The 115343-nt window shown below is 72.0% G+C and carries 89 protein-coding genes, 3 tRNA genes, 1 pseudogene and 2 riboswitches (2 of these 95 only partly in view); of the genes and pseudogenes, 53 read left to right on the top strand and 40 right to left on the bottom strand.

Annotated elements, in window-relative coordinates:
• Positions 1-1346 carry the 5' portion of a SulP family inorganic anion transporter gene (locus tag EDD30_RS28940; protein WP_071806364.1) on the bottom strand. 808 nt of this gene lie to the left of the window's left edge, so only the first 1346 of its 2154 coding nucleotides appear in the window; the start codon lies at positions 1344-1346; its stop codon lies off the left edge, out of view.
• A 278-nt stretch (positions 1347-1624) separates the two neighbouring features.
• Complete coding sequence (ppdK, locus tag EDD30_RS28935) at positions 1625-4300, bottom strand: pyruvate, phosphate dikinase (RefSeq protein ID WP_071806365.1); 2676 nt, start codon at positions 4298-4300, stop codon at positions 1625-1627.
• Positions 4301-4569: 269 nt separating this feature from the next.
• Here ppdK and EDD30_RS28930 point away from each other — a divergent pair, with 269 nt between their 5' ends.
• The 5 genes from EDD30_RS28930 to EDD30_RS28910 all read left to right on the top strand — a co-directional run bounded on the left by EDD30_RS28930 (position 4570) and on the right by EDD30_RS28910 (position 12955).
• Positions 4570-7152, top strand: coding sequence for a carboxylate--amine ligase/circularly permuted type 2 ATP-grasp protein (locus EDD30_RS28930; protein ID WP_071806366.1), 2583 nt, complete (start codon positions 4570-4572; stop codon positions 7150-7152).
• Between the two features lie 21 nt (positions 7153-7173).
• Positions 7174-8949 (top strand): N-acetylglutaminylglutamine amidotransferase, encoded by a 1776-nt coding sequence (locus EDD30_RS28925; RefSeq protein WP_071806367.1) that lies wholly within the window; start codon positions 7174-7176, stop codon positions 8947-8949.
• An 18-nt stretch (positions 8950-8967) separates the two neighbouring features.
• A complete protein-coding gene (locus EDD30_RS28920; protein ID WP_084556513.1) occupies positions 8968-10740 on the top strand; it encodes a S9 family peptidase in 1773 nt (590 codons plus the stop codon).
• 94 nt (positions 10741-10834) lie between these two features.
• Positions 10835-12157 carry an MFS transporter gene (locus EDD30_RS28915; protein WP_071806384.1) on the top strand — a complete coding sequence of 441 codons (1323 nt, stop codon included), beginning with the start codon at positions 10835-10837 and terminating at the stop codon, positions 12155-12157.
• A gap of 39 nt (positions 12158-12196) precedes the next feature.
• A complete protein-coding gene (locus EDD30_RS28910; RefSeq protein ID WP_071806368.1) occupies positions 12197-12955 on the top strand; it encodes a hypothetical protein in 759 nt (252 codons plus the stop codon).
• Between the two features lie 360 nt (positions 12956-13315).
• Here EDD30_RS28910 and EDD30_RS38470 read toward each other — a convergent pair whose 3' ends face one another.
• The 3 genes from EDD30_RS38470 to EDD30_RS28900 form a co-directional block, all read right to left on the bottom strand.
• Complete coding sequence (locus EDD30_RS38470) at positions 13316-13645, bottom strand: hypothetical protein (RefSeq protein ID WP_143162740.1); 330 nt, start codon at positions 13643-13645, stop codon at positions 13316-13318.
• Between the two features lie 27 nt (positions 13646-13672).
• Positions 13673-17557, bottom strand: a complete 3885-nt coding sequence (locus tag EDD30_RS39985) for a polymorphic toxin-type HINT domain-containing protein (protein ID WP_123678561.1) — start codon at positions 17555-17557, stop codon at positions 13673-13675.
• A 546-nt stretch (positions 17558-18103) separates the two neighbouring features.
• Positions 18104-18970 (bottom strand): NmrA family NAD(P)-binding protein, encoded by an 867-nt coding sequence (locus EDD30_RS28900; RefSeq protein WP_084556514.1) that lies wholly within the window; start codon positions 18968-18970, stop codon positions 18104-18106.
• Positions 18971-19057: 87 nt separating this feature from the next.
• Between EDD30_RS28900 and soxR the strand changes: the two genes are divergently transcribed.
• Complete coding sequence (soxR, locus tag EDD30_RS28895; protein ID WP_071806371.1) at positions 19058-19531, top strand: redox-sensitive transcriptional activator SoxR; 474 nt, start codon at positions 19058-19060, stop codon at positions 19529-19531.
• A 4-nt stretch (positions 19532-19535) separates the two neighbouring features.
• Here the strand turns inward: soxR and EDD30_RS42090 are convergent, their stop codons facing one another.
• Genes EDD30_RS42090 through EDD30_RS28875 form a run of 4 tightly spaced genes read right to left on the bottom strand, consistent with a single transcriptional unit; the run spans position 19536 to position 23551 of the window.
• On the bottom strand, positions 19536-19949 hold the full coding sequence (locus EDD30_RS42090; RefSeq protein ID WP_394328269.1) for a sensor histidine kinase: 414 nt from the start codon (positions 19947-19949) through the stop codon (positions 19536-19538).
• Complete coding sequence (locus EDD30_RS42085; protein ID WP_394328270.1) at positions 19949-22066, bottom strand: response regulator; 2118 nt, start codon at positions 22064-22066, stop codon at positions 19949-19951. The genes EDD30_RS42090 and EDD30_RS42085 overlap by 1 nt, the downstream gene beginning before the upstream one ends.
• Positions 22067-22091: 25 nt before the next feature.
• Positions 22092-22385 carry a UBP-type zinc finger domain-containing protein gene (locus EDD30_RS28880; RefSeq protein WP_071806372.1) on the bottom strand — a complete coding sequence of 98 codons (294 nt, stop codon included), beginning with the start codon at positions 22383-22385 and terminating at the stop codon, positions 22092-22094.
• Positions 22382-23551 (bottom strand): NAD(+)/NADH kinase, encoded by a 1170-nt coding sequence (locus EDD30_RS28875; protein ID WP_071806373.1) that lies wholly within the window; start codon positions 23549-23551, stop codon positions 22382-22384. Before EDD30_RS28875 ends, EDD30_RS28880 begins: the two co-directional genes overlap by 4 nt.
• Positions 23552-23743: 192 nt before the next feature.
• Between EDD30_RS28875 and EDD30_RS28870 the strand changes: the two genes are divergently transcribed.
• The gene (locus tag EDD30_RS28870; RefSeq protein WP_071806374.1) at positions 23744-25339 is read left to right on the top strand and encodes a ricin-type beta-trefoil lectin domain protein; all 1596 of its coding nucleotides are present in this window, start codon (positions 23744-23746) and stop codon (positions 25337-25339) included.
• Positions 25340-25432: 93 nt separating this feature from the next.
• Here the strand turns inward: EDD30_RS28870 and EDD30_RS28865 are convergent, their stop codons facing one another.
• Entirely contained in the window at positions 25433-26419 is a 987-nt protein-coding gene (locus EDD30_RS28865) for a hypothetical protein (RefSeq protein WP_148088160.1), read from the bottom strand.
• Between the two features lie 145 nt (positions 26420-26564).
• On the opposite strand from EDD30_RS28865, the pseudogene EDD30_RS28860 reads away from it, so the two are divergent.
• From EDD30_RS28860 to EDD30_RS28845, 4 genes and pseudogenes are all read left to right on the top strand, one after another.
• A pseudogene (locus EDD30_RS28860) lies at positions 26565-26969 on the top strand (TOBE domain-containing protein); the annotation flags it as partial.
• On the top strand, positions 26966-27763 hold the full coding sequence (modA, locus tag EDD30_RS28855) for a molybdate ABC transporter substrate-binding protein (RefSeq protein ID WP_071806832.1): 798 nt from the start codon (positions 26966-26968) through the stop codon (positions 27761-27763). The pseudogene EDD30_RS28860 and the gene modA, both read left to right, overlap by 4 nt.
• Positions 27760-28551 carry an ABC transporter permease gene (locus tag EDD30_RS28850; RefSeq protein WP_071806835.1) on the top strand — a complete coding sequence of 264 codons (792 nt, stop codon included), beginning with the start codon at positions 27760-27762 and terminating at the stop codon, positions 28549-28551. Before modA ends, EDD30_RS28850 begins: the two co-directional genes overlap by 4 nt.
• 96 nt (positions 28552-28647) lie before the next feature.
• Positions 28648-29700 carry an ABC transporter ATP-binding protein gene (locus tag EDD30_RS28845; RefSeq protein WP_071806833.1) on the top strand — a complete coding sequence of 351 codons (1053 nt, stop codon included), beginning with the start codon at positions 28648-28650 and terminating at the stop codon, positions 29698-29700.
• A 15-nt stretch (positions 29701-29715) separates the two neighbouring features.
• Here EDD30_RS28845 and EDD30_RS28840 read toward each other — a convergent pair whose 3' ends face one another.
• The gene (locus EDD30_RS28840) at positions 29716-33306 is read right to left on the bottom strand and encodes a family 78 glycoside hydrolase catalytic domain (RefSeq protein ID WP_071806834.1); all 3591 of its coding nucleotides are present in this window, start codon (positions 33304-33306) and stop codon (positions 29716-29718) included.
• A 252-nt stretch (positions 33307-33558) separates the two neighbouring features.
• Between EDD30_RS28840 and EDD30_RS28835 the strand changes: the two genes are divergently transcribed.
• The 6 genes from EDD30_RS28835 (at position 33559) to EDD30_RS40955 (ending at position 37597) form a co-directional block, all read left to right on the top strand.
• On the top strand, positions 33559-34689 hold the full coding sequence (locus tag EDD30_RS28835; RefSeq protein WP_123678559.1) for a sensor histidine kinase: 1131 nt from the start codon (positions 33559-33561) through the stop codon (positions 34687-34689).
• Entirely contained in the window at positions 34686-35345 is a 660-nt protein-coding gene (locus EDD30_RS28830; protein WP_071807887.1) for a response regulator, read from the top strand. Before EDD30_RS28835 ends, EDD30_RS28830 begins: the two co-directional genes overlap by 4 nt.
• A gap of 87 nt (positions 35346-35432) precedes the next feature.
• Complete coding sequence (locus EDD30_RS28825; RefSeq protein WP_071807888.1) at positions 35433-36116, top strand: DUF2306 domain-containing protein; 684 nt, start codon at positions 35433-35435, stop codon at positions 36114-36116.
• 28 nt (positions 36117-36144) lie between these two features.
• The gene (locus EDD30_RS28820) at positions 36145-36423 is read left to right on the top strand and encodes a YggT family protein (RefSeq protein WP_071807889.1); all 279 of its coding nucleotides are present in this window, start codon (positions 36145-36147) and stop codon (positions 36421-36423) included.
• 61 nt (positions 36424-36484) lie between these two features.
• A complete protein-coding gene (locus tag EDD30_RS28815; protein WP_071807890.1) occupies positions 36485-36940 on the top strand; it encodes a GNAT family N-acetyltransferase in 456 nt (151 codons plus the stop codon).
• Positions 36941-37012: 72 nt separating this feature from the next.
• Positions 37013-37597 (top strand): helix-turn-helix domain-containing protein, encoded by a 585-nt coding sequence (locus tag EDD30_RS40955; RefSeq protein ID WP_244945438.1) that lies wholly within the window; start codon positions 37013-37015, stop codon positions 37595-37597.
• Between the two features lie 465 nt (positions 37598-38062).
• Here EDD30_RS40955 and EDD30_RS28805 read toward each other — a convergent pair whose 3' ends face one another.
• Entirely contained in the window at positions 38063-38941 is an 879-nt protein-coding gene (locus tag EDD30_RS28805; RefSeq protein WP_071807891.1) for a diacylglycerol/lipid kinase family protein, read from the bottom strand.
• Positions 38938-40437 carry an FAD-binding oxidoreductase gene (locus tag EDD30_RS28800; protein ID WP_071807892.1) on the bottom strand — a complete coding sequence of 500 codons (1500 nt, stop codon included), beginning with the start codon at positions 40435-40437 and terminating at the stop codon, positions 38938-38940. Before EDD30_RS28800 ends, EDD30_RS28805 begins: the two co-directional genes overlap by 4 nt.
• 17 nt (positions 40438-40454) lie before the next feature.
• Between EDD30_RS28800 and EDD30_RS28795 the strand changes: the two genes are divergently transcribed.
• The 5 genes from EDD30_RS28795 to EDD30_RS28775 all read left to right on the top strand — a co-directional run bounded on the left by EDD30_RS28795 (position 40455) and on the right by EDD30_RS28775 (position 47056).
• A complete protein-coding gene (locus EDD30_RS28795; protein WP_071807893.1) occupies positions 40455-41069 on the top strand; it encodes a TetR/AcrR family transcriptional regulator in 615 nt (204 codons plus the stop codon).
• Positions 41066-42604 (top strand): glycerol-3-phosphate dehydrogenase/oxidase, encoded by a 1539-nt coding sequence (locus tag EDD30_RS28790; protein WP_123678558.1) that lies wholly within the window; start codon positions 41066-41068, stop codon positions 42602-42604. The genes EDD30_RS28795 and EDD30_RS28790 overlap by 4 nt, the downstream gene beginning before the upstream one ends.
• Before the next feature lie 42 nt (positions 42605-42646).
• A complete protein-coding gene (locus EDD30_RS28785) occupies positions 42647-43288 on the top strand; it encodes a TetR/AcrR family transcriptional regulator (protein ID WP_244945437.1) in 642 nt (213 codons plus the stop codon).
• On the top strand, positions 43282-45018 hold the full coding sequence (locus EDD30_RS28780) for an ABC transporter ATP-binding protein (RefSeq protein WP_071809442.1): 1737 nt from the start codon (positions 43282-43284) through the stop codon (positions 45016-45018). Before EDD30_RS28785 ends, EDD30_RS28780 begins: the two co-directional genes overlap by 7 nt.
• A 136-nt stretch (positions 45019-45154) precedes the next feature.
• A complete protein-coding gene (locus tag EDD30_RS28775) occupies positions 45155-47056 on the top strand; it encodes an ABC transporter ATP-binding protein (RefSeq protein ID WP_211278040.1) in 1902 nt (633 codons plus the stop codon).
• Between the two features lie 64 nt (positions 47057-47120).
• Here EDD30_RS28775 and EDD30_RS28770 read toward each other — a convergent pair whose 3' ends face one another.
• Complete coding sequence (locus tag EDD30_RS28770; protein ID WP_071809440.1) at positions 47121-49994, bottom strand: Calx-beta domain-containing protein; 2874 nt, start codon at positions 49992-49994, stop codon at positions 47121-47123.
• A gap of 14 nt (positions 49995-50008) precedes the next feature.
• Positions 50009-50088: riboswitch (cyclic di-GMP riboswitch) on the bottom strand.
• 282 nt (positions 50089-50370) lie between these two features.
• The gene (locus EDD30_RS28765; RefSeq protein ID WP_071809439.1) at positions 50371-51573 is read right to left on the bottom strand and encodes a hypothetical protein; all 1203 of its coding nucleotides are present in this window, start codon (positions 51571-51573) and stop codon (positions 50371-50373) included.
• A 258-nt stretch (positions 51574-51831) separates the two neighbouring features.
• On the opposite strand from EDD30_RS28765, the gene EDD30_RS28760 reads away from it, so the two are divergent.
• The 3 genes from EDD30_RS28760 to EDD30_RS28750 all read left to right on the top strand — a co-directional run bounded on the left by EDD30_RS28760 (position 51832) and on the right by EDD30_RS28750 (position 54998).
• Entirely contained in the window at positions 51832-53337 is a 1506-nt protein-coding gene (locus tag EDD30_RS28760) for a glycoside hydrolase family 16 protein (RefSeq protein WP_123678557.1), read from the top strand.
• A gap of 114 nt (positions 53338-53451) precedes the next feature.
• On the top strand, positions 53452-54690 hold the full coding sequence (locus EDD30_RS28755) for a hypothetical protein (protein ID WP_394328237.1): 1239 nt from the start codon (positions 53452-53454) through the stop codon (positions 54688-54690).
• Positions 54687-54998 carry a hypothetical protein gene (locus EDD30_RS28750; RefSeq protein ID WP_071804876.1) on the top strand — a complete coding sequence of 104 codons (312 nt, stop codon included), beginning with the start codon at positions 54687-54689 and terminating at the stop codon, positions 54996-54998. Before EDD30_RS28755 ends, EDD30_RS28750 begins: the two co-directional genes overlap by 4 nt.
• On the opposite strand, the gene EDD30_RS28745 is transcribed toward EDD30_RS28750, so the two are convergent.
• The 11 genes from EDD30_RS28745 to EDD30_RS28695 form a co-directional block, all read right to left on the bottom strand.
• A complete protein-coding gene (locus EDD30_RS28745; RefSeq protein WP_071804874.1) occupies positions 54938-55825 on the bottom strand; it encodes a sulfotransferase family protein in 888 nt (295 codons plus the stop codon). The two genes, EDD30_RS28750 and EDD30_RS28745, sit on opposite strands and share 61 nt — an antisense overlap.
• Complete coding sequence (locus EDD30_RS28740) at positions 55822-57390, bottom strand: lipopolysaccharide biosynthesis protein (RefSeq protein ID WP_071804873.1); 1569 nt, start codon at positions 57388-57390, stop codon at positions 55822-55824. Before EDD30_RS28740 ends, EDD30_RS28745 begins: the two co-directional genes overlap by 4 nt.
• The gene (locus EDD30_RS28735) at positions 57387-58751 is read right to left on the bottom strand and encodes an O-antigen ligase family protein (RefSeq protein WP_244945436.1); all 1365 of its coding nucleotides are present in this window, start codon (positions 58749-58751) and stop codon (positions 57387-57389) included. The genes EDD30_RS28740 and EDD30_RS28735 overlap by 4 nt, the downstream gene beginning before the upstream one ends.
• 3 nt (positions 58752-58754) lie before the next feature.
• Positions 58755-59669, bottom strand: coding sequence for a glycosyltransferase family 2 protein (locus EDD30_RS28730; RefSeq protein WP_071804871.1), 915 nt, complete (start codon positions 59667-59669; stop codon positions 58755-58757).
• Positions 59662-61350 (bottom strand): hypothetical protein, encoded by a 1689-nt coding sequence (locus EDD30_RS28725; protein ID WP_071804869.1) that lies wholly within the window; start codon positions 61348-61350, stop codon positions 59662-59664. The genes EDD30_RS28730 and EDD30_RS28725 overlap by 8 nt, the downstream gene beginning before the upstream one ends.
• A 98-nt stretch (positions 61351-61448) precedes the next feature.
• Positions 61449-63383 (bottom strand): NHL repeat-containing protein, encoded by a 1935-nt coding sequence (locus tag EDD30_RS28720; protein WP_211277754.1) that lies wholly within the window; start codon positions 63381-63383, stop codon positions 61449-61451.
• 178 nt (positions 63384-63561) lie between these two features.
• Complete coding sequence (locus EDD30_RS28715; protein ID WP_244945651.1) at positions 63562-64494, bottom strand: glycosyltransferase; 933 nt, start codon at positions 64492-64494, stop codon at positions 63562-63564.
• Between the two features lie 5 nt (positions 64495-64499).
• Positions 64500-65333 carry a phosphatase PAP2 family protein gene (locus EDD30_RS28710; protein ID WP_071804865.1) on the bottom strand — a complete coding sequence of 278 codons (834 nt, stop codon included), beginning with the start codon at positions 65331-65333 and terminating at the stop codon, positions 64500-64502.
• Positions 65334-65420: 87 nt separating this feature from the next.
• Positions 65421-66938: a sugar transferase gene (locus EDD30_RS28705; RefSeq protein ID WP_244945434.1), complete on the bottom strand. Its 1518-nt coding sequence runs from the start codon at positions 66936-66938 to the stop codon at positions 65421-65423.
• Between the two features lie 806 nt (positions 66939-67744).
• Positions 67745-68545 (bottom strand): ABC transporter permease, encoded by an 801-nt coding sequence (locus tag EDD30_RS28700; protein ID WP_071804894.1) that lies wholly within the window; start codon positions 68543-68545, stop codon positions 67745-67747.
• A gap of 20 nt (positions 68546-68565) precedes the next feature.
• Positions 68566-69480, bottom strand: coding sequence for an ABC transporter ATP-binding protein (locus tag EDD30_RS28695; protein ID WP_071804863.1), 915 nt, complete (start codon positions 69478-69480; stop codon positions 68566-68568).
• Positions 69481-69965: 485 nt separating this feature from the next.
• Between EDD30_RS28695 and rnhA the strand changes: the two genes are divergently transcribed.
• The gene (gene rnhA / locus EDD30_RS28690) at positions 69966-70427 is read left to right on the top strand and encodes a ribonuclease HI (protein ID WP_071804861.1); all 462 of its coding nucleotides are present in this window, start codon (positions 69966-69968) and stop codon (positions 70425-70427) included.
• Between the two features lie 153 nt (positions 70428-70580).
• Here rnhA and EDD30_RS28685 read toward each other — a convergent pair whose 3' ends face one another.
• Entirely contained in the window at positions 70581-71030 is a 450-nt protein-coding gene (locus EDD30_RS28685) for a hypothetical protein (protein WP_071804860.1), read from the bottom strand.
• Positions 71031-71397: 367 nt separating this feature from the next.
• On the opposite strand from EDD30_RS28685, the gene EDD30_RS28675 reads away from it, so the two are divergent.
• Entirely contained in the window at positions 71398-71979 is a 582-nt protein-coding gene (locus EDD30_RS28675) for a 3'-5' exonuclease family protein (protein WP_071804858.1), read from the top strand.
• A gap of 6 nt (positions 71980-71985) precedes the next feature.
• On the opposite strand, the gene ligD is transcribed toward EDD30_RS28675, so the two are convergent.
• The 3 genes from ligD to EDD30_RS28660 form a co-directional block, all read right to left on the bottom strand.
• Positions 71986-72945 (bottom strand): non-homologous end-joining DNA ligase, encoded by a 960-nt coding sequence (ligD, locus tag EDD30_RS28670; RefSeq protein WP_071804857.1) that lies wholly within the window; start codon positions 72943-72945, stop codon positions 71986-71988.
• A gap of 4 nt (positions 72946-72949) precedes the next feature.
• The gene (locus tag EDD30_RS28665) at positions 72950-73303 is read right to left on the bottom strand and encodes a hypothetical protein (protein WP_123678556.1); all 354 of its coding nucleotides are present in this window, start codon (positions 73301-73303) and stop codon (positions 72950-72952) included.
• A gap of 64 nt (positions 73304-73367) precedes the next feature.
• Positions 73368-74402 carry a LacI family DNA-binding transcriptional regulator gene (locus EDD30_RS28660; RefSeq protein ID WP_071804855.1) on the bottom strand — a complete coding sequence of 345 codons (1035 nt, stop codon included), beginning with the start codon at positions 74400-74402 and terminating at the stop codon, positions 73368-73370.
• A 132-nt stretch (positions 74403-74534) separates the two neighbouring features.
• On the opposite strand from EDD30_RS28660, the gene EDD30_RS28655 reads away from it, so the two are divergent.
• The 3 genes from EDD30_RS28655 (at position 74535) to EDD30_RS28645 (ending at position 80366) form a co-directional block, all read left to right on the top strand.
• Positions 74535-75392, top strand: coding sequence for an arginase family protein (locus EDD30_RS28655; protein ID WP_071804892.1), 858 nt, complete (start codon positions 74535-74537; stop codon positions 75390-75392).
• 147 nt (positions 75393-75539) lie between these two features.
• A complete protein-coding gene (locus EDD30_RS28650; protein ID WP_211277753.1) occupies positions 75540-79760 on the top strand; it encodes a GH92 family glycosyl hydrolase in 4221 nt (1406 codons plus the stop codon).
• Between the two features lie 180 nt (positions 79761-79940).
• Positions 79941-80366 (top strand): TIGR03618 family F420-dependent PPOX class oxidoreductase, encoded by a 426-nt coding sequence (locus EDD30_RS28645; RefSeq protein ID WP_071804853.1) that lies wholly within the window; start codon positions 79941-79943, stop codon positions 80364-80366.
• Here the strand turns inward: EDD30_RS28645 and EDD30_RS28640 are convergent.
• Complete coding sequence (locus EDD30_RS28640; RefSeq protein ID WP_071804852.1) at positions 80363-80725, bottom strand: winged helix-turn-helix transcriptional regulator; 363 nt, start codon at positions 80723-80725, stop codon at positions 80363-80365. The genes EDD30_RS28645 and EDD30_RS28640 overlap by 4 nt on opposite strands.
• A 96-nt stretch (positions 80726-80821) precedes the next feature.
• Here EDD30_RS28640 and EDD30_RS28635 point away from each other — a divergent pair, with 96 nt between their 5' ends.
• The 6 genes from EDD30_RS28635 to EDD30_RS28610 all read left to right on the top strand — a co-directional run bounded on the left by EDD30_RS28635 (position 80822) and on the right by EDD30_RS28610 (position 87818).
• A complete protein-coding gene (locus EDD30_RS28635; RefSeq protein WP_071804890.1) occupies positions 80822-81706 on the top strand; it encodes an NAD(P)-dependent oxidoreductase in 885 nt (294 codons plus the stop codon).
• Positions 81707-82336: 630 nt separating this feature from the next.
• Positions 82337-85114, top strand: coding sequence for a putative bifunctional diguanylate cyclase/phosphodiesterase (locus EDD30_RS28630; protein WP_244945433.1), 2778 nt, complete (start codon positions 82337-82339; stop codon positions 85112-85114).
• A gap of 30 nt (positions 85115-85144) precedes the next feature.
• Positions 85145-85882 carry a hypothetical protein gene (locus EDD30_RS28625; protein WP_071804851.1) on the top strand — a complete coding sequence of 246 codons (738 nt, stop codon included), beginning with the start codon at positions 85145-85147 and terminating at the stop codon, positions 85880-85882.
• 35 nt (positions 85883-85917) lie between these two features.
• Positions 85918-86631 carry a tetratricopeptide repeat protein gene (locus tag EDD30_RS28620; protein ID WP_071804850.1) on the top strand — a complete coding sequence of 238 codons (714 nt, stop codon included), beginning with the start codon at positions 85918-85920 and terminating at the stop codon, positions 86629-86631.
• A 48-nt stretch (positions 86632-86679) separates the two neighbouring features.
• Positions 86680-87060, top strand: coding sequence for a hypothetical protein (locus EDD30_RS28615; RefSeq protein WP_071804849.1), 381 nt, complete (start codon positions 86680-86682; stop codon positions 87058-87060).
• 83 nt (positions 87061-87143) lie between these two features.
• On the top strand, positions 87144-87818 hold the full coding sequence (locus EDD30_RS28610; protein ID WP_071804848.1) for a DUF6766 family protein: 675 nt from the start codon (positions 87144-87146) through the stop codon (positions 87816-87818).
• 10 nt (positions 87819-87828) lie between these two features.
• Here the strand turns inward: EDD30_RS28610 and EDD30_RS28605 are convergent, their stop codons facing one another.
• Complete coding sequence (locus EDD30_RS28605) at positions 87829-88728, bottom strand: hypothetical protein (protein WP_071804847.1); 900 nt, start codon at positions 88726-88728, stop codon at positions 87829-87831.
• A gap of 177 nt (positions 88729-88905) precedes the next feature.
• Between EDD30_RS28605 and EDD30_RS28600 the strand changes: the two genes are divergently transcribed.
• From EDD30_RS28600 to EDD30_RS28565, 8 genes are all read left to right on the top strand, one after another.
• The gene (locus EDD30_RS28600) at positions 88906-89565 is read left to right on the top strand and encodes a carbohydrate-binding protein (protein WP_071804886.1); all 660 of its coding nucleotides are present in this window, start codon (positions 88906-88908) and stop codon (positions 89563-89565) included.
• An 87-nt stretch (positions 89566-89652) separates the two neighbouring features.
• Positions 89653-90381 (top strand): ABC transporter ATP-binding protein, encoded by a 729-nt coding sequence (locus tag EDD30_RS28595; RefSeq protein ID WP_071804846.1) that lies wholly within the window; start codon positions 89653-89655, stop codon positions 90379-90381.
• The gene (locus EDD30_RS28590) at positions 90378-91238 is read left to right on the top strand and encodes an ABC transporter permease (RefSeq protein WP_084556305.1); all 861 of its coding nucleotides are present in this window, start codon (positions 90378-90380) and stop codon (positions 91236-91238) included. The genes EDD30_RS28595 and EDD30_RS28590 overlap by 4 nt, the downstream gene beginning before the upstream one ends.
• Positions 91239-91255: 17 nt before the next feature.
• Entirely contained in the window at positions 91256-92581 is a 1326-nt protein-coding gene (locus EDD30_RS28585; protein ID WP_071804845.1) for a sensor histidine kinase, read from the top strand.
• A 14-nt stretch (positions 92582-92595) separates the two neighbouring features.
• Positions 92596-93252, top strand: a complete 657-nt coding sequence (locus tag EDD30_RS28580; protein WP_071804882.1) for a response regulator transcription factor — start codon at positions 92596-92598, stop codon at positions 93250-93252.
• 10 nt (positions 93253-93262) lie between these two features.
• On the top strand, positions 93263-94453 hold the full coding sequence (gene dinB, locus EDD30_RS28575; protein WP_211277752.1) for a DNA polymerase IV: 1191 nt from the start codon (positions 93263-93265) through the stop codon (positions 94451-94453).
• Between the two features lie 75 nt (positions 94454-94528).
• Positions 94529-95284 carry a precorrin-6A synthase (deacetylating) gene (gene cobF, locus EDD30_RS28570; RefSeq protein ID WP_084556303.1) on the top strand — a complete coding sequence of 252 codons (756 nt, stop codon included), beginning with the start codon at positions 94529-94531 and terminating at the stop codon, positions 95282-95284.
• A gap of 62 nt (positions 95285-95346) precedes the next feature.
• The gene (locus EDD30_RS28565; protein WP_071804842.1) at positions 95347-95853 is read left to right on the top strand and encodes a methyl-accepting chemotaxis protein; all 507 of its coding nucleotides are present in this window, start codon (positions 95347-95349) and stop codon (positions 95851-95853) included.
• Positions 95854-95862: 9 nt separating this feature from the next.
• Here EDD30_RS28565 and cobN read toward each other — a convergent pair whose 3' ends face one another.
• The gene (gene cobN, locus EDD30_RS28560) at positions 95863-99405 is read right to left on the bottom strand and encodes a cobaltochelatase subunit CobN (RefSeq protein WP_071804841.1); all 3543 of its coding nucleotides are present in this window, start codon (positions 99403-99405) and stop codon (positions 95863-95865) included.
• A 51-nt stretch (positions 99406-99456) separates the two neighbouring features.
• Positions 99457-99527: riboswitch (cobalamin riboswitch) on the bottom strand.
• 158 nt (positions 99528-99685) lie between these two features.
• On the opposite strand from cobN, the gene EDD30_RS28555 reads away from it, so the two are divergent.
• The 3 genes from EDD30_RS28555 to EDD30_RS28545 are packed head-to-tail and all read left to right on the top strand — an operon-like array spanning position 99686 to position 103240.
• Positions 99686-100990 (top strand): nitrite/sulfite reductase, encoded by a 1305-nt coding sequence (locus EDD30_RS28555; RefSeq protein WP_244945432.1) that lies wholly within the window; start codon positions 99686-99688, stop codon positions 100988-100990.
• Position 100991: 1 nt separating this feature from the next.
• The gene (locus tag EDD30_RS28550) at positions 100992-101609 is read left to right on the top strand and encodes a precorrin-8X methylmutase (protein ID WP_071804840.1); all 618 of its coding nucleotides are present in this window, start codon (positions 100992-100994) and stop codon (positions 101607-101609) included.
• Positions 101610-101611: 2 nt separating this feature from the next.
• On the top strand, positions 101612-103240 hold the full coding sequence (locus EDD30_RS28545; protein WP_071804839.1) for a precorrin-2 C(20)-methyltransferase: 1629 nt from the start codon (positions 101612-101614) through the stop codon (positions 103238-103240).
• A gap of 15 nt (positions 103241-103255) precedes the next feature.
• Here EDD30_RS28545 and EDD30_RS28540 read toward each other — a convergent pair whose 3' ends face one another.
• Genes EDD30_RS28540 through cbiE form a run of 3 tightly spaced genes read right to left on the bottom strand, consistent with a single transcriptional unit; the run spans position 103256 to position 105929 of the window.
• Positions 103256-103993 (bottom strand): cobalt-precorrin-6A reductase, encoded by a 738-nt coding sequence (locus tag EDD30_RS28540; RefSeq protein WP_071804838.1) that lies wholly within the window; start codon positions 103991-103993, stop codon positions 103256-103258.
• On the bottom strand, positions 103981-104769 hold the full coding sequence (gene cobM / locus EDD30_RS28535) for a precorrin-4 C(11)-methyltransferase (RefSeq protein ID WP_244945431.1): 789 nt from the start codon (positions 104767-104769) through the stop codon (positions 103981-103983). The genes EDD30_RS28540 and cobM overlap by 13 nt, the downstream gene beginning before the upstream one ends.
• Complete coding sequence (gene cbiE, locus EDD30_RS28530) at positions 104721-105929, bottom strand: precorrin-6y C5,15-methyltransferase (decarboxylating) subunit CbiE (RefSeq protein WP_244945430.1); 1209 nt, start codon at positions 105927-105929, stop codon at positions 104721-104723. The genes cobM and cbiE overlap by 49 nt, the downstream gene beginning before the upstream one ends.
• Before the next feature lie 268 nt (positions 105930-106197).
• Here cbiE and EDD30_RS28525 point away from each other — a divergent pair, with 268 nt between their 5' ends.
• From EDD30_RS28525 to EDD30_RS28515, 3 genes are all read left to right on the top strand, one after another.
• Complete coding sequence (locus EDD30_RS28525) at positions 106198-107700, top strand: ferredoxin reductase family protein (RefSeq protein ID WP_084556776.1); 1503 nt, start codon at positions 106198-106200, stop codon at positions 107698-107700.
• A gap of 77 nt (positions 107701-107777) precedes the next feature.
• The gene (locus EDD30_RS28520; protein WP_071807523.1) at positions 107778-108296 is read left to right on the top strand and encodes an FMN-binding protein; all 519 of its coding nucleotides are present in this window, start codon (positions 107778-107780) and stop codon (positions 108294-108296) included.
• A gap of 167 nt (positions 108297-108463) precedes the next feature.
• Positions 108464-109192 (top strand): FAD:protein FMN transferase, encoded by a 729-nt coding sequence (locus EDD30_RS28515; RefSeq protein ID WP_071807524.1) that lies wholly within the window; start codon positions 108464-108466, stop codon positions 109190-109192.
• Between the two features lie 141 nt (positions 109193-109333).
• Here the strand turns inward: EDD30_RS28515 and EDD30_RS28510 are convergent, their stop codons facing one another.
• The gene (locus EDD30_RS28510; protein ID WP_071807525.1) at positions 109334-110521 is read right to left on the bottom strand and encodes a GNAT family N-acetyltransferase; all 1188 of its coding nucleotides are present in this window, start codon (positions 110519-110521) and stop codon (positions 109334-109336) included.
• A gap of 265 nt (positions 110522-110786) precedes the next feature.
• On the opposite strand from EDD30_RS28510, the gene EDD30_RS28505 reads away from it, so the two are divergent.
• The 3 genes from EDD30_RS28505 to EDD30_RS28495 all read left to right on the top strand — a co-directional run bounded on the left by EDD30_RS28505 (position 110787) and on the right by EDD30_RS28495 (position 111056).
• A tRNA-Gly gene (locus EDD30_RS28505) sits at positions 110787-110859 on the top strand.
• A gap of 37 nt (positions 110860-110896) precedes the next feature.
• Positions 110897-110967, top strand: a tRNA-Cys gene (locus EDD30_RS28500).
• A 14-nt stretch (positions 110968-110981) separates the two neighbouring features.
• Positions 110982-111056: transfer RNA gene (locus EDD30_RS28495), tRNA-Val, on the top strand.
• A 102-nt stretch (positions 111057-111158) separates the two neighbouring features.
• Here the strand turns inward: EDD30_RS28495 and EDD30_RS28490 are convergent.
• From EDD30_RS28490 to EDD30_RS38465, 3 genes are all read right to left on the bottom strand, one after another.
• Positions 111159-112673 (bottom strand): tyrosine-type recombinase/integrase, encoded by a 1515-nt coding sequence (locus EDD30_RS28490; protein ID WP_071807526.1) that lies wholly within the window; start codon positions 112671-112673, stop codon positions 111159-111161.
• A gap of 391 nt (positions 112674-113064) precedes the next feature.
• Positions 113065-114849, bottom strand: a complete 1785-nt coding sequence (locus EDD30_RS28480) for a replication initiator (RefSeq protein ID WP_071807528.1) — start codon at positions 114847-114849, stop codon at positions 113065-113067.
• On the bottom strand, positions 114846-115343 hold the final stretch of the coding sequence (locus EDD30_RS38465; RefSeq protein WP_071807529.1) for a hypothetical protein. It continues 510 nt past the right edge of the window; 498 of the gene's 1008 nt are visible here — the last part of the coding sequence; its start codon lies off the right edge, out of view; the stop codon is at positions 114846-114848. The genes EDD30_RS28480 and EDD30_RS38465 overlap by 4 nt, the downstream gene beginning before the upstream one ends.

Below are 115343 nucleotides of genomic sequence, written 5' to 3'. Positions count from 1 at the left end.
TCCACGGCCTCCCCCGGCGGCAGGGCGGACAGCTCGCGCGCGACCCGGCCGGCGCCCACGAAGGCGAGCGTGCCGGTGATGACCACCGTCCAGTGCCCCATGGCCGGCGAGGTACGGGTGATCTCGCACCGGGCCAGCCGCACCAGCATGACGAGCACGGCGGTGGCCATGCCCAGTGCGACGCCGGTGAGCAGGTCCGTGAAGATCACCCCGAAGCCGGTGACCAGGTACGTCGGCAGCTCCCGATGCCGGACGTACGTCTTGATCTGGGCGAGGCTGATCAGCCGCAGTCCCACCACGACGAGCACGGCGGCCAGTGCGGAGAGCGGGATCTGCTCGAGCAGCGCGCTGAAGAGCAGGACGAAGACGGCGATCCATACCCCGTGCAGCATGGCGGACGCCCGGGTCCGGGCCCCGGCGGCGACGTTGGTGGAGCTACGCACGATCACCCCGGTCACGGGCAGGCCGCCGAGCGCGCCGGACACGGTGTTGGCGGCGCCCTGGGCGATCAGCTCCCGGTTGAGGTCGGCGCGCTCGCCGTCGTGGAGCCGGTCCACGGCCACCGCCGACAGCAACGATTCGACGCTGGCCACCAGGGCGATGGTGACGACCGCGACGGCGATGTCCGGCAGGCCGCCGGCCGGCCAGCGCGGGAGAATCAGCCCACCGAGCGGGTCCGGGGGCAGGTCGACCCGCTGCACCGCGAGGCCGCCCAGGCCCGCGACGGCGGTCGCCACGGTCACCGCGACGAGCGCGCCGGGCAGCAGCGAGATCTTCACGAAGCGCGGCCAGAGCAGCAGGATCACGATGGTCAGCACGCCGATCAGCACGGCACCGCCGTGGTTGCCGGCGATCTGCCGGGGCAGCTCCCGCAGGTTGTCCCAGGCGGCGCTCTGCGGGTCACCGCCCAGCAGCACATGGACCTGGCTCAGCGCGATCACGACGCCGATGCCGGCGAGCATGCCGTGCACCACCGCCGGGGAGAGCGCGAGCGCGGCCCGGCCGAGCCGGGACACTCCCAGCACGATCTGCACGAGACCCGCCATGGCGACGATCGCGGCGGTCCCGGCCCAGCCGAATTCGGCCACCGTCCCGGCCACGATGACGGTCAGCCCGGCGGCGGGACCGCTGACCTGCAGGGGTGCCCCACTGAGCACACCCGCGACCAGCCCGCCGACGACCGCGGCGACGAGCCCGGCCAGCAGCGGCGCCCCGGAAGCCGCGGCGATGCCCAGCGACAGGGGTATGGCGATGAGGAACACGACGATCGACGCCGGCAGGTCGTGGCGCACCACGGTGCGCCAGCGGGAAGGTGCGTCGACGTCGGCAGCGTCCGGCGTGGGCATAGGGTCCCTTCCCGGCCGAGAACGGCCTCGCGAAAACCGCAAGTGGGATATTTAGGACAAGGTAACGACGCCGGGTGAACAGTCTGTTACGTAATGCGGTCCGGGAGACTACTCTCAGCACTTTCTCAGGCGGCGGCAGCCATGCAACCTCCGGCGGCAGGGGACGGTCATGAAGGGCGTGCGCCGCCGATCTCGGCCGCGGCGGCGAGCCCTGCGGCGCCGCCGCACCGTCCAGACCCGGACGGGCGGCGCCTGCGGACGCCGCCCGTGCTCAGCACTCAGCGGCTGTCGGAGTCTCCACCGGTGACGGCCGCGCGGCCCGCCTCCAGGCGGGCGACCGGGACTCGGAACGGGGAGCAGGACACGTAGTCGAGGCCCACCTCGTGGAAGAAGTGCACCGACTCCGGGTCGCCGCCGTGCTCGCCGCAGACGCCGAGCTTGAGGTCCGGGCGTACCGCGCGGCCCTCCTCGGCGGCGATGCGGATCAGGCGGCCCACGCCGTCGCGGTCGATGGACTCGAACGGGGAGATGCCGAAGATGCCCAGTTCGAGGTAGCGCCAGAAGAAGGCGCCCTCGACGTCGTCGCGGGAGAAGCCCCAGCCCATCTGGGTCAGGTCGTTGGTGCCGAAGGAGAAGAAGTCCGCGGCCTCGGCGATCTGGCCGGCGGTCAGCGCCGCGCGGGGTACCTCGATCATCGTGCCGATCAGTACCTCGACGCCGCTGCCGGCGACGACCTCGGCGACGATCTGCTCGCATTCCTGGCGGACCATCTCGAGCTCCTGCACAGCGCCGACCAGGGGGACCATGATCTCGGGGCGGGGGTGCAGGCCCTCGCCGGCGAGCTGGACGGCCGCCTCGGCGATCGCGCGTACCTGCATGGCGAACAGGCCCGGGATGACCAGGCCGAGGCGAACGCCGCGCAGGCCCAGCATCGGGTTCTGCTCGTGCATGCGGCGTACGGCGTCGAGGAGTTGCGCCTCCTCGGCGTTCTCCTCGCCCCGCTCGCGGGCGACGGCGACGTTGACCGCCAGCTCCTCGAGCGAGGGCAGGAACTCGTGCAGCGGCGGGTCGATCAGGCGCACGGTGACCGGAAGGCCGTCCATGGCGCGGAACAGGTCGACGAAGTCGGCGCGCTGCAGCGGCAGCAGGGCGGCGAGGGCGTCGTTGCGGGCGCTCTCGGTGGAGCTGAGGATCAGGCGCTCGACCAGTTCCTTGCGGTCGCCGAGGAACATGTGCTCGGTACGGCACAGCCCGATGCCCTCGGCGCCGAAGCGGCGGGCGCGGGCCGCGTCCTCGCCGGTGTCGGCGTTGGTCCGCACGGCCAGGCGCCGGGTCGCGTCGGCGTGCCGCATGATCGTGTCGACCGCCTCGACCAGAGTGGAGTCGACCTCGTCGCCCTCGAAGTACTGCACGACCTCGGAGGGCTGGACGGGCACGGCGCCGAGGTAGACCCGGCCGGTCGTGCCGTCGATGGAGAGGACGTCGCCCTCGGCAACCGTCTGGCCGTCCACGGTGAACCGGTCGCGGGCGATCTCCAGCTCGTCGGCGCCGCAGACGCAGGTGCGGCCCATGCCGCGGGCCACGACCGCCGCGTGGCTCGTCTTGCCGCCGCGCGCGGTGAGGATGCCACGGGCCGCGATCATGCCGGCGAGGTCCTCGGGGTTGGTCTCCCGGCGTACCAGGATGACGTCCTCGCCCTCGGCGGCCAGCTCGACCGCCCGTTGGGCGCTGAAGACGGCCTTGCCCGACGCGGCGCCCGGCGAGGCGCCGATGCCCTTGGTGAGGGCGGCCGGCTCGTCGGAGAGGTCGAAGCGGGGGAACATGAGCTGCGCGAGCTGGGCCCCGGAGACGCGGCGCAGGGCCTCGTCGAGGGTGATCACGCCCTCGTTCACGAGCTGGGCGGCGATCCGGAAGGCGGCCGCGGCGGTGCGCTTGCCGACCCGGGTCTGCAGCATCCACAGCTTGCCGCGCTCGATGGTGAACTCGATGTCGCACAGGTCGCGGTAGTGGCCCTCGAGCTTGGCCATGATCGCCAAGAGCTCCTCGTAGGACTTGGCGTCCAGGCGCTGGAGGTCCTCGAGCGGGACGGTGTTGCGGATGCCCGCGACCACGTCCTCGCCCTGGGCGTTCGACAGGTAGTCGCCGTAGATGCCCTGGGCGCCGGAGGCGGGGTCGCGGGTGAACGCCACGCCGGTGCCGGAGTCGGCGCCGAGGTTGCCGAAGACCATCGAGCACACGTTGACCGCGGTGCCCAGGTCGGCCGGAATGCGTTCCTGGCGGCGGTAGAGCACCGCTCGCTCGGCATTCCAGGAGCGGAAGACGGCCTCCATCGCCAGCCGCAACTGCTCGCGCGGATCCTGCGGGAAGTCGTATCCGGTGTGCTTGGCGAAAATGCGCTTGAACCGATCGACCAGGGCCCGCAGGTCGGCGGCGTCCAGGTGCAGATCGTCGGTCGTGCCCTTGGCTTTCTTCGCCTCTTCGAGGGCGTCGGAGAATTCCTCGCCGGGCACGTCGCAGACCGTTTTTCCGAACATCTGGATGAGCCGGCGGTAGGAGTCCCAGGCGAAGCGGTCGTTGCCGCCGGCCTGGGCGGCGAGCCCGGCGACGCTGGCGTCGGTCAGGCCGACGTTGAGCACGGTCTCCATCATGCCGGGCATGGAGAAGGCGGCACCGGAACGCACGGAGACCAGCAGCGGGTCCTCGGCGTCGCCGAGCCGGCGGCCCATCGTGCGCTCGAGCGCGGCGAGGTGCTCGTCGATCTCGGCGTCCAGGCCGTCCGGGTTCTGCCCGGTGGCCAGGTACGCCTGGCAGGCCCGCGTGGTGACGGTGAATCCGGCCGGCACGGGCAGCCCCAGGCGGGTCATCTCCGCGAGGTTCGCGCCTTTGCCGCCGAGAAGCTCCTTGAGGTCCTTGTGACCCTCGGAAAAATCGTAGACGTACTTCTCCCCGGCCATTGCCGCCTCCCATTGCCATCGGGCCGAACGCCCGTTAATGGTGTCCCGGAGGTTAGGGGCACCGCCACCGGACGCCCTAGCCTTCGTGAACAAATGCACATGGATTCGCGTGGTTGAGCGCGGAAGGTAGCGCCTTCGAGCATCCTCGCGCACCGCACCCGGACGCGCACGCCGTGCGAGCGTCGCCGGGACAGTGTTGATCATCATGCTTGGCCGCCGCCGGAACTGGGCACGTCACGGGTCCGGTACACGAGCTAGGCGGTGGGCAGATGACGGAGTCACTGAGGGTGGGCGAGGGCAGCGAGAGCGCCACCGCGGGCACGGATCTCACGCTCGGCGTGGAAGAAGAGCTGCACGTCGTGGATCTCCGGACCCGCGAGCTCGTGCCGCGCGCCCCGGAGATCCTGGACCGGCTCGACGGGCACCATTTCTCCGCGGAGCTGCACCGCTCGGTGGTGGAGACGAACACCCCGGTAGCCGCCACCCTGGAGGATCTGCGCGACGGCATCGTCACGCTGCGTCGCCAGGCGATCGGAATCGCCGAGACGCTGGGCCTCGGCCTGGTGGCCGCCGGAACGGTCCCGGTCGTCGACCTCGACGCCCTGCCGGTCACGCCGACCTCGCGCTACCGCCGGATGCTCGACGAATATCAGATGCTCGCCCGGGAGCAGCTCATCTGCGGCGCCCAGGTGCACGTCGGCGTCGCCGACCGCGACGAGGCCGTGGCCGTCGCGCAGCGGGTCACGCCGGCGCTGCCGGTTCTGCTGGCGCTCTCCGCCAGTTCGCCGTACTGGATGGGTGAGGACAGCGGCTACGCCAGCGTGCGCTCACTGGTCTGGATGCGCTGGCCGACCGCGGGCGACAGCGGCGTCGTCGCCGACGCCGCCGACCACGACGCGCTGGTCGCCGAGCTCGTCGCGTCCGGCACCATCACCGACCCCAAGATGGTCTACTTCGACGTACGCCCGTCGGCGCATCTGCCCACGGTGGAGCTGCGCGTCACCGACTCCAGTCCCGACGCCGACACCGTGGTGCTGCTCGCCGGACTCTTCCGGGGCCTGGTGCTGCGCGCCTTGCGCGACCACCGCGCCGGGCGGCCGCTCGTGCCGGTGCGCCCGCCGCTGCACCGGGCCGCGATGTGGCGTGCCGCCCGCTCCGGCCTGGAAGGCGACCTGCTCGACCTGCCCCGCTCGCCGGTGCCCGTGCCCGCCGCGGTCGCCGTGGAACGCCTCGTCGGGGAACTGCGCCCGCAACTGGAGGAACTCGGCGACTGGGAGCAGGTCTTCGCCCTGTCCGTGCAGGCGCTGAGCCGCGGCAGTTCCGCCGCCCGGCAACGGCGCGCCATGGCCCGCCGCGGCCGCATCTCCGACGTCGTGGACCTCGTGGTCGCCGACACCCGCGGCGGCGCCACCGGCATCGGCCCGGACGGGCAGACCGTTCCGGCCGGGCTCACCCCGTACGCGGCGGACGGGGACGAGGCGTTCCCGAGCGGCGACGTCGTGCCGGCGTACGAGCCGATCGTCACCGTGCTCGGCGCTCTCGGCCCGGCCGGGCTGCGGCGCCGGGAGGACGCCAAGGACGACGAGCAGCGCGCCCGCGGCATCACCTTCAGCGTCGCCGGCGAGGCCGCCACCCGGCTGTTCCCGTTCGACCTCGTGCCGCGGATCGTGCCGGCAGCGGACTGGGAGAGGCTGCGCGGCGGGTTGCTCCAGCGGATCCGGGCCCTCGACGCGTTCCTCGGCGACGTGTACGGCGACCGCGCCGTGGTCGCCGACGGCGTCGTGCCGGCCTGGGTCATCGACGGCTCGCCGGAGCTGCGGCCCAGCGGCGCCCTGGCCGGCCGTCCCGCCGTCCGCGTGCAGGTCGCCGGCGTCGACCTGGTCCGCGACGGCGACGGCACCTGGTGCGTGCTGGAGGACAACCTGCGGGTGCCGTCCGGGATCGCGTACGCGATGCAGAACCGCCGCCTCACCGAGAGCGTCCTGCCCGAGCTGCCCCGCCCGGCCGGCCTGCTCAGCCCGGAGGGGACACCGCGGCTGCTCAAGCGGGCCCTGCTCGACGCCGCCGGTCCGGCCGCCGGGGACGATCCGCACGTCGTCGTGCTCAGCCAGGGTCCGGACGACTCGGCGTGGTTCGAGCACCGGATGCTCGCCGGCGAGATGGGCGTGCCGCTGGTCCGTAGCACCGACCTGCTGGTGGACGACGCGGTCCTCTACCGGATCGCGAACGGGCGCAAGCACCGCGTCGACGTGGTCTACCTACGCATGGGTGAGGACAGCCTGGTGCACTCGCCGGGCGCGGACGGCATGCCGCTGGGTCCGAGCCTGATCTCCGCCCTGCACGCCGGGTCGGTGGTGTGCGCGAACGCGCTGGGCAACGGCGTCGGCGACGACAAGGCCGTGTACGCGTATGTGCCGAAGCTCATCCAGTACTACCTCGGCGAGAAACCGCTGCTCGCGGACGTGCCGACGTACCTGTGCGGCATCGCGGAGCAGCGGGCGGAGGTCCTCGACCGGCTGGACGAGCTGGTCTGCAAGCCGGTGGACGGCTACGGCGGCGACCGCATCGTCATCGGCCCGCACGCGAGCCCGGACGACCTGGCCGCGGTACGCCGGCAGATCCGCACCGCGCCGCACCGCTGGGTGGCCCAGGAGGTGGTGAACCTGTCGACCCACCCGGTGTTCGACGGCCAGGAGCTGGTCCCCCGCCACGTCGACCTGCGCGCCTTCGTCTTCACCGGCCGGGAATCGGTGGTCGCCCCCGCGGCCCTGACCCGCGTCGCACCCGCCGGGAGCATGATCGTCAACTCCTCCCGTGGTGGCGGCAGCAAGGACACCTGGTTGCTGGGCTGACCCCGAGGAGGTTGTTCGATCATGTGTGGAATCGGCGGCGAACTGAGGTTCGACGACCGGGCGGCCGACCCCGGGGCGGTCCGGCGGATGCTGCCGCGCCTGGAGAGCCGAGGCCCCGACGGCGAGGGTCTGTGGCACCGTGGGGCGGTCGCCCTCGGCCATCGGCGACTGAAGATCATCGACCTCAGCGAGGCCGGCGCCCAGCCGATGACCGACGAGCTGCTCGGCCTCACCCTGGTCTTCAACGGGTGCATCTACAACTACCGGCAGCTCCGCGAGGAGCTACGCGGTCACGGCTACACCTTCGCCTCCACCTCCGACACCGAGGTGATCATCAAGGCGTACCACCGCTGGGGTGCCGACTGCGTGCGGCGCTTCTTCGGCATGTTCGCCTTCGCGATCGCCGAGCACGCCACCGGCACGGTCATGCTGGCCCGGGACCGGCTCGGCATCAAGCCGCTGTACCTGGCCGAAGGTCCCGGCCGGCTGCGTTTCGCCTCCACCCTGCCGGCGCTGCTCGCCGCCGGTGACGTCGACACCTCGATCGACAAGGTGGCGCTGCAGCACTACATGACCTTCCACTCCGTCGTGCCCGCGCCGCGCACGATCCTCTCCGGCGTCCGCAAGCTGCCGCCGGCCACCGTCCGGATCATCCGGCCGGACGGCACGTCCACCTCGACGGTGTACTGGGAGGCTTCGCACCGCCGGGTCGCCACCCCATCCACCCGCGGGGAGTGGGCCGAGGCGATCCATGCGGGGCTGCGGACCGCGGTGGAGCGCCGGATGGTCGCCGACGTGCCGGTCGGCGTGCTGCTCTCCGGCGGGCTCGACTCCTCCTACATCGTGGCGCTGCTGGCCGGCCAGGGGCAGCGCGGGCTCACCACGTTCTCGATCGGCTTCGAGTCCGCGGCCGGCGAGAGCGGCGACGAGTTCGCGTACTCGGATCTGATCGCCAAGCACTTCGACACGGAGCACCATCAGATCCGCATCGGCAGGGACCGCTTCCTGCCCGCCGTCGCCCGCACCGTCGCGGCGATGAGCGAGCCGATGGTCAGCCACGACTGCGTCGCGTTCAACCTGCTCAGTGAGGACGTGTCCAAGCAGGTCGCGGTCGTGCAGTCGGGACAGGGAGCGGACGAGATCCTGGCCGGCTACAGCTGGTATCCGCCGCTGGCGGACGTGCCCCGGGACCGAGCCGTGGACGCGTACGCGAGGGAGTTCTTCGATCGCCCGCACCGCGACCTGGCTCGGCAGCTCAGCCCGGAGTGGCTGCTCGCCGAGGACGTGAGCCGCGAGTTCGTCGCGGCGAGCTTCGCCCGTCCCGGTGCCACCACCGCGGTCGACGCGGCACTGCGGCTGGACTCGCAGGTCATGCTGGTCGACGATCCGGTCAAGCGGGTGGACAACATGACCATGGCCTGGGGGCTGGAGGCGCGCGTGCCGTTCCTGGACCACGAACTGGTCGAGCTCGCGGCGGCCTGCCCTCCCGAGCTCAAGCTGGCCCAGGGTGGCAAGGGGGTGCTCAAGGACGCGGCCCGCGGGGTCGTGCCCGACGAGGTGATCGACCGGACCAAGGGATACTTCCCGGTTCCCGGCATCCGGCATCTCGAAGGCCCGATGCTGGAGCTGGTCCGCGAGGCGCTGCACGCACCGGCGGCCCGCGCGCGGGGACTGTTCCGCAAGGAGTACGTCGACGCGCTCCTGGCCGACCCGAACACGCCGCGGACCACCCTCGGGGCGAACCAGCTCTGGCAGCTCGCGCTGCTGGAGATGTGGTTGCAGGACAAAGGCGTGTGAGGCGAAGGAGGGGCCGTCATGGCCGGTCGGCTCAACCGGGTCGACGTCACCGTGCTCCCGTCGGGATGGCTGGCAAAGGAGTCCTACCCCTCGGAAGCCAGTGGGAGCTGGTCACCGGCGTTGTCGCCGGACGGCCGGCACCTGGCATACGTGTCGGACCGCGGCGGCTCACCCCAGGTCTGGGTCCAGCCGGTGGGCAGCGACCTGACGTTCCTCGTGGACACGGGCCCGGAACCGGTCGCCTCGGTGCACTGGTCCACCGGCGGCGGCTGGCTGGCCTGCGTGATCGCCCCGGGTGGCGCGCCGCGTACGGAGGTCTGGCTGGTCCGCCCGGACGGCTCGGTGCCGCACCAGGTGGCCGGCTTCGGCACGGACACCGCGGAGAACGTCCGCTGGCTGCCCGGGCGTCCGCTGCTCGCGGTCACCGAGAACCTCACCACCGCCCTGCTGGTCGACGCGGAGCACGGCACGCGGGAGGTGGTCGCCGAGGGCGAGCTGGTCTCCCTCTTCGACGTCTCACCGGACGGCCGCCGCGCCCTGCTGCGGCGCGGCCCCCGCGGCGGCCGGCACGTGGTGCTGCGCGACCTCGACAGCGGGATCGAGGAGTACGTCGCCAGCGGCGAGCAGGCCTGCTTCGCCCCCGACGGCTCGGTCTATGCCCGCGGCGACGCGGGCGAGCGACCCGTGCTGCTGCGCGTCGACGGTGGCACCGCCGAGGTCCTGGCCGCCTCGGACACCGCGGAGGTCGAGACGTTCGCCCTCACCGCCGACGGCACGAGGGTGGCCGTGCTGTGGAACGTGGACGGCGGCCTCTCCGAGCTGACGGTGCTCGGCGGCGGGCCGACCCGGATCGGCGTGCCCGGCACGGTGGTCTCCGGGCCGGTGTGGAGCGCCGACGGCGGCACGCTGGCGTTCACCTGCGAGGCACCAGGGCAGCCGCACGGGGTCTGGGCGTGGGACGGCGAACTGCACCCCGTCTCGGCCGAGGAGCCCTCCCCCGGCGCCGTACGGCCGGTGCTGCGGCGGTTCCCGTCCCACGACGGCCTCGAGATCAGCGGCTGGCTCTTCACGCCGCCGTCCACCGCCGGTCCGCACCCGGTGGTGCTGTGGCTGCACGGCGGCCCGGAAGCCCAGGAGCGTCCCGGGCACGCGCCGTTGTTCCAGTCGCTGGTCGCCCGGGGCATCGCGGTGTTCGCGGCGAACGTCCGCGGATCGTCCGGCTTCGGCCGCAGCTTCGTCCACGCCGACAACGGCCCGCTGCGGTGGGCGGCGATCGCGGACGTCGCCGCCTGCGTCGCGCATCTGGTGGCCACGGGCGTGGCCGATCCGGCGCGGGTCGGCTGCATGGGCCGCTCGTACGGGGGCTACCTGACGCTCGCGGCGCTGACGACGTACCCGGAGCTGTTCGCGGTCGGCATCGACGTCTGCGGCATGGCGAACTTCGCCACCTTCTACGAGCACACCGAGCCGTGGATCGCCGCCGCGGCCGTGTCCAAGTACGGCGATCCGGTCCGCGACGCCGAGCTGCTGCGCGACCTCTCGCCGATCACACGGATCGGCCGCCTGCGGGCGCCGCTGCTGGTGGTGCACGGCGAGAACGACAGCAACGTCCCGGTCGTCGAGGCGGAGCAGGTGGTGGCGGCGCTGGCCGCGCGCGGCGTCGAGCACCGCTATCTGCTCTTCCCGGGCGAGGGACACGAGCTGCTGCACCGCTCGTCGCGGGCCGAGTACCTGCGCGAGACGGTCGGCTGGCTCACCCGGCACCTCGGAGTCGAGCCTTCCGGCCGGTGACGGGACACACGTCCCGTTTGTGACGTTCGCCGTTGGCGCTCTTGGTGCGTCCAGGACAAGGTGGAGCGACAGGCGAGCGGACGGAGTGGGTTTCATGCGAGGCGGGGCGCGCGCCTGGGCGGTGTGGGCCGTCGGGCTCTGCGCGTACATCGTCGCCGTGATGCACCGCACGTCGCTCGGGGTGTCGGGGCTCGACGCGCAGGCCCGGTTCGGCATCGGGGCCGGCACGCTCGCCTCGTTCGCCGTGCTGCAGCTTCTGGTCTACGCCGCCCTGCAGATCCCGGTCGGGGTGCTCCTGGACCGGTTCGGCTCGCTGCGGCTCGTGGTCGCCGGAGCGCTGATCATGGCGTCCGGGCAGGCCATGATGGCGGTCGCCGACGGGGCGGGCGGGGCGGTGACCGCGCGCGTGCTGGTCGGCGCGGGTGACGCGATGACCTTCATCAGCGTGCTGCGGCTGGTGCCGCAGTGGTTCCCGTCGCGGCGGGTGCCGGTGGTCACCCAGTTCACCGGCATCGTCGGCCAGCTCGGGCAGGTGCTCAGCGCCGTACCGCTGGCGGCGCTGCTGGCCGGCGCCGGCTGGAGCACCGCGTTCGCCGGGGCGTCCGCCACCGGGCTCTTCGTCGCCGTCGTCGCGCTCGTGGCGCTGCACGACAGCCCCGAGCGCCGGGTCACGTCGGGAGAGACGATGACCGCCCGCCGGCTCGGCGCCGACCTCGTCACGGCCTGGCGGCATCCCGGGACCCGGCTGGGGCTGTGGACGCACTTCACGACCCCGTTCCCCGGCACGGTCTTCGCCCTCATGTGGGGCTATCCGTTCCTGATCGCCGGCGAGGGCCTGTCGCGGGCCACGGCCAGCGCGCTGCTCACGATGTTCGTGCTCGTCGGGATGGCCGGCGGTCCGCTGCTCGGCGTGCTGGTGCAACGGCACCCGATGCGCCGCTCCTGGCTGGTGCTGGGCGTGATCGCGGCCAACGGGCTCGGCTGGGCGATGGTGATCGCGTGGCCGGGGCGGGCGCCCCTGCCGGCGCTGGTGCTGCTGGTGGTCGCGCTGGGGTTGGGCGGGCCCGGCTCCATGATCGGTTTCGAGTTCGCCCGGACGTTCAACCCGCCGCACCGGCTCGGCACGGCCACCGGCATCGTCAACGTCGGCGGGTTCGTGGCGTCGCTGGTGACGATTCTGCTCGTCGGCTTGATCCTCGACGTCCGCACCGGCGGGCGGGCCGGCTACGACATCGCCGACTTCAAAGTGGCGATGTCGGTGCAGTACGCCATCGGCGCCGTGGGGGTCGCGGGCATCCTGCGGACCCGCAGGCTGGTCCGGCAGCGGCTGGCCGACGAGGGCGTCCACGTACGACCGCTGCGCGAAGTCCTCGCCGAACGGGGATGGTTTAGCGCGCAGCGCTCCGGTAAAGGCTGAGAGCTTCGCGCCTTCGCGGACTCTCGAGGTGAGGAGGACATGAGCGAGCAGGCACCGGACCGGTTGTGGTCCGGCATCCAGATCAGCAAGGTCATCGCCGGCACGCTCGCGGCGGTGGCCGCCGCGGTGCTCGGCTCCTACCTGGGCGTGGCGGGCACGCTGGCCGGGGCCGCGTTGGCCAGCGTGGTCGGTTCGGTCGGCACGGAGCTGTTCAACAACTCCCTGAAGCGCGGCACGAAGCGCCTGCAGACCGTGGCGCCCACCTTCGTCAAGGTGCCCGCGGCGGTGGGCACCCCTGCGGTCGCGGCCGCGACCGCGCAGGAGAACCCCGCGCACACCGTGGCGCCACGGCCACGGCGGAAGATCCGGTGGGGGCACGTCGCCCTCGCCGCGTGTGCGCTGTTCGCCCTCTCCATGGGCGCGGTGAGCCTCATCGAGGCGTTCACGGACAAGCCGATCTCGGCGACGGTACGCCACACGTCGGGGAACGGAACCACCCTCTTCGGCGGCCGCGACGACAGTTCCCCGAAGACCCCCGTGACTCCGTCACCCAAGGAGTCGACGACCGAGGAGGCGCCGACCGGGGAAACGTCCACCCCGGACCCGTCGACCAGCGAGCCGCCGGCGACGGATGCCCCGCAGGAGACGCCGACGACCACCGCACCGGTGACGCCTGAGCCGACCACCGAAGCGACCACGCAGGCCCCGGGGCCGGGCGCGGCCGCCGAACCGGACGAGCCGGGTCAGCAGGTGGACCCCGGGCGGGAGCAGGAGGAACAAGAAGCCGCGACGGAGTAGGCGACGGGGTGTCGGCCGCCGGGTTCCCCCGGGCGGCCGACACCCCGACCGGTGACGACGTCGCCAGCCTTCAGTTGCTTGGCGATCCGCTGCTCGGAGTGGCAACCCTTGCCACTCACATACTCCACCAGCCGAACCGAACCATCGGAAAGTCCAACCCTCGCGACTGCCACATTGCGGTCCGCATCCCACAGTCCGGCCTCGCGTCGGAGAAGCGGGGGACTGTCACGTTCCGTTGCGTGGGAGCCCGGAGATGACTTGTCCGGGCTCCCGACCTGGTGGTTCATCCTCCACACTGTGCACGGAAGAACCACCTGAAACGGCCACTACGCGTGGTTGCAGATCGTTGCTCGGAAACGTTCAGTCAGGTTGACCTGCTTTGAGGAAGCCCTGATAGACAATCGCCACCAGCGTTGCATATGCGTGAACCTCTCGTGCGGCCAAGAGATCGCTCCCCGAATATTCCGCGCACAAAGCGTCGGCCCGCGCGATGACATTGTCGAGTTCCGCCAGGACATCCGCACCCGATGGCCTGAAAACGCCCGTCCGCACGAAGGCGTTGACCACCGAGGCGTGTTCATCGGCCTCGCCGAGATCAGCGCGGATATCCCTCAACTCCCGCGTTGATCCCTTTGGCGGATATGGAACCCGACGCCACAGGGTATACGCATCGATAAAGCTCAATTCCATGAACCCTCGCAACCCTCGGCCGCCACTTCATGGATGGTACGTGACGACTCTGCCATCCAGCGACGTGATCAGCAGCTCGCCTGTAGTCGGATTCTTGTATTTGAATCCCTTCAGGCCGTCGTCAGCGAATCCGATATCGGTGAGGCTTTTGTTCCAGCCCACCGCCCCACCGCGTTGCGAAAGACGCTGAGCCAGCCCCGAGGCCGCGTCGAGATACTGCCGCTGCGTCATGCCAGCCGGACTTCCCCATCTGTTGTAATGATCCAAGAACTGCTCACCAGGTGAGTCATATGTGGCCGGATGAAAGGATCTATCGACTTCCTCGGCGGGAACGTCCAGACACGGAAGTCCGCCAGTGTTATGAACCAGCACCGGCGTGTCGCCCGCGACGACATAGTAGGTGTGGATGTCAGCGACGGTGAGGTTGTGCACGCTCGCCGACTCGGAACGGTGGCCGATCGCCGAGACCTGGACGTGGGTTCCGGCACTGGTACGAAGCCGGTGCCCGCCGGCCAGATCCTCCGCCTGGACCCATGCGGACAGCTCGGGCACCCAGAACGGGTGGTTGTCGGTGGCCGTGATGACGGCGGTGCCGGTGCCGAGGTCGCCACCGGTGTCGATGGTGATGTCGACGAGTTTCTTGTCGCCCGCACCGGTAATGGTGTCGGTGACCGGCTTGGCGGCGGTCTCGCCGGTGGTCGGGTCGGTGGCGAGGACCACATCACCGATCTTCAGTTCTTCGATGGCCTTGCTGGTGCCGTCGGGGAGCAGGACCGCAGTGCCGGGCAGGAAGCTGTTGCGCTTGTCTGCGTCCGGGCAGGCGCCCTGTCGCTCGCGGTCCTCGCGTTCCTTCTTCTTCTTGGCCGCCTCAGCGAGCTCTTCTTTCCTCTTGCGGGCGTCGCGAATCTTCTCGGAGAACTTCTTGTACTTCTTGTAGAGGTCGAAGACGTTGCCGAGCTTCTTGAGCTTGCCCCAGGGCAGCAGGTCGATGACGGCCCAGAAACAGGCACCCACGCTGGGCTTGGTGACGCACTTCTTCAGTTCGCCGATGACGAGGTCCTCGAGGAACTCGAGGCCGTTGTCCTTGATGAAGTCGAGGAGACCCTGGTCCTCGATCTCCGTGACCTGGAGGTATTCGGCCAGATGTTCCGGGGTGAATTCCTTCTGCTCCTCGGGGGTCAGGCCGGCGCCGCCCTCCGTGGCCTCTTCCTGGCGCCGGCGCTCGGCCTCCTCGGCGCGGTCGGCGGCCTTCTGCGCCTCGGTGGCGTGTTCGAGGGCCTTGGCGGCGGCCTCGATCGCGCTGTCAGCGTGCTTCTGTGCGCTCTCTGCAGACTTCTTGGCATCGGCGGCGTCAGCTTCAGCGCGATCGGCGGCGCGATGCGCGGCGGCGGCGTCGTTCTCCGCCGCGGTCGCGGCGCTGTTCGCCGCGTTCGCGTCGGCCTGTGCCTCCTCGGCGTTACGACCCGCGATCGCCGCGTCGTTCGCGGCTTCGTTCGCGGCCTGACGGGCCGCAGCAGCGTCGGCGCGGGCCTGCACGTCGGCCTTGCCCGCGCTCGCCGCGGCCGCCCGGGCCGCGGCACCGTCCACGGCGGCCTGCGCCGCGGCGCGCTTCGCCTCCGCAGCGGACTTCGCTGCCTCCGCCGACGAGCGGGCGGCCTGCGCCGCCGCGGCGTAGGCCGGCTTGACCTGCGCGTTGGCCCGGTCCGCGGCTTCCTGGGCCCTGGTCGCGGCGGTGAGCGCCTCGCGTGCCCGTGCCTCGGCCGCGGCGGCCTGCTCCTCGCCGATGCTCTTGGCCTGCTCGGCGACGAGCTTGACGAAGTCGGCGTCGATGTCCGCGCCGGTGAACGGATTCACCATGGCCAGGGCCGTGTTGTGCGGCTCGGCGATGCCCGCCGAGGACGCGGACGCCGCCGCAGCCGCGGTGATCGCGATCTCGGCCTGTGCCGCCGCCGCGACCGCCTCGGTGGTCGCCGCCTCGGCCTCGCTCTTGGTGCGGTCGGCCGCCCACAGCGAGCGGACGGCCTCGTCGGCGGCCTGCGCGGCGAGGTTCACCGCCGCTTTCGCGGCGTGTGCCGCCTTGACCTCCTGCGCGGTCGCATCGGCCGCCTTCGCATCCGCCCGCATCCGCGCCGCATGGGTAGCCTTCGCGGACTTCTCCGCCTTGTCCGCCGCCGCATCCGCGGCAGCAGCCGCCGCACGAGCCTGCTGCGCGGCAGCCCACGCCCGGATCGCGGCCTGCTGAGCCTGCGTAGCGGCGGCGCGGGCGTTCACTGCGGCGCCGGTGGCATTGTTCGCGTACCCGCGCGCGGACTTGGCCGCGCCATCGGCGATACCGTACTCGCGGTCGGCCTCCTCCGAGGCCAGCAACGCCTCGTTGCGGCTCTGCGCGCTATCGGCCTTGGCCGCCCACCCCTTGACGGTCTGTGCCTTGGCGGCAGCGGTCTGCTTGTCCCGCTCCGCGGCGAGGGCCGCATCGCTGGCTTGTTTCGCGGTGGCTTCGTGCTCCCACGCCTTCTTGTCGGCCGCGGCCGACTTGACGTCGGCGTCCTCCGCGCGTTTCGCGGCGCCGTCGGCGATCGCTTCTTGGGCTTCGGCGTTGGCGCGAGCGTTGCGGGCCGCGGCTGCCTGGCGATCTGCTTCGGCACGGTGCCTCGCGGCGTTGGCGCGCTCGGTCTCGGCGATCTGCCGCTGCCGCTTCGCCTCCGCCGCCTGCGCCTCGGCGATCTGCCGCTGCTGACGCGTCCGCTCCGCCGCCGCCCACGCTTTGGCCTCCGCCGCCTGCGCCTGCTCCCGGGCCTTCTTCGCCCTGGCGGCAGCCGTCCGCGCCGCGTCCGCCTGCTTCTTCGCCGCCGCTGCGAGTTTTGCCGCCGACGCTCCATGCTCCTGGGCGTGCTTGCGCCACTGCTCGGCCTGCCGGGCGTGGGCCTCGGCCTGCGCTTGCGCCCCCTGCGCATTGTTCGTCGCAATCGTCGCGTCCACCGCATGCGCGGCGGTGCTGGTCGCACCGACCGCAGCCGTCGAGGCCTCCGACATGCCCTGCGCGATCAGCGACCACTCCGCGCCGTAGGTCAGGCCGGTCTCGATGAGGGTGTCCGCGGCTGAGGTGGCGATCGCCGCTGCCGCGGACGCCTGCTGCGCCGCGCTCCGGGCGTTGGTCACCGCCGCCGCGGTTTGGCTCCTCGCCGCCGCCAGCTCCGGCGACTTCGATGCGGCCGTGCCCGTGCGGGCCAGGACCCGCTCGGCATGCCGGGCCGCGTTCGCCGCACCCGCCATCTCGTTCGCCGCCCGCTGCAACGCCTTCACGCAGTCGCCGTGCGCCTTCAGCAACCGGGTCCGAGCCTCGGAGGCGGTCTTGGCCCGCTGGGCCAGCTTCGACAGATCCTCCGCCGCCTTGTTCCGCGCCTCCAGATCCTTCAAATACTGCTCTCGCGCGTCGGCGTCGGCCTTCGCGGCGGCCGGGTAGCCGGTGTCCCAGAACGCGGCCACCGCCGCCTCATCGCCGGCCAGCGCCTGCAGGGCGGCAGCTTTGAGCTGCGACTCCGCCGGCGCCGCCGCCGCGAACGTCTCCAACCGCTTCCGCATCTGGGCCGACCGCTCGCGAGCGGTCGCGGCAACCTTCTCATCCTGCGCCCGCGCAATGTCCGCACCGTAAGCAAGGAACGCCTCGCGCTCCCCGTCGGTGCCCGCCAGCACCCGGGTCACCTCGGCGTTGAAGTTCGCGCCGCCCGTACCCGCCATCGCCTTGATCTTGGCGAGGTTGTCCGCCGCGGTCTTGCGCTTCTCCGCCGCGATCTGCGTCTCCATCTGACGCTTCTCCACCGTGGCGAACTTCTGAATCGCCGCCGCGTCCGCCGAGGCGAGGGCTGCCAGCGCCGCGTCCCGCACCCGCGGCTCCGGCGCCAACGTCGCCACATCCGCGACGGCATTACGCCACCGCTACGCGTTCAGATCAAGACCGGTCGAACCGTTCCACGACTCCGTCACCAACGGCGGAATCACGATGGACGACGGATCCGCCAACAACCGCGTCGGCCGACTCTCTGACACAGCCGCGGCCGGCGGGGCATACAGACCCGCACCTACCACCACCGCAGCCAGCGACGCCGTCATCCACGCACGCCACCGTGCCCGCACCGAAGCTCTCACCACAACATCCATCCACGTCGAAGCCCATCAGGGTCGGACGGGAGCAGAAGATGCGATGGACGGTCGACGCAGCAAGACAGGCACGCGCCACGCCGCCAGCAGCACTGGCAGCGGGCGCACGGACCGACGTCGACAACGCCCGTAACGACCGCGACATCTAAACATGGAACTCTGGCAAGATCCACCTGGGTCGCGGAGGCGGTCATCGCCACCGGCGGTCGAGCTGTGCCGAGAAGCTTCGGAGGCCTTCGTCTCACCGACCCCTTGCCGGGCGGCCCGGGTAAGGATCGCTCGGAGGGCGGCACGCCGTGCCTAGAGGAGGCGATCCCAGTCGACGGTACGGGCCCAGTCGGCGTAGCTGTGCCACTTCACCTCGGGATACCGGGCGTGCAGCGCCTCGACGTCCATGAACTCGGTGGCGTCCTCGAACCGCTGGAACATGTCGGCGATCTCGTCCCCGGCCCACTGCCGCACCTGGTCCAGCGGCAGCTGACGGTACGGGATCTCGCGGCCGACGACCTCGCTGAGGATGCGGGCCGCCTGCTCCCCGGTGACCCGGTCGGAGACGACGTCGATGCGCTCGCCGGCGAAGCGGTCCGGGTTCTCGACGGCGTGGACCGCGAGCGCGGCGATGTCCCGTACGGTGACCTGGTCCAGGGGTTTGCCCGGGGTGAGCGGGTTGGCCAGGACGCCGTCGGCGAGACGGCTGAAGCCGAGGTTGAGGGCGTTCTCCATGAAATAGACGGGCCCGAGCACGGTGGCCCGGACCTGCTGCTGCCGCAGATAGGACTCGATCTGCTGCTTGCTGTCGGCGTGGCCGATGTCGGTCTTCTGCGTCCGGTCGCCGCCGCGCACCGAGGAGTACACGAGATGCGCGTCGGCCCGCACCGCGGCGTCGATGAGGTGGCGTCCCTGGGCGACCTCCTCACGCCGGCCGCCGGGTCCGAAGGGGACGGACAGCCCGAAGACGGCATCGGCGCCGGCCGCGGCCGCGGCGAGCGACTGCGCGTCGCTCAGGTCTCCGGCGACGATGCGGGCGCCGGCGGTCGCGAGCGCCGAGGCGGCCGGCGACTCCGGCGATCTGACGTAGACGGTGACGTCGTGGCCGTGGTCGAGCAAGAGGCCGGCGACGGCGCCGCCCTGCCGTCCGGTGGCGCCGATGACGAGAACGCTGCTCACGGGGTCAACTCCAGGGTCGTTTGCGGGGTGGACGCGTCCCATCCTGTGCCCTCAACCAAGGTTGAGGGCAAGCCCTAAGATCGACACATGCCACGCCCCCGCACGACCTTCCATGAGCTGACCGTCGGGCAGGTCGCCGAGCGCAGCGGAGTCGCGATCTCCGCCCTGCACTTCTACGAGCGGCACGGCCTCGTCCACAGCACCCGGACGGCGACCAACCAACGCCGGTACGGCCGCGACACCCTGCGCCGGGTCGCCTTCATCAAGGCGTCCCAACAGGTCGGCATCTCGCTGGTCGAGATCCGGGAGGCCCTCGACCGGTTGCCGAGCGCGCGTACGCCGACGCGGCAGGACTGGGCACGCCTGTCCGTCGCCTGGCGGGCCGAGCTCGACGCGCGCATCGCGCGGCTGCAGGCCCTGCGCGACAACCTCACCGACTGCATCGGCTGCGGTTGCCTGTCCCTGCGCTCCTGCCACCTGACCAACCCGCGCGACGTCCTGCGCCGCGAAGGCGCCGGTGCCCGCCGGCTGATGGTGCCCCCGACTCGCCGGCCCGACTGAGGGCCTATGCGGAGGGCGGTTCGGACGTCGGCAGCCGGACGAGGAAGCGGGTGTCGCCCGGCTCGGACCGCAGGACGATGTCGCCGCCGTGGCCGTTGACGACGATCCGGTAGGAGATGTCCAGGCCCAGGCCGGTGCCCTCGCCGACCGCCTTCGTGGTGGAGAACGGCTCGAAGACCCGCTTACGCAGCTCCTCGGGGACGCCCGGGCCGGTGTCGCCGATGGAGACCACCACGTGCTCGTCCTCGCGGTAGGTGCGGACGGTCAGGGTGCCGGCGCCGCTCATGGCCTGGACGGCGTTGTCGACGATGTTGGTCCACACCTGGTTCAGCTCCGCCGGGTGGGCCGGGATCTGGGGCAGGCCGCGGTCGTGCTCCTTGACCACCGTGACCCCGGCGCCGATCTTGGGGCCGAGCATCACCAGCGTGCTGTCCAGGCGGTGTGCACGTCGATCCACTGGTGGGCGGCGCGGTCGAGATGGGAATACTGCTTGGCGGCCGAGACCAGCGAGGAGACGCGGCCGGTGGCGTCCTCGATGTCGCTCATGAGCTGCTCGGTCTCCAGCGCGTAGCCGATCCAGTGGATGGCCTGGTCGAGCAGCTCGCTCGAGCCGACCTTGGCCTCGATGTCGTCGAGGCACCGGGCGTCGAGGCCGCCCTGGGCGAAGACCGGGGCGAGGTCCCAGGCACGGGTGACGTGGCGTTCCTCCATCCGGTCGCCGAGCTCGTCCTCGCGGTCGGCGGTCTCCAGGGCGGTCAGCGCGGGTGCCTTGGCCGCCTTCTCGATGACCTCCTCCTGGAGCTCGACGAGCGCGTCGAGACGGTCCGCCGCCACCTTGCCGGCGGCCAGCATGCCGAGTTTGTGGCGCATGCCCGCGACCCGCAACCGCAGCGCGCCGGTGGCCCGGGAGGCGGCCGCGGCCGGGTTGTTGAGCTCGCGCATCAGGCCCGCGGAGAGCGCGCCGAGGGCGGTGAGCCGCTGACGTTCGCCGATCGCCGCCTGGGTGCTGCGCATCCCCAGGTAGAGGCCCTCCAGCAGGTGGATGGCCATGGGGAACCACTCGCGCATCATCCACCCGAAGTCGGCGGCGGAGAGGACGAAGAAGTCGGCGTCGTCGAGGGCGCGCATGGAGGCCATGTACTGGCGTGGCACGCCGTCGTCGCGGATGTATGCCTGAGTGGCGCCCATGTAGACGCCGCGCTGCTCCGTCCGCGTGGTCTGCACGTCGTCCTGCCCCACCCGCCGGGTGAGCGAGATCGTGCCGCTGAGCAGGATGAAGAACTTCTCGGCGGGATCACCCTCGCGGAGCACCAGCGAGCCGGCCGGGGCGTGCATGGTGCAGCCGTGATCGGCGATCCAGGCGAGCTGGTCGTCGGTGAGCTTCTCGAACAGGAACAGCGTCCTGAGCTCGGCGGGCGTCAGCTTGCCCGGCTCGCAGGGCCGCAGGCCGATCTCCTCGGCGTCGACGTCGCTCATCACTGTGCCTCCAGATAGCGGTGGACCAGCGTGACCGCCATCGCGCCCTCGCCGACCGCCGAGGCCACCCGCTTGACCGAGCTGGCCCGGACGTCGCCGGCGGCGAAGATCCCGGGAACGCTGCACTCGGGCGGAGCCGTCCGGCCGCAGCCCGGTGACCTCCCGGGTGGTGAGCACCTCGGCGGCGAACTTGCCGGCCTGCCGGCGGGCACGGTCGGTGAGCTGGGCGCCCGAGATGCCGTCGGGGAAGCCGAGATAGTTCTCGATCCGCGAGCTCTGCCCGGCCTGACCGCCGAGCGCCCGCCGCTCGACCAGCAGCGTCCTGAGCCCCTCGGACGCGCCGTAGACCGCGGCGCCGAGCCCGGCCGGGCCGCCGCCGACGATGATCAGGTCGTAGAAGTCGCGGTGTGGCGCGGTCGGCAGGCCCGCCGCCTCGGCCAGCTCCGGCGCGCTCGGCTGCGCCAGTGCCCGGCCGTCGGCCGTGACCACCAGCGGGATCGCCTCCGGGCCCACCCCCGCCGCGTCGAGCAGCCGGCGGCCCTCCGGGTCGTCCGCACCGAGCCATCGGTACGGCACCAGGTTGCGCGCCAGGAAGTCGCGGATCTGGTACGACGGCTCGCTCCACCGGTGCCCCACCACCCGGATGTCCTCGGTGTCCTTCTCGCCGGTCGCCAGCCAGGCCTCGATCAGCGCGTCGATGACCGGGTAGAGCTTCTCCTCCGGCGGGTCCCAGGGCTTGAGCAGGTAGTGGTCGACGTCCACCATGTTGATCGCCTGGATGGCGGCGTCGGTGTCGGCGTACGCGGTGAGCAGCGCCCGGCGCGCGTGCGGGAACAGGTCCATCGCCTGCTCCAGGAACTCGATGCCGTTCATCTGCGGCATCCGGTGGTCGGCGAGCATGACGGCCACGCGAGCGCCGCGCAGTTTGAGGTCGCGCAGCGCCTCACACGCGGCGGCGGCGGAGGAGGCCCGGACGATCTGGTAGCGCTCGCCGTAGCGCCGGCGCAGATCCCGGGCGATGGCCCGGGACACCGAGGGGTCGTCGTCGACGGTCAGGATGCGGGGTGACCCATGGGCGGCGTCCTCAGCGGTAGGTCAGGGTGGGCTTGCCGGCGACCTTCAGGACCGCCTCATCGAGATAGCACCACCACCAGTCCTCACCCGGCTCGTACGACTGCACGAGCGGATGGTCCTGCGCGCGGAAATGCGCGGTCGCGTGCTTGCCGGGCGACGAGTCGCAGCAGCCGACGTGCCCGCAGGTCATGCAGACGCGCAGATGCACCCATCGGCCGCCGGCCTCCAGGCATTCGACGCAGCCGTCGCCGGACGGGGCGACGTCGCGCGTCTGGTCGAGATGAGTGCAGCCGGAACCGGTCATGACGGTGCTCCTTCCCGGTCGAGCAGGTCCGTGAACTCGGGGTGCCGCGCCACGTATCCGGCCACGAACGGGCAGGTCGCCTGCACCCGGGTGGACCGGCGGCGGGCGTCGCCGAGGGCGGCCGCGGCGAGCCGCCCGGCCAGGCCGCGCCCCTCGAAGGCCTGGTCGATCTCGGTGTGCGCGAGCTCGATCCGCCCACCGTGGCGGCGGTAGTGCAGGGCGCCGGCGAGCTCGCCGCCGAGCAGGATCTCGTAGCGGGACTGCTCGAAGCTGTCCACGACCACGGCGTCGCCCGGGTCGCCGCCGCCCACCTGCGCGCTGCCCTCGACTCGGAGCTTGCGCCGGGCCCGCTCGTAGAAAGACGTGCGGCCGAAGCGGATGACCTGCGCCGCCGCCGGCACGGGGATGATCGTCAGCCGATCGCCGGCGTCCGCGTATCCCTGGATGATGCCGTCGACCTCGATGGCGAGGCGGCCGCTGGTCGCCGCCACGTCCAGCTCGAGCTGCTCGTCGGGCGAGAGCATCAGCGAGCGGTTGAACGACGAGTGTGCCGCCGAGGCGGTGACCAGGATGCCCGCCACGTTGGGCGAGACGATCGGCCCGCCCGCCGAGAAGCTGTACGCCGTGGACCCGGTGGGCGTCGCGACGATCACCGCGTCGGCCGCATAGCGCACGAAGTTGCTGCCCTCGACGTTGATGCCGATGTGGGCGAGGCCGTGGCCGGGCACGCGCACCATCGCGATGTCGTTGAAGGCCGACACCTCCCTGCCGTCCGGCAGGACGGTGCGCACGGCCGTGCGCGACTCGACGGTGAACCCGTGATCGTCGATCGTCGACAGTGCGCCGGCCAGGTCGGGCAGGTCGACCTCGGCGAGGAAGCCGAGGCGCCCGACGTTGACGCCGAGCACCGGCGTCTTGCGCCCCTCGACCAGCCGCATGGTGCGCAGCATGGTGCCGTCGCCGCCGAGGCTGACCAGCAGCCCGGCCCGCTCGACCATCTCCTCGGCGGAGACCGCGACGGCGGCACAGTCGATGCGGGTGATCTCGTCGTGCAAGCCGAGCACGGTCACGTCGCGAGAGGCGGCCCACCGCACGATCGCGTCGATCGCGGCCCCACAGTCGCGCCGCGGGTGCAGGACCAGACCGACCACCTTGACCATGCCCATGGCCCAATCCTCCTCCGGCCGACGTCGGGATCAGCCTTCCACGCCGCGGCGGCGACGGCGAACGGCCTGTGGACAACTCCTGACCCGCGAGATTGTGAAACATTGTTGACAAATGTGTCCTGTATCGACAGACTCCGATACAGAGAGCGCTCTCCTTCCCCGGCTCCCCCGGATCAGCGGAAGGAATCCCTCATGTCCCGTGCCATCCAGGCGCTCGGCGTCACCGCCGCCGCGCTCACCGCCGCCGGCCTCCTGCCCCTTCCGAGCCTCGCCGCCGACACCCGCACCTCCGCCGCGCCGGCCGTGGCACCCCTGTCCGGCCGGGCCGCGGCACCCTCGTCCGACTTGGCCGCGGCACCCCTGTCCGGCCTGGCCCCCGGCATGGTGGCGGCGCTGCGCCGCGACCTCGGGCTCACCGACGACCGGATCGCCGCACGTCTGGCCACGGAGGCCGCCGCCCCGGTCATCGAGCGGCGGCTGCGCGCCCGGCTCGGCGCCACGTTCGGCGGCGCGTGGATCGCCGCCGGAGCGGAGCGGCTCACCGTCGCGGTCACGGACGCCGCCCGGGCGCCGATCGTCCGCGCCGAGGGCGCCGTACCCGTCGTGGTCCGCCGCGGCGACGCCGACCTGGCCGCCGCCCGCGCCAAGCTGGATCGCCACGCCGCGCGGGCCGACGGCACGGCGATCCGCGGCTGGTATGTCGACACCGCGGCCAACCGCCTGGTCGTTCTGGCGAAGCCCGGCGCATCGGCCCGGGCACGGACGTTCGCCGCCGCCAGCGGCGCCGGCCCGATCACCGTGGTCGAGACCGCCGAACGGCCACGGCCGGTGTACGACATCCGCGGCGGCGACCAGTACGTCATCAACGGCAACACCCTGTGCTCGGTGGGCTTCGCGGTCGCCGGGGGCTTCGTCAGCGCCGGGCACTGCGGCGGCGTGAACAGCCCCACGCTCGGCTACAACAACGTGGCGCAGGGCACCTTTGCCGGATCCTCCTTCCCGGGCAACGACTATGGGTGGATCCGTACGAACGCCGACTGGACGCCACGGCCGTGGGTCAACAACCATGCGGGCGGCAACGTGACGGTCGCCGGATCGCAGGAGGCCGCGATCGGCAGCTCGGTCTGCCGCTCCGGCCGCACGACCGGCTGGCGCTGCGGCACGATCCTGGGCCGCAACGAGACCATCGTGTACGCCCAGGGCGCCGTCTCCGGGCTGTCCCGCAGCAACGCCTGCGCCGAACCGGGCGACTCCGGCGGCTCCTGGATCTCCGGCAACCAGGCTCAGGGCGTCACCTCGGGCGGCACCGGCAACTGCTCGACCGGCGGCACCATGTGGTTCCAGCCGGTCAACGAGATCCTCGGCGTGTACGGCCTCGCCCTGACCACGAGCGGCGGTGGTGGCGGCACGAGCGCGGTCGTCAGCAACTGGAACAACAAGTGCGTCGATGTGCCGAACTCCGACTTCTCGGACGGCGTACCCCTGCAGATGTGGAACTGCAACGGCACGGGCGCGCAGCGGTGGACGTTCGTCAACGGCACCCTGCAGACCTCGAACAACAAGTGCATGGACGTCGCCTGGGGCTCCACGGCCAACGGCGCGGTCATCCAGATCGTCGGCTGCAGCGGCAATCCCGCCCAGCAGTTCGTCCTCTCGGCCGTCGGCGACCTCGTCAACCCGCAGGCCGACAAGTGCGTCGACATCAAGGACTGGAACGGCGCCGACGGCGCCCGCCTCCAGCTCTGGGACTGCGCCGGCACCCTCAACCAGAAGTGGCGCCGCGCCTAGAAGCCTCGCCGCCGACCACCTCGACAGCACGCCCGCGGCCACCGGGCTGTGGCCCGTGCCGGGCCGGACCTCGAACGCGATTCCCAGGGCGGCCTAGCTGGCCGGCGAGCGTCCGGCGTAGTAGCCGCGGGCGCGGTCGACCAGTTCGGGCGAGCCGCACTCCTCGGCCAGTTCGAGACCCTCGCGCAGCACCCGCCGGGCCTGGGGGCGCCGGCGGGCCAGGTTCAGCAGGCCGCCGAGGTCGACCAGCGCCGACGCCAGCTCGAAGCGGCGCGGCGTACCCTGCAGCACCCGGACCGCTTCCTCGGCGGACTCCTTGCCGGCCAGGCCCGGGCGCACCCGGCCCTGGATCCGCAGCGCCCGCCCGAGCGCCGACGCCAGGCCGTGCCGGCGGGACAGGGCGACCTCCTCCGCGACGAGCCGCTCCGCCGCCTCGGCCGCGCCCAGTCCGGCCAGGACGGTCGCGGCGGCCGAGCGCCAGGGCAGGACGCCCGGATGGTCCGAGCGGCGGGCGGCCACCCGTTCCCCGCAGCGGTAGAGGTCCGCGAGTCCCTCGCCGGGCCGGGCGGATGCGGCGTGCAACCGGCCGCGGGTGTAGCGCAGCAGCAGATATTCGCCTTCGTCGGGCAGGTCGCCACCGAAGGGCGTGGCGGCGAGGAGGGCGTCCGCCGATTCGAGCTCGCCGAGGTCCAGCCGGACCGCGATCCGGCGGGCCGTCAGCAGGGCGGCGGTGGCGCCGTCCGGCTCGGCACCGGAGACCTGCAGCAGCTCTGCGGCGGCCTCCGCGTCGGCGCGCGCCCCGGCGAGGTCGCCCAGGCGGCGGGCCGACGAGCTGCGCTCCGAGTACGCCATGACGAGACCGGCCGCCGCGCCCTCGCGACCGGCGACCTCCACGGCCAGGGTGCAGCCCGCGTACGCGACGGCGAGGTCGTCGGCGTCGGACAGCCGGCGCAGGGCGCCCAGGTAGCGCGGCAGGTCGGCCGCGCCGTCGGGGGCCCGCACGGGCACCGGGCGGGCGTTGCGCACGGCGATGTCGCGACCGGGGTCGGCCAACCTCGGGCGTGCGTCGCGGACTGTCATGGGAGGGTCTGTACCCCTTCCGGCGCAGGAGGCACCTCTTAGGTTTCCCTTCCGCGCCGAGATGCACAAGGCCCTTCCTGCGGAAGGTGGAAAGCATCAGCGAGGAATTGCCGGCGTTTAACCTCGCAGTTGCGAGGTCTATGCTCCGAGCGTGGCGACGTACCGGATCGGTGAGGCGGCCGAGCTGCTCGGGGTCAGCGTGGACACCGTGCGGCGCTGGGTGGACTCGGGCCGGCTCGTCGCGGTCCGAGACGGCAACGGGCACCGGAGCATCGCCGGGGCCGACCTCGCCGCGTTCGCGCGGGCGCCGGCCGACGAGCCCGGCCCGGGGGCGCGCCGGTCCTCGGCGCGCAACCGGTTGCGCGGCATCGTCACCGCCATCGCCCGGGACTCCGTGATGGCGCAGGTGGACCTCCAGGCGGGTCCGTTCCGGGTGGTGTCACTCATGAGCCGGGAAGCCGTTGAAGACCTGGGCCTCGAGGTCGGGTCCGTGGCGGTGGCCGTGATCAAGTCCACGACGGTGGTCGTGGAGCGAGGGGACGACAGATGAGGGCACGCGCGATGGCGGCCGTCGCGCTGGCGGCGGTGCTGGCGACCGGTGGATGCGGCGACGCCGCCGATGCGCCGGCGAACGGCTCGCCCTCGGGCGCGGCACCCGGCGGCGCGAACACCGGCAGGGTGACGGTGCTCGCCGCGGCGTCGCTGACCGAGTCGTTCGACAAGATCGCCGTCCTCTTCGAGCGGCTGAACCCCGGCGTGGACGTCACCTTCTCGTACGGCGGCAGCTCCGGCCTGGCGCAGCAGATCACCTCGGGCGCCCCGGCGGACGTCTTCGCGGCGGCGAGCCCCGCGACCATGAAGACGGTCGTAGACGCCGGCGACGGCACCGGCACCGCGGTGACGTTCACGCGCAACCAGCTCGTCATCGCCGTACCGAAGGGCAACCCGAAGGGGGTCAGCTCGCTCGCCGCGCTCGCGAAGCCGGAGGTCAAGGTGGCGCTCTGCGCCGAGCAGGTGCCGTGCGGCGCCGCCGCGAAGAAGGCGCTGGCCGCGGCCGGCGCCGCCGTCACCCCGGTGACCCAGGAACAGGACGTCAGGGCCGCGCTCGCCAAGGTCAAGCTGGGCGAGGTGGATGCGGCGCTGGTCTACCGTACGGACGCCCACGCGGCCGCCGCGGACGTGGACGGGGTGGAGTTCCCCGAGTCGGCCTCGGCGCTGAACGACTACTCGATCATCGCGCTGGCGAACGCCCCAAACCCGTCCGGCGCGAGCGCGTTCGTGACGTTCGTGCAGACGCCGCAGGCCCAGAAGATGCTGGCCGACGCAGGGTTCCAGAAGCCCTGAGCCGCCTCCGCCGACGCGCCCCGCTGGTCCTGGCGATCCCCGCGATCGCCGGGCTGGCGTTCCTCGTGCTGCCCCTGGCCGGCCTCCTGATCCGGGCGCCGTGGCAGACGCTGCCGCAGCGCCTGACCGAGCCCGGGGTCCTGGCGGCCCTGCGGCTGTCGCTGCTCACCGCCAGCCTCGCGACCGGCGTGTGCCTGCTGCTCGGCGTACCCCTGGCGTGGGTGCTGGCCCGGACCACCTTCCCGGGCCGGCGGATCGTGCGGGCGCTGGTCACCGTGCCGTTGGTGCTGCCGCCGGTGGTCGGCGGCGTCGCGCTGCTGCTGGTCTTCGGCCGCCGCGGCCTGGTCGGTGAGTGGCTGGACGCGGCGTTCGGCGTCACCCTGCCGTTCACCACAACCGGGGTGGTGCTGGCGGAGGCGTTCGTCGCGATGCCCTTCCTGGTGATCAGTGTCGAGGGTGCGCTGCGGGGCGCGGACGCCCGCTACGAGGAGGCGGCGGCGACGCTGGGCGCCGGCCGGTGGACGGCCTTCCGCAGGGTCACGCTGCCGCTGATCGCGCCGGGGGTGGCGGCCGGCGCCGTGCTGTGCTGGGCCCGGGCGCTCGGCGAGTTCGGGGCGACGATCACGTTCGCGGGCAACTTCCCTGGGCGTACGCAGACCATGCCGCTCGCCGTCTACCTCGCCCTGGAGCAGGACATCGACGCCGCGATCGTGCTCAGCCTGGTGCTGCTCGTGGTCTCCGTGGCGATCCTCGCGGCCCTGCGCGATCGCTGGCTGGGTGCGACGTGACCGCCGGGACGAGCGCCCCGCGACGCGACCACCGGGCGGGTGCGACGTGACCGCCGGGACGAGCGCCCCGCGACGCGACCACCGGGCGGGTGCGGCGTGACTCTGGATGCGAGGTTGGTCGTGCGGCGGCCGGGGTTCACCCTGGACGCGACGCTGACGGCGGCGCCGGGCGAGGTCGTGGCGCTGCTCGGGCCGAACGGCGCGGGCAAGACCACCGCGCTGCGGGCGCTGGCCGGGCTGACCGGCCTCGACGAGGGGCACATCGCGCTGAACGGGCGCCGCCTCGAGGATCCGGCGGCCGGGCACTCCACCGCGCCGGAGCACCGTCGCATCGGCGTGGTCTTCCAGGACTATCTGCTCTTCCCGCATCTGTCCGCGCTGGACAACGTGGCCTTCGGGCCGCGCTGCCGCGGCGTCTCCCGGGCTGCCGCGCGGCAGCGGGCGGCCGTCCTGCTCGACCGCGTCGCTCTGGCCGGGCACGCCGGCCGCAAGCCGAGGGAGCTGTCCGGCGGGCAGGCACAGCGGGTGGCGCTGGCCCGAGCCCTGGCCACCGAGCCCGAGCTGCTGCTGCTCGACGAGCCGCTCGCCGCGCTGGACGCACGGACGCGCGTGGAGACCCGCACCCACCTGCGCGGCCATCTGAGCGCGCACGAAGGACCGACCGTGCTGGTCACCCATGACCCGCTGGACGCGATGATGCTCGCCGACCGGCTGGTCATCCTCGAGGACGGCCGGGTGGTGCAGACCGGCGACGCCGCGTCGGTGACGTCGGCGCCGCGCACGGACTACGTGGCCCGGCTGGTCGGCCTCAACCTCTATCGCGGCCACGCGGAGGGAACTCTGGTCCGGGTCACCGCCGACTTCGCCCTCACCACGGCCACGCCGCAGACCGGCGAGGTGTTCGTGGCGTTCCCGCCGGCGGCCGTCGCGCTCTACGCGGTCCGCCCGGAGGGCAGTCCGCGCAACACGTGGCCGGCGACGGTGGGCACGGTGGCCCGGCACGGCGACGCGCTGCGCATCGAGCTGAGCGGCCCGGTCGCGGTCGCCGCCGATGTCACGCCCGCCGCCGCGGTCCAACTCGGCCTGGCACCGGGCCGTCAGGTGTGGGCGAGCCTCAAGGCCACCGAGGCCTCGTCCTACCCTGCCTGACGGCCCGGCCGCCGGTCAGCCGGCCGTGAAGGTGTACGAGCCGGAGCCGAGCGCGTACGACGCCGCACCCGCGGCGAAGCCCTGCGGCACCGCCTCGGCCGGGGCGGTGACCGCGGTGGGCGAGGACGCGGGCACCTCGATCGTCGCGGTCGTGTTCGGCGGCACCACCACGGTCAAGGTCAGCCTGCCTCCACTTCTGGTCCACTGTGTCCGCGTCTCGCCGTACCCGGTGATGAGCGACGTGGTCGCGGCCGTGAGCGTGCCGCCGGGTTTCGGCGCGATCAGCAGCCGCTGGTAGCCCGGTGCCGCCGGGGCGAGCCCGCCGACGCTGCGGTAGAGCCAGTCGCCGACCGACCCGAGGCCGTAGTGGTTGAAGGAGTTCATGCCAGGGTCCTGCAGCGTGCCGTCCGGCCGGATGCCGTCCCAGCGCTCCCAGATGGTGGTCGCACCCCGGGAGTTCATGTAGCCCCAGCCGGGATAGTCCGGCTGCTGCAGAATCCGGTACGCCGTGTCGAGGTGCCCGTGCCCGGCCAGGACCGGGAGCAGGTTCTCCACGCCCATGAACCCGACGGAGAGGTGGCCGTCGCGGGACGCCACCTTCGCGGCCAGCTTGTCGGCCACCGCCTGCGTCCGGTCCGCCGGGACGAGCCCGAAGGCCAGCGCGAGCACGTAGCCGGTCTGGCTGTCGCCGCGGACCGTGCCGTCGGCGGCGACGAACCGGCGGGTGAACGCGGCCCCGATCCGGTCCGCCAGGTCGCCGTAGGAACTCGCCTGGTCGGTGCGCCCGGTCGCCGACGCCATCCGCGAGACCAGCCGCGCCGACCAGCCGAAGAACGCCGTGCTGGTGATGTCGTTGGCGGTGGGATCGTTGACGTTGAGCCAGTCGCCGTACGTGTCGCGGTTGCGGATGAGGTCGGCGCCCGCGGTGGCCCGCAGGTAGTCGACCCAGCGGGCCATCGCGTCGAAGTGCCGGTCGGCGGCGGCGAGGTCGCCGTAGCGCTGCCAGAGCACGTACGGGACGATGACGCCCGCGTCGCCCCAGCCGGCCTTCCCGGCTCCCCCGAGCACGTCCGGCGCCACGTCGGTGAAGGCGCCGTCGGCGCGCTGCGCGTCCACCATGTCGGTGGCGAACTTGTCGAGCAGCCCGCGGGTGTCGAAGTTGAAGGTGGAGGTGGCACCGAAGGCCGCGATGTCGCCGGTCCATCCCAGCCGCTCGTCGCGCTGCGGGCAGTCGGTGGGTATCGACAGCATGTTGGAGCGGGCGCCCCAGAGAATATTGCTCTGCACCCGGTTCACCAGCGGGTCGGAGGTCGTGAACGTGCCGGTCTCCGCACCGTCGGTCCAGGCGGCGAGCCCGGTCAGGCTGTCCGCCGTCGGTGTGCCCGGGAAGCCGGTCAACTCCACATAGCGGTAGCCGTGCACGGTGAAGTGCGGCTCGAAGGTCTCCGGCCCGCCGCCGGCGAGGGTGAAGGTGTCGGTCTGCTGGGCCGCGCGCAGGTTCGCCGTGTAGAGGGTGCCGTCGGCGTTGAGGATCTCGCCGTGGCGCAGGGTCACCCTCGTGCCGGCCGGGCCGTCGACCCGCAGGCGGTTCCAGCCGGCGAAGTTCTGGCCGAGGTCGGCGATCCACACGCCCGGCTTCGGCTGGGTGAGCCGCACCGGGCGCAGCTCGGTTTGCACGGTCACGCCCGGGTCGACCTGGGCGACCAGCCGGGGCAGCGACCCGCTGCGCACGGTCACGGCCCGCGCGGTGCCACCCGCGACGCGGGCGTCGTGATCCTCGCCGTGATACAGGTCATCGGAGACGATCGGGCTGGTGGTGGCCGTCCAGGACGCATCCGTACGTACGTCGGCGCGCGTGCCGTCCGCATACTCGACGAGAAGCTGGGCCGAGTACCAGGGCGACGTGCCGTATCGCCGGCTGCCGCCCATGCCGAGGCTGCCGGAATACCACCCGTTGCCCAGCAGCGCGGAGAGCGTGTTGGCCCCGGGCTTCAGCGCCGCGGTCACGTCGTAGCCTCGGTACTGCAGGCGCTTGGTGTAGTCGGTCCAGCCCGGAGCGAGCCGTTCCGCGCTCACCTTGGTGCCGTTCAGGTAGGTCTCGTGCAGTCCCAGGGCGGTCGCGAAGAGCCGGGCCCGGGTCACGGGCCTGCCGATGTCGAACGTCTTGGCCAGCCGCGGCGCCGGGTTGGCGACGACGACCTGGTCGCCCCACGGCCCGGCCCGGTAGGCGGCGGCGATCCGGGCGGCGGGCCAGGCGGCGTCGTCGAAGCCGGGGCGTTCCCAGCCGGCCGGCGCGTCCTGCGCCGCCTTCCACGCGGCGTCGGTGCCGGTCGTCACCGCCCCTTGCAGCTTGGCGATGACCCCGGCCGGCCCGGTGGCGGTGTTGGAGGCGGCGATGGCGATGGTGTTGGCGCCCGCTCTGAGTTGCGCGGTGACATCCACGGTCGTCGCGCGCTTCCACGAGTCGGTGAACCGCCGCGAGGCGCTGACCGGCGTCCCGTTGACCCAGACGTCCGCCGTGTCGTCGCCGGTCACGACCAGGGTGGTGGATCCGGGCGTGGCGATGTCGACCGTACGCCGGAAGTAGCGCGTGGCCGCCGGCACGGAGGCCGCGGGATCGCCCTCGGGATACCAGATCCAGGATGCCCCGGTCAGGCCCGCGGTGCCGGGCGCACCGATGAAGTCGGCCTGCCAGCTTGCGAGCGCGGTGTCGAAGCGGGCCGGTGCGCTCCACGGGCCGGGGCGTCCCTGGGCGTCCCAGATCCGGACGCGCCAGTGGTAGGTGCGGCCGGGTGCCAGCGCGGGGCCGCCGTACGCGACGTCGACCGACTGCCGCGATGCGACCTGGCCGCTGTCCCAGACGTCGGCCGCGCCCGGGTTCGTGCCCACGGTGACCTGGTAGCGGCCCTGGGCCTGGCCCTTCGCGGCGGAGTCCGGCCGCCAGCCGAAGCGCGGCTTCGCCGCGTCGATGCCCACCGGGTCTTTCCGGCGCTCGGTGGTGAGCCCACCGGCCGTGACCGGGGAGGCCGCGCCGGGCTCGGGCAGCGCGACGTCGCGGCGCCACGGCCCGCTCCCGTACGTCCCGAGGTCCTTGGCGGGCACCCAGCGCTGGGGTACGGCGTCGGCGGCCGACCAGGAGCCGTCGGTGGTGAGCTCCACGGCGCCCTGGGCCGAGGCGACCCGCAGGCGGCCGAGGACGCCGGCCGGGCCGCCGGTGTTGCGGGCGGCGACGGTGAGGGTGTTGGCGCCCGGGGCGAGCGCCGCGGCGAGGTCGACGGACAGCGCCTTCTTCCAGGAGTCGGCGGCCCGCGGCGAGCCGGCGAGCCAGGTGCCGTTGAGCCAGACGTCGACGGTGTCGTCGCCGGTGACGACGAGTCCGGCCTCGGTGTGCGGACCGGCCGGCGCGGTGAACACCCGCTGCAGATAGCGGGTGGCGGCGGGCGTGGACGTGGCGGGCTCCCCTTCGGGGAACCAGATCCAGTGCGCCCCGGTGAGCGTTTCAATGCTGTCGGCGGGGCGGGCGGCGGCGGGGACGGTGGACAGCGGGAGCGCGACTATCGCGGCGAGGACGGCTGTCGCCGTCCTGCCGGTCGCGGTTCGGGCCATGCGGCTCTCCTCGGGAGCGAGTCACTGATTTAAACGTTTCAATGTCATGACCCCCCGAGCCTAGGCCGAATCCGAAGATCCACTCAAGGACCGGACCATCCCGCGGTGACCCGACCGCCGCGCGCGCACCCGTGCCTTCGAACCGAGCCCGTACGCCGGCGACGGAACTCAGCACGATGGCACACGACCTGCAGACACTGGTCAACCGCTTCCGCTACTGACCGATCCCCGCAGGGTCCGTACGATCGGCGCGTGCACCTTCTCCGCTCCGTGTGGGACGAACCGCGTCCTCCCGCGGCACCCGCCCGGGTGTGGCGCGACTGGGCGCTGGTCGCGGTCCTGGCGGTCCTCATCCCGGTCGAGGCGCTGCTGCGCCCCGAACTGCCGGCCAGGATCCCCACCACCGCGCTGCTGCTCGCGCTGCTGCCGACCCTGCTGTGGCGGCGGACCCGGCCGCTGCCGGCGGTCGCGGTGGCGTTCGGCGCGACGACCCTGTTCCCGCTGGTCACCGGCGGTGCCGGTGCGGAGAGTTACGCCACGGCATACCTGCTCTTCCTGCCGTACGCGCTGGTCCGGTGGGGTTCCGGGCGGGAGATCACGCTCGGGTCGACGATCATCGCCATCAAGATCCTGGTCTGGTTCGCCGTCGGCCCGGCCGAGCTCGAGGACGCCCTGGCCGGGCTCGCCGTCCTGCCCACCGTCACCGCGCTGGGCCTGGCGTTCCGCTACCGGTCCCGGGCCCGGCAGCGGGAGCTCGACGGGGTGCGGCTGCGCGAACGCGAGCGGCTCGCCCGCGACCTGCACGACACCGTCGCGCACCACGTGTCGGCGATGGCGATCCGGGCGCAGGCCGGGCTGGCCACCTCGGCGGCCGACCCCGGCGCGGCGGCCGACGCGCTGCGGCTCATCGAGGCGGAGGCGGCGCGGGCGCTCGCCGAGATGCGGGCGATGGTCCGCGTCCTGCGCCGCGGCGAACCCGCCGACCTCGCGCCCAGCCCGGGCATCCGCGACGTGACGGACTTCGCCGGGCGCGGCCGCGGCGGGGCCGAGGTGGCCGTCGAGATCACCGGCGACGTGGCGGACGTGGCACCCTCGGTCGACGCCGCGGTCTACCGCCTGGCCCAGGAGTCCGTGACCAACGCCCGGCGGCACGCCCGGCACGCGCGCCGCATCGAGGTGCGCGTCGACGCCGACGCGGACGCCGTACATCTTCGGGTCAGCGACGACGGCGACGGCGGGACCGGCCAGGGACCGGCCGGGTACGGGATCGCCGGCATGGTGGAACGCGCCGGCCTGCTCGGCGGCATCTGCGCGGCGGGCCCCGGCCCGGGCCGCGGCTGGACCGTCACCGCCACCCTGCCCCGCTCCGGCACAGGCGCATGAGCATCCGCGTCGTCGTCGCCGACGACCAGGAGATCGTCCGTACGGGGCTGACGATGCTGCTCAACACCCACCCCGGCATCACCGTGGTGGGCGAGGCCGCCAACGGCAGCCAGGCCGTGGAGCTCGCCCGGCGGCTGCGCCCCGACGTCTGCCTCTTCGACATCCGCATGCCCGGCATGGACGGCATCGAGGCGACCAAACTGCTCGCCGGCCCGGGCGTCGCCGACCCCCTCGCCGTCGTGGTCATCACCACCTTCGACCTCGACGAGCTGGTGTACGCGGCGCTGCGCGCGGGCGCCCGCGGCTTCCTGCTCAAGGAGGCGGGCGCCGCGCTGCTCGCCCAGGCCGTGCAGGCCGCCGCCGAGGGGGACGCGCTGATCGCGCCGAGCATCACCGCGCGGTTGCTGCGGACCTTCGCCGGCGCCGGGCCCGCCGGGACGCCCCGGCAGCCCGTCGACCCGCTGACCGAACGCGAGGAGCAGGTGCTGCTGACCGTCGCGACCGGCCGCACCAACAGCGAGATCGCCGAGGAGCTGCACATCAGCCTGAGCACGGTGAAGACGCACATCGCCAGCCTGATGACCAAGCTCGGCGCCCGGAACCGGGTGGAGATCGCGATGTGGGCGTACGACAACCGCCGGGTGCCTCGGCCATAAGTACGGCTCGCGCCTCGGCCGGAGGCACGGCCCCGCTCCGGCCTTTTCCGCGATGAACCGGGGCCGGTCCGCCGCGAGGATCGACGTATGGCTTCCCGTACCTGGCTCGCACCCACCGGACTCGTCGTGCTCGCCCTCGTGCCCTCGATCGCCGGCGCCCTGCGCCTGACCCAGCTCGCCACCGGAGCGGAGTCGACCCCTGCGCGGTTCGCCGACCTGCCGCTGCCGGTGGCGATCCACATTCTGACGGCGGTCCCCTACCTCATCGTCGGCGCCTTCCAGTTCTCCCGGGGCCTGCGCCGGCGCCGGCCCCGATGGCACCGCGTCGCGGGACGGATCCTGGTGGTGTGCGGCCTGCTCGCGGCGGCGTCCGGTCTGTGGATGACGGCCGGTCAAGACCTGCCGGCCAGCGACAACGCGGCCACCAACGCCTACCGGATCGTCTTCGGCAGCGGCATGGTCGCGGCGATCCTGCTGGGCTTCGCGGCGATCCGGCGGCGAGACTTCCGGGCCCACGAGGCGTGGATGATCAGGGCGTACGCGATCGGCATGGGCGCCGGCACCCAGGTTCTCACCCACGTGCCGTGGCAGGTGGCGCTGGGCACGCCGAGCCCCTTCACCCGCTCGTTCCTCATGCTGGCCGGATGGGTGATCAACGTGGCAGTCGCCGAATGGATCATCCGCCGGCGGCCCGTCCCGCCCGCCCGCCGGCGCCGGCCTCTGCGGGTGCTCGCCGAAGCCTCAGCAAATTCACAACAAAGCCCCGCATAGTGGAGGACCCCCCGACTGGAGGTAGCCCATGGGATCCCTGCTCGCCGTCGTGAGCGTGCTGTTGCTGCTGGTGCAACTGTTGCTGGTCGTGCGCGCGATCCTCGACTGGAGCGTCGCGCTGGCCGGCCCGAGCCTGCCCGGTTCGTTCCGCTCGCGGCTGTCCGCGGTGGTCCACGCCCTCACGGAGCCGATCCTCGCCCCGGTCCGCCGCATCCTGCCCCCGCTGCGCGTCGGCGGCGTCGGCATCGACCTCGCCTTCATCGTGGTCTTCCTGGCCATCGTCGTGATCCGCTCGTTCCTGTCCTGACGCTCGGCGGCTCGCCGGAAATTCGGATGCGGACCCGGCACACTCGTCCGATCATGACCGGATGCTTATCAGGCCGTACCGGGACGACGACTGGCCGGAGATCGCCCGCATCCACGACGCCGCGCGGCTCGACGAACTGCGCGACTCCGTGGGCGTCGCGGCCTTCCTGACCCTCGCGCAGACCGCCGAGGGCGAGGGCCTCTTCGACGGCCGCGTCTGGGTCGCCGAGGACGCCGGGACGGTGACCGGCTTCGTGGCGCACGACGACGACGAGGTCACCTGGCTGTACGTCGACCCGGCCCGCTACCGGCAGGGCGTCGGCCGGGCCCTGCTGCGCCACGCGATCGCCGCCTGCGGCGCCGACCGGATCGAGGTGACCGTCCTCGCGGGCAATCCGGCGGCGCTGGCGCTCTACCGCGCGGAGGGCTTCGAGATCACCGAGACCAGAACCGGCCCCCTGGTCGGCAACGAAGCCTTCACCGCCACCGGCCACATCATGCACCGCACCACCCGCTGAGGAGCCGCTCCCTCTGCCGCGGTGGTACAGGGATGAACCACTCGTTGCGGCGGCGGCGCTACCGTCGGTCGCATGACCCCACGACGGAGCGCGGATCCCGCGGTCAGCGAACGGATCCGCGCACGCCGCCTTCTCCGCGGATGGAGCGTCCGGTACGCCGCCAGCAGGGCCGGCGTCTCGCACGCCACCTGGAGTCGTATCGAACGGGGGCTCCAAGCGGCCGACAACCGGTTCATGCTGGCGGCCATCGCCGGCGCGCTGGAGTGCGCGCCGGCCGATCTGGCCGGCGCCGAGGTGCCGGCTCCCGACCGGGCGACCGCGGCGGCCCGGGCCGGCGTGCTCGCCCTGCGCCGGGTCCTCGTCGACATCGACCTGACCGAGCCGCCGGCCGGGCCCGCGCCGCCGGTGGCCGAGCTGGGCCGCAGCGTCGCCCTGGCCGATGCCCTGCACCAGGCGACGCGGCGTACGTGCTGGCGAGGGCGGCCACCGCCTGCGGGTCGTACCAGCGGGGACAGACGCTGGCCGAGCGAGCCGTGGACGACCTGGGCCGGCACCTCGATCGGCCCGGCGGGCCGGAGGTGCTCGGCTGTCTGCATCTCGTCGCCGCGCTGGCCAGCCAGTGCCGGCAGCGGCTCGACGACAGCCGGGACTGGCTGACCGAGGCGGCCGGGCTGGCCCGTCGTACCGGCGAGACCGACACGATGAGCATGTTCTTCGGTCCCACCAACGTGAACATCTGGCGGATGAGCATCGAGGTCGACCACGGCGACCCGGCCCTGGTCGTGGAGATCGCCCGGCGCACCGACCCGGCGGCGATCCCGGTCGGCGTCCGGCAGGTCTTCTACTACGCCGACACCGCCCGGGCCCTGGCCCGCATCGGCGGACGGGATCGCGAAGCGATCCGCTTCCTGCTCACCGCGGAACGGATCGCGCCGCAGCACGTGCGCACGTCGGCCGAGCTGGCGGAGACCATCCTGGTCCTGCTCGACCGGTCCCGCCGCCAGGCCGGCGGCACCGCGCTGCGCGGACTGTACGAACGTATGCAGGTCGGCTGACGCGGAGCGCGCCGCGGTCCGGGCGCCCGTCGTGGGCCGCCCCTGGCGGAGGGCGACCCACGACTGCTCAGGCGCCGATGAGGCGCAGCGCCGCCGGGCGGACGCGGACCGTCAGCGGGCCCGCGGGCAGCCGCTCGCCGTCGGCGTAGAACGGGGTCGGGCGGTCCGTCGCGATGGTGACCTCGCGGATCGGGCGGCTGGCGATCCCCGGCATGGTGACGTGCTCGCCGCGGCGCATGGCGGTCAGTACGGGCACCAGCCGGCGCCGGTTGAGGTCGCCGATCGTCACCAGATCCAGCAGGCCGTCGTCCAGAACCGCCGCCGGGGCGACCTTGAGCGCGCCGCCGTAGAAGGCGCAGTTGGCGACCACCACGGTGTTGCCGCGCAACTGTTCCCGCACCCCGTCGACGGTCAGGTCGTAGGTGATCGGCTGCCAGCGGGCGAGGACGCCGACCGCCGCGATCTGGTACGCGATCGGCTTGCGGGGCAGGCGCCAGCGGTTGGCGGCGTCGTTGGCGGCCGCGTCCAGGCCGGCGCAGACGCTGCCGATGACCACGCGTTCCCCGGCCATCGCGACGTCGACCGGGCGGCTCGGGCTCTCCCGCAGGGCGGCGGCGAACGCCGCCACGTCGTCGCGGGGCAGCCGTACCGCCCGGGCCAGGTCGTTGCCCCGGCCGGCCGGCACCACGCCCAGCTCCACCTCGGTGCCGAGCACGCCCGCGGCCACTGCACCGACGATGCCGTCGCCACCGACCGCGAGCACGGTGTCCCCGCTCGCGGCCGCCGCGGCCGCCAGCTCGGTGGCGTGCTCCAGACCGCGGCTATACGTGACCTGCACCCGGGCGCCGGTCTCGCGCAGCGCCCGGGCCAGTCCGATCATCGTCGCCGCGGCGGAGCCCGAGCCGGCGGCCGGGTTCACCACCGCCGTGAACGCTTCGCGGATCATGGGAGCAGGATCCCCGGGTTCAGCACGTGGTGCGGGTCCGTGGCCTGCTTGACCGCGTGCAGCACCGAGACGCCGACCGGCCCGATCTCCGTGGCGTACCAGGCACGGTGGTCGCGGCCGACGCCGTGGTGGTGGGTGATGGTCGCGCCGGAGGCGGAGATCGCGTCACCGGCCGCCGTCTTGGCCGCCCGCCACTGCGCGACGGGATCCTCGGACTGCGCCGCCACCACGGTGTAGTAGAGCGACGCGCCGGTCTCGTACACGTGCGAGATGTGGCACATGACGATGGGTGGCGTCCCGCCGTCGCCGAGGGCGCCGACCAGGGCGTCGCGGACCGCGGCGTACGTCTCGGGCAGCCGGTCCCAGAAGGTCGCGGTCTCGAGGGTCTCGGCGAGCGCGCCCGCGTCCAGCAGCGCATCGCGCAGGTACGGCGCCCGGAACCGGCCCGCCTCCCAGGCCTTGCCGGGTGCCTCTCCGAGCGGCTCGCCCCCGTATTCCGCGAGCCGGTCGGAGGGGTCCGTGCCCTCGAAACAGCCGACGATCGCGAGGCAGCCGCCGCCGGCGTCGCTCGCGCCGGTCGCCGCGTTGATCATGGTTTCGGCCTCGTCGGAGAGCCGGAGCACCGCCGGCAGCGGCCCGTCCTGGGCGAGCGAGCGCACCGCGCGCATCCCGGCCTCGAACGACGGGAAGCTCCAGCCGGTGTAGTGCAGCTCGCGCAGCGGGCGCACGCGCACGGTCACCTCGGTGACCACGCCGAACGCCCCCTCGGAGCCGAGCAGGAGCTGGCGCAGGTCGGGGCCGGCCGCGGACTGCGGCGCCCGGCCGAGGTCGAGGGTGCCCGCGCCGGTGGCGGCGCGCAGGCCGACGACCATCTGGTCGAACCGGCCGAACCCGGCGGAGGCCTGGCCGCTGGAACGGGTGGCCGCGAAGCCGCCGATGGTGGCGAACTCGAACGACTGCGGGAAGTGGCCGAGGGTGAATCCTTCGGCGTTGAGCAGCTCTTCGGCCCGCGGGGCCGGTACGCCCGCCTCGAAGGTCGCCGTCCGCGAGGTCTCGTCCAGCCGGACCAGCCGGTCGAGGCCGCTCAGGTCGAGGGCGACGACGCCCGCGTAACCCTCGCGGGCCGCGCGCAGACCGCCGACCACCGAGGTACGCCCGCCGTGCGGCACGACCGCGATCCGGTGCTCACCGGCGATCCGCAGCACCTCGAGCACCTCGTCGTGCGTGGTGGGCCGGGCGACGCCGTCGGGCGCGTCCGGGACCGCGCCGGAGCGGCCGATGAGCAGGTCCTCGGTCGACATGCCACCGGCGTGGCGCAGGCGCGCCTCGGGGCTGACGTCGAGTCCGGGGAAGCCGGGCAGCGGCGCGGGCGGGGCTAGCGTGGGCTCGGCGGCCGGGCGCGGCCCGGTCACGCCCAGTGCGGCCGTGAGCAGGTCGCGCACCGCGGATGGCAGCGTGACGGCGTCGGCGGGATCTCCCCAGCGGAAGGTGGTCATGCGTTACACTGTGACACATGACGTCAACTCGTAACAGCCCCTCCGCGCGTAACAATGCGGAGGACGCCCTGCTCGACGCGGCCCGCGAATGCGTGCTCGCCGTCGGGCTGCGGCGCACGACGCTGACCGACGTGGCCCGCAGGGCCGGCGTCTCCCGCATGACGATGTACCGGCGCTGGCCGGACATGGCGACCCTGATGGCCGACCTGATGACCCGCGAGTGGACCGCGCTGGTGATCGACGCCGAGGCCGAGGCCGAGGGCGACACCGCCCGCGAACGCATCGTCGACGGCCTGGTGCGCGGCGCCCGGGCACTGCGGCGCCACGCGATGTTCCGCCGCGTGGTCGAGCTGGACCCCGAGGTGCTGGTGCCCTACCTGGTCGACCGGCGCGGCGGCGTGCAGGACGCCATCCTGGACCACCTGGTGAGCTGGATCAAGGGGGGCGAGGCCGACGGATCGCTGCGCCGGCAGGATCCGGTGCTGCTCGCGCGCTCGGCCATCCTGGCGATGCACGGGTTCGTCATCTCCGCCGGGACCATGCTGGAGCCGGCCGGCCTCGACGGCGAGGTCACCGAGGACGGGCTCGACGACGAGCTGCGGCTGCTCCTCGACCGGTTCTTCCGGCCATGAGCGCCACCTCGCTCTCCGCCGACCGCCGCCTGCGCGAGCTGGCCGAACTCTCCGGCGGCACCACGGTCGACCTGCTCGTCGTCGGCCTGGGCGTCACCGGCGCCGGCGTCGCGCTGGACGCCGCCTCCCGCGGCTTGTCGGTGGCCGCCGTCGACGCGGGCGACCTCGCCTTCGGCACCTCCCGCTGGAGCTCCAAGCTGGTCCACGGCGGACTGCGCTACCTCGCGGGCGGGCACGTCGCGCTGGCGTACGAGAGCGCCGCGGAACGCCACGTGCTGCTGCGGCGTACGGCACCGCATCTGGTCAGCGCACTGCCGATGCTGCTGCCGCTCACTCCGTTCGTGCCGCGTTCGCGCGAGTGGCTGGTGCGCACGGGCTTCACCGCGGGAGACGCCCTGCGGGCCGCGGCCGGCACCCCGAGCACCGCGCTCCCCCGCTCCCGGCGGATCTCCGCTCCCGAGGTGCGCCGCCTGGCACCCGCCGTGCGCCGCAACGGGCTGCGCGGCGGCCTGATGCAGTGGGACGGCCAGCTCGTCGACGACGCGCGGCTGGTGGTGGCGCTGGCCCGGACCGCGGCCGGGTTCGGCGCCCGCATCCTGACCCACTGCGCCGCCGAGGAGCTGCACGGCCGGGGTGCCACCGTCCGCGACACATTGACCGGCGAGCATCATGAGATCCGGGCCCGCGCCGTGGTGAACGCCACCGGCGTCTGGGCCGGGCAGCTCGACCCGACGGTCCGGCTGCGCCCGTCGCGCGGCACGCATCTGGTGCTGCGTGCCGCCACGCTCGGCCACCCGACGGCGGCGCTGACCATCCCGGTGCCGGGCGAGACCAACCGGTTCGTCTTCGCCCTGCCCCAGCCGGGCGGCCTCGTCTACGCCGGGCTCACCGACGAGCCGGTCGACGGCCCGGTGAGCGACGTCCCGGAGCCCAGCGCGGTGGAGGTCGGCTTCCTGCTCGACGTGCTCGCCACGGCGCTGGACGTCACGGTGACCGAGGCGGACGTGGTCGGCCGGTTCGCCGGACTGCGGCCGCTGCTGGCGGGACGCGCCGACCGCACCGCCGACCTGTCCCGCAGCCACGCGGTGCTGACCTCGCCCGGCGGCGTCACCACCGTGGTCGGCGGCAAGCTGACCACGTACCGGCGGATGGCGGCCGACGCGGTCGACGCCGCGGTGCGCCACGCGGGCCTGTCCGCCGGTCGGTGCCGCACCGCCCGCACTCCGCTGGTGGGCGCGGCGCCGCCCGGCCGGCTGGCCGGCATCCCCGCGCCGGCGCGGCTGATCGCGCGGTACGGCGCCGAGGCCCCGGCGGTGTACGCGCTCGGCGAGGCGGATCCGGAGCTGCGCAGGCCGGTCGCGCCGGGCCTCGACGTGACCGGCGCGGAGCTGCTCTTCGCCGTACGCCACGAGGGCGCGCTGACGGAGGACGACCTGCTGGACCGGCGTACCCGACTGGGGCTGGTCCCCGAAGACCGAGTCAGAGCCGTGCCCGCCGCCCGGGCGGCCCTGGCTTCGGCGCGCCGGGAGGAGTGAATTCCACTAGCTGAGTGAGCGCTCGCTCATTAAGCTTCCGGCGTGACTTCTCCATCCGGTGAGGTCCGGCGGCGACGGGTCCGTGCCATGGCACCCGACGACCGCCGGGCCTCACTCATCGCCGCCACCGTTCCGCTGCTGCACGAATGCGGGCTCGACGTCAGCACCCGCCAGATCGCCCGGGCCGCCGGGGTGGCCGAGGGCACCATCTTCGGCGTCTTTCCCGACAAGGGCTCCCTGGTCGTGGCCGCCCTGATGCACGCGCTCGACCCGCGCCCCACGGTCGACGCCATCGCGGCCATCGACCCGGGCGCCGGGCTGCGCGACCGGCTGGCCCGCGCGGCCACCCTGATCAACGAGCGGTTCAGCGCCAACGCTCATCTCATGGCGGGCGCCCGCCGGCTGCTGTTCGCCTCGGACGCCCATCCGGACGCCGCCGCCCGGATGGCCGAGGGGCGCGAGCGGCTGCATTCCGCGCTCGCCGCCCTGATCGAGCCCGACGCCGCCCTGCTACGGCGCCCGCCGGGCACGGTCGCCCGGCTGCTTCTGCTCTTCTGCGGAGCCAATTCCTTCGGGCCGTTCGGCGACCCGGCGCGCTTCGACGGCGACGAGATGGTCTCGCTCCTGCTCGACGGGCTGCTCGTCACGCACCGGACCGATCGCCGGGGTGACGACCGGTGCTGATCCGACTGCTGCGGACGCGGCTGCGGCCGTACCGAAAATCGATCTTCCTGGTCGTGCTCTTCCAGTTCGTCGCGACGCTCGCCACGCTCTATCTGCCCGCCCTGAACGCCGACATCATCGACGAGGGGGTCGTGCCCGGCGACACCGGTTACGTGCTGGAGGTCGGCGCCGCGATGCTCGGCGTCACGCTGGTGCAGATCGTCGCCCAGATCGCCGCGGTGTACTTCGGCGCGCAGGCGGCCATGGGGGCCGGGCGGGACATCCGGGCCGCGATCTTCTCCCGGGTGATGGACTTCTCCGCCCGCGAGGTGGGCCAGTTCGGTGCGCCCTCGCTGATCACCCGAGTCACCAACGACGTCCAGCAGGTGCAGATGCTGGTGCTGATGGGCTTCCTGCTCATGGTCTCGGCGCCGATCATGTGCGTCGGCGGGATCCTGCTCGCGCTGCGCGAGGACATGCCGCTCTCCGGTCTGCTCCTGGTGATCGTGCCGCTGCTGCTGATCGTGGTGGTCGTGCTGATCGCCTTCATGCGCCCGCTGTTCCGCGGCATGCAGACGCGCATCGACACGGTGAACCGGATCATGCGGGAGCAGATCGCCGGCATCCGGGTGATCCGCGCGTTCGTCCGCGACGACCGCGAGCAGGCCCGGTACGGCACCGCCAACGACGCGCTGACCGATGTCTCGCTGCGGGCCGGCAAGCTCATGGCGCTGATGTTCCCCACCGTGATGCTCATCGTGAACGTCTCGAGCGTCGCCGTGCTGTGGTTCGGCGGGCACCGCATCGACGACGACGCGATGCAGGTCGGCGCGCTCACCGCGTTCCTCAGCTACCTGATGCAGATCCTCATGGCGATCATGATGGCCACCTTCATGCTCGTGATGATCCCCCGCGCCGACGTGTGCGCCGAGCGCATCGAGGAGGTGCTCGGCACCGAGCCATCGGTGCCGGTGGCGCCCATCCCCGTCACGACGCTCGACCACCACGGCCACCTGGAGCTGCGCGACGTCGACTTCCACTATCCCGGCGCGGAGGCTCCGGTGCTGTCCGGGATACGCCTGCGGGCCCGTCCCGGCGAGGTCACCGCGGTCATCGGCAGTACGGGCTCCGGCAAGACCACGCTGCTCCACCTCGTGCCGCGGCTCTTCGACGCGACCGGCGGCACGGTGCTGGTGGACGGCGTCGACGTGCGCGACCTCGACCCCGGCCTGCTGTCGCGGACGGTCGGGCTGGTGCCGCAGAAGCCGTACCTGTTCACCGGCACGGTCGCCTCGAACCTGCGCTACGGCAACCCGGACGCCAGCGACGACGAGCTGTGGGAAGCGCTGGAGGTGGCGCAGGCGCGCGACTTCGTGGAGCGGATGGACGGCGGCCTGGACGCGCCGATCGCCCAGGGCGGCACCAACGTCTCCGGCGGTCAGCGGCAACGGCTCGCGATCGCCCGGGTGCTCGTGCACCGGCCGGAGATCTACCTGTTCGACGACTCCTTCTCGGCGCTCGACTACGCCACCGATGCGGCGCTGCGGGCGGCGCTGGCCCGGCGAACCGCGGACGCGACCGTGGTCATCGTCGCGCAGCGGGTCAGCACCATCCGCGACGCGGACCGGATCGTGGTGCTCGACGACGGCCTGGTGGTGGGCACCGGCACCCACGCCGAGCTGATGGCGACCAACCAGACCTACCGGGAGATCGTGCTCTCCCAGCTCACCGAGCAGGAGGCCGCGGCATGACCGACTGCACCGAGCCCCTCCTGCCTGCGGGGAACGACGGCCAGGACGGCGAGGGCCACGAAGGCATGCCGACGGGAGGCACAGCGTGACGGCGACGGAACGGCGGCCGACGCCGCCGCCCATGGGGCCGGCGCGGATGCTGGCCGGTCAGATGCCGGCCGAGAAGTTGCAGGACTTCAAGGGTTCGAGCAAGCGACTGCTCGGCCTGCTGCGCCCGCAACGGACGCTGGCCGGCCTGGTGCTGCTGTGCGGCATCGCCGGCGTCACGCTGTCGGTGATCGGGCCCCGCATCCTCGGCCACGCCACCGACGTCGTCTTCGCCGGCTTCATCGGTGGCGATCTGCCGGCCGGCGTCGGCAAGGACGAGATCGTCGCCCAGTTGCGGGCCCGTGGCGATACCGGACGCGCCGACATGCTGGCCGCCATGGACTTCGTCCCCGGCCAGGGCGTCGACTTCGACCGGCTCGGCCACATCCTGCTCTGGGTGCTGGCGATCTACATCGCGGCGTGGGTCTTCGGGGTGATGCAGGGACGGCTCACCGCACGCGTGGCGCAGAACGCGGTCCACCGGTTGCGGAGCGAGGTCGAGGCGAAGCTGTCCCGGCTGCCGCTGTCCTACTTCGACCAGCAGCCCCGCGGCGAGGTGCTCAGCCGGGCGACGAACGACACCGACAACATCGCCCAGACGTTGCAGCAGACGATGGCGCAGCTCGTCACGGCGCTGCTGATGATCGTGGGCGTGCTGGCGATGATGCTCTGGATCTCGCCGCTACTGGCGGTCATCGCGCTGGTCACCGTGCCCGTGTCGATCTGGGTCACGACCCGCATCGGCAAGCGCTCGCAGCCGCAGTTCGTCGCCCAGTGGAAGACCACCGGACGGCTCAACGGGCACATCGAGGAGATGTTCACCGGCCACTCGCTGGTCAAGGTCTTCGGCCGCGGCAAGGAGGCGGCGGAGGCCTTCGAGAAGCACAACACCGAGCTGTACGCATCCAGCTTCCGCGCCCAGTTCATCTCGGGCCTGATCCAGCCGGCCATGATGTTCATCAGCAACATCAACTACGTGCTGGTGGCGGTGGTGGGCGGCCTGCGGGTCGCCTCGGGTTCCCTGTCGCTCGGCGAGGTGCAGGCGTTCATCCAGTACTCACGCCAGTTCAGCCAGCCGCTGACCCAGGTGGCGAGCATGGCCAACCTGGTGCAGTCCGGGGTGGCCTCGGCGGAGCGGGTCTTCGCGCTGCTCGACGCGCCGGAGCAGGAACCGGATCCGGCGTCGCCGGGCGTGCGGCCGGCCGCGGGCAGGATCGCCTTCGAGCACGTGTCGTTCCGCTACCTGCCGGACCGGCCGCTGATCGAGGACCTGTCGTTCGTGGCCGAGCCGGGCCAGACGGTGGCGATCGTCGGGCCCACGGGCGCCGGCAAGACCACCCTCGTCAACCTGCTCATGCGCTTCTACGACGTGACCTCCGGGCGCATCACGCTCGACGGCGTCGACATCGCGACGCTGCCCCGGGCCGAGCTCCGCGAGCGGGTGGGGATGGTGCTGCAGGACACCTGGCTGTTCGGCGGGACGATCGCGGAGAACATCGCCTACGGCGCGGACGCACCGTCCGATGCGGACGTCGCCGCCGCCGCGGAGGCCGCGCACGTGGACCGCTTCGTGCGGACCCTGCCGGACGGCATGGACACGGTGATCGACGAGGAGGGCTCGAACGTCTCGGCGGGCGAGAAGCAGCTCGTCACCATCGCGCGGGCGTTCCTGGCGGAGCCCAGCATCCTCATCCTGGACGAGGCCACCAGCTCCGTGGACACGCGCACGGAGGTGCTGATCCAGCGGGCCATGAACACGCTCCGCGCCGGGCGTACGTCGTTCGTCATCGCCCACCGACTGTCGACCATCCGCGACGCCGACGTGATCCTGGTGATGGAGGACGGCGCGATCGTCGAGCAGGGCACCCACGACGACCTGATCGCCTCCGGCGGGGCCTACGCGCGGCTGTACTCGGCGCAGTTCGCCGAGGCGGCGGTGGAGGTCGACTGACGGGCCCGGCACATACGGAAGGGGGCGGCCCACCGGGCCGCCCCCTTCTTTGTTGCCAGGTGGTTCAGCGCACCGTGACGCGCGCGCCGTTCGAGTAGTTGGTCAGCAGGCCGACGTCGCTGTCGCCGAAAACCAACGCCTTGAAGTAGATCGACGACCCGGACCGCAGACCGGTGAGCGTCTTGACGAACTTGCCGTTGGCGTCCAGCGTGCCCGAGGCGACCGTGCTCCAGCCACCGCCGGTCTTGGCGCGCAGCAGACGGACCGACAGACCGGCGACCCGCGGGTCACCGAATACCGACAGGGTCGCGGTGCCCCGGCTGGACGAGCGGACGAAGAAGTCCGGCGACTGCTTGAGGTTCACCTTGATCGTGTTCGACATGGTGTCGCCGACGGTCGTCCGGAACCACCAGCCGGTGGTGGTGAACTCGGGCAGGAAGCTGTAGAAACCGGTGCTCGCGTCGGCGGTGACGGTGCCGAGAGGCTCCCAGGTACCGTTCACGTCACTGCCGACCGGCGTGCCCCACAGCTTCACGGTGGACCCGGCGGCGGCCTTGCCGCTCAGCTTCAGCGTGCCGACACCGAGCCGGAAGGCTGCCGCGGCCGTGAGGGTCGGCTTGTCGGTGCTCGGCGGCGGGGTCGTGCCTCCGTCGCTGGCCGCGATGGTGATGACGCCATCGGTGACGCTGCCGCCGCCGAAGCCGCTGCCCGACACCAGGATGGTCTCGGCCCCCTCCGCGGTCGCATCGTCGACGATGTCCAGCGTGCCGGGGACGGCGATGGTGGCACCCGAGAACGTGTTGCCCGGAATAGTCACCCCGACGGTGCCCGGGTCGACGAAGTCGCTGGTCGACGCCGCGGTGCTGCCATTGACGGAGGCGCCCTTGAACATGACGTTCAGCTGGACGGCGTCCTGGGCGCTACCGGTGACGACACCGCGAACCGTGACGTCGTCGCCCTCCTCGGCCGTGGTGGAAATGATTTCCAGATCCGGGGCGTCATCGTCGTTGAGCAGCGACAATACTGCGTTCTTCGGGTCCAGGTTCAGGGTGTTCTGCACCGCCGACGTGGGCGTCAGCGAGAACGACACCGTCTCGTTGCTCTCGTAGACGTCGTCGCCGTTGACGACGACGGACAAGGAGCCCTTAGTCTGGCCCGCCGGAACGACGGCCAGGAGTTGCGGGGTGATGTAGTCCAGCGCGCCGGCAGCGATGCCCGTGTCCGTCGCGCTGCCCCCGCCGACAACCGCGACGTCGAACTCCACATTGGTGTCGGCCGGGTTGGACAGCGTGATCGGGAACACGGCCACACTTCCGGTGTCGCCCTCCTGCATGTTGACCGCTCCCACGGTGAACGTCGGCTGAGCGTCGTCCTCCGTGATCGTGATGGTGGCCGGGAACGCGGTGACGTCCGCTTCCGTGCTGGCCAGATCGATATCGAACGTCTCGCTGGCACCCTCGTACATCGTGTCGCCCATGATGTCGACGGTGAACGTCTTCGTCGTCTCGCCGGGCGCGAAGGTCAGCGAGCCGTTCGCCGCGGTGAAGTCCTGCCCGTCGGTCGCCGTCCCGGCGGCGGTCGAGTAGTCGACCGTGATCTCTTGCCCAGAGGCCTTGCCCAGCTTGACGGTATAGGTCTGCGTCTTCTTACCCGAGCTGCCTTCGGTGACCGTGTTGCCCGATGGCAGCAGGGTGACCACCGGCGGTAGGTCGGCCGGGTCGTCCGTGATGCTGCCGGTTGCCTCGATATCAGCCCCGAGCTTCGCGATCGTCGGGCTTGAGAGCGTGACGTGCATGTCCTCGGGGCTCGCCTCGTCGATCGAGTCGGAGAGCGTCCTGACGGAGATCGCCGTGGTGACGACACCCGGAGTGTTCGTGGTCATCGCAGCGAACTTCACGGTGCCACCGGCGGTGGCGGTGTAGTCCGCCCCGGCCGTGGCCGTGCCATGGCCATCGGCTTCGTCCGCGGTCAGGTCCGCGCCCGTACCATCGGCCGTGTCCCACTTGGCGGTCACCTCCCGCTCGGAGGGTCCGGAGAGGTGGACATCGAAGGCAAGCGGGCTACCCTCGGCGGCCGTCTGCGGGTCGATGGTGATCGACGGCTGCTCCTCGTCGTCCGAGATGGTCAGCGTCGCCGTATCGGTACCCGTGACGTCGGCGTCGGCCGTGCCGCTCACGGTCAGGGTCTGTTCCGCCTCCTCGTAGAGCGGATCGTTGGTGAGCGTAATGGTGACTGGGTCGCTGGTGGTCTCGCCGGCAAGGACCGTGAGCACCGTGGCGTCCGGAATGGCGGTGTAGTCCTGTCCGGCCTTCGCGGTGACGTCCGCGGAAGAGATGGGGATGGTGACGGTCTGGCCCGCCGCGACGTCGAGCTCGGCGGTGACATTCACCGACCCGTCGGCCTCACTGGGACTCGCGTCATCGAAATTCAGCGTGTAGCCGGGCGGAGCGTCGTTGTCGTTGATGGTCGCCGTCGCCGTATCCGTTTCGGCAGCCTTGGTGAGCGTCACCGTGAAGGTCTCGTTGACCTCATCCATGGCATCGTCAGTGGTGGCGATCGTGATGGTCTTGACCTGGTCGTCGTACGGAGCCGTAGCATCGGCAGGGAACACCAGGCTGCCGCTCGCAGGGTCGTAGTCCTCGAGCCCCGTCGCGGTTCCTCCCGCGGCGGCCCAGGTCACCGTTTCTTGGAGCATCGCCGCGCCGCCGGCACGGGTGATCTCGATGGTGATGTTGCCGCCCTCAGTCGCGGAAACGGTGGTGTCGGTGATCGTGTATCCCACGATCGCGGCCTCCGCGGGCGACGTGATCAGGACGGCCGGCACAAAACCGATGGCAGCGGCGACGGCGGCTGAGAGGGCCGTACGGACCGACTTGGGTCCACGCAGCATGAACGGTACCGAGCCGCTCTTGGCCGCATGGGCTGGTTGATAGCGCATGTGTTTCTGTCTCCTTTGGCGGCTGGGCCGCCTCCCGCTCGGGAGGTCCCTGGCTTTGCGTCCCCGCCTCTCGACGGGTTTGCCTTTTCTCGGTGTCGCACGCGACGGCTGGTGGAGCGCCGGCCTCGAAGCCGGTTCGGCGCGGTCGGAAGTACGGGGACAAAGCTCGCACTTGGGAACTGCGCCGACCGTACTCTAACCACGGATTTGAGGGCTTGTGGGGGAAATGGACTTTTAGGTCGGATAGCCCTGTCAGCACGGTTTTGGGCCGAGCGGTGACCATCCGTTCGTTCAGGGTCACCGGCTTGTCCCAGCATCGAGAAAGGACCGCCGTTACCATTCGGCCCCACCCGCGCGCCGGTGAAGGGGTGCCCCTTCACACCCCGGGGATAAAGAAAGGACAGCCCAATCGCGGCCCGGCGCGACCGGCAGCGGCGGTGGCGCGGGCCACCGGCAGCCAGGCGAGCAGCACGGCCAATGCCAGCAGGGCCAGCAACGGCAGGCGCCACCATCGGGTGAGCGCCGGCGCTGGCGCCTGCGGGGCCGAAACCCACGGTCGCGCGGTCTTCGACCAGGCGAGGAACGCGTCGCCGATCGGCAACAGCCCGCCCACATAGCGCTTGGACCAGGGTGTGGAGACCGGTACGCCCGCCAGCTCGCCGTAGTCAGCCAGCGCCCCGGCCAGCCGCGCGTCCCCGTGCACCCGGGCGGCTCCGAGCGTCACCACCGTCGCGGACAGGCTCACACCGAGCACGAGCGGCCCCGAGTCGACGTCACCGGCGCCGTCGACGCCGCTCGGGTACTCGCGGACCGCGGGACCGAGCCCCAGCGGCCGGGTCACGAACAGCGAGCGGAAGCGCAGGTACTGCTCCCGGGCGAACTCCGGGTCGATGTCGGCCAGGAAGCGCTGGATCATGCTCTGCGAGCTGCCGCGGGCCACGGAGAGCGGGGCGCCCGTGCCCGGATCCACGGAGTGCGGCATCAGGCCGGTGACCGGGTCGAGACGCGACCGCACGCCGGTGAGCCATCGGGTGATCGTGGGGCCGTACCGCGGCGGGAGCAGCTTGTCGTGCAGGCGCAGCGAGGCGATCGCCACGGTGGAGTCGACCGGCCACGCCTGACCCGGATAGGCGGCGAGGTACGGCGTCGGCGCCGCGTCGAACGCCCCGGCCAGCGCCGCGGAGGACGCCTCGAACCGCTCGCGCAGCACCGGGTCGGGGCGCAGCGAGAGGATGCCGCCGCGCAGCCAGTTCGTCCAGCCCTGATAGAAGACGCCGTACTCCGGGGTCAGGCTCGCGCTGAACGGGCCCCGGCCGGCGGGAGTCTCCAGCCGTTCCAGCGCCCAGCGGGCCTCCCCCTCGTCGCCGAGGTCCACCTGGGTGAGGCCGTAGAGGGCGTGCAGGAAGAAATAGCCCTCGGGGAAGAGCCGCTGGGCGTCGTCGGCGGCGCCGTCGTCGAGGGCGGACCGCAGGAACGTGAGCTGACGGCGTACGCCCGAGGTGTCGTCGCCGCCGGTCAGCCGCACGGCCGCGATCAGGGCGACCAGCGTGACCACGACGGCGGCGATCCTGCGCAGCATGCGCCGAGCCTAGAAAGTCGACACCAGGTTTATCTCGGTTCGATAACGCTCCCGGCTTTTCGGTCCGACCGAACGTACTACCCCACGAGAGCGACCGATGCACCGGACATGTGCGGACAAGCCTGATTCGTCGTCCGAGGAATTGCGCGACGCTCGCTTAGCCCTGCCTTAAGCGTGCATTAGACCCTGGTGTGCAGGGCTGTGATCTTTCCGCCTTCCCTATACGCTCCGACATCGACGACCCACAAGGGAGAGTTGATGTCGCCCAGGGCGCACCCGCCGGCCCATGCACCGGCGCCACGACGGGGGATCCGCAGCACCCGATCGCTGACCATCATCGGCACGGCGGTCGCCGCCGTCACCGCCGCGACGCTGGTCCCGGTCTTCGCCGGTGACGACAACGGCCTGACGCTGCACCCGGTCGCCGACATGACGGTCACCCAGGTGCGCCAGGACGGCGACACCAGCGTCAAGACGTCACTGGCGAGCTGCCCCGCCCTCTGCGACAACAATCCCCGCGGCCGGCGTGACGCCACCCTCGAGTTCGCGGTGAAGAAGCTGCCGGTCAACGCCACGCGGGTCAAGGCGACCCTGCGGGTGTACGCCTGGCACGACGTCGCCGCCCGCATCGTGGCCCGCACCATCCCCGGCGACCTCAGCGCGGCCACCGACCCCGACCGGCTCGCCTCCGCCGCCGCCGTCCCCGCGTTGAACGCGGTGAAGAAGGGCTACAACGAGTTCGACGTCTCCGCGTCGGTGCGCCGCAACGGGACCTACACGTTCGCGCTCTCCCAGGAGACCCGCAACACCCGCATCTACTGGGCGTCGCGGGAGAACGCGAAGGACCACCTGCACCCCGAGCTCGTGTTGTCCTACCAGACGAGCGGCAAGCCCGCGCCGGCCCCCACCACGCCGGCGACCGCGCTGCCGCCGCCCACGACGGCGCCCCCCAAGCCGACCACGCCCCCGGCCACCACCAAGCCGGCGCCGCCGACGAAGACGTCCACGCCGCCCACCAAGCCGCCGGCACCCACCACGCCGGCTTCCCCGCCGGGCTGGAAGCTGGTCTGGAACGACGAGTTCACCGGCGGTGGCATCGACCGTGCGAAGTGGAACCTGCGCGACAACGAGGGCCGCGACATAGACCTCGGCTGCAACGTCGACGACCCGAAGAACACCTTCGTCGGGGGCGGCAACCTCACGCTGCGCGTCCTGCGGGAGAATTCCACCTGCAGCTCGCAGAACCGGCAATACACCCAGTCGTACCTCGACACCATCGGCAAGGCCTCGTGGAAGTACGGCCGCTTCGAGATCCGGGCCAAGTCGCCGAACAAGCCCGAGACCTCCCAGGGCCTCTGGCCGGCGTTCTGGCTACGCCCCGACGACGGCGGCAACGGCGAGATCGACGTGACCGAGCTCCCCGGCGGCCAGGGCTGGTACGACCAGTCCACCGCGGCCATCTTCTACGACTACAGCCCGGTCAAGCAGGACACCCGGATCGAACTGCCCAGCGGTGGCATTCCGGCGGACGGCTTCCACACGTACACCACGGAGTGGGACGCCGACGCGCTGAAGTGGTACATCGACGGCAAGCTGGTCTGGACCCGGGACCGGACCACCACGCCGTGGTACGACAAGGCCTTCCACAAGCCGTACAACATCCGGCTGAACTTCCAGGTCGGCGGCTGGCTCGGTAATCCGGACGCCAAGACACAGTTCCCCGCCGACTTCGTCGTCGACTACGTCCGGGTCCACCAACGCTGATCGGGTTGCATCGGTTTTCCGCCGCGGATCGACACCGTCATCCGACAGGGCCCTGGGAGCTGACCCCGGGGCCCTGTTTTTCATGACAGACCTTCACCTATCGTCTAACTCGTGCTGAATGAGTCGACGCGGGCTTCCGTACCCGGACAGCGTCCCCCGTCCGACCCCGTCCCGGCCCCGCACGACCCTCGGGAACGCCAGGACGGCCTCGGCTGGGTCACCCGTGCCATCTTCGGCGACCCCGGCGTGACGGTCACCGTCGGCGACGATTCCTCCGCCATCGTCCGGTACGCGGTGATCCCCGATCTCGACCACGCGCGCTTCCTGCTGCCGCTCGTGTCGCCCCGGGTGACCGCGGCGTCCCTGCTGGCGTACAACGCCCTGCGCCCGCCGAAGGTCCGGGCCGGCCGGGCCGCCGTCGGGACGCTCGCCCGCCTGGGCCTGCTGGGCCTGACCAAGGCGCCCACCCTCTCCGTGCGCGCCACCGAGCCCGGCGACCTGCTCGCCGCCTTCCTGGCCGGCCGGCTCGGCGAGCCGCGCCTGCACGCCGCGATCGGCATCCGCCCGCCGGACCCGCACCACAAGCCCACGCTCCAGCTCTTCGACGACCGCGGCCGCCCCCGCGGGTACGCGAAGATCGGCTGGAACGACGGCACCCGGGCCATGGTCCGCGCCGAGGCCGCCACCCTGGGTGACCTGCCGACCGGCGGCGGCTTCCCGCCCGCTCCCCGGCTCCTGCTGCACACCCAGTGGCGAGGCCGGGAGATCGCCGTCATCGAGCCCATGCCCCGCACGGTCCGGCGCATCCGGCGCCCCGACCGGCCCCGGCTGGAGGCCATGCTGGCGGTCGCCCGGCGCGGCGGACCGGCCACTCCCCCGGCCCCGGTCACCGAACTGCTGGAGACGTGGCGGCGCCGCGCGGCGGGCGGCGACCCGCGCATCCACGGCTTCATCGACGCCCTCGACACTCCCATCGCGCTCGAGTGCGGCGACTGGCACGGCGACTGGGTGCCGTGGAACATGGCCCGGCACCGCGGCGGCCTGCTGGTCTGGGACTGGGAGAACCGGTCCTCCGGCGTGCCGGTCGGCTTCGACCTGGCCCATCAGGCGTTCCAGACGGCCCTGTCCACCCACGGGCGGCCCGCCGCCGAGTGCGCGGTCGCCGTGGACGAGGCGCTGCGCGCGCACGGACCGGCGCTGGGGCTGGACGGCCCGGCCCAGCGGTTCGTGGCCGACGCCTACCTCGTGGAGCTGTGGCTGCGCACGTACGAGCTCTCCGGCGGCGGCGCCGGCTGGAATCCCAAGCTGCATCCCGCGCTGCTCGACGTGCTGGCCACGCGCCTGCCCCGATGAGTGGTTCCGCCGAGCTGGGAGCGGTGCGTCGCTTCTGGACGGAGCGCGTGGCGCACCTGCACACCCCGGGGGATGCGGAGGCCGCGCAGGTGCGCGCCAGCGCCGTCGCCGTGCTGGACAACAACGGGCGGCTGACGTCGGTACAGCGGTCCATGCTGGCCGGTGCCACGGCGGAGCTGGAGCGCCGGGACTTCCCGCACAGCGCCGACCTGCTGCACCTCGCCCGGCTGGTGCAGCGGGCGGCGGCTCAGGACCAGTCGAACGTCATGCCCAGGCGCTCCTCGAGCGCCGCGTTGTACGGCCGGTAGTAGGCACTCAGCTCCGCGCGTACGGAATCGTCCATGCCCTTGCTGGGACGGTCGTTGTAGACGTCGTAGGCGGGCAGCTCGTACGGCGGCAGCCCGATGAAGTCGAGGATGCGCGCGTACGTCTGCGCCGGCTGCCGGTACAACGTCTCGCTGGCGACGATGAAGAGCTGCGAGCGGTCGAACCGCTCCAGCCACGGCTCCAGATGCTCCAGGTAGCGTCCACGTGCCCGGTACGAATACCAGTCGAAGCCTGGCGAGAAGTAGCCGGGCTCCGCCTCGAGCCGGGCCTTCTCCCCGGCCGTACGGCTCTCCTCGGCGGCCAGGGCGGCGGCGAAGTCCAGCGGCTCCACGCCCTCGCCGCGGCGCTCCTTCCAATGCGAGAACGCCCGCTCCACCGGATCGCGCAGCAGCACGATCATCCGGGCCTGCGGCATCAGGTCGGCGACGCGGCCGGCCACCAGCGGGTGGAACATGTACAGCGGCGCGGCCTCGCCGACCTTGGACGGCCCGCCGTGCTTGCGCTCCAGGGCCGCCCGCTGCCGCCGGGTCGGGAAGTGCGACCGGTACCACGCCTCACCGCGCGGCCAGTTCTCCTCGAAGTAGTGCGAGGTCTTGGTGTTCCACGCGGGGAACAGCCGCGGCACGAGCGGGTGCTGGATCAGGTAGCGCCACAGCGACGTGGTACCGCCGCGCTTGGTGCCGATGACGAGGAAGTCCGGCAGCGGCCGCTGGGCGCTGGTGCGTTCGCCGTAGCGGGCCAGCAGTTCCCGGACCTGTTCCCGGGCGCCTCGCGGTGCGACGCTCTTGATGCGGTCCTTGACGGTCACCGGTCCTCCTTGGTCCTGTCCGTGGTGCGCGCGGGCTCGAGCTGAGCCTCATCCCGGGTTCGCGGGCCCTTGAGTTGGGTGCGGACGGATGCGAGAGCCGCGCGGGCACGGCGGTCGATGAGCAGGGCGGCGGCGCCGGCGACCACGACCCCGAGCGCCACGGCCAGGCCGGGCAGTCCCCGGCCGGCGACCAGGGTGCCGATCACGGCGGCGGCGCCGGTCGCGGCCGTCACCGCGAGGGCCGAGACGACGAGGGTACGCCCGAAGAGCGCCGCGCCCAGCGCCCGGCGGGCCAGCACGGCGGCCAGCAGGTTCTCGCACACGATGCCGACCGACCAGGCGATCGCCGCGCCCAGAGCGCCGTGCCGCGGGATCAGCACCAGGCACAGCGCCACGTTGAGCGTCAGCCCGGCGACGGTGGCGAGCAGGTGGCCCCGGCTGTTGCCGCTCATCAGCAGCACGCTCTGCACGAGCCCCACGCCGACGTTGACGAGCATCGCGACGGCGAGCACGGCCAGCGGCGTGGCTCCCGAGCGGAAGTCCGTGCCGAACAGGGCCAGGAACCCCGGGGCGAAGACCGCGAGCATCAGGTACGCCGGCCACGACAGCACGACGATCCACAGGCTGGTCCGCCGGTAGACCTGCGCCGCCTCGGCCCGCCGATCCGCGCCGAGCAGACGGGAGAGCTGCGGGGCGATGGTGACACGCAGCCCGTGCATGACCAGCAGGCCGGTGAGGGCGTACCGGCCCACGGCGGCGAACACGCCGGCCTCGGCCTGCGTGGCCAGGGCGCCGGTCAGCAGCACACCTACCCACATGCTGCTCGCATCGATCGCCACCGACGCGGCGCGGGGCAGGGCGTAGCCCCAGAACGTCCGCCAGTCGAGCGCGGCGGGCCGCAGCGAGGCTCCCGCGCCGACGCCGAGGGGCCTGGCGGCGAGCACGATCGCGAGGACCAGCGCGACGCCGAGGGGCAGCAGCCAGCCGCCGAGTCCCGCGAGGACTCCCCCGCCGGCGGCCACCGCGGCGATCATCAGCGCCGGCCGGGCGACCGGGACGAAGAGGAACTGCACCGCCACGTACGCCGACACGGCCCGCGTCGCCCGCACGGCCGCAAGCAGCACCGTCGCCGCGACGATCACGGGTATGCCGGCGGCGGCCAGCCGGATCAGCGCGACGCCGTCCGGGTCGTCGAGCAGCGCCCGGGCGACCGGCCCGGCGGCGGTCAGCCCGATGGCGGCCACGAGCAGGGCGAGCCCGACCGTCGGAACCAGGGCCGGCGCCAGCAGGCGGGCGGCGTCGCCGCCCACCCCGGTACGCCGCCGCGGCAGCGCCCACATCAGCGCGGTGTCGGCGCCGAGGCAGCAGAGCGCGCCGACGATGCTGACCAGCCCGATGACGGTGAACAGCGCGCCCGAGCCGTCGGCGCCGAACGCCCGCACGATCACGATGGTCAGCACGAAGCCGAACGCGCCGTTGACCGCCGCGCCGACGAGACCGATCGCCCCGCTGCGGGTGCTGCGGCGTACCTCAGCACCGGCGCCTTGATCGGCGACTGCGATCACGGGTTCGCTTCCTTCGGCTCGCGGTTGACCGGGCCGTCCACCGCCGCCAGCCCGAGGCCGACGGAGAAGAGCAGCACCGACATGTTGGGATCGATATAGGCGTAGAACGGGGTGACCACCGCCGCGATGACCGGCAGGGCGCTGAGCCAGAGCCCGGCCGGCGTCACCGCGGCGGCCAGCCGGCGGGCGAGGATCGCCAGCAGCAGATAGAAGCACACCGTCGCGGGGATGCCATGGCTGTAGATGAGCATCCAGATCATGCCCTGGGTGCCGAGCGGCTCGGCGGCGTGCGTGGTGTCGACCGAGCTGGGCTGGCCGAACCCGAGCAGCGGCGATCTCATGACCGCGGCCCAGGTCTGCACGTAGAGGTCGAACCGGTCGGAGGTCGTGTCGGTCGTCGAGGTGCGGTTGGTGATCAGGTCGACGACCGGGATGAACAGCGTGACGACCCATCCGGCGAACAGGATGGCGGTGACCGGCACCAGCAGCCGTACCCGGCCCTTCACGATCTCCCGGCCGAGCAGGTACAGCACGCCCGCGCCGAGGCCGATGAACATGCCCCGGTTGAGCGTGAGGAAGGCCGGCACGATCGACAGCGGCAGCGATCCCATCAGGAGGATCCGCATCTTCCCGCGCCGCACGGATGTCAGATACGCCATGACGAACGGCACGAGGAAGCAGTACGCGGTGCCCCAGTTGTTCGTGTACGGATACGGCGCCGCAGGGCGATAGATGGGATTGGCGCTCAGTTTGTTGAACTCGGTGGAGTCGAGGTGAGACACGTCCGTGATGAAACGCTCGCTCTGCATGCTGCCCGGCAGCACCATCTCGAACGGGCTGGGCATGCTGAACTTCGGCGCGAGCACGCCGAACCAGCCCAGCGCCACCATGGCGAGCCAGAACATGGCCAGCGGGTTGGCGATCTTCGCCCACGAGGCGCGGTCGCGGGCCACGTTGTAGACGTAGATGCCCACCATGAGCCCGGTGAACAGATGGCCCAGGCGCAGCCCGTAGACGAACAGCGAGGTGACCCGTTCGAGCCGGGTGGCACTGATCGCGATGATGCCGAGCAGGATGAACCAGAGCCAGGTGCCGGTGGGCAGCCGTACGTCACCGCGGGTGGTGAGCAGCGCGAGCAGGATCACCCCGAAGAACGGCCACACGAAGTACCAGACGCCGAGCCCCCACCAGACCGGCAGGAACGCGAACATCATGGTCAGCGGCCACAGCGGCAGCTTGGCCGTGCGGACCAGCCACGCACGAGGGTCGAGCACGCCCGGCTCGACCGCGGCGACCGCCCGGGCCCGGGCCGGCGCGGTGGCTCGCACCCGGCGCCGGGGCCGCACGGACGTCCTGGCCAAGCCTCAGATCCCCTTGCCGCGCTTCTGCGCCATCCGCAGGAGCCACTCGCCGGTCATGAGCCGCAGGATCACCGGCACGGTCACCAGCACGCGCTTCTCCCGCGGGTTGAGCCGGACCACCGCCGCCAGTTCCCGCACGGCCTCGCGGCGCCGGTTGCCGGAGGCGAGTGCGAACGCGATCTGTCCGCGCAGCCGGGCCAAACCGGCGCGGTTGTCCGCCAGGTCGGGGTGCTTGCGGATGAGGTAGCGCTGCGCCTCGACGATCGTCGCCCACCGGCCGAAGTAGAACGAGCCGCCGTGCCAGTCCACGATGACGAGCGGCTCGCGCACGAATGCGACCGGCGTGTGCGCCGAGACGCGCAGGAGCCACTCGTAGTCCTCGCTGTAGCCGCCGGGGATCCCCTCGTCGACCTCGCCCGCGGCCTTCCACGTGCTGCGGCGCACGAGCATCGTGCTGGAGTGCACCTCCATCACCCGGTCGGCGAGGAAGTCCTCGTGCGTGACGAGCTCCCTGTCGAGCACGCGCTCCTTGTCGATGCCCGGACCACGCAGCCGCAGCCCGCAGCTCACCGCCCCGATCGCGGGGTCGGCGAGCCGCTTCACCTGGCGGCTCAGCTTTGCCGGCAGCCAGATGTCGTCGTCGTCGCAGAAGGCCAGCAGCTCGCCGGTGGCCGCGTCGACGCCGCTGTTGCGCCCGCCCGGCAGCCCCTGCCGATGGGTGTTGTTGATGAGCTTGAGCGAGCGGTCCGGCCCGGCGGTGACATTGAGCTCGCGCACGTCGACGTGGTCGTAGACGACGATGCACTCGATGCGGCCGGGATAGTCCTGCTGCAGGATGCTGGTGACGGCCCGCTCCAGCAGCCCCGGCCGGTCGCGGGTGGCGACGACGACGCTGATGTCGGGGTGATGCTCAGGCACCGTGGCCTCCGGTCAGAACGAAACCGACAGTCTGGGCGCCGGCGGAGCGCAGGCGGTCCACCAGGCGGGTGAGCTCGCCGTTGCGGGTCCGGTCCCGGGCGACGACCAGCACGGCGACGCCGTCCTGCGCGACGCGCACGCCGCGCTCGTCGGTGTCCGAGGCGGGCGCGTCGATGACCACCACGCCGGTCTCCGGCTCCTCGCCCAGCGCGCAGAGCCGCACGACCCCGCCGCCGATGAGCACGACGTTCGGCGCATGCGAGTCGCGCTCCGATGTGGACCTGGTGGGCTGGGTGCCGACCGGCGACGCCTGGCCGTGCCGGTTGCCGGCCGCCCGCATGACCAGTGTGGCGTCGGGATCCTGGGAGGTCGCGGTCATCCCGGGCAGGGACTCGGCGAGGCGCACGGGCGAGCTGTGCCGGCGGCCGCCGGCGGACGGGCCTGCCGAGCCCGCACCGGCGTCCCGGCCGAAGCCGCCGGTGACGGCGGTGCCGTTGAGCGCCGCCCCGGACGACGGGACGGCCCGGGGCCGCGGCGGCGTCCGCTTCTGCGCCGCGAACAGGATGCGCTTGAGCTCCTCCTGCGTCTCCGCCGGGGCGGCCAGCGTGACATCCTGGCCGGCCTCGGACAGTGCCACCGCGAGATTGCCGGACACGGTGGTGCGGCCCTCGTCGTCGCGCCCGGAGAGCACGACCAGCGGGCGGTCGGGATGCCGGTCGATCCACTTCAGGACGGCGAGGGAGACGTACCGCGCGTCGGCCGCGGGTCCCGCGTCACCGTGCCGGCCGGCGGCCCGGACCACCCCGAGCGCCGGCACCCCGACGATGTCGGCGGCCTGGTCGATCGAGCGGATCCGGCGGTCGAGCGCCTCGCGCGCGTGCGCGGCGACCATGCCGAAGAGCACGCCACCGAGGAGCGCGGCGGCCAGGTAGAGCACTCCGGCGTCGTGGCTGGAGGGCACCGGCGCGCGGGCCGCGGCGGCGATCGAGCCCGGGCTCAGGTCGGCGGAGGCCACCTTCGCACGGGCGTTGGCGAGCTGGGCGATCTGGTCGTTGAGCGCGCCGACCTGGTCCAGCTTGGCCTGGGTGCGCGGCGTCACGATCTCCGAGCCCGACTCCGCGTCCTCCGGCAGGTCCTTCTGCGCCTCCAGGCGCTGGGCGGTCACCGACTTGATGGTGCTGTCGTACGACTCGATCAGCGCCTTCCGCTGGTCCTTGTAGATGTCCTCGCGGACCTGGAGGTAGGTCTTCGCGGCGGTGTTGGCGCCGGTGATCGCGCTGTCCTCGCTGTCTCCGGCGTACTGGAAACGCAGCACCTGGCCGCCCGTGGGCACCTCGACGCTGAGCGCCTCGCGCACGTCCTCGGGGTCGCGGGAGAGACTGCTCGCGGTCGAGTCGATGACGCCGTTGCCGAGCGCGATGCCGTTCTCGGCGGTCATGTTGATGGCCCGGTCGGCGCCGCTGGACGGCAGCGTGAACGGGTCGGTCACCACCGGTCGCAGCACGACGACCGCCGTGGCCTTGTAGGTGGCCGGGAAGAAGAACAGGTAGGCCAGCACGGCGAGCGTCACACCCGCGGTGGTGGCCGCCACGATGCGCCAGCGGCGCAGCGGGATCCTCACGACGTCTGCAAAGCCGACGACCCGCTGCCGGCTCGCGGCGACGGAATCAGTCACATCCATGTGTCGTCTCTCCCCGACATCTGCACTTGTGTCCGGTCCGACGGGCCGTTCCCGGCCAGGCGACGCTGCCCGGCCGGGAACGGTCCCTCCTACGTTCGTTACGACGTCGCGAAGAACAGGGTCGAGCTGTTCCAGTTCGCCGCCGTGTTGCCGTTGGCCACCACGGTCGCCGTCGAACCGTTGACGGCCGTGGTGGCAGCCGGGTCGAACGCGACGGTACGCAGCCTCCCGTCCGTGGAACCATAGACGAGCTTCCCTGCAACCCAGGTCATACCACGGACCGTGCGCCAATCGATACCCGTCGTAGCGACCGCGAACGAAGTGCAACCGATGACCGAGCCGTCCGGCGTGAGGTACCGGTAGAACAGATTGTTACTCGACGCTGACGTGTAGTACATCCGGCCCTGGAGGTAGAAGGCACCGGTCATCGCGGTGGCCTGGAACCAGGAGTTGTAGCCGCTGCCCACCCACGGCGCACCGATGGTGCCGTTGGTCAGCATCGACACGTTCAGGACCGCACCGGTCGGCATCGAGAAGTCGGTCTTCGCCCAGTAGAGCTTGTTGTGCAGGGCGAACGCCGCGCGGCCGTTGGTGAACTGCGGCTGGCTCACGACGGCCGGGGTGCCGAGGCCGCCCGGACCGTACGCGACCTTGGTGAGCTGGCCGTTGCCCGCACCCAGGTAGAGGAAGCCCGCATCGGCCTGAGGCGCGTCCTGGACCGGGATGTTGCGCCCGCCCGACTCCGGGAAGTAGCCGAGACGGCCGTGGTACTCGTTGCCGAGACCGTCGGAGTCCTGGCCGACGAAGAGGCCGTTCGGACCCTTCCAGATCTCCCACATGATCGGGCCCCAGTTGGTGCCCCCACTCGGCAACTGGCTGCCGGGAGAACGGGTCGGGTTCCAGTTCAGCGGAACGCCGTTCTGCTGGTCCAGCGCGGCGATGCCGTACCGGCTGACGCCGCCGGGACCCTGCGTGTCGTTCCCGTTGGCGTTGTTCTGCCAGCGGAAGTGCCCGCCCACGTAGACCACGCCGTCGGCGACCTCGAGGGAGGTGACCGAGTCGGTGCCCGTGAAGTCCACCCAGGTGGCCTTGACGTTCGTACCCCGGTCGGCGGTCTCCCAGCGCGCGGTGGCGTCGCAGTACGCGTCGTTGCTGCGCCCGCCGTCGGCGATGATGACGAAGTACTTGCTGTCGTCGGAGAAGTCGACGTCGCGCGCGTAGAACGGGAAGGTGCCGCTGTAGCAGGCGGCCACATACCGGTCGGTGCTCCAGTCCGCGACGGCCGGCGTACCCGAGGTGTCGATCATGACGACCTGGTTGCGGCTGGCGCCGTTCACGGAGGTGAAGTTGCCGACCGCCACGACGGTCTCACCATCCGGAGCGACCGCGAGGCCCCAGACCAACTCCGTCGAGTTGGGGTAGGGCCGGGCTCCGCCCGCGTCGATCTGGAACGTCGGGTCGATCGCGCCGGTGGTGGCGTTGAGCCGGGCGAGCAGCGAGTGCTGAGTGCCGTTGACCCAGTGGAAGGCACCGCCGATGTAGAGGTGGTTGCCCTGCACGATGGCGCGGCGCACGACGCCGCCGTCGCTGCGGCCGACCCAGGAGGCGACCGTCGCGCCGGTCGCAGGGTCGAGCGCGACGAGGTTCTTGCGGGCGACACCGTTGACGGTGCCGAAGCTGCCGCCCACGATCAGCTTGCCCTCGGGGCTGACCGCGAGGGTCTGCACCGCGCCGTCCAGCTCCGGGGTGAAACCGGTCTTGATCGCGCCCGTCGTCACGTCGTACGCGATGAGGTTGCTCAGCGGCGACCAGGAGGTGGCACCGGCCGCCTTGACGCCGGTGAACGATCCACCCGCGTAGACAGTGTTACCAATCTGTGCGAACGCCCGCATGCTGCCGTTCTGGGCGTGCGGGGTGTTGTCCGCAGGGCTCGCCGCGACGATGCTGGCCGCTTCACTCGGGGGTACGTTCACGGCATTCGCCGGAATGGCGGTCATTGCGACCGTCAGACTCGTCACCACGGCCGGCACCAGGATCCTGGTGAGCGGCCGCGGCCGGAGTCGACGCTTCAGGGACACGAGCCCTCCTAATAAAAAATTAAGGATTGACGCAGCCTGGTGCTCCGGCGAGCAGCGCGCTATCGACCGTACGGACGAAGACCGCGTCCTTTTTCTTTGAACCGTGCACAGGGGACATGGCACGGACGCATCGTCACCGCGGTACGAGCCGGAACGGCGCGACGCCGGGGGCGGCCCGCACCGACCAGGCTGCGGCTGTCTCGAGATCCGCGAGGGTGACGTCCTGTGCCTCGCGGGCCACAACCAGTTTTCTGCCTTCCAGTTCCCGAGCCATCTCGACCTGATGGTCGTCGATGTGCTCGCCGTACGCCTTACGCCGGGGGACGTACAACGCACGTTTGCCGGCCTGCATAGCCGCCAGGGCGGAGCCGACACCCGCATGGGAGATGACGACGTCCGCCTCCGCCAAAGCCTGCCGCATCTCGGTGATCGGCACCTGTCGTCGCGCCCCTTCGGGCATCGCATCGATGACGGTCGAGCCGACTTGCCACAGGATCTCCCACTCCGATGGCAAGAGTCCGACAAGGTGGGTGAGCAGGCGCGGGAACGTGTACCGCGCGTGCGTACCGAGGGTCACCACCACCTTGCGGATCGGCGGCGGCTCGGCCCTCACCTCGGCCTCGAAGGCATCGAAGATGGATCCGCCGTAGCGCCAGGAGCCGGCGGCCCACCCCGGATACTGCGTGTAGAGGCCGACCCGGGGCACCCGCGCCGCCAGGCGGCCGGTGAGCGACGGGCCGGCGGTGCGGGTGGCGCTCTCGATATAGGAGCACCGCACCCCGGCCGCGGTGGCCGGCAGGAAGAACGCCATGGCGACGGCGGCGCCGGTGCTGATGACGTGCTCGTAGCGCTCGGCCCTGAACATCCGCCGCGCCACCGCCAGGTCACGCAGGACTCCGGTCATGTCACGGCTGGTGACCGGCGGGACGAAGGCGACATCCTCGCCGTCGAGCAGCGAGCGGCTCTGCGGGCTGTCGAACGTCACCCACCGCCGCGTCCCCACGCCGAGCCGCGGAGCCAGGTCGTACAGCTCCGCGAGATGGCCGCCGGTCGAGGCGACGAGCATGGTCGTCACGCCGCCGGCACCGCCTCCGGCCGCTGCTCGCCGGCGCCCTCCCCGGCCTCCTCTCCCGCCGCGACCACCTCGGGCCCGGGGCGCGGATAGCGACCGGCGAGGATGCAGACGGCGACCGCGTAACCGAGGAACAGGGCCGGCCCGAAGGTCAGGCCGCTGATCACGTCGGTGATCCAGTGCTTCTGCGTGTAGATCCGCGAGTAGCCCTCGTACGCCGCCAGCACGAACACCACGGTGCCGAACACCACGTGCCAGCGGCGGCTCAGCTTCCAGGTGAGCGCGATGAACAGGGCGATCGCCCCGAAGGTCATGACGACCCGCGCGATGCCACCCGACGGGTACGACCCCAGCCCGGTCGGCGGGTGACCACGGTCCACCATGCCGGTCAGGATCGCCTGGACGTACTGCTCGAACGGAAAGCTGATCAGGATCGCGACCAGCGGGATCCAGAAGCGCCGGCGCCACAGCACGGCGAAGACGACCGCGGCGACGACCACCACCTTCTTGAGCGGGTCCCGGTCACCGAGAGCGGTGTAGAACCAGTTGAACTCCTCGAAGGTGGGATTGCGCCGCTCGGTGACCCACAGGAGCACCGGCCAGTCGATCGCGTCCTCGAGGCTGTGGGCGAGCAGGCCGACGGGCCAGAAGACGGCGGTGATGACCGCGCCCCAGAACAGCAGGAACGCCAGCGCCGTCACGGGCCGCCCGAGCGTCACGACGAGCCCCGCGGCCGCCTCCCCGGTCTTGGTGACCAGGCGTCCCCGGGCCAGCCGCCGGCCCGGCCCGTAGGCGAGCAGCGGCCCGGCCACCGCTGGGACGATGACCGACAAGCCAGCAATGAAATAGAGCAATACCACCGAACTGTCCCCACATCTGCGGCGTCCCGACCGCACGTTCCTCTCGAAGGCCGGGCGCGTCTAGTACGCGCCCGCGCCCCGCAGCACCACCATCGCGGTCCGCATGAGGATGACCAGGTCCACCGTGAACGACCAGTTCTCCACATACCGCAGGTCCAGCCGGATCGAGTCCTCCCACGACAGATCCGAGCGCCCACTCACCTGCCACAGCCCCGTCATGCCGGGCTTGACCACCAACCGCCGGCGCATGTCCTGCGGGTACTGCTCGACCTCGCTGGGCAGCGGCGGCCGCGGCCCCACGAGCGACATCTCACCCAGCAGCACGTTGATGAGCTGGGGCAGCTCGTCCAGCGAATACCGGCGCAGCCAGCGGCCGGAGCGGGTGACCCGCGGATCGTCGCGGATCTTGAACAGCACGCCGGAGAACTCGTTCTGCTCGCGCATGGCGGCGACGCGCGCCTCCGCGTCGGTGTGCATCGTCCGGAACTTCACCATCCGGAACATCTCGCCACCCCGGGCGACGCGGACCTGCCGGAAGAACACCGGCCCCCCGGTGTCCAGCTTGATGATCAGCGCGATCGCCAGGAAGACGGGCGCGACCAGCACCAGCAGCAGGGCCGACACCGAGACGTCGAAGACCGACTTGATCAACCGCCGGCCGCCGGACAGGCGCGGGTGCTCGACGTGCATCATCGGCAGCCCGTCCACCGGGCGCACCGTGATGCGGTCGCCCGCGGTGTCCACGAGCGCGGACGACACGATCAGGTCGATGTCGTCGCGCTCCAGCTCCCAGGCGAGCCGGCGCAGCATGGGACCGTCGAGCTCGGGACACGACAGCACCATGACCGTGTCGGCACCGGCCGCGGCGGCCGAGTTGGCGGCGGCGCCGAGGGCGCCGAACACCGGCACCTCCACCAGGTGCGACGCCCCGGCGAGCTGGTCGGCGGGCAGACAGGCGCCGATGACCTGCAAGCCGTGGTGGTAGCGCCGGTGCAACTGCCGGGTGAGCTGCGCGACCGCCGGCGCGTGACCAAGCACCAGAACCCGGTGCATGCAGGCGCCCTTCCGGCGGGCGCGGTGCAGGATCTTGCGCAGCACCACACGCCCGGACAGGGACAGAACGGTGGTCAGCACCAGGGCGATGAGCAGATAGCCGCGGGCGAGGTCGGCCTTGGCGACGTAGGACACCAGGGCCATGCCGACGGTCAGGCGTACGCCGGCGCGCAGGACGCGCTGATACTCCTCGCCGCCGACGAACAGGACGCGCCGTTCGTACGCATGGGTCAGCGCCAGCAGGCCCACCCACAGCAGCGGGATGAGCGCGGAAAGCACGAGATACCAGTCCGCATACGCGGCGCCCTGGAAGCGCAGCACGAAGGCGGCCAGGGTGGCCACCAGCGTCGCTCCGAAGTCGACGACCAGGAGCAGCTTGACGTAGCGCGCCTCCCAGACCCATCGGTCGGCTTGCCCTCGTCCCCAGATGTCGCCGAGATCCCTGTCGCCGACGTCCGGGTAGTCTGAAATTTTCGGAATGTCCTGGGTATCGGCGTTGCCCGCCGTCATTCCCGTCGCTGTCACGACGCCTCTGCCTCCGGTGAGACCCCACGCCCACTCGGCAATTTCGCGCACACCACGTTTCCACGCCCCCCACCCCTTGGCCCACAACAAACAAGCGCAAGGACGCCTAGGCGGTGAACGCTAGACGAGGATCTGGTTAAAGCCGACCCCGCGTGTCGCAATCTTTACTTGGGCCGTCCGCAAATTTCGGATGCCGCCGTGCGGCGCATCCTGTGCATTGCAGGTGAACTCAGCTCTACAACGGACAAACTACCAGGCAAACCGAGAGTGACGGAAGACTTGACATCGCCGTCAATATTTGACCGTTTCCTCCGTATTGGCAGCCGTCATTTGTCCGGTACGGGAAACCGCGATTCCGCACCGTGACGCACCCACCGCGGAGCGCACGCGCGTGGCTCATATGATCTTGGACGAGAAGTCGATCGTCCGTACTGGACCAAACCACCCGGTCGTGAGACCCCGCCGCCGATCGGCCCACTTGACAGCGATCGAGGCATCGGCATGCGCCCGGCATGGCGCACTATGATCCGATTCGGCCAACGGGGAGAACCGCCGGAGGCGCCGCCAGGCGAGACACCGTCCCTACCGCTCGACGCGAGGAGTCCACCGGTGGTCACCGTGAGCAACCCCGGGCGCGTCATCCCTCGACCCCGCACCGGCCGTCGCCGCTTCGGTCCCCGCACCGCGCCTCGCCGGCGCGATCCCGCACCGCGCGCCGCTGCCTCGATCTCCCTCGGGCCCGCTGGGGACCGCGCGACTCGCGGCCGAGCACGATCATCGCGTAGGGGGCGAGCCCGCGCTGGCCGCTACTCCCAGCGGAACTTGCGGGCGGCTCCGGTGAGGGCGGCGACGGCCCACAGGGTGAGGCTCAGCCAGATCGTGCCGGGCACGGCCGCGCCGTTGGTGAGCGTGTTCCGCAATGCCTCGGCGTGGGCGGCGAGCGGCAGCAGAAAGTGACCCGCCGCACCCAGATCCGGTGCCGCGAACATGATGCCGCCGGCCGCGAGCATCAGAACGTAGATCAACGTGGCCGCGGCGGTGACCGTCTCCGGGCGGAGCAGGCTGGCGATGAGCAGGGCCAGTCCGCAGTAGGCCGCCGTCGCCAGGACGGTGACGCCGAGGGCGGGCAGGAGCAGGGACAGCTCCGGACGCCAGCCGGCGGCGACGCCGACCAGGGCGAGCACCGACGTCTGCAGACCGACGAGGCAGAGGATCGCCGCGGTCTTGGAGAAGAGCAGGCCGGGCCGGGTCAGCGGCGAGGCGCCGAGCCGCTTCAGCACGCCGTAGCTGCGCTCGTAGCCGGTGGTGATCGCCTGCCCGGTGAACGCCGTGGACATGACGGTGAGCGCGAGGACGCCGGGGACGACATAGCCGAGCCGGTCGTCGGTGGGCAGGTTGGTCGCGCGGGTGAGGCCGGCGCCGAGCAGGACGAGCAGCGGGACGCCCATGGCGAGCACCACCGCCTCGCCGCGCCGGGCGGTCAGGAGCAACTCCATCCGGATCTGCTTGCGCAGGATCGCCCGCAGGGGCGCGCGGCCGGGCGCCGGGGCGAACACGCCACTGCCCGCGCCCGCCGGCCTGCTTTCGCTGCTGCTGCTGCTGCTCATCGGGTCGCTCCGGCGGCTGCTCATCGGGTCGCTCCGGCGGTCAGGGCGAGGTAGACGTCCTCGAGGGTGCGGCGGCGGGTGTTGACCGCGGTCACCTGGGCTCCGGCCTCGGCGAACCAGGCCAGCACCGCCGCGATCACCTCGGTGTCGAGGGTGCCGGCCACCGTGTACTCGCCTGGGGAGCTCTCCGCGACCGTGGCGTCGAGGCGGGCGGCCAGAGCGGCAACGGGAAGGGCGGGATCCGCGCGTATCTGAAGGAGGTCGATGCCGGCCGCGGCGGTCAGCTCGGCGGGGGTGCCGGTCGCCGCCACCACGCCGTTGTCCATGATGACGACGTGGTCGGCGAGGCTCTCGGCCTCGTCGAGCAGGTGGGTGGTGAGCAGCACGGACACCCCGTCGGCCCGGAGGCTGTCGACGAGCTGCCAGGTGGTCTGCCGGGCCCCGACGTCCATGCCGGCGGTCGGCTCGTCGAGGAAGACCAGCTCGGGGCGGCCCACGAGGGCGACGGCGAGGGAGAGTCGCTGCTGTTCGCCGCCGGAGAGGCGCCGGAAGGTGGTCTTGGCGAACTTCCGCAGGCCCAGGCGGTCGAGCAGCATGTCCACATCGAGCGGATTTGCCGCGTACGAGGCGAAGAGCCGGAGGATCTCGCCCGCGGTCGCCCAGGGGTAGACGCCCCCGGACTGCAGCATGATGCCCAGGCGCGGCATCAGGGCATCGTGGTCGGCGATCGGGTCGAGCCCGAGCACCCGGGCGGAGCCGCCGTCCGGGCCGCGGAAACCCTCGCAAACCTGCAGCAAACTGGTCTTCCCGGCGCCGTTGTTGCCCAGCAGCGCGAGAATCGACCCACGCGGGACGGTCAGGGAGACCCCGTCGACGGCGGTGACATCGCCGTATCTGACGACGACGTCCTGCACCTCGACGGCGGCCTCGACCATGGACGAAACTGTACTGGCTGGGTAAGACGGCGCCACCGGGCCTCCGGCCGGTGTGGCCCACGTCCTGCGTGCGCCGGCGGGTCGAACGGGCGGCCGCAATCTCCGCGGCATCGACGAAGCAGACCTTCGGGCGGGTAGGGAGAACGACACAGACTGCGCGAACATGGCCGGTTGCGGCGGTGGGAGCGCTCCCATACGCTGCGGAAAGCGGGGGCAGGCCGCCGGCCCGGACCGGTTCCCCCCGGTAGCCTGTCCGCGTCACGCAGGCCCCCGAGCCGGCGGCCTGACATCAACCCGCGCTCCACGCCACCGCCCGCGGCTCCCAGCAACCGGCGCGGCTCCCAGCGACCGGCGCGCGGCGCACAGCAACCGGCACCCGCGGGAATCGCACGAAGCAGGCGGCGTGCCGCGGATGTCCAGGACCGCGGCGTGCCGCGGGTGGCCACCGCCGCGGCCAGCCGGGAACGCTGGGTAGGGTGCTGCCCATGACGGGCTCGGTCACGGCGGTGGAGATCTTCACGGATGGAGCCTGCGTGCCGAATCCCGGGCCCGGCGGCTGGGGTGCCGTGCTGCGCTGGGGCACCCGGGAGAAGGATCTCTGCGGCGGGGAGGCCACGCCGACCACCAACAACCGGATGGAACTGATGGCGCCCATCCGCGCGCTCGAGAGCCTGACCCGTGCGCCGCTGCCAGTTCTGCTCTACACCGACAGCATCTACGTCCGGGACGGCATCACGAAGTGGCTCCCCCGGTGGAAGGCCAACGGCTGGCTGACCTCGGCCCGGCAGCCCGTGAAGAACGTCGACCTCTGGCAGCGCCTCGACGCGGCCGTGCGCCGCCACGAGGTGCAGTGGCACTGGGTGAAGGGCCACGCCGGCCACCCGGAGAACGAGCGCGCCGACCGCCTCGCCGCCCGCGGCCTCCAGGAAGCCCTGGCCACCCGCTGAGCCGGACGCCCGAGCCAGCCGGAAAAGCCCGTCGCACCAGGCACCGACGCCAGCCGGAATGCCCGTCGCACCAGCCACCGGCGCCAGCCGGCAAACCCCACTGGGCCTGACACGCACGGCAGCGGCCGGGGTCGCGCTCCGCGCGGGACGGCTTCAGGAGGAACGTGGCCGCGGGACGGATCGCAGCCGCGTCGTCTCCTGCCCGTCGTCGCCGGATGCCGCGTCCGCCGCCTCGTCGTCGGCGGCGGCGGACGCCGCACCCGGGACCTTGGCCCGGGCGACCCGGTCAGGTGCCAACCGGTAGGTCGCCGCCTGCACCAGCTCGTCGGGGACGAGATGCCGTCCGCCGTCGGCGGGCGCGGCCGGGGCGACCGTCGCGGACCGCACGGCCGCCGTGCCGCGGGCCTCCCGGCGGGGACCGATCAGGCGCGCCGCCGTACTGAAGACGCTGCGGGTGGCGGTCTCGTAACCGTCCCGGTAGGCCTCATCGCGGTCCAGGCCGGTGCGATACCACTGGTGCAGGCGGCCCACCGCGTACCCGATGCAGGCGGTGCACGCGGCGAGGAGCGAGATCAGGAGGGCGTCGTGTCCGGGGGCGGCCATGCGACAGATTCTCACCAAGGGCATAGACCGGGAGCTATAGCCCTTTTGACGTACCCCGATCGGTCGACAGGAAAGGTTCGCTACGGCGCGGGAAACCCTACGGCGGAGGACCGCCGGGACCGCCACCGCCCGGACCGCCTGACGGCGGCGTACCACCGGGACCGCCCGGACCGCCTGACGGCGGCGCGCCGCCGGGAGCCGCTCCCCCGCCGGTCTCCTTCCCGGACGGGTCGACCGCGATGGTCAGCGTCGCCTTGAAGCCGTCCTGCACGCTTCCCGTCACGGTGGCGAGTTCGGTCGCCGCCGAGTCAGTCTCTTGTGCCGTTCATGTGCGCCGCTGGTGAATGACGAGACCTAAGCTCGTCGGGTGCCGACCGATCTGTACATCTCCACGGACATCGAGGCGGACGGCCCGATCCCCGGCCCGTACTCGATGCTGTCGCTGGGCATGGCCACGGCCGCGACGTACGACGGCACCACCTTCCGCCGCCTCGAACCCGACACCTTCTACCGGGAGCTGCAGCCGATCTCGCCCGGTTTCGTCCCCGAGGCCCTGGCGGTCTCCGGGCTGGACCGGGCGGCGCTGGCCCGCACAGGGGCCGCCCCGGCGGTGGCGATGGCGGAGAACGTGGCGTGGCTGGCGGAACTGGCCGGGCGGCACCGGGCCCGCCCGGTCTTCGTCGGCTATCCGCTCGGCTTCGACTGGATGTTCACATACTGGTACCAGGTGCGGTTCACCGGCGGCTCGCCCTTCGGCCACTCCGGCCACGTCGACATGAAGACGCTGTTCGCGTTCAAGGCGCGGCGGCCGGTGCGGTCGGTCGGCAAGCGATCGATGCCGGCGGAGCTGCTCAGCGGACGTGCGCACACGCATCATGCCCTCGACGACGCGCTCGAGCAGGCCGAGCTCTTCTGCAGCCTCGTCGCGTGGTCCGGCGCGGCGCAGTGACGGGCGTCAGCCCGCCGACCGGCGCGCCCGCGCCCGCCGCTTGCCCTCGTGCATCGCCGCGACCCGGGCCACCGGGATGGTGTGGCCCTCCTCGACGAGGCCGGGGTCGAGGCGCTGCGGCCGCGGCATCGTCGCGGCCCACGGGTCGGCGTCGCCAAGCAGGCCGGGCACGGTGTGCACGGTGAAGTCGGCGGGTGTCACGTCGTCGAGGTCGTCCCAGGCCACGGGGAACGACACGGGCACGCCGGGGCGCACCCGCGGACTGTACGCGGCGACCACGCTCGCGCCGCCGGAGCGCGTCGCGTCGAGGAACACCTTGCCGTGCCGGTCCTCGCGGATGAACGCGGTCGTGGCCAGGGCGGGGTCGAGCCGCTCGGCGCGGGCCGCCACCGCCCGGGTCGCCGCGGCCACGTCGATGGTGGCGGCGCCGCCGTCGAGCGGGACGAAGACGTGGACGCCCTTGGCGCCGCTGGTCTTCACCGCCCCGTCCATGCCCACGTCGGCGAGGGCCTGCCGGACCAGCCGGGCGGCCCGTACCGCGAGGTCGAAGGCGCCGCCCTCCGGCGGGTCGAGGTCCATGATGAGGTGCGTCGGGCGGTCCGGGTCCGCGACCGTCATGAGGGTGGGGTGGTATTCGACCGCGCGCTGGTTGCCGAACCAGAGCAGGGTGCGGCGGTCGTTGCAGAGGGCGTACAGGACCTCGCGGTGCGACGCCTCGGCCCAGACCTTGGTGCGGGCCACCCACTCCGGCGTGTACTTGGGCAGGTTCTTCTGGACGAATTTGTCCTGGCCGCGCAGCACCCGGACCACGGACAGCGGCCGGTCGCGCAGCACCGGGATCATCCTGTCCCGCACCGCGTCGAGGTAGTCGACGAGATCACGCTTGGTCGCGCGGGCGTCCGGGAAGAGCTCCTGATCCAGGTTGGTCAGGGGTACGCCGTCGCGTTCTTCCTTCTCGGCCGCCATCGCCTCATCCTGCCCGCACCATGCTGATCGCGGGAAGCACCATGGCGAGGGTCAGCATGGCGTAGGCGCCGCCGGTGAAGTACAGCCCGTTGCGGGTGGCGATGACCGCCCCGGAGAACGGCAGCACGACGGTCAGCAGCGCGGCGAAGAGTAGCGTGCCGGGTGAGCGTTCGGGGCCGAGCAGCGCCCAGCCCAGAAGGAACGGCACGGACACGAGCCAGACGAGGGTGACGAGCAGAACGTGCAGGGCGGCTTCCGTACGCCGGGCCGCGGCTCGCCGGTCGTCCCGTTTCTCCTGCGCCGTCCGGTGCACGACGGCGCCCCTGGTCAGCGGCGGTCCCTCGATCTCCAGCGTCACGTCATGCACTCTAAGGGAGCCGGCGTGACGGCGCCCGTCGAGCGCGTCACCCGTGCGGGCGTCGTCAGGCCGGAGCGCGTTCGCCGCTGCCCCGGGCCACCACCTCCGTGGGGATGATCACCGTCTGAGCCGGGCCACCGAAGCCGCTGATCCGCCGGTGTGCCAGCCGCGCCGCTTCGCGTCCCATGGCGACGGGATCGTGCGCCACCACCGTGGTGCCGATGACGTCCGCCAGGTCGAAGTCGTCGAAGCCGATCAGCGCCGGTGCCGCGGGATGGCCGCGCAGCGCCCGCAGCGCGCCGGTCGTCAGCCGGTTGTTGGTGGTGAACAGCGCGGTAGGCGGCGGGTCCCGCGTGAGCAGTTCCCGTACGGTCTCCTCGGCCCGGTGCACGTCGTGCACGTCCGTGCGCAGGTAGGGCCGCCACTGGTCGTTCCCGGCCGCGTCCATCGCCTGCACGAAGCCGTCGAGGCGCCCGCGCTGCGGTGCCATCCGGGCCAGGTCGGCGACGAGCGCGATCCGCCGGTGACCGTGGGAGAGCAGGTGCTCACCCGCCGCCCGGGCCCCGCCCGCGTTGTCGATGAGCACCGCGTCGGCCTCGAGGCCGTCCGGTGGGCGGTCGAGGAAGACGAACGGCACCCCGCGGTTGCCCTCGATCGCCAGGTATTCGTGACGGTCACCGCTGGGAACCACGAGCAGGGCGCGCACCCGGCGTTCCAGGAACGCCTCGACCAGGGCCCGTTCGAGCTCGGCGTCCTCGTCGGTGTTGGCGGTCACCAGTTGCAGCCCGTGCTGGCGCAGCTCGCGCTCGATGCCGCTGGCGACGGCGCTGTAGAAGGGGTTCGCCAGGTCGCCGCTGACGAGACCGACGAGCGCGGAGGTGGCACCCCGCCGCAGTTCCCGGGCGATGCCGTTGAGCCGGTATCCGAGCAGGTCCGCGGCCTGGCGCACCCGGGCCCCGGTGGCCTCGGCGACGTTCGGCTCGTCGTTCAGCGCCCGGGACGCGGTCTTGAGGCTCACGCCGGCCAGCTCGGCGACCTGGGTGAGCGTGGGACGGCGCGGGTTGTCGACGGCCTCGCCGGCGGCCCGGGGTGCGGACATGGTGCTCCGAGTGGTCGAAGGAGTGGTCGAAGGAGTGGTCGAAGGTGCCGAAGGACAGCAGTATGACATCGATGTCGGCCATCACCCACCTCCAGGTGCCGAGTCGGCCGTCGATCAGGCAGCATGGGCCGCATGGTTCCCCGGTGGAGTGTGATCGGCGCGCCGTCCAGTGCGGGTGCGCGTACCCCAGGCGTGGAGCGGGCACCGGAGGCGTTACGCGCCGCCGGCCTGCTCTCCGCGTTCGACGACCGCGGCCGGCACGTGAACGACTTCGGCGACGTGCCCGGCTTCCGCTGGCGGCCGGACCTGTCGCGCCCGGCGGCGCAGAACGCCGGCCCGGTGGTCCAGGTGGCCACCGACCTGGCGAAGGAGATCGCGGCCGCGCCCGGCGTGCCGCTGGTGCTCGGCGGTGACGCCACGGTGATGCTGGGCCTTGTCGCGGCGACGGGAAGTCCCGCGCTGGTCCATGTCGCCGGCAGCCCGGGCCTCGGCACGCCGGACACCAGCCCGCACGGCAGCCTCGGCGCGATGGTCCTGTCCCACCTGCTCGGGCTGCCCGGCTGCGACCCGATGGTGGCGGCGGTCGCCTCGGTGCCTCCGGAGCGCCTGGTGGCGTACGGGTTCGACCGTCCGTACGGTGATCCCGAACGCGACCTGGTGGACCGCCTCCGATTGACCTACGTGCCGGGCAACGAGGTCCGCACCGGGCCGGCGAAGGCGGCCGCCCGGGCCCGCTTCGCCGCGGAGGCGATGGCGCAGAGCTTCGTGGTCCACCTCGACGTGGCGGTCCTGGCGTTCGCGCAGGCGCCGTTCGCCGACCTGCCCGAGGCGCAGGGCCTGACCCTGCAGGAGCTGGTCGAGACGCTGTCGGTGCTCGTCGCCAGCCCGCAGTTCGCCGGCATGGCGGTGACCGGAGTGAACCCCGACCACGTGCCGCCGGAGATCGGCCTGACGCCGCTGGTCGACGCCCTCGCCGCCGCGCTGGCATAGCGGAAGGACCGGCCGGGTTCACCGCCGCGGCCCGTCCGGCCGTCCTGACATCGATGTCAGGAAAACCTTGTCATCGACGCAGTTGCACGTGACGATGTCGGCATGCGCCAGCCACGATGGAGTGTCGTCCTGCTGTCCGTCAGTCTCATAGCCGCGGCGGCGACCGTCGCGACCGGTGGCGCGGCGCGGGCCGCGGCCGCCACCTCGTTCCGATCGTCCTTCGAGTCCGGCGATCCCCAGCCCGCCTGGACGGACACGGTGGACGACGGCGACGACCGCAGCCACGGCGTCGACGGCGGCGTCACCGCCGGCATGCCGGGCAGCCTGCGCGAGCACGTCACCGCCATCGCGGCGAACGCGCAGCCGAACCCCAACGAGGGGGTCACCAACCTCAACGACGGCGACCCGGCCACCAAGTGGCTGGTCGACACGCCGACGAGCTGGGCGCAGTACACCCTCGACACGCCGGCCACGGTCGTCAAGTACGCCCTCACCTCGGCGAACGACGCCCCCGAGCGCGACCCCCGGGACTGGACCCTGGAGGGCTCCGCCGACGGCAGCGCCTGGACCACCGTGGACACCCGCGCCGGGCAGGCCTTCGACCAGCGGTTCCAGACGAAGACCTTCGCGGTGGCGAACCCGGCCTCGTTCCGGATCTACCGCCTCTCCGTCACGGGACACCCGTCGGGCAACCTGACCCAGCTCGCCGACCTCGAACTCGCCGACGCGAACACCACCCCGCCGCCGGCCGGGCCCGTGCAGAGCCGGATCGGCAACGGCCCGGCGAGCTCCCCCACCGCCAAGGCAGGCGTCGGCTACACCGGGCTCAAGGCGTTCCAGATCGCCGGAAGGCACACCGCCGAGGGCCGCGGGTACTCGTACAACAAGATCTTCGACGTCGACGTGGCGGTTACGGACGACACCGAGCTGTCGTACCTGGTGCTGCCGGAGTTCCGGCGCGACGATCTGAGCAACCCGGCCACGTACACCGCCGTGGACCTGGCCTTCACCGACGGAACGTACCTGTCGGACCTCAGGTCCGTCGACCAGAACGGCGTCGTGGTCAGCCCCGCCGCGCAGGGCGCGTCGAAGACGCTCTACACCGCGCAGTGGAACAAGCGGACCGCCCGGATCGGCACGGTCGCCCGGGGCAAGACGATCGACAAGATCCTGATCGGGTACGACAAACCGGACGGCCCGACGAGCTTCCGTGCCTGGTTCGACGACATCACGATCGGCGAGGTCGCCCCGGCACGGCCCCGGGCACACCTCTCCGAGTACGCCGAGACCCGGCGCGGCACCCACTCATCGGGCGACTTCTCCCGCGGCAACAACTTCCCGGCGACGGCGGTGCCGCACGGCTTCAACTTCTGGACCCCGGTGACCAACGCCGGCTCCACCTCGTGGCTGTATGAGTACCACCGCCAGAACAACGCCGCCAACCGTCCGACGTTGCAGGCCTTCGCGGCCAGCCACGAGCCCAGCCCGTGGATGGGCGACCGGCAGACGTTCCAGGTCATGCCGTCCGCCGCCGCCGGGACGCCGGACGCCGGCCGCGCGAGCCGGGCCCTCGCGTACGGGCACGAGAACGAGACCGCCAAGCCGTACTACTACGGCGTCACCTTCGACAACGGCATCAAGACGGAGTTCGCGCCGACCGACCACGCGGCGCTGTTCCAGTTCACGTTCCCCGGCGACAACGGAAACCTGGTCTTCGACAACGTGAACGGCAACGCCGGGCTCACCATCGACGCGGCGAACCGTACGGTCAGCGGCTGGTCCGATGTCAACAGCGGCGGCCTCTCCGCGGGCTGGACCCGGATGTTCATGTACGCCACGATCGACGCCCCGATCACCGCGAGCGGCATGCTGCCGACCGGCAACCGGCCGTCCACCGGCTACGTCAAGGTCGACGCCGGAGTGGACAGGGCCGTGACCATGCGGATCGCCACCTCGCTGATCAGCGTCGCGCAGGCCCGGCACAACCTCGACCTGGAGGTGGCCGCCGACGCCACGCTCGCCTCGATCCGCGACAGGGCGCAGGCCGCCTGGGACGCGAAGATGCGGACCGTCGAGGTCGAGGGCGCGTCCGAGGACCAACTCGTCACCCTCTACTCCAACCTGTACCGGTTGTTCCTCTATCCGAACTCGGGCTTCGAGAACACCGGCACCGCGCAGAGCCCGGTCTACAAGCACACCGTGCAGTCGGCGGTGACCAGCCCGGCCAGCTCGCCGACCGAGACCGGCGCCGCGGTCAAGGACGGCAAGGTGTACGTCAACAACGGCTTCTGGGACACGTACCGCACGACGTGGCCGGCGTACGCGCTGCTGACGCCGGACGCGGCCGGCGAGATGGTCGACGGGTTCGTCCAGCAGTACCGTGACGGCGGCTGGATATCCCGGTGGTCATCGCCCGGATACGCCAACCTGATGGTGGGCACCAGCTCCGACGTCGCGTTCGCGGACGCGTACCTCAAGGGTGTTCCCGGCTTCGACGCCGAGGCGGCCTACCAGGCCGCGGTGAAGAACGCGACCGTGACGCCCCCGAACGCCAACGTCGGCCGCAAGGGCCTGGCGACGTCGATCTTCAAGGGCTGGACGCCGAGCGACGCCACCGGCGAGGCCATGTCCTGGGCCATGGACGGCTACATCAACGACTTCGGCATCGCGAACATGGCCGAGGCACTCGCGAAGAAGGGCGGACCCAAAGCTTCCTCGTACGCCGAACAGGCCGCGTACTTCCGCAACCGCGCCCTGAACTACGTCCACATGTTCGACGAATCCGTGGACTTCTTCCAGGGCCGGGACAGCGCGGGCCGGTGGCGCCAGCCGCCGTCGCAGTACGATCCGCGGGTCTGGGGTTACGACTACACCGAGACCAACGGCTGGAACATGGCGTTCCACGTGCCGCAGGACGGCCAGGGCCTGGCCAACCTCTACGGCGGCCGCGACGGACTGGCGAGGAAGCTCGACGCGTTCTTCTCGACGCCCGAGACCGCCGGCTTCCCCGGCTCCTACGGCGGCACGATCCACGAGATGCTCGAGGCCCGGGACGTGCGGATGGGACAGTACGGCCACAGCAATCAGCCGTCACACCACATCATCTACATGTACGACCACGTCGGGCAGCCGTACAAGGCGCAGAAGCTGGTCCGCGAGGCGCTGTCCCGGCTCTACCTGGGCAGCGACATCGGCCAGGGCTACCCCGGCGACGAGGACAACGGCGAGATGAGCGCGTGGCAGATCTTCAGCGCGCTCGGCTTCTACCCGTTGCGGATGGGCAGCCCGTCGTACGCGATCGGCTCGCCGCTGTTCACCAGGGCGACGGTCAACCTGCCCGGCGGCAAGAAGATCGTGGTCAACGCCCCGGACAACAGCGCCCGCAACGTGTACGTGCAATCGCTGAAGGTCAACGGCAAGGCGCACAGGTCGACGTCGCTGCCGCACTCGGTGCTGGCGGACGGCGCGGTGCTGGACTTCGAGATGGGCGCGTCGCCGTCCGCCTGGGGCACCGGGAAGGACGACGCACCGCCGTCGCTCACGACCGGAGACGCGGTAGCCGGTCCGATGCGCGACCTTACGGGCCCGGGCCGCGGCACGTCGTCGGACCCGGCGCTGGTGGACGACACCTCCGGCACCCGGGCAGTCGTCGGCACGTGGCAGTACGACTTCTCTTCCTCGGGCGAGCGGGCCGACTACTACACGCTCACCTCGGGTGCGGTGGCCGGTGACCCCACGTCGTGGAAACTCTCCGGCTCGTACGACGGCACCACCTGGACCACGATCGACGAGCGCAAGGACCAGACGTTCGACTGGCGGCTGCAGACCCGGCCGTTCAAGATCGCGAAGCCGGGCCGATATGCGCACTACAAGCTCGACGTCTTGGCGAACACCGGCGAGGCGAGCACGACGCTGGCCGAGATCGAGCTGCTCGGCACGCCGGTGCCGACATGCACCACCACCATCGCCGACAAGGTGGTCGGCGCGGTCTCGGTGAAGTCGGGCGTCACCTGCATCACGCGGGGGGCGACCGTGACAGGGCTGGTGACGGTCGCCAAGGGTGCGTCGCTGTACGTCTCCGGCGCGACCCTGCGGGCGGCGGTCACGGCCACCGGCGCGGGCACGGTCTCGCTGCTGCGCGCCACGGTCGCGGGCCCCGTGACGGTGACCGGCTCCGGCCCGGTCCTGCTGGAGGCGTCCGCGGTCAAGGGGCCGGTGACGCTGCTCGACAACCGTACGGCGACGGTGGTCGCGGCCGGCACGATCAACGGACCACTCACCTGCACCGGCAACCGGCCGGCGCCGGTCAGCAACGGCCTGCCGCCCGCCGGCACCGGCCCTCGCCTGGGCCAATGCGCCCCACTCTGAACGCCGCAGTCCCCGGAGTCAGAGACCGACGGACTACGGATCCGCTCTTGCCTGAGCCGACATGCCTGACACGGACTACCAATGGGCCTTTGCCCGGGACGACGTGCCCGACCCTGACCATCCACTGACAGAAGCGCCGCGGCCCTCCTCCCCGGGGCCGCGGCGCTCTACTGTGGTGACATGTCCGACGATGATCTGTGGGCCGCCGTCGTCGCGGCCGATCTGTGCACCCTCGCCACCATCAGGAAGGACGGGCGGCCTCAGCTCTCCGACGTCAACTACACGGCCGACCCGGCCACCCGCGTGCTACGCATCTCCACCCGCGGCTCGCTGGCCAAGGTGCTCAACCTGCGCCGCGACCCCCGCGCGACTCTACGGGTGGGCCCGCCCAGCGGCGGTTACGTGGCCGCCGATGTCACGGCGTCGTTCTCGCCGCCATCGGCCGACGAGCACGACGCGACGGTCGAGGAGCTGATCGAGGTCTACCGGTTGATCGCCCGCAAGGAGCACCCCGACTGGGACGACTACCGCCGCGCGATGGTGGCCGACGGCCGGATCGTGCTGCGCCTTGCGGTCGAGCGTCTGTATGGCTGGACGATGCCCTAGCCCGTATTGCCCTCCGACCCTCGAGCGGTCGGCCGCTCGCGTCCCCAGGCGGCCAGCGGCTGGAGTGCGTGGTTGAGGCGCATGCCGTCCTCGGTCAGCGAATACTCGACGCGGGGCGGCACCTCGTCGTAGGAGACCCGGCGCACGACGCCGTCCGCTTCCATCTCACGCAGGTGGGAGGCCAGTACCTTCTCGGTGATCCCGGGCAGCAGTCGACGCAGCTCGCCGAAGCGGCGGTAAGGGTGCTCGTGGAGTGCCCAGAGGATCAGCACCTTCCACTTGCCACCGATCACCTCCATCGCGGTGTCGATCCCGCAGACGTGTCCGTCCGGTGCGCCCGGCCGGTTCAGCGTCGTCATGCCCCACCCTTCCGACGTGCTCGCTCACCCCGGGGTAACCACCCACTCCGAAGTGCGTACTTGATCATCACCGGACCGCTGGCCAGCCTAATCGGCATGGCACAGAACTCCGTTGAGAAGGCTCCCGTCACGCTGCTGGGCCTCGGCGCGATGGGCACCGCGCTGGCCCGTACCTGGCTTGCCGGCGGCCACCCGCTCACCGTCTGGAACCGCACCCCGGCCCGCGCCGCGGCGCTCTCCCCCGAGGGGGCGAGGGTGGCGGACAGCGCCGCTGCGGCCGTCGCAGCCAACACCCTGGTCGTCGTCTGTCTGTTGGACGACGCCTCGGTCGAGGAGGTGCTGGCCGGCACCGACCTGGCCGACAAGGATCTGGTCAACCTGACCACCAGCACCCCTGCCCAGGCCCGCGCCCGCGCCGAGTGGGCCCGCGAGCGTGGCGCCCGCTACCTGGACGGCGGGATCATGGCTGTCCCACCGATGATCGGCGTCCCGGAGATCGGCGGCTACGTCTTCTACAGCGGCTCGCGGGAGCTGTTCGAGCGGCACCAGCAGACGCTGGGCGTCCCGGCCGGCACCACCTACGTCGGCCAGGACGCGGGCTTCGCGGCCCTGCACGACGTGGCCCTGCTCAGCGCCATGTACGGGATGTTCGCCGGGGCAGCGCACGCCTTCGCCCTGATCCGCAAGGAGGACATCGACCCCGCGTCGCTGGCTCCGCTGCTCGCCGACTGGCTGGTCGCGATGGCCCCGACCGTCCACCAGACCGCCGACCAACTGCGCAGCGGCGACTACACCAAGGGTGTCGTCTCCAGTCTCGCCATGCAGGTGGCCGGCACGCCGACCTTCCTCGACACCGCCGCACAGCAGGGGGTCAGCCCGGAACTGCTCAGCCCCTACTTCACGCTGATGCGCCGCCGCCTGGCCGAGGGCAGCGCCGAGGAGGACCTCACGGGCGTGATCGACCTGCTGGTGCGCAAGTAGCTGTGACCAGCACTCTGACGACACGCGCCAGGTTCTGTTTGCCGATCTCGGTCGATGGTCGTTAGACCGGTGTGGCTCGTGCCGGCGCATCCGGCACCGATGAACCGCGGAGCGCCGAGGCCGACCGCGGGGCTCGCCGGGCGTACGCGGTGGATCGTCATCGTGGACCTCGCCGGCCACAAGGTGGTGGGCAGTTGTCCGGCCCACGAACCGCTGGCGTGGGAGGACGACACCCACCTGCTGGCCGCGAGCGAAGACCAGACGCTGGTCCGCTGCACCGTGGGCTCACGGGGAGGTCGCCGGCCGCCCACGCGGGCGGTGATGCCTCGGTCGCCGACGTCGAGGTTGGCGAGGAGGCGGGGGCCTGCCGGTTGCGGGCCTGCGCCTCGCGTTCGGTGCTGATCAAGGTCTTTTCGGCGGCGCGGTGCTCATGGATCCGTTCGCCTACCTGGTCGGCGCGGTGGCCACCGCCGGAGCGATCACCCTGGTGCTGCTTGCCCCGCGGGCGGGCATCCGCGAGTCACGATCCTGACTCGCCCGGCGGAACCCCTCAAGTTTCGGGTCGGGTGACCCGATGTCGGCAAGTGCGGCCGTCTCGCACCGGGACGGCTCCACGAACCGGAGCTGAACGTGATCGCACCCACCACGGAACCGCCGGCGGCGGCCCGGCGTCAGCCGGGTGCGCGGCGCCGCTGGGCCCGTCTGTGTGTCGCCGTCGCCGTGGTCGCGGCCGGTTTCGGTGTCGTGCTCAGCGCCGAGGTGGGTGGCCCGGGCACCGCCAAGACGATCTCGAACTTCGGCCTCTGCGCCGCGGCGCTCTGCGCGGCGGTCGCCTGCCTGATCCGCGCCGCGACGCTGCGGGGGCGCATGCGCGCGTCCTGGGGCCTGGTCGGGCTCGGCGTGCTCTCCTGGGCCGGCGGCCAGGCCTGCGCCGTGCGGCTGGACCTGCTCACCGGCACGGTCCCGCTGCCGTCTCAGGCGGACATCGGCTATCTCGGCATGGTCGTGCTCGCCTCGGCCGGCCTGTTCGTGTTCCCGGCGGCCGCGCAGACGCTCGCCAACCGCACCCGCAGTGTCCTCGACGGGCTCATGGTCGCCGTCTCGCTGATGCTGATCGCGTGGATCTTCGTCATCCACCCGCTCCTCGAGGCCGGCGGCGACAGCAGGCTCGCCCTCGCCGTCAGCCTGGCGTACCCGCTCGGCGACGTCGTCATGATCACCATCGTGGTCTACCTGCTCGCCCTGCGGCGCCGTGAGGGGCACACGCTCGCGGATCTCGCGCTGGTCGGCGCGGGCATCATCGCGTTCGCGGTCTCCGACATCGAGTACGCGTACCTGAACATCATCGGCGCGTACTACCCGGGTGGCGTCACGGACATCGGTTGGTTCGCGGGGTTCGCCCTCGTCCTGCTCGCCGCGGCGCGTCCCGTGGCGCGCGGCCGGCGGACCGCCGCGGAACCGGCCACGGGCCGCCAGCCGCTCGGTGTGCTCCTGCCGTACGTGGCGGTGCTGGCGGCGCTGTTGACCAGCGTGCTGTGGTTCGCGCGGAGCGGGCAGACCAGCGCGTACGTGGAGTCCACCCAGTCGGCGGTGATCCTGCTGATGATCGGCCGCCAGTTGCTCACCCTGCTGGAGAACCGCGGACTGACCCGCCACCTGGAGGCCCGCGTCGCCGACCGCACCGCCGAGCTCTACGCCCGCGAGCAGCGCTTCCACGCCCTCGTGCAGCACAGCTCCGACGTGGTGACGGTGGTCGGCACGGACGCCGAGGTGCTCTACCAGAGCGAGTCCGTGCAGCGCGTCTTCGGCTACCCGGCGGAGGTCCTCACGGGCCGGCGCCTGACCAGCGTCCTCGACACCGAGTCCGCCACGCGCCTCGCCGCCGCCCTGCGTTCGGTCAGCGGTCGCCCGTACGCGAGCACGGTCCTGGAACTGACCATCCGCCACCGCGACCGCCGGCTGCGCCAGGCCGAGATGACCATCACCAACCTGCTCGACGACCCGTCCGTCGGCGGCCTGGTGCTCAACACCCGCGACATCAGCGAGCGCAAGGAGCTGCAGGAGCAGCTCGTGCACGAGGCGTACCACGACGCCCTGACCCAGCTCGGCAACCGCGCGCTCTTCCGGGAGCGGGTCGCCGAGGCCCTGCAGGAGCGGCCGGTGGACGGCGACGTGACCGTGCTCTTCCTGGACCTCGACGGGTTCAAGGAGGTCAACGACAGCCTCGGCCACCTCGCCGGCGACAAGCTGCTGGTCCAGGTCGCCGACCGGCTGCGCGAGTCGGTCCGCGAGGGCGACATGGTGGCGCGCTTCGGCGGCGACGAGTTCGCGGTGCTGATCGGCTCGGAGCTCGGCTCGGACGACGCCGAGGGCGTGGCGCGGCGCATCGTCGACGGGCTGCACGAGCCGTTCCGGGTCGACGAGCGCGATCTGCACGTGCGCGGAAGTGTGGGGCTGGCGGCGTATTCGGCCCTCGGCGACGACGCGGCCGGCGACTCGCCCGTGGAGGCGGCCGAGCAGCTCATGCGCAACGCCGACCTGGCCATGTACCGCGCCAAGCACACCGGCGGCAGCGGCTTCGCCAGCTACGACCCGCAGATGCTGGCGGGCCTGGTCGAGCGCCTGGAGCTGGAGGCCGACCTGCGCCTCGCCCTGACCCGCGGCGAGCTCACGGTGCACTACCAGCCGACGATCGACATGACCGACAGCCACGTCGCCGGCTTCGAGGCGCTGGTGCGCTGGCAGCACCCGGTCCGCGGCCTGATCTCCCCGATGGCCTTCATCCCGCTGGCCGAGACCACCGGCCTGATCGTGCCGCTCGGCCGCTGGGTGCTGACCGAGGCCTGCCGTCAGGCCATGGAGTGGTCCCGGCAGACCGGGCGGCCGCCGGTGAAGATGGCCGTCAACGTCTCCGTGCGTCAGTTCGACCACAGCGACCTCGCCGCGATGGTCCGCGAGGTGCTGACCGAGACGGGCATGCCGGCCGACAGGCTCTGCCTCGAGATGACCGAGAGCGTGCTGATGACCGACACCGAGGAGAACCTGGCACAGCTCGTCCGCCTCAAGGCGCTCGGGGTCACCCTGGCGATCGACGACTTCGGCACCGGATACTCGTCGTTGGCGTACCTGCGCCGGTTCCCGGTGGACACGCTGAAGATCGACCGCTCGTTCGTGGAGCGGCTGGGCGAGCAGGGCGACGACGCCGCGCTCGCGGGGACGATCGTCCAGCTCGGCCAGAGTCTCGGTATGTCCACGGTGGCCGAGGGCATCGAGGAGTACGGGCAGCTCGCCGCGCTGCGCGCCATGGGCTGCACGTTCGCCCAGGGCTTCTACTTCTCCCGGCCGGTGCCCGCGGGCGAGGCCGGGCGGCTGCTCCTCGAGAGCGCCGCGGTCCGACCCTCCGCCTGACGCCGGACAGCCATCGGTCACCATGAACGCGTGGGCGACCTGTTGATCAATCTTCTTGCCAGCGTCATCGCCGGCGCGGCGGTGTGGCTGGCCCAGTTCGCCATCCGGCGCCGGCGGCTGGAGCGCGAGCGCGCCTTCTTCGGCCTCACCGCCGGCGCGACCAGCCTGCTCGTCGCGTCCCGGCACGCCTCGTCGCCCCGCGAAGAGAGCATCCACCGCCGCGATGTGGCCGCCCTCGTCGAGCTGGCGACGATCGTGCGCGAGTGCGGCGCCCGCGCCGACCTGGTCGGCGGCGGGCAGCCCGTGCACGAGCTGGGCCGCGTCGCCGAGTTCTGCGTCGGCGGCCCGGGCGCCAACCCTCGGGCCGGCACCCACCTGCGGGCGGTGCTGCACGGACTCAGCTACACGGTGTACGAGTGGCCGGCGCACGGCGACGGCGCCAAGCTCGCCTTCTCCGTCGGCGGCCAGGAGTACGTCCACACCCCCGAGACCGGGTACGCCGTGCTGGCGCGCTTCTGGGGCCCGGCGGACGGGCGGCCGGTGCTCTACCTCGGCGGGCTGACCGCCGGCGGCAACCTCGCCACGGCCCGCTACCTGGCGAACCACCATCGGGAGCTGTTCCGGCGCTTCGGCGCGGACCGGCCGTTCTGCCTCGTGCTCCGGATCCGGGAGCCCGCCGCGTACGGCACCGACCTCACCGAGATCGTCGCCGATGTCAGCGACGTCGCCTTCACCGCGCCGCCGGCGCCCGAAGGCCTCCAGGAATGACCCATTTCACCCGCGATCGCGCGTAATCTCCGCATATGGGGACGACAACGCGGGACACACTGACGGCCGGCAACGAGGCCCTGTACGAGGCCGCCTTCCGGACCGGCGACTACACCCAGGCCGAGGCGACGTTCACCGGCCTGCTGGACGAGGCGCGGGCCGCCGGTGACCGGGCGCTGGAGGCCGCGGCCCTGGACCGGCTCGGCATGCTGGCCCACTTCCGGACGCTGGAGAACGACCTGGCCCAGGCGGACAGCGGCACCGAGGAGCGCCTCTTCCGGCAGGCGCTGAGCATCCGCCGCGAGATCGGCGACCCGGGCGGCACGGCGGAGTCCCTCTTTGGCCTCGGCCTCGTGCACCAGGTGCTGCACGGCGACTGGGAAGCGGCGATGGCGTGCTTCACCGAGGCGCTGGAGCTGGCCGAGAAGCACGGTGACCTGCTGCTGCGCTCGGAGGTGCACCGCCACATCGGCTTCTATCACGCCAGCGGCGACCTGGAATCGGACCTGGCCCTGCACCACCTGCGGATCTCCCACGAGCTGCGCGAGGAGCTCGGCGATCCGCGCTGGATCCCGGGCGGCACAGTGGCGCTGGGCCTGGCGGAGCTGGCCGACGGGCTCCGCGACCAGGGGCTCGCCCACGTGCGGGAGGCCCTGCGCCAGGCCCGCGAGGCGGGGTTGAGCACGCAGCGCATCGGCTGGATCGAGCAGTTCCTGCGGGAGGCGGAGGCGTCCGCCGGTCTTCCATGATTGGAAAAGACGCCGCCGGGGAAAGCGGCGCTCGTGGTGAGACGATGGATGCCCGCGGCGCTGCTGCTCCTCCTGTCGGGCTGCGCACCGGCCGCGGAGCGTGGTGAGGCGGCTGCCGACGTGGCGGTGCGGCTGCTGACGGCCGTACAGAGCCAGGACGGCGCCGCCGCCTGCGCGACGCTGGCGCCGGAGACGCTCGCGCAGGTCGAGGAGGCCGCCGGCCAGTCCTGCGACCGGGCGATCCTCGACGAGGACCTGCCGTCGGCCGGCGCGGTGACCGGCACCGACGTCTACGGGCAGTGGGCCCAGGTACGCCTCACCGGCGACACGATGTTCCTCGCCGTCTTCCCCGGCGGCTGGCGGGTGGTCGCGGCCGGCTGCACGCCGCGAGGCGACCGGCCGTACGACTGCGTCGTGCAAGGAGGCTGAGCGATGCGGGCGCTGTTCATCCTGTTGCTTCTGGTCGTCGGCTGCGGCCTGGCCTACTTCATCGCGCTGGGGGTGCTGCACCGGTGAGACGCTTCGTCCGCGAGAACGCCCTCGGGCTCACCTTCGGCCTGCTGTTCCTCGTCGTGCTCGTCGGCCAGGCGTTCGCCGGTCTCGCCGACTTCAACCAGCGGCAGCTCACCGAGGGGCTGCCGGAGATCTCCTTCGGCCGCTACATCACCTCGGCCAGCTTCGCCGCGGACGTGGCCGAGAACTGGCAGTCGGAGTATCTCCAGTTCTTCCTCTTCATCTTCCTGACCGTGTGGCTCGTGCAGAAGGGCTCGCCCGAGTCGAAGAGCCTGGACCAGCCCGGCCTGGAGTCGGACAAGGACCAGAAGGTCGGCCGCTACGCCGACGAGGACTCCCCGGCGTGGGCGCGGGCCCGGGGCTTCAAGCTGTTCCTCTTCTCGAACTCGCTGGGCTTCGTCATGGGCGCGATCTTCCTGCTGTCCTGGCTCGCCCAGTTCATCGCGGGACGCGCCGCCTTCAACGAGCAGCAGTTGAGCGACCTCGAAGACCCGATGAGCGCGGCGGAATACCTGACGGCTCCCGATTTCTGGAACCGTACGCTGCAGAACTGGCAGTCCGAACTGCTCGCGGTCGCTTCCATGGCCATCCTGGCCATCTATCTGCGCCAGCGGGGCTCGTCGCAGTCCAAACCGGTCGGTGCCGCGCACACCGCCACGGGCGTGGAGGGCTAGCCGGGCCGGCTCAGCCGCCCAGCAGCCGGCCGACCTGCGCCGCCCGGTCCGCGCCCAGGGCGGACCGCAGGGCCTCGGCCGTCTCCTCGGCCGTCAGGGCGCCGGAACCGATCGCGTCGAGCGCCGACCGCGCGGTGACCTGCGCACCCACCGGAGGCGGTGTCGGCCCTCCCCGGAGCAGGGCTTCCACGCCGGCCTGGACCTGATCGACGCGGTCGCGGATCTGGTGACCCACGAGGGATGCCACGATCGCGCGATTGAGCGCCCAGGCCGCGCCGACGGTCGGATTGCTCGCGGCGTCGGGGCCCGGGTTGACGATGCCGCCGGGGAGCACCTTGCCGCTCGCATCCTTGCCCGGGTCGTAGGTCAGCACCGCGCGGGCCAGGGCCTCCCGGCCCGCGGTGCTGCGCGCCCACTCGGTCATCCAGGCGATGAACTCGCTCTTGGTCACGTCGTCCTCCTCGAGCAGCCCCCACGGGCTGGTGTCGCGCTCCTGTGCGGCGGTGTAGCGGGCGCTGAAGTGCGCGTGCCCGGTGTGCGGGTTGGCGCCCGTGTAGGCGCGCGCGGTCCAGCCCCACGTACGGGACCAGATACGGCGCTGGTAGATGACGTTCTGCAGCCGGTCGTCGCGCCCCTCGCGGTGGCGCTTGACGATGACGCCGACACACCGGGCCATGGTCCAGCCCGGCTTGCGCAGGTCCTTGTCGACGTCGATCGCGTGCACCTCGTTGACGCGGTCGCTGTCCTCGTACGGGGTCCTGCCGGTCTCGTCGGGGTTGTGGTCCGACGGGCTCGCCGCATGCGACGCATCGCCGAGGGCACCGTCCGAGGCCTTGCCACGGTCCGGCGCCAGCCGGTTGAACTCGGTACGCAACGACACCAGACAGGGCACCAGGATCCAGTCCGCCATCCGATTCCTCCTTCCAGCGACCGATAGGCCCGATAATGGCGCGGCTCCGGCCGCCTGGATAGCCCCACTGTGCGACCGGGGTCGGGTTCACCCGCGGGGAGTTCGCCGGATCGGCTGGTCGGGGTCCTCTTCGCGGGACACTTGTCCCCCGCGGTGCTGAGCTATCCTCTCGATCCGATGACTACGCCCACCTCTCCCTCCGCCGGGGTCTACCACTCCCGCTCGAGGGTCACCCGCAACCGGGTCGCGCTCGCCGCGGCCGGGCTGGCGCTGACGGCGTTCGGCTACCTGATCGGCCGGCTTCAGGACGGCCCGGCCGACCCGGCGTCCGCGGCGGCCGTACCGCCGGCGTCCGCACCGGTGGCCACCTCGGCGGCCGCCGACCCGTCGCCGTCCTCCGTACCGCCCTCGGCGCCGGTGGGCGGCATCGACGCGTACACGATCATCCAGGCGGAGTACGCGACCAGCCAGCAGGGCACCGAGTCCCAGGACACCGAGGACGAGGGCGGCGGGCGGAACGTCGGCTGGATCAACAACGGCGACTGGCTGCGCTTCGACGAGATCAACTTCGGCGCCACCCCGGCCACCCGGTTCGCCGCGCGGGTCGCCTCCGACGTCGGCGACGGGGTGACCGGCCAGGTGGAGATCCGCCTCGACAGCCCGTCGAGCCCGCCGGTGGGCAGCCTCACGGTCGGCAATTTGGGCGGCTGGCAGGACTGGCAGACCCAGTCCACGATCATCACTCCGGTCACCGGGATGCACACGGTGTACCTGACCTTCAGCTGCCAGTCCGGAGTCGAGTTCCTCAACCTGAACTACTTCGCCTTCGGCCCCTAGCACGTCGCGACGGGGTGGAAAACCCCCAGGCGGAGTCGGATGGTTTCCGGCTTCCGAGCGCCGACGGCGGTGAATAGCGTCGATCTTGTGATCGAACTACGTGAGCTGACGAAACGCTATGGCGACCGGGTCGCCGTCGACGGGTTGAGCGTCCGGGTGCAGCCGGGGGTGGTGACCGGCTTCCTCGGCCCGAACGGATCCGGCAAGTCGACGACGATGCGGATGATCCTCGGCCTGAATGCCCCGGACCATGGCGAAGCATTGATCGGCGGCGTCCGGTACTCGGACCTGAACCGGCCGTTGAGGACGGTCGGCGCGCTCCTCGATGCCGGGGCGTTCCATCCCGGCCGCAGCGCCCGTGCCCACCTGGCCGCACTGGCCGCGAGCAACGACATCCCCGGTTCCCGGGTCGAGCAGGTGCTGCGCATCGTCGGCCTGTCCGACGCGGCAACGCGGCGTGCCGGTACATACTCGCTCGGCATGCGCCAGCGCCTCGGCGTCGCTGTGGCGCTGCTCGGCGACCCGGGTGTTCTCTTGCTCGACGAGCCGGTCAACGGGCTGGATCCGGAGGGCATCCGTTGGATCCGGGAACTGCTGCGCGGACTCGCCGCCGAAGGCCGGACGGTGTTCGTGTCCAGCCATCTGATCGCCGAAATGGCGCTGACCGCCGACCGGCTGGTGGTCATCGGTCGTGGCCGGCTGCTGGCCGAGACGACCGTCGCCGAACTCGTCGCCGCCGGCGACGACAGCCTGGAGGACGCGTTCTTCCGGCTCACCTCGCAGGCCACCGACTATCGCGGAGTGGGAGCGTCATGACCGCCGGCACCGAGCGGCACCCGGCCGCACCCGCCGACGGCATCGCGGGCGAGGGTCAGAAGGGCATGACAACGCCAGGCACAAACATGAACGGGTACGGATTCCGGCACGCGGTCCGGATGGAGCGGATCAAACTGCGTAGCCTCCGGTCGACGTGGTGGCTGGCGATCGCTGCGGTGGTCTCGATGGCCGCGGCCGGGGCCGGGGTGGGACTCGGGTACCGATCGCACACCCCGGTCGCCACCGCCGCCCAGATACTGAACAACAGCCTCGGCGGCGCCATCGTGGCCCAGTTGCTCCTCGGAGCGCTCGGCGTCCTGATGGTGACCGGCGAATACGGCACCGGGATGATCCGCTCGACCCTCGCCGCCGTCCCGCGGCGTCGGATCGTCCTGGCCGCCAAGGTCGCCGTGTGCGGCGGCGCGGCTCTCACCGTCGGCCTGGTCGCGAGCTTCGCCGGTTATCTGAGCGGGCAGCTCGCGATCCGCGGCACCGCCATCCCGGCCGCGTCCCTGGCAGACCCGGCGATCCTGCGCGCGGTCCTGCTGACCGGCGTGTATCTGGGCGTCACCGCGCTGATCGGGGTGGGCATCGGGACGATCGTGCGGCACGGGGGCGCCGCGATCGGCACGCTGTTCGCTCTGATGTTCGTCCCGATGATCGTGGCCGGCCTGTTCGGCGAGAGCGGCATCGCGGTCGGCCGCTTCGTACCGCTGCTGATGCTGCTCAACTCCATCGCGGTGACCTCGCCGGTACCCGGGCTGTTCTCCGGCTGGATCAGCGCGCTGCTGATGTGCGGGTACGCGGCGGTGGCGATCCTGTGCGGCGGCATGCTGCTTCGCCATCGCGACGCATGACCTTGGACAATGGGCTGATGACCACGCTGAGGGCTCCGTTCACCACACTGGCCCTGCGCCGGGCGGTGTTCTGCGTCGTCGGCGTGGTCACCGCCGCCGCGATCCTGGCCGTACCGGCGATCGTGCCGGCCCTGGGCGTCCTCGTCCTCTGGGCGACCGGAGCCCTGTCCCGGCAGCCCGCACCCGTCGTCGCACCGGTGTTCCTGGTCCTGCTTCCGCTCACCATCGCGCTCCTCGTCGTGCTGGCCGCCCCGATCGGGCGCGCGATGGGAGCCGTGCACCGCTCACTCGCGGACCGGCTGCTCGACGTGCACGTGGACGCCCCACCACCGCGGCCCTCCAAGCGGATCAGCGCCGTGGTCTCCGACGGACCTGGCTGGCGCGCCGTCGGGTACGGCCTGCTCAAGGTGCCACTGGCCATCCCCCAGGGCTACGGCGCGTTCTGCTACGTGTTCGGGCTGGTCAACCTCAGCTACCCGGTGTGGTGGCCGCTGTTTCGCAATCACCCGCCGGGAACGCGCCTCGGGCCGGTGTGGGCGCTGACGCCGTTCGGCCCTATCGGTACCCGGACGTTCGCCGGAACGTTCCTCATCGCCGCGGCCGGCCTCGCCATGCTGCTGGTAGCACCGTGGTTGATGCAGGCCGGTACGGCACTGGACCTTGCCGCGATGCGACGGCTGCTCGGTCCGCGCCGCCTCGCCGAGCGGGTACGCGAACTGCAGGTCAGCCGGGCCCGCGCGATCGACGACGCGGCCGCGATGATGCGCCGGCTGGAACGGGACCTGCACGACGGCGCGCAGATCCGGCTGGCCACGCTGGCGATGAACCTCGGTATGGCGACCGAGAAGCTCGGTGCCGGCGGCCCGCCACCCGACCTCGCACAAGCCCGCGAACTGGTCGCGCTCGCCCACCGCGGAGCGAAGGATGCCCTCGCCGACCTGCGCGACCTGGTGCGCGGGATCCACCCACCGGTCCTCGACAACGGTCTCGGCGACGCGTTGGCGACGCTCGCGACGAGCAGCGCGATCCCGGTCGCGGTGAGCGTCGAACTGCCCGGCCGCCCGGCGCCCGCGATCGAGACCATCGCCTACTTCTGCGCCTCCGAGCTGCTCGCCAACGCGGCCAAACACAGCCGGGCGACCCGTGTCGGGCTCGGCGTCATCCGGTCCGGCGAGCGCCTGACGGTGACCGTGGAGGACGACGGCATCGGCGGGGCGAACCCGGACGGTCCCGGCCTGTCCGGCCTGGCCCGCCGCATCGCCGTCGTGGACGGCCGGATGCGCGTACACAGTCCGGCCGGCGGTCCGACCCGGGTCGAGATCGAGCTGCCCACACAGGCATGAACGGAGGCGACGACATGAGGGTGGTGATCGCGGAGGACGCCGCGATGATGCGCGAAGGGTTGGTCCGGCTGCTCACCGACCGCGGTTTCGAGGTGTGCGCGGCGGTGGCCGACGCGGATGCGTTGCGGTCCGCGATCGCCGCCGTCGCACCGGATGTGGCCATCATCGACATCCGGATGCCACCGACGTACACCGACGAGGGACTGCGCGCCGCGATCGACATCCGGCGCGACCATCCCGACGTCGGTGTGCTGGTGTTCTCGCAGTACGTGGAGACCCGCTACGCGACCCGCCTGCTCGCCGACCGGCCGAGCGGCGTCGGATACCTGCTCAAGGACCGCGTTGCCGACGTCGCCGATTTCGTGGACGCGTTGGTCCGGGTGGCGTCCGGCGGCACCGCACTGGATCCGGAGGTGGTCGGCCACCTGATGCGGGCCAGACAGGACACGGCCGAGGTGGCGTCGCTGACCCCGCGGGAGCGTGAGGTGCTGTCGCTGATGGCCGAGGGACGGTCCAACGCCGGGATCGCGGCGGCTCTCGTCATCACCGCCGGAGTCGTGGAGAAGCACGTGGCGAACATCTTCGCGAAACTCGGTCTGCCGCCCTCGGACGGCGACAACCGCCGGGTCCTCGCCGTCCTCCGCCACGTCGGCGTCGTACATATGTTCTAAGATGGCGCCCGTGGCTGATCGGGCGACCATCTTGCACGCCGACCTGGACTCGTTCTACGCGTCGGTGGAGCAGCGTGACGACCCGAGCCTGCGGGGCCGACCGGTGCTCGTCGGCGGCGGCGTCGTGCTGGCCGCGAGCTACGAGGCCAAGGCATTCGGCGTACGCACCCCGATGGGTCTCGCCCAGGCCCGCGCGCTATGCCCGCGGGCGATCGTCGTCCCGCCCCGGATGTCGGCGTACTCGGCGGCGAGCAAGGCGGTCTTCCAGGTGTTCCGCGACACCACGCCGATCGTCGAGGGGATCTCCATCGACGAGGCGTTCCTCGAGGTGGGCGGGCTGCACCGGATCCGTGGCACGCCCGCCGAGATCGCAGCGGCGCTGCGGGTGCAGGTGCGGGAGCGGGTGGGGCTACCCATCACCGTCGGGGTGGCCCGCACCAAGTTCCTGGCGAAGGTGGCCAGCGGCGTCGGCAAGCCGGACGGGCTGCTCGTCGTGCCGCCCGACGAGGAGCGGGCGTTCCTGCACCCGCTGCCGGTGGAGCGGCTGTGGGGGGTCGGCCCGGTCACCGCGGCCAAGCTCCGCGACCGGCAGATCCGTACGGTGGGGCACGTGGCGCGGATCGGCGAGGCGGCCCTGGTCTCCATCCTCGGTGCCCATACCGGGCGCCACCTGCACGCCCTGGCGCACAACCGTGACCCGCGGCGGGTGCGGGTGGGGCACCGGCGCGGCTCGATCGGCTCGCAGTGCGCCCTCGAGCGCCGGCCGCGGCCGTTCGAGGAGATCGACGCGACGCTCGCCGCGCTGGTCGACCGGGTCAGCAGGCGGATGCGGGCGGCGGAGCGAGCCGGCCGGACCGTCACGCTGAGACTGCGCTTCGGCGACTTCAGCCGGGCCACCCGCTCCCGCAGCCTGCTCAAGGCGACGATGCAGACCCGGGCGATCCTCGACACCGCCCGGGCGCTGCTGGTGGCGGCCCGGCCGCTGATAGAGGAGCGCGGCATCACGCTGGTCGGGCTCGCGGTGGGCAACCTGGACAGTGACGGCGCGGTGCAGCTCGAGTTGCCGTTCGAGGATCCGCACGACGACAGCCTCGACAGCGCGCTCGACGCGGTGCGGGACAGGTTCGGGTCGGGCTCGGTCACCCGCGCGGCCTCGCTGGGCCGTGAGCTGCGCCCGTCGGTGCCGATCCTGCCGGACTGACCGTGCTGCCGGGCGGCCCGGCGGGCACCCACCCGGCGCTGCCGCCGCACAGGCGGGTGGGGCAGACTGCACGGCGTGCGGAAGATCTACGTCATCGGAATCGGGGCCGGCGACCCCGACCACCTCACCCTGCAGGCAGCCAAGGCGATCGGCCGGACCGACGTGTTCTTCCTGCTGGACAAGGGCGAGGCCAAGGAAAGCATGATCGAGCTGCGGCGCGGCATCCTCAAGGCGTACGGAAAACCCGGCCGTCGCATCGCCGAGGGCCGCGACCCCGACCGCGACCGCACCCCTGCCGATTACGAGGGCACGATCGCCGACTGGCGGCATCGCCGCTCCGAGGTGACCGAGGCGCTGATCCGCGAGCACCTGCTCGACGGCGAGACCGGCGCGTTCCTGGTCTGGGGCGATCCGTCGCTCTACGACTCCACCATCGCGATCCTCGACGAGATCCTGGCCCGCGGCGGCACCCGCTTCGACTACGAGGTGATCCCCGGCATCAGCAGCGTCTCGGCGCTGGCCGCCAAGCACCGGATCGGCGTCAACCGGGTCGGCCGCCCCTTCCAGGTGACCACCGGCCGTCGCCTCGCCGAGGAATGGCCGGCGAACGTCGACGACGTCATCGTGATGCTCGACGCCCAGCAGACCTTCGGCACCGTCGACGCGCAGGACGTCGACATCTACTGGGGCGCCTACATCGGCACGCCCGACGAGATGCTCGTCTCCGGTCCTCTGGCCGAGGTGGCCGACGAGATCCGCCGCGTCCGTGCGGAGGCCCGCGCCCGGCACGGCTGGATCATGGACACCTACCTGCTACGCCGCCGTCCGTGACCGAAACGCCCTAGGTCGCCCGCATGATTAGCTCCTGACCTGCGCAATCTCCACGCCCGGGCGTGGGAGGTCCGACGCCGGAACCGGCCACACGTCGATCCCATCGTCGGCATACTCGAACCCTCCAGAAGCCCGCGACATCCATCGAGGCCGCGCGCGCCGGCGACGCCGGCAAGGGTTTCGCCGTGGTCGCCGGGGAGGTCAAGGAGCTGGCCCAGGAGACGGCACGCGCCACGGACGACATCTCCCGGCGCGTGCAGGCCGTCCAGGACGACACCGCCGCCGCGGTCAGCGCGCTGGACGCCTTCTCCGCGGTCATCGGCCGGATCAACGACTCCCAGACCACCATCGCCTCGGCGGTGGAGGAGCAGACCTCGACGACCAGCGAGATCACGCGCAACGTGGCGCAGGCCGCCGGCGGCGCCGCGGACATCGCCCGCAACGCCACCCGGGTGGCCGGCACCGCCCAGGAGACCAACGCCGGCGCGACCGACGCCGCCCGCGCCGCCGAGGACCTGACCCGGATGGCGGCCGAGATGCAGCAGCTCGTCGGCCAGTTCCGCTTCTGAGCCGGCCCGCTAGTCGTCGCCCTCCAGGTCGCCCTCGGTCTCCAGATAGACCTGCTGCAACGCGGCGAGCGTCTCCGGGTCGGGGGCCGCCCACAGCTTGCGGTCCGCGGCCTCCAGCAGGCGTTCCGTGATGCCGTGCAGCGCCCAAGGGTTCGACCGGGTCATGAACTTCTGGTTCTCCGGGTCGAGCACGTACGTCGCCGCAAGCTGCTCGTACATCCAGTCCGCGACCACGCCCGCGGTCGCGTCGTAGCCGAAGAGGTAGTCGACCGTCGCGGCCAGCTCGAAGGCTCCCTTGTAGCCGTGCCGGCGCATCGCGGCGATCCAGCGGGGGTTCACCACGCGGGCCCGGAAGACGCGGGCGGTCTCCTCGGTCAGGCTGCGGGTCCGTGCCGCGTCCGGGTTGGTGGAGTCGCCGATGTACGCGGCCGGCGCCCGCCCGGTCAGCGCCCGTACGGTGGCGATCATGCCGCCGTGGTACTGGAAGTAGTCGTCGGAGTCGGCGATGTCGTGCTCGCGGGTGTCGATGTTCTTCGCCGCCACCTCGATGCGCTTGTACGCGGTCTCCATGTCCGCGCGCGCCGCCACGCCATCCAGGTCCCGGCCGTAGGCGAAGCCGCCCCAGACCGCGTACACCTCGGCGAGGTCGGCGTCGCCCCGCCAGTTGCGGCTGTCGATCAGCGGGAGGATGCCGGCGCCGTACGCACCCGGCCGGGAGCCGAAGATGCGCGTGGTGGCCTGCCGCCAGGTCTTGCCCTCCTGGGCGTCGGCCAGCGCGTGTGCGCGCACGAAGTTCTGCTCCGGCGCCTCCACGAGGCCCGCGACCAACGTGAACGCGTCGTCGAGCAGGGTCACCACGTGCGGGAAGGCGTCCCGGAAGAAGCCCGAGATGCGCACGGTCACGTCGATGCGCGGGCGGCCCAGCTCGGCCAGGTCGACCGGCTCGATGCCGGTGACCCGCCGGGAGGCGGCGTCCCACACCGGGCGGACGCCGAGCAGAGCGAGGATCTCGGCGATGTCGTCGCCCGCGGTCCGCATGGCGCTGGTGCCCCAGGCGGACAGGCCGACCGACCGCGGCCAGTCGCCGTAGTCGTCGCGGTAGCGCTTGAGCAGCGACTCCGCCATCGCCTGGCCGGTCTCCCAGGCGAGCGCGCTGGGAATGGCCTTGGGATCGACGGAGTAGAAGTTGCGACCGGTCGGCAGCACGTTGATCAGCCCGCGCAGCGGCGAACCGCTGGGCCCGGCCGGCACGTACCCGCCGTCCAGGGCGTGCAGCACGTGGGTCAGCTCGTCGGTCGTCCGGGCGAGCCGCGGCACGACCTCCGTCGCCGCGAAGGCCAGCACGTCGCGCACCCGAGGATCGCCCGTGATGTCCGGAACCTCGGCGGGCCAGCCGGCCTCTTCCATCGCGGTCACGAGCTCCCGGGCCCGCGCCTCGACCGCGTCGGTCTCGGCGGTGGACGCGTCCTCCCGCAGCCCGAGCGCCTCGCGCAGGCCCGGCAGCGCGGCGACCTGACCGGCCCACATCTGGCGGGCGCGCAGCATGGCGAGCACCAGGTTGATCCGGGCCTCGCCGGTCGGCGCCGCGCCGAGCACGTGCAGGCCGTCGCGGATCTGCACGTCCTTGACCTCGCACAGCCATCCGTCGACGTGCAGCAGGAAGTCGTCGAACTCCTCGTCGCCGGGACGGTTCGCCAGGCCCAGGTCGTGGTCCATCCTGGCCGCCTGGATCAGGGTCCAGATCTGCGAGCGGATCGCCGGAAGCTTCGCCGGGTCCAGGGTCGCGATGTTCGCGTGCTCGTCGAGGAGCTGCTCCAGCCGGGCGATGTCACCGTACGACTCGGCGCGCGCCATCGGCGGGATCAGGTGGTCGACCAGGGTGGCGTGGGCCCGGCGCTTCGCCTGGGTGCCCTCGCCCGGGTCGTTGACCAGGAACGGGTAGATCAACGGCAGATCGCCCAGCGCGGCGTCGGTGCCGTCCGCGGCGGACATCCCGACGTTCTTGCCGGGCAGCCACTCGAGATTGCCGTGCTTGCCCACGTGTACGACCGCGTGCGCGCCGAACTCGTCGGCGAGCCACCGGTATGCGGCGAGGTAGTGGTGGCTCGGCGGCAGGTCGGGGTCGTGGTAGATCGCCACCGGATTGGCGCCGAAGCCGCGCGGCGGCTGCACCATGACCACGGTGTTCTCGTCGCGCAGCGCGGCGAGCACGATGTCGCCACCGTCCACGTAGAGCTCGCCGGGCGGCGGGCCCCAGTGTCGCTCCATCGACTCCCGCAGGTCGGTGTCGAGCGTGGCGAACCACGCGGCGTAGGCCTCGCCGCTGATCCGGACGGTGTTGCTCTCCAGTTGCTCCTCGGTCAGCCAGTCCGGGTCCTGCCCGCCGGCCGCGATCAGCGCGTGGATGAGCGCGTCGCCGTCCTGCTCGGCGACCCCGGGGAAGGCACCGATCCGGTAGCCGCGCTCACCGAGCGCGGCGAGTAGCCGTACGGTCGATGCGGGCGTGTCCAGCCCGACCGCGTTGCCAATCCGGGAGTGTTTGGTCGGGTACGCGGAGAGCATGACCACGATCCGGCGCTCGGCCGGCGGCACGTGCCGCAGCCGGGCGTGCGCGACCGCGATGCCGGCCACCCGCGCGGCCCGCTCCGGATCCGGCACGTACACCGACAGGCCGTCCGGGTCGATCTCCTTGAAGCTGAACGGGACGGTGATGATCCGGCCGTCGAACTCGGGGATGGCGACCTGCGTCGCGGCGTCCAGCGGGGACAGCCCGTCGTCGCTGGCCTCCCACGCCTCGCGGCTGCTGGTCAGGCAGAGCCCCTGCAGGATCGGCACGTCGAGGTCGGCGAGCACCCCGACGTCCCACGCCTCGTCGTCACCGCCGGCGGAGACCATGGCCGGCTTCGTGCCGCCTGCGGCGAGCACGGTCACGACCAGAGCGTCCGCCTTGCGCAACTCGGCCAGGAGCTCCGCCGATGCCGTACGCAAGGAGGCGGTGAAGATCGGAAGCGGCCGGCCACCCTTCGCCTCGACGGCCTGGCAGAGCGCCTCGACGAACGCCGTGTTGCCGGCCATGTGGTGGGCGCGGTAGTAGAGCACGGCGACCGTGGGCCCGTCTCCCTCTGCGTCGCGCTCGAGCACTCCCCAGTCGGGCGCAGGCACCGGCGCCGCGAAACCGTGGCCGGTCAGCAGGATGGTGTCCGACAGGAAGTCGTGCAGGGCGGCCAGGTTGTCCGGACCCCCGTACGCGAGGTAGCCGTGCGCCTCGGCGGCGACGCCGGCGGGCACGGTGGAGAGCTTCATCAGCTCGGCGTCCGGCGCCTGCTCGCCGCCGAGCACGACGACCGGAACCGGCCCGGCGAGCAGCGCGTCGAGCCCTTCCTCCCAGGCCCGGCGCCCGCCGAGGATCCGCACGACGATCAGCTCGACGCCCTCGGTCAGCGCCGGCAGGTCGGCGACGGCGATGCGTGCGGGGTTGCCCAGCCGCCATTCGCGGCCACTGGCCCGGGCGCTGAGCAGGTCGGTGTCGGACGTCGACAGCAGCAGAAACACGGCTCTCCCCTCAGGGTCCGCGCCCTGGGTCGAAGGAATGGACGGCGACCGGAGTTCCTGGCTCCCGGGCTCGAAACCCGGTGACAGTGGCGGGACCGCGCCGGACTCGCACCGGCTTCCTCCGCGGCGTCGCCGCACGTGGACTCCCACTCTGCCGACCCCGCCACCCGGAGTCAACGTGACACCGTGTGACGACCCCGACCGGCCCGCGTCGCGATCCACTGTGACGATCCCGACCGGCCCCGAGGATCTGTCACACCCGATCCGTAGTATCCGGGCCGTGTCCTTCCCCCTCGACCGTCCTGGCAACGTCGCCGGGGCGCCGCCCGGTGCTTCCGGCGCGCCAGGCGCTTCCCGTGCGCTCGGCGGCGCCCGTGCCGACTCGGATGCCTGTCCGGGGGCGCTGCGGCTGCACGATGCCGCCGACGGGCCACTGGCCCGGGTGCGTATCCCCGGCGGGCGGATCACCGGCATCCAGATGGCGGCGCTGCGGGCGCTGGCCGAGGAGTACGGCGACGGGCACGTCGAGCTGACCAGCCGGGCCAACCTGCAGCTCCGGGCGTTGCGCGGCATCGCTGCGACCCGGCTCGCGGAACGGTTCGCGGCGGCGGGCGTGCTGCCGTCGGCGACGCACGAGCTGGTCCGCAACATCGCGGGATCGCCGCTGCTGGAAGATGCGGCGCAGGTGACGGCGCTCGACGAGGCGCTCTGTGCGGATCCTGTCCTCGCCACCCTGCCGGGCCGGTTCCTGTTCGCGATCGACGACGGCACCGGTGACGTGGCCCACTCCGCCGACGTGGCGGCGCTGCCCAGGCAGGCACTTCCCGGGATGACCGTGCTCTTCGCCGGGCGTGATGTGGGTCTGCGGGTGCGCTCCGACCAGGTGGTCGGCGCGCTGCTGGCGGCGGGCCACGCGTTCCTCACCCTGGCGGCGCAGGACGTGGGCGCCGGACGGCGGCGACCCTGGCGCGTGCGTGAGCTGGCCGACGGGCCGGCCCGGATGGCGGCGCACATCGCGGCGGCGCTGGGGGTGCCCCTCGGCGAACCCGATCCCCACCTCACCCGGCCCGTGCTCCGGGAACCGATCGGCGTCGTTCCCCGGCCCGACGCTCGGGTGGCCGTCGGTGCGCTGGTGCCGCTCGGTCGGCTCGGCGGCGACGCGCTGCGCGCGCTGGAGTCCGCGGAGACGCTGGTCGTCACGCCGTGGCGTGGCGTCGTGGTGCCCGGCCTGCCCGCGGATCGCGCCGCGACGTGGATGCGTAAGCTCGCCGGGGCCGGGCTGGAGACCGCCGCCGGATCGCGGTGGACCGGGGTGACCTCGTGCGCCGGACTGCCGGGATGCGCGAAGGCGCTGGCGGACGTGCGCGCGGACGCCGACGCGACGACCCTGCCCGGCGCCGCGCTGCCGGTGCACTGGGTGGGCTGCGCCCGCGGGTGTGGGAGCCCGCAGGGACCGCATGTGCGGGTGGAGGCCACCGGCAGCGGATATCTGGTGCACCGCGCACCGGTCAACGATTTCACGGCGGACGGCTCGGTGCCGGTCGCTGAGGTTGCGGCGCTGGTCGCGGCCGTGAGGAAGGGCTGAGATGGAGTACGTGCGCGACGGCGCGGAGATCTATCGGCGGTCGTTCGCGACCATCCGGGCCGAGGCGGACCTGTCGCGGCTCCCGGCCGACGTCGCGCGGGTCGCCGTCCGCATGATCCATGCGTGCGGAATGGTCGACCTGGTCGACGACATCGGGCACAGCCCGGGGGTCGTGACGGCCGCGCGCAAGGCGTTGCTCGACGGCGCCCCGATCCTCTGCGACGCCGAGATGGTGGCCTCCGGGGTGACCCGCAAGCGCCTGCCCGCCGGCAACGAGGTCGTCTGCACGCTGCGAGATCCGGCCGTACCGGCGTTGGCCGCCGCGATCGGCAACACCCGCAGCGCCGCCGCCCTCGACCTGTGGGGCGACCGGCTCGGCGGGGCCGTGGTGGCGATCGGCAACGCGCCGACCGCGCTGTTCCGGTTGTTGGAGATGGTGGCCGCGGGTGCGCCCCGGCCCGCCGCGGTGCTGGGCATTCCGGTCGGGTTCATCGGCGCCGCCGAGTCGAAGGACGCCCTGGCCGAGTCGGGACTGGAATATCTCATCGTCCGGGGCCGGCGGGGTGGCAGCGCGATGACGGCGGCGGCGGTCAACGCCCTCGCCTCGGAGGAGGAGTGACGGTGGCGGGTCGGTTGTACGGCGTGGGGCTCGGCCCGGGCGACCCGGAGCTGGTGACCGTCAAGGCGGCACGGCTCATCGGGACGGCGGACGTGATCGCGTACCACGCGGCCCGGCACGGACGCTCGCACGCGCGGGCGATCGCGGCGGCCTACCTGCGCGAGGGACAGATCGAGGAGCCGCTGATCTATCCGGTCACCACGGAGACCACCGACCACCCGGGCGGTTACCAGGGCGCGATCGACGAGTTCTACGCCGCGAGCGCCGAACGGCTCGCGGCGCACCTCGACGCCGGGCGTGACGTCGTGGTGCTGGCCGAGGGTGACCCGTTCTTCTACGGCTCGTACATGCACATGCACAAGCGGCTCGCGCACCGCTACGAGGCCGCGGTGGTGCCCGGTGTGACATCGGTGAGCGCCGCATCGGCGGTGCTCGGCCGGCCCCTGATGGAACGCGACGAGACCTTGACCGTCCTGCCCGGCACGCTGCCGCCGGCCGAGCTCGCGGCGAAGCTGGCCGGCACCGGCTCCGCCGCCATCATGAAACTGGGCCGCACCTTCGCGGGCGTCCGCGACGCACTGGAGCAGGCCGGGCGCCTCGACGACGCCTGGTACGTCGAGCGGGCCACCACCGAGCAGGAGCGCCGCGGCCGGCTGGCGGACGTCGACCCGGACACGGTGCCGTACTTCTCCCTGGCCCTGCTGCCCAGCGTCGCCGCCACGGCCTTCACCGCCGGCACAGCAGCCGAGGTCACCCCCGCCCCCGAGGCGGAAGCCGCCTCCGACACCCTCACCGCGGCCCATGCCCCCACCGTGGCGGACGCCCTCACCAGGACCGACGCCCACACCGCGGCGGACTTCGCCGGGGCGGGCGTCGAGGGCCGGGGCGGGCGGGTCACGGTCGTCGGGCTCGGGCCCGGGGCGCGCGAGTGGCTCACGCCGGAGGCGCAGGCCGCGCTCGCCGAGGCGGACGACGTGGTCGGTTACGGCCCCTATGTGGCGCGGGTTCCGGTGAATCCGCGGCAGCGGCGGCATGCGTCGGACAACCGGGTCGAGGCGGAGCGGGCCGCGTTCGCCCTCGATCTGGCGAAGCGCGGGCGCCGGGTGGCGGTCGTGTCCTCCGGGGATCCCGGCGTGTTCGCGATGGCGGCGGCGGTGCTGGAGGTCAGCGAAGACCCGCAGTGGAAGGACGTGCCGGTCCGAGTCGTCCCGGGGCTCACCGCGGCGCAGGCCGTCGCAAGCCGGGCGGGCGCGCCGCTGGGCCACGACTTCTGCATCATGTCGCTGTCGGACCGGCTGAAGCCGTGGGAGATCATCGCCGCCCGTCTGGCCGCGGCGGCGAGCGCCGACCTGGTGATCGCCCTCTACAACCCGGCGTCGCAGAGCCGCAAGGAGCAGTTGGTGCGAGCACGGGACCTGCTGCTCGAGCACCGATCCCCGCAGACGCCGGTGGTGGTCGGCCGCGACGTGGGTGGTCCGCAGGAGACGGTGCGCACCACCACGCTCGGGGAGCTGGACCCGGCGACGATCGACATGCGCTGCCTGCTGATCATCGGCTCCAGCCAGACCCGGATGCTGAGCCGCGGCGACGGTTCCACCCAGGTCCTCACCCCCCGCAGCTATCCCCGCTGAGCGAACGCGGCGCGGCTATCCCCGCTGAGCGAGCCAGGTCACGGCGGCGTCGACGGTCGCGGCGGTCGGCACGCCGGCGGGCAGGGGCGGCCGGTCGACCATCACCACCGGCAGCCGCAGCGCGCGGGCGGCGTCGAGCTTGGCGGCGCTCCCACCGCTGTCCTTGGTCACGAGCACGTCGATGCGGTGCTGCCGCAGCAGGTCGCGCTCCGCGTCCACGGTGAAGGGCCCCCGGGCGAGCAGCACCTCGAGGCGCCGCGGCATCGGCGGTTCGGGCCGCTCGACCGATCGGGACAGCAACCAGCACCCGTCCAGCCCGGCGAACGCGGCGATGCTCTGCCGTCCGGTGGTCAGGAAGACCCGCTCGCCGAGGCCGGGCACGAGCGCCGCGGCGGCGGATAGATCGGGCACGCGGTGCCAGACGTCGCCCGGGCGCGAGCTCCAGCCCGGACGGCGCAATACCAGCAGCGGCACCCCGGCCTGGGCGGTCGCCGCCGCCGCGTGCGCGGTCATGGTCGCGGCGAACGGATGGGTCGCATCCACCACGGCGTCGATCCGCTCCTCGTGCAGGTAGCGGACGAGACCGTCGACCCCGCCGAAGCCGCCGGTGCGCACCTCTCCGGCAGGCAGCAGCGGCCGGGACGTCCGCCCGGCCAGCGAGCTGATCACGGGTACGCGCGCGGCGAGCGCCCGGCCCTCGGTGGTGCCACCGAGCACCAGCACCCGCGGGCCGGGCCCGGTCAGGTCCGGCATCGATCCGTCGAGTAGAGATGGCTGTCCGGGAACTGTGACGCGGTGAGCGCCGCGCCGACCACGATGACGGCCGTGCGCTTGACACCCGCGTCGATCACCTGCGCCGCGATGTCGGCCAGCGTGCCGCGCAGGACGACCTCGTCGTCCCGGCTGGCCCGGGCCACCACCGCGACCGGGCACTCGCGGCCGTAGTTCGGCACGAGCTCGGCAACCACCGCTTGAATCCGCTGGACGGCGAGGTGCAGCACCATGGTGGCGCGGCTGGCGCCCAGGGTGGCGAGATCCTCCCCCGGCGGCATCGCGGTCGCGCGTTCCGCCGTACGGGTCAGGATCACCGTCTGCGCCACCTCGGGCACGGTCAGCTCTCGACTCAGCGAGGCGGCCGCCGCGGCGAAGGCGGGCACGCCCGGGGTCACGTCGTAGGGCACGCCCGCGGCGTCGAGCCGGCGCATCTGCTCGGCCACCGCGCTGAAGACCGACGGGTCGCCGGAATGCAGCCGGGCCACATCCTGACCGGCCTTGGTGGCCTCGACCATCTCGGCGACGATCTCGTCCAGGTCGAGGTTCGCGGTGTCGACCAGCCGCGCGCCCGGCGGGCACGATTCGAGCAGTTCGCGCGGGACGAGGCTGCCCGCGTACAGGCAGACGGGCGCGGCGGCGATCAGCCGCTGTCCGCGTACGGTGATCAGGTCCGCGGCGCCGGGCCCCGCGCCGATGAAGTGCACCGTCACGGCTTGACCACCGACCAGATCGTCACCGGCATCATCGATCTCCATCCTGTGAAACCGCCGACCGGCGAGGCCCGGCTCACCGCGACCCGGGTGAGCTCCCCGCCGAGCTTGGCGTACCAGGCGGCCAGCACCGCCTCCGACTCCAGCGTGACCGCGTTCGCGACCAGCCGCCCGCCACCGGGCAACGCCGCCCACGCGGCCTCCACCACGCCGTCGCGCGTCAGGCCGCCACCGATGAAGACCACGTCGGGCGCGGGCAGCCCGGCGAGGGCGCCGGGTGCGCGGCCGGCCACCACCTCGAGCTTGGGTACGCCCAGAGCGACCGCGTTCGCCTCGACGCGCGCGGCCCGCTCGGGCGACGATTCGACCGCGACGGCCCGGCAGGCGCGATGGCTGCGCATCCACTCGATCGCGATGCTGCCCGACCCGGCGCCGATGTCCCAGAGCAGTTCGCCCGGCTGGGGCCCCAGCACCGCCAGCGTCACCGCGCGCACCTCACGCTTGGTGAGTTGACCGTCACTGTCGTAGGCGTCGTCGGGCAGTCCGGGGGTGAGCGGCATCCGGGCACCGCCCCGGCCGCACTCGACCGCCACCACGTTGAGCGGGTCGAGCCCGGTCAGGTCGACGGTCGCCGCCGGCCCGCGGACGCTCGCCTCGTCCTCGCCGCCCAGGCGGGAGAGGACGGTCACGGTGCTGTCGCCGTACCCGCGGCTCGTCAGCAGTGCGGCGACCTCCGCCGGGGTCGAGGCGTCCCGGCTCAGCACCAGAATCCGGCGGCCCGGATGCACCAGTGGGTGCAGCTCCTCGACCCGCGCGGTGACCAGGCTGAGCACGTCGACATCCGCGAGCGGCCAGCCCAGCCGGGCGGCCGCGAACGAGACCGACGACGGGTGCGGGACGACCCGCACCTGCTCGGCGTGGCGTCGCAGGGTGGCGCCGATGCCGTGGAACATCGGGTCGCCGCTGGCCAGCACCGCGACGCGGCGGCCCCGGTGCGCCTCGAGCAGGCCCGGCAGGGCGGGGAGCAGCGGCGACGGCCAGGCCACGCGCTCGCCCACGACCTCCGGCGGCAGCAGGGCGAGCTGGCGGTCGCTGCCGAGGATCACGTCGGCGGCGGTCAGCGCGGCGGTGGCCGTACCCGTCAGACCGGCCCAGCCGTCGGCGCCGATGCCGACCACGGTGAGTCCGGCGGGGTTGTCATTCACGCCGGTGACGTTAGCCGGTCGAGTTTCCCGGCTCTTCGCTGAGCCTTCTCCCGCCGTCCCCACGCTAGCCGGACGAGGTTTTTTGGCCCCACGTTGAGCCTTCTCCCGGCGTCCCCGCGCTAGCCGGACGAGTTTTTTGGCCCCACGTTGAGCCTTCGCCCGCCGCCCCGCGTAGTACCCGTCGACGGCCTGCGCAGACAGGGCCGTCCTGTGGGCCGCCGGGGGGCGGCCCGGCGACGGATGACGACTGCCGGGCGGGTGAGAACCGATGGCGCGACCAGGGCCGACGATGTTCCAGACCTTCGAGGACCAGCGCCCCGTCCGGGACTTCTGGGAGCAGCCGGACCTCAACGAGGGCGTGCCGCGTGGCGACATCCTCGTCGAGGCGCCCGAAGACCCGACCGGTTGGCAGGGCTCCGGCCCGGCGATCGTCACCGACGACCGCCCGCCGGCCGAGGCGACCTCCGGCAACCGGTTGCTCACGGTGCTGCTGTTCTTCGCCGGCCTGGCCACCAGCGTCGCGCTGTGGCTCTTCGAGACCGAGGCCGGCGCCATCCAGGACACCGCCGCGCTGATGATGGCGGTGGGCCGCATCACCGGCCTGGTGGGCGGATACGTCCTTTTCATCCAGCTCCTGATGATGAGCCGGGTCTCGTTCCTCGAGGACTGGGTGGGCGCCCGCGATCTGCTGCGCTGGCACCGCTGGCTCGGCACCTCCCTGGTCGTGCTGGTCGGCGCGCACGTCGTGTTCATCGTGTACGGCTACGCGATGACCGCCGAGACCGGCGTCGTCGACCAGGGCTGGACGATGATCACGACGTTCCCGGACATGATCGGCGCCACGGTCGCCACGGGCCTGCTGGTCTTCATCAGCCTCATCTCGATCCGCCAGTTGCGGAGCAAGATGCCGTACGAGCTGTGGCACCTGATCCACCTGAGCGCGTACCTCGTGCTGCTGCTCGGGTACGGCCACCAGGTCGCGATGGGCGCCAACCTCGGCGGCGACTTCGCCGACGTCTTCTGGCCGGCGCTCGGCGCCCTGGTGATCGCGGCCCTGGTCTGGGGCCGCCTCGTCGAGCCGGTCTGGCTGAACGTGCGGCACCGCTTCGAGGTGGCCGAGGTGGTCACCGAGGGCACCAACACGTTCTCGATCTACATCGACGGTAAGAACCTGGACAAGCTGCCCGCGCAGGCGGGCCAGTTCATGCGCTGGCGCTTCTTCACCGGCAACGGCTGGTGGCAGTCCCACCCGTTCTCGCTCTCCGCGGCACCCAACTCGCAGTGGCTGCGCCTGACGGTGACGGCGGTCGGCGGGCACACCGCCAAGCTGGCCGAGATGGAGCCGGGCACGAAGGTGTGGGCGGAGGGACCGTTCGGCACGTTCACCGCGCAGCGCCGTACCCGCCGCCGCGCCCTGCTCATCGCCGGCGGCAGCGGCATCGCCCCGATCCGCGCCCTGCTGGAGGACATGCCGCCGGACACGATCGTGATCTACCGCGCCAGCCGTCCGGACGAACTGGTCTTCCGCGAGGAGCTGGAGGACCTGGCGGAACGCCGCGACGCGTGGGTGCGCTACATCGTCGGCTCCCGCAATGACCCCGGCCCGCGCCGGCTGTTCACGGCGAACGGTCTGCTCGGTCTGGTGCCGGATGTCAACCGGCGGGACGTGTATCTGTGCGGGCCGCCCGGTCTGGTGAACGCCGCGGTACAGACGCTGCGGGAGCTGGAGGTCCCCGACAGTCAGCTACATCTGGACCCCTTCGAGTTCTGAACCGTCCGGCCCTCGTTTTCGTGTCGTCCTCGAGCACCGTTCCCTGTCCCCTCGATTTGTGAGCCTCGGGAGTTTTCATGCGACGCAGCACCGCAGCAGCCGTAGGAACGTTGACCGGCGCCGCCCTGATCGTGGGCGTCCGGCTGAGCGTCGCCGCGCCGGCCGCACCGGTAGCCGCCCCGCCCGCTGTCGACCTGACCGGTTCGGGGCAGGACGCCTCCACCCCGAGCAAGAAGCCGGGCAACAAGAAGCCCTCCGACTCTGAGGATTCGGAAGGCTCGAACGAAGACTCGTCGGAAGGCGCCGCCGGAGGCAGCGGCTTGAAGGACGGCGTCTTCAAGGGCGCGGCCGCCAAGAACCCCTACGGCACCGTCCAGGTCTCCATCAAGATCGAAGACGGCAAGATCACGGCAGCGGACGCCACCTACCCGACAACCGCGGACAGCGCCACCATCAACCCGCCGGCGGTCCAAGCCCTGAACCAGTCGACGGTCGAGGCCCAGAACGCGGAGGTCGACGCGGTGTCCGGCGCCACCTTCACCAGCGAGTCGTACGCCAAGTCGCTCCAGGCTGCCATCGACCAGGCAAACGCGTAGAGTCCCGCACCATGCACCCGGCCGCCGACCCCGCGCACTACGACTTCAGCGGGATGCCGCCCCTCGGCCGCACGGGAAAGCACGTTCCCGCCTCGACGGGCCGCCCTGCCTCCACGTCCGATTCCCCGGGGCGCGCCGTTCGGTCCGTGCACCATGCCGAACATGTCATGGGCACCGTCGTGAGCATCGATCTCGCCGACGATCTGCCCGCCGCCACCCTTACCGCGATGATCGACGACGTGTGCGCGTGGCTCCACGAGGTGGACCGCCGCTTCAGCACGTACCGTGACGACAGCGAGGTAAGCCGGCTGCGCCGCCGCGAGATCGAAGTGGCGGACTGCTCATCCGACCTGCGCCACGTCCTGGAGGCCTGCGCCGACCTGTGGCGGGCGACGGACGGCTACTTCGACGCGTATGCCGGAGGCCCGCTCGACCCGTCCGGCTACGTCAAGGGCTGGTCCGTGGAGGTCGCCTCGGCCCGCCTGGCGAAGGCGGGCTCGACCAACCACTGCGTCAACGCAGGCGGCGACATCCGCGCCCGAGGACTGTCGGCCACGGGCAAGCCCTGGCGCGTCGGCATCCGCCACCCGTGGGAGGGCGACAAACTGAGCTGGGTGCTCGCACTCACCGACTGCGCGGTGGCGACCTCCGGCACTTACGAACGCGGCGACCACGTCTTCAACCCCCGCACCGGAGGCCCGGCACGCGGGCTGCGCTCGGTCACGGTCGTCGGCCCGGACCTCGCCCTGGCCGACGCCTACGCAACCGCGGCACTGGCCATGGGCGAACCGGGACTCGCCTGGCTCGCGAAGCTCGCCCCCGACGGCTACGAGTCGGCCGTGGTGACCGACGACGGCCGAGCTTTCAGCTCCGCCGGCCTACCGGCCGCCGTCTAATCCCAAGCTGCCGCCCCGCCGTCCGCCGCCCCGCCGTCCGCCGCCCCGCCGTCCGCCGCCTCCCCGGCCATCCGCCGCCTTGCCTGCGCCCTCCGCCCCGGCCAGCTCGCCCCGGCAGTTCCCCTCCCCAGCGCAGCCTCGTCAGAAGTCGGCGAACAGATAGGGCATCTTCTTAGGGAAGAGTGCGCTCAACGCCTCCACCGCGGGCGTCTCCACCTGGCCGAAGCCGCGTGTCATGACCTCGACCGGGTCGAGGACGCCGTATGCCAGCGCCGAGATGCCGGGGCACGTCAACGTGGCCTGTGGCTCGTCCTTGGTCTCCTCCACGGTCAGCGTTCCCGCGTCGGCGCTGATGCGGTAGCGGCCGGCGAGCAGCTCGTCGTCGACGACCTCGACGCTCACGTCGCGTTCGGCTCCGGCGTGCAGCCCGTTCAGGGCGTCGATCGACAGCAGTCGCACCATCGGGCCGCACTTGCCGGGGAACTGCACCCGTCCCTCGGTCCGCACGGCGAGGTCGGTGTCCCACAGCTCCGGAATCTCGTCCGAGCCGATCGTGAGCACGATCTGCGTCACCTGGTCCACGTGCCGGGCGAGGAACTGCAGCAGCAGGGCACGTCCCAGCGGCCCCGTGGTCAGCAGGTCGTCCGCGACCAGATCGCCGCCGTACTGGTCGATCCGATACGTCACGGCGCCGACCACCTCGCCGTCGACGCGCGCGATCGCCACCCACAGGGGCGGGCTCTCGCGGAATTCGGCGGTGCGCGTCTCGTCGTACACGGAGAAGCCGTGCCTTTCCCGCAGCAGGCGCAGTGTCAAGGCGTTGAACTCGTCGAAGCCCTCGGAAAGGCGAAATCGCTCGACCTCGCCAGGAAGATCGGCGCGGAGCAGATGCGACAGCCCCTCCGGCGCGAAGGTGGCGGTCCGCACTCGCGGCACACCCACGTAGCCGAGCCTGCCGTAGAACGACGGCCGGAAGGGGTAAAGCGCACTTACGGCGCAGCCCTGCTCGCGCATCTGACCCATGAGCCGCACCATGAGCTGCCGCACGAACCCGCGGCGGCGCGCGGACGGATGCGTCGAGACGGAGGCGACCCCGGCCATGTCGTGCACGACGCCGCGTACGTTCTGCCGCATCGGGAACGCCGCGACGCCGGCGAGGGTCTGCCCGTCCTCCTCGGCGATGAGGCTCGTGACGGTGCGGTAGTAGACCATGCGCCGGGCGTAGGTCTCCCGCTCGGCGTCGCCCCAGGGCGAGGACCCGAACGCGTACGCCTGCAGGGGGAACATCGTGTCGGTGCGCTCGCCGGCCGTGATCTGTCGGATCTCCATGGCCCCATCCAACCCGGGATGGGCGTACGGGCGCTCGCCGGTTTTGCAGCCTGTGGATAAACCGCGCCCGGAGTTCGAGGGCTGGACCGCCGGACGGCCCTCACGGCGAGGGCCACCTCGCCCGCCCGCGCGTTCGCGTCCTCCCGCAGCCCGCGGTTGACCTGCGGAGCTCCCGAAACGCGACGCGCCGGGGGACCCCGGTTTGGCAAGGCCCGGGGCGACCGGCTAATGTTTCATCCGTCGCCGGGGGAACCCGGAAGGACAAGCGGACGTAGCGCAGCTGGTAGCGCATCACCTTGCCAAGGTGAGGGTCGCGGGTTCGAATCCCGTCGTCCGCTCGGAGAGGCCGCCACAGGTTACGTGCGGGGCCGGCTCGGTGGAGTGGCCGAGAGGCGAGGCAACGGCCTGCAAAGCCGTGTACACGGGTTCAAATCCCGTCTCCACCTCGGCATTTGATCGAGGGCGATTGGCGCAGCGGGAGCGCGCTTCCTTGACACGGAAGAGGTCACTGGTTCGATCCCAGTATCGCCCACCAGCAATAACAGCAGGTCAGAGCGGGTTTCGCCCTCACGGCGCGGAGCCCGTTTCTCGTTGAGCGAGGCCGCTGGGAGAAATTTGGGAGAAGATCTTGGCGCCCTCACCGGGCTCCCTCCGCCAGGAGTCGGTCGAGCACGGCGACCGGTGATCTCGGGCTGAGCTCGCGTCGAGCCTGCAGCGCGGCCTCCCATATGGCGGTCAGCCCGTCCAGGAGCCGCTGGATCATTTCCGGCGTGATGTGCGAATACAGCGCCTGCACCGACCCATCCTCATGGCCCATTTGCGCGTCCATCAGCGTGGCCGGCGTGCCAAGCTCGATCATCAGCGTCTTGTACGTGTGACGAAGCCCGTGCGGTGTCAACCCGGCAGCGAGCGGCGTCCAGCACGCGTCGGCCTTGGCCGCCGCCCCCCGCCCCCGGACCGGCACGCCGGGGCACGGGTCGGCGAGGATCGGCACCGGGCTGACCGGCCGGGGAGCCTTGGCGGGGTATCGGCCGGTGGCCGCCGGCTGGAACAGCCAGGTGGCGAAGCCGTTGCGCCGCCAGTGCGCGGCGAGCTGCCCGGCGGGCCGGCCGCGCACGTAGCCGAGCTCCTGCGCGGCGGCCAGCACCCGAGCCACGGTCGTCTCCGCCACCACGGGCTTGCCGCTGAGCACCGCAGAGGCGGTGCCGACTGCAACCTCCGCACGGCGTGCGACATCGACCAGCCGCGGCCCGGGGGGTGCCGCTTTGCTCTTGGTCGCCCGGTGTCCGCGGAACACGTAGCGCAGGCCATGACAAGGACAGGGCGCGGGGCGTGCCCCGCCGAGATGGTCGGTCAGAAGCTGGATGGTCCACTCGGGAGTGGAAACCGTGCGCCGGGATCCGTCTTTCGGAGGACAGCGCACAAAGATTCCGTTATCCAATTCGTAGAGCTGCCACTCGACACGGACCGCCGTCGCCCGCACGTACTGAGGTTCGAGCCCCACGAGCTCGCCCCAACGAATACCCGTGAAGCCCAGGGTCGCGACGGCCACGAACTCGTCGTCCCGGCCCGAGAGAAGAGCGGCGCGCTCGGCGATCAGCAGGACACCCAGCGCGGTGGTGATGGTCTTCTCGGCTCCCCGATGCCGGGCCCGGCCGGTGCGCTTGCCCCGTCCCTTGCGCCGTGCCGCGACGTTGGCCTCCAAGAGCTCATCGTCCACCGCATCGGCAAGGACGAGATGCAGCAAATCGCGCCATGAGCGGATGCTGGACTCGGCGTAACCAGCCGCACGTTCCCGCTTCTCCCACTTCGCGACCTCATCGCGGGTGATGTCCGCGAGTTGCATCTCGCCGAATACTGGCAATAGGTGCTCCTCCAGCCGACGGCGATAGTTCTGCATAGTCGAGGCAGCCAGATCCTGACGTGCATACCAGGGATCGGCGTACTGACTGAAGGTCCACTGGCCCACGGGCTTGGCGCGTGGCCGGCCAGCCCGGACCTCAGCCTCCTTCTCGTTGGCCGCCTGCTCGGCCATCCGGCGGGTACGGAACTTCACGACCGCACCGGTCTCATCCATGACCGTCGGATAGACGCCCGGCTGAGCCTTGTACCGGGCACGCCAATAGTCGCCGCGCTTCTCGGCGAATCCCATGTCTGATCTCCTCTCAGGCTGCCACGTCGGTCGGCGCCAACCCGCGCAGGCGGCGCGGCACCCGAGCTCGCAGGCCCGCGGTAGGCGTCTCGACCGGCGGGACCGCGCCTCGCTGCGGCCGAATGGGCGGAGCTTCCTCGGCTGGCAGCACCTCGCACAGCCGAAGGATCGCGGCGTAGTGCTCGGTGGTGAATCGGTGGCCCCCTGCGACCTCGCAGTGGGGGAAGCGACGTCGGCGCACCTGTTCCTGCACCCACCACGTCGAACAGCGCAACGCCTCTGCCACCTCAGCGGGTGTGTAGAGGCGAGGCAGTCCGCTCGGCGTGCCGGTCATGGCGCCCGTTGTCTCCTCCGGTTTCGCGTCAAGGCGTGCTTGACGGTTGGCGGCCGTTCACGCGGCCAGGGTGGTCAGGGTTTGCCGGGCGGCTTCGGCGTGTTCTCGGGCCAGTGCGGCGGAGGTGTTGGCGAGCATGGCGTCGGCGGGTGTCTGCCATCCGGCGCCGACGAAGGTGAGGAAGTTGACGACCAGCGTCGTCGGCTCCGTGACCGGTTCAGCCCGTTCGGGGCCGCCGGTCTGGGTGCGGCGGAAGGTGATGCGTTCGTCGCGGAGCAGGGCGAAGGTGATCGAGTAGCGGCGGCTCTTGGTGAGGAAGTGGCCGCCGAAGCCGAGCATGTGCGCCCACCGGCGCAGCTTCAGGTACGGGCTCGCCGGTGGCCCGGCCGGGGTACGGCGGGCCGTGTCGGCGGCGGCGACCTGCTCCGCGGCGCAGGTGGGACACATCCGGTAACGGGTGCAGCCGCCGCAGTCCGGGTCGCTGCGTAGGGTGCCGAACGGCTCGGCCGGCGCAGGTTCGGCCCGCCGCTTGCGGCCCAGTGGGGCGGGTGGTTCGGGGTTGGTGCGGAAGCTGCCGAGCCGCCAGCAGGCGGCGATGAGCCGTTGCGGGTGGGTACCGTCCGGGTCGGCATACAGCTCGATGGTCTCCTCGGTGAGCCGGTTCGAGGTGTGCCCGGTGACCTCGGTCGACTTGGTGGCGTACTTCGCCAGATAGGCGGCGACCTGCTGGTGGGTCACTTCACCGTCGGCGCCGTCGGTGATCACCTTGGTGAGGATCTGGTCGCCCCAGCTGATTGGCCACCCGGTCGGGTTGGCCGGGTGCGGCGTGGTGGTGAATGCGACGGCCGCGACGGCGTGGTCGACGGCGGCGACCAGGTCGTGCGCGGTGAAGCCGGTTGGGGGCGCGACGATGGTGTCCGGCCGGTCGGGGTCGTTGCCGTCGAGCCGGACCACGCAGTGCAGGTGGATGGCGGCGCGGCGTTGCATCTCGGCGGCCTTGCCGAACTCGAGCCGGACCGGGCTGACCCACCGGGTCCGAGCCTTGCCGGTCTTGTCGTAGGTCACCACAGGCCGGTCCGGGATGCCGCGCTGGTGGGCGATCCGGCGGATGTAGCGGTTGGCGGTAATGCTGGTACGCCGCCACAACTCGGCCGCGTGCAGGTTCCAGACGGCCTGCGCGTCATAGTCGTAGCAGTCCAGACACAGCGGGCTGCCCAGGCAGCGGTCGTCGGTGGCGTGCCGGGCGAAGCAGACCAGCTTCACGCCGTGCGGGCAGACGGCGAAGTCACGGCGGGCATGGCACGGTTCTGGGCGGCAGTCACAATCCAGGCGCCGCAGGCAGGAGTGCCGCTTGACCCTGCGGGCGTGGACCTCGCCGAACGACGGGGCGGTGAAGGTGGGGAACACCGCCGGGTGCACGGCCACGTCCTCGGTGACGCCCTTGCCGCCGACGAGCCCGGCCCGCACGATCTGGTACGCGTCGCGTTTGTAGCGTTCGGAACAGGCCGGGCAGACCGACTCGCGGCGGTTCCCGCACGGCTTGTAGATGACCCCGTCCGGCAGGTCCGCAGTGTGTCGTTCGGACAACACCCGCCCGGTGGCGACCTCTACCGTGGCCATCGACCCGGCGAGCCGGACCGGGCGGGTACAGGCCGCCGCAGTCTTGACGTGGGACAGCCAGGCCTCGTAGTCGGAGCGGGCGGCGCGAGCGACGGCCTGTAGACGCAGGTCGGTGGAGCGCCGCCACCAGGCAGGGATGCTCGGGTGCGTGTCCGGCTCGGCGCAGGGGGCCGTACCCGAAACGGGTGCTTCGGGTACGACGCTCAACGTGGAGACGGTCACCGGGCCGCCTTGCTCGGGCGGTTGCCGTTGACGGTCGAAATCTCGGTGGTGGGGCTGTTGGGGCCGAGGTCGAGCACGGCCAGGGCCTGGGTCGCTTGCTCGGAGTTCACGCGCAGGCGGGCGGCGAGCTGCCCGGCTTTGATCGGAACACCGTGTTCGGTGCGGTACTGCTCGGCGATCTCGCGGGCCTTGACCAGCAGGGCCGGGTCGACGGCGTACGGCAGGGCAAGCTGTGCGGGCTCCGGCTCGGTGACAGGAAGGTCGGTGGCGGGAGCGGCCAGCGGCTTCGCCGTGGTCGTCTGCTCGGTCGTGCGGGGTCGCGGCTTCGAGGCGCCAGCAGCCGGCCGTACGGCGGTCGGTCGCAGCGGGATGCTCATCGGGCTTACGGTGACCCGGGCGGCAACCTGTGCCGGGGTCGGCACGATATCGGTCCGGGAAGCCGTCACGGATTCCGGCGTCGCTGCCGGTGGCGTGGGCGGCTTCGGGTCGGCCGC

The organism is Couchioplanes caeruleus (assembly GCF_003751945.1).
Lineage (GTDB): Bacteria > Actinomycetota > Actinomycetes > Mycobacteriales > Micromonosporaceae > Actinoplanes > Actinoplanes caeruleus.
The sequence above is the reverse complement of the archived record's forward strand: the minus strand, read 5'-3'. Positions and strand labels throughout refer to the sequence as shown.

Bases quoted from the DNA above. Each gene is read 5' to 3' on its own strand.
- ppdK (WP_071806365.1), bottom strand. From the start codon at position 4,300: ATGGCCGGGGAGAAGTACGTCTACGATTTTTCCGAGGGTCACAAGGAC.
- EDD30_RS28930 (WP_071806366.1), top strand. From the start codon at position 4,570: ATGACGGAGTCACTGAGGGTGGGCGAGGGCAGCGAGAGCGCCACCGCG.
- EDD30_RS28925 (WP_071806367.1), top strand. From the start codon at position 7,174: ATGTGTGGAATCGGCGGCGAACTGAGGTTCGACGACCGGGCGGCCGAC.
- EDD30_RS28920 (WP_084556513.1), top strand. From the start codon at position 8,968: ATGGCCGGTCGGCTCAACCGGGTCGACGTCACCGTGCTCCCGTCGGGA.
- EDD30_RS28915 (WP_071806384.1), top strand. From the start codon at position 10,835: ATGCGAGGCGGGGCGCGCGCCTGGGCGGTGTGGGCCGTCGGGCTCTGC.
- EDD30_RS28910 (WP_071806368.1), top strand. From the start codon at position 12,197: ATGAGCGAGCAGGCACCGGACCGGTTGTGGTCCGGCATCCAGATCAGC.
- EDD30_RS38470 (WP_143162740.1), bottom strand. From the start codon at position 13,645: ATGGAATTGAGCTTTATCGATGCGTATACCCTGTGGCGTCGGGTTCCA.
- soxR (WP_071806371.1), top strand. From the start codon at position 19,058: ATGCCACGCCCCCGCACGACCTTCCATGAGCTGACCGTCGGGCAGGTC.
- EDD30_RS42090 (WP_394328269.1), bottom strand. From the start codon at position 19,949: ATGCTCGGCCCCAAGATCGGCGCCGGGGTCACGGTGGTCAAGGAGCAC.
- EDD30_RS28880 (WP_071806372.1), bottom strand. From the start codon at position 22,385: ATGACCGGTTCCGGCTGCACTCATCTCGACCAGACGCGCGACGTCGCC.
- EDD30_RS28875 (WP_071806373.1), bottom strand. From the start codon at position 23,551: ATGGGCATGGTCAAGGTGGTCGGTCTGGTCCTGCACCCGCGGCGCGAC.
- EDD30_RS28870 (WP_071806374.1), top strand. From the start codon at position 23,744: ATGTCCCGTGCCATCCAGGCGCTCGGCGTCACCGCCGCCGCGCTCACC.
- EDD30_RS28865 (WP_148088160.1), bottom strand. From the start codon at position 26,419: ATGACAGTCCGCGACGCACGCCCGAGGTTGGCCGACCCCGGTCGCGAC.
- modA (WP_071806832.1), top strand. From the start codon at position 26,966: ATGAGGGCACGCGCGATGGCGGCCGTCGCGCTGGCGGCGGTGCTGGCG.
- EDD30_RS28840 (WP_071806834.1), bottom strand. From the start codon at position 33,306: ATGGCCCGAACCGCGACCGGCAGGACGGCGACAGCCGTCCTCGCCGCG.
- EDD30_RS28830 (WP_071807887.1), top strand. From the start codon at position 34,686: ATGAGCATCCGCGTCGTCGTCGCCGACGACCAGGAGATCGTCCGTACG.
- EDD30_RS28825 (WP_071807888.1), top strand. From the start codon at position 35,433: ATGGCTTCCCGTACCTGGCTCGCACCCACCGGACTCGTCGTGCTCGCC.
- EDD30_RS28820 (WP_071807889.1), top strand. From the start codon at position 36,145: ATGGGATCCCTGCTCGCCGTCGTGAGCGTGCTGTTGCTGCTGGTGCAA.
- EDD30_RS28815 (WP_071807890.1), top strand. From the start codon at position 36,485: ATGCTTATCAGGCCGTACCGGGACGACGACTGGCCGGAGATCGCCCGC.
- EDD30_RS40955 (WP_244945438.1), top strand. From the start codon at position 37,013: ATGACCCCACGACGGAGCGCGGATCCCGCGGTCAGCGAACGGATCCGC.
- EDD30_RS28805 (WP_071807891.1), bottom strand. From the start codon at position 38,941: ATGATCCGCGAAGCGTTCACGGCGGTGGTGAACCCGGCCGCCGGCTCG.
- EDD30_RS28800 (WP_071807892.1), bottom strand. From the start codon at position 40,437: ATGACCACCTTCCGCTGGGGAGATCCCGCCGACGCCGTCACGCTGCCA.
- EDD30_RS28795 (WP_071807893.1), top strand. From the start codon at position 40,455: ATGACGTCAACTCGTAACAGCCCCTCCGCGCGTAACAATGCGGAGGAC.
- EDD30_RS28790 (WP_123678558.1), top strand. From the start codon at position 41,066: ATGAGCGCCACCTCGCTCTCCGCCGACCGCCGCCTGCGCGAGCTGGCC.
- EDD30_RS28775 (WP_211278040.1), top strand. From the start codon at position 45,155: ATGCTGGCCGGTCAGATGCCGGCCGAGAAGTTGCAGGACTTCAAGGGT.
- EDD30_RS28770 (WP_071809440.1), bottom strand. From the start codon at position 49,994: ATGCGCTATCAACCAGCCCATGCGGCCAAGAGCGGCTCGGTACCGTTC.
- EDD30_RS28765 (WP_071809439.1), bottom strand. From the start codon at position 51,573: ATGCTGCGCAGGATCGCCGCCGTCGTGGTCACGCTGGTCGCCCTGATC.
- EDD30_RS28760 (WP_123678557.1), top strand. From the start codon at position 51,832: ATGTCGCCCAGGGCGCACCCGCCGGCCCATGCACCGGCGCCACGACGG.
- EDD30_RS28750 (WP_071804876.1), top strand. From the start codon at position 54,687: ATGAGTGGTTCCGCCGAGCTGGGAGCGGTGCGTCGCTTCTGGACGGAG.
- EDD30_RS28725 (WP_071804869.1), bottom strand. From the start codon at position 61,350: ATGGATGTGACTGATTCCGTCGCCGCGAGCCGGCAGCGGGTCGTCGGC.
- EDD30_RS28715 (WP_244945651.1), bottom strand. From the start codon at position 64,494: ATGCTCGTCGCCTCGACCGGCGGCCATCTCGCGGAGCTGTACGACCTG.
- EDD30_RS28700 (WP_071804894.1), bottom strand. From the start codon at position 68,545: ATGAGCAGCAGCAGCAGCAGCGAAAGCAGGCCGGCGGGCGCGGGCAGT.
- EDD30_RS28695 (WP_071804863.1), bottom strand. From the start codon at position 69,480: ATGGTCGAGGCCGCCGTCGAGGTGCAGGACGTCGTCGTCAGATACGGC.
- rnhA (WP_071804861.1), top strand. From the start codon at position 69,966: ATGACGGGCTCGGTCACGGCGGTGGAGATCTTCACGGATGGAGCCTGC.
- EDD30_RS28685 (WP_071804860.1), bottom strand. From the start codon at position 71,030: ATGGCCGCCCCCGGACACGACGCCCTCCTGATCTCGCTCCTCGCCGCG.
- ligD (WP_071804857.1), bottom strand. From the start codon at position 72,945: ATGGCGGCCGAGAAGGAAGAACGCGACGGCGTACCCCTGACCAACCTG.
- EDD30_RS28660 (WP_071804855.1), bottom strand. From the start codon at position 74,402: ATGTCCGCACCCCGGGCCGCCGGCGAGGCCGTCGACAACCCGCGCCGT.
- EDD30_RS28655 (WP_071804892.1), top strand. From the start codon at position 74,535: ATGGTTCCCCGGTGGAGTGTGATCGGCGCGCCGTCCAGTGCGGGTGCG.
- EDD30_RS28645 (WP_071804853.1), top strand. From the start codon at position 79,941: ATGTCCGACGATGATCTGTGGGCCGCCGTCGTCGCGGCCGATCTGTGC.
- EDD30_RS28640 (WP_071804852.1), bottom strand. From the start codon at position 80,725: ATGACGACGCTGAACCGGCCGGGCGCACCGGACGGACACGTCTGCGGG.
- EDD30_RS28635 (WP_071804890.1), top strand. From the start codon at position 80,822: ATGGCACAGAACTCCGTTGAGAAGGCTCCCGTCACGCTGCTGGGCCTC.
- EDD30_RS28620 (WP_071804850.1), top strand. From the start codon at position 85,918: ATGGGGACGACAACGCGGGACACACTGACGGCCGGCAACGAGGCCCTG.
- EDD30_RS28615 (WP_071804849.1), top strand. From the start codon at position 86,680: ATGCCCGCGGCGCTGCTGCTCCTCCTGTCGGGCTGCGCACCGGCCGCG.
- EDD30_RS28605 (WP_071804847.1), bottom strand. From the start codon at position 88,728: ATGGCGGACTGGATCCTGGTGCCCTGTCTGGTGTCGTTGCGTACCGAG.
- EDD30_RS28600 (WP_071804886.1), top strand. From the start codon at position 88,906: ATGACTACGCCCACCTCTCCCTCCGCCGGGGTCTACCACTCCCGCTCG.
- EDD30_RS28590 (WP_084556305.1), top strand. From the start codon at position 90,378: ATGACCGCCGGCACCGAGCGGCACCCGGCCGCACCCGCCGACGGCATC.
- EDD30_RS28585 (WP_071804845.1), top strand. From the start codon at position 91,256: ATGACCACGCTGAGGGCTCCGTTCACCACACTGGCCCTGCGCCGGGCG.
- EDD30_RS28580 (WP_071804882.1), top strand. From the start codon at position 92,596: ATGAGGGTGGTGATCGCGGAGGACGCCGCGATGATGCGCGAAGGGTTG.
- EDD30_RS28550 (WP_071804840.1), top strand. From the start codon at position 100,992: ATGGAGTACGTGCGCGACGGCGCGGAGATCTATCGGCGGTCGTTCGCG.
- EDD30_RS28540 (WP_071804838.1), bottom strand. From the start codon at position 103,993: ATGCCGGACCTGACCGGGCCCGGCCCGCGGGTGCTGGTGCTCGGTGGC.
- cobM (WP_244945431.1), bottom strand. From the start codon at position 104,769: ATGGAGATCGATGATGCCGGTGACGATCTGGTCGGTGGTCAAGCCGTG.
- EDD30_RS28525 (WP_084556776.1), top strand. From the start codon at position 106,198: ATGGCGCGACCAGGGCCGACGATGTTCCAGACCTTCGAGGACCAGCGC.
- EDD30_RS28520 (WP_071807523.1), top strand. From the start codon at position 107,778: ATGCGACGCAGCACCGCAGCAGCCGTAGGAACGTTGACCGGCGCCGCC.
- EDD30_RS28515 (WP_071807524.1), top strand. From the start codon at position 108,464: ATGGGCACCGTCGTGAGCATCGATCTCGCCGACGATCTGCCCGCCGCC.
- EDD30_RS28510 (WP_071807525.1), bottom strand. From the start codon at position 110,521: ATGGAGATCCGACAGATCACGGCCGGCGAGCGCACCGACACGATGTTC.
- EDD30_RS28490 (WP_071807526.1), bottom strand. From the start codon at position 112,673: ATGGGATTCGCCGAGAAGCGCGGCGACTATTGGCGTGCCCGGTACAAG.